This is a genomic window from Salegentibacter maritimus (genome assembly GCF_016236915.1).
Lineage (GTDB): Bacteria > Bacteroidota > Bacteroidia > Flavobacteriales > Flavobacteriaceae > Salegentibacter > Salegentibacter maritimus.
In genome coordinates this window covers 1-115,343 of record NZ_JAEHOK010000002.1, presented here as the reverse complement: position 1 = coordinate 115,343, position 115,343 = coordinate 1, and the positions used below count along the sequence as shown (strand labels likewise).

Sequence of the window (115,343 nt, the reverse complement as noted above, 5' to 3'; positions counted from 1 at the left end):
ATCGTATTTTTTATTTACGTTAATAAAAATACCATTCCATTTTAAGAAAGGGCCAAAACGTCCCACACCTTTCTGCACGGGCATATCTTCGTAATGGTGTATTGGCGCATCTGCTTTTTCTTTCTCTTTTATTAACTCCATTGCACGCTCAAAATCTACGTTTAACGGATCTTCTCCTTTTTCAAGAGAAACATATTTTTTCCCAAATTTCACATAAGGACCAAAGCGACCATTGTTCACTTCTACTTTTTCACCTTTATACTCCCCTAATTCTTTTGGAAGCTGAAAAAGGTCCATCGCTTCTTCATATGTAATTGAATCTAAGGTTTGGTCTGGCCCAAGACTGGCAAATTTTGGTTTTTCATCGTCTTCTACAGAACCAATTTGAACCATGGGTCCAAATTTACCCAATCTAACACTTACAGGTTTGCCGGTTTCAGGATCTTCACCTAAAATTCTTTCACCAACTTCCCTTTCAGCGTTTTTGGCAACATCCAGCACCTGCGGGTGGAATTCTTCATAGAATTCTTTCATCATATGGGTCCACTCTTCATTCCCTTCGGCTATATCATCAAAACTCTGCTCAACTTTGGCGGTAAAATTATAATCAAGAATGTTCGAAAAATGATTTACAAGAAAATCGTTCACCACCATCCCCACAGCAGTTGGCACTAATTTGCCTTTATCACTACCAACGGTTTCAGTTAACTTGTTTTCTTTAATATTTTCACCTTTAAGCACAAATTGCACATACTCGCGCTCTGTACCTTCTACCGATCCTTTTTCAATATAATTTCTATTTTGAATAGTAGAAATTGTTGGAGCATAAGTTGAAGGACGACCAATCCCCAATTCTTCCAGTTTCTTTACCAAAGAAGCCTCGGTATACCTATAAGGCGGCCTGGTGAATCGCTCTGTAGCGGTAATATACTTATTATTAAGTGACTGATTTTCTTTTAAAGCAGGCAGCATTCCATTTTGCTCTTCTGCCTCCTCATCATCGGTACTTTCTAGATAAACCTTTAGAAATCCGTCAAATTTCAACACCTCTCCATTAGCCGTAAAGAGTTTGTCGTGTTTAGAAGCTTCAATTTTAACATTGGTACGTTCTAATTGAGCTTCACTCATTTGTGAAGCAATAGCGCGCTTCCAAATTAACTCATACAAGCGCTGCTCATCCCTATCTGCCCTTACCGAATGATTGGCAAAATTTGTAGGCCTAATCGCTTCGTGAGCCTCCTGTGCGCCTTTAGTTTTTCCTTTAAATTGCCTTGATTTAGCGTATTTATCTCCGTAAGCTTTTAAAATTTCTTCTTTAGCTCCTTTTCTGGCATCTTCTGAAAGGTTTACCGAATCTGTTCTCATATAAGTAATATGACCTGCTTCGTATAAACGCTGTGCCATAGTCATGGTTTTGCTTACCGAGAAATACAACTTCCTTGCAGCTTCCTGTTGTAAAGTGGAAGTGGTAAATGGTGGCGCCGGAGATTTTTTAGCTGGTTTGGTAGTAAGCTCAGCCACCTTAAAATCTGATCCCAGGTTTTCCTGAAGAAATGCTTCTGCTTCTTTACGGGAATCAAAATTCTTTGGAATTTTAGCTTTAAAAGATTTTCCTTGCTCTGTAGCGAATTCAGCATCAATTCTAAAGGAAGCTTCCGCTTTAAAATTTTGAATCTCGCGCTCCCTTTCAACGATAAGTCTCACTGAAACCGACTGTACTCTCCCGGCAGAAAGACCTCCTTTAACCTTTCTCCATAAAACCGGTGAAAGCTCATAGCCCACCAATCTATCTAAAACCCTTCGAGCTTGCTGGGCATTTACCAGGTTATAATTAATCCCTCTTGGGTTATCTATAGCTTTAAGAATAGCCGATTTGGTGATTTCATGAAAAACAATTCTTTTTGTTTTCTCTTTTTTAAGCTTAAGCTCCTCTGCAAGATGCCAGGCAATAGCTTCTCCCTCTCGATCTTCATCACTTGCCAGCCAAACCATTTCAGCATCTTTCGCAAAGCCCTTTAGTTTTCTCACTACATCTTTCTTATCTTTAGAAACGATGTATTTTGCTTTAAAATCGCCCTCGGTATCTACACCTAATTCTTTGGTAGGAAGATCGGCAATATGTCCAAAACTGGATGCCACCTTATAATCTTTTCCCAAAAATTTCTCGATAGTTTTTGCCTTGGCAGGGGACTCTACAATCACTAAATTCTTTGCCATAACTCTCTTTTTTCTAGCTGCAAAAGTATATCAATTTTTTATTAACAACCTAAAGCATTTCACAAAACAACTTCAAATAAGCCGCAAAATAGCCTCATTCAAGACTTCGCACAATAAAAAGTTTTTTCTGAACAACATAAAAAAACCCCACGGATTTGTGGGGTAACCTTAAATAACCAAACAAATAAAATCAATTGAGCCTAAAAGAATTTAGTAAATTGATCTCATTACCTTTATAAGTATATTGGAAGAGTGTATTATCCCCAACCATTAAGAGCACTTCCTCTAAAGGGATGACGTCATAGGTGTTAATGTCTGGAAAGTGATCTATTAACTCCAGGTTGGGGGTATTTTTTGTATCAAAAATTTTTAAGCCTGCATTGCCATCGCAAATAAATAACCAGTCATCTTTTACACCCAATCCATACGGATTTTCCATCGCGTAAGATTGCAGCAATTGCGGGTTGGACTTATCGGCTACATCTATCACATCAAGCTGGCTCCATTGCTGTCCGCACGCATTTCCACCTCGAATGGTTACATAAGCAATATCACCTTTTACCACTACCGGATCACAACCTAGGATATGGCTAAACATAGACCTAAACTGAGGCGCAGCAGGATCTTCTATACTATAGATATACATCCCTCTGGAACTTCCAAGGTACAGATGCTCATCTTTTTGAAAGATAGTTTCAATATCGTCACCTACCCATTCTGTTTTTATCAGTTCAGGATTTTCTAAAGCTGAAATATTAAAAACTGATAATTGATATTGATCTACAGTATATAAATAATCATCGTATATATTAAATCTAGCCAAAGAACCTCCTGTCCCCGAACCTCCAAAAGAATTGGACAACTCAAAAGCATCACCCCTGTCGTTTGCTACCCATCCATTATCATTTGCCATCTCAATTTTCCTGGTTTCCATAAGATATCCCACTATTACCTGGGTTTCAGGATTAAAATTATCGCTATCCATAAAAGCCGCATTGGCCGGTATACGGGTATTATGGTTTGGAAAAACATTTTCTATGCGCTCTCCCTGCTTAATATTGTTCATATCACTGATATCGAAAACCACCATATCCATAGCAGAGTTTGCAAATAGCATATCATCCTTTACCGCGATATCTGTGTTTTGCGGAATCTCAAGAAATTTAATTTTCACAGGATTTCGTGGATCGGTATTATCTATAATATGTACTCCTTTATAATCATCATTTATAAAAACATAATTACCATAAGCATAAATTTTACCCGCCTGGGTAATTGCCCTGGGCTCCGAAATTTCAACCATTGCCCTAAACTCATCTATAGGCTTAACAATAGGGACCGCAACATTATAAAAATCTTCCCCAGCCTCTTCCTTTTCACAAGATGCGAACAAAGCCATTAAAACGAGTAAAGAAAACAGATAAAAGTTGCGTAAATTTCTCATAATAATCAGGTTAGTCCCTATAGAGATAACAAAAACACTAAATGGTTGCGTTAGAAAATTAAAAAAATTGCTGTCACTTTGTCAGAAGTCTGTTTTAGCCTTATCTTTGCCCTTCTTAATCCTGAAAAGGAAACTGTGAATTATGGAGAAGAAAATAGATGAGACAAAGCAGGGAAATGCCCTGGTAATGGAGCCCAGAAAAGAAAATAATCGCAAGCTTTTCATTGAAAGCTATGGCTGTGCAATGAATTTTAGCGATAGTGAAATTGTAGCCTCCATTCTTGCTAAAGAAGGTTTTAACACCACCCAAAAGCTTGAAGAAGCAGATCTTGTTTTAGTAAATACCTGCTCTATTAGAGAGAAAGCCGAACAAACAGTTCGAAAAAGGCTTGAGAAATATAATGCTGTTAAAAAAACAAACCCGGGGATGAAAGTTGGCGTTTTAGGCTGTATGGCCGAACGTCTTAAAGAGAAGTTCCTTGAAGAAGAAAAAATAGTAGACCTTGTAGTTGGCCCAGATGCCTATAAAGACCTACCCAATCTTATAAACGAAGTAGAAGCAGGTCGCGATGCTATTAATGTACTCCTTTCTAAAGAAGAAACTTATGGCGACATTTCGCCTGTTCGTTTACAAAGCAATGGAGTTTCAGCTTTTGTTTCCATAACAAGGGGTTGCGATAATATGTGTACCTTTTGTGTGGTGCCTTTTACCCGTGGAAGGGAACGAAGCCGCGATCCACAGAGTATCATAGAAGAGGTTAACGAACTTTGGGACAAAGGTTTTAAAGAAATTACGCTTTTAGGCCAAAACGTAGATAGTTATCTTTGGTATGGTGGGGGCTTAAAAAAAGATTTTAAAAATGCTTCTGAAATTCAAAAAGCCACAGCCATTAATTTCTCCCAACTTCTAAAATTAGTTGCTGAAGCACAGCCAAAAATGCGAATTAGGTTCTCTACTTCAAACCCACAAGACATGACTTTAGATGTAATTGAAGTAATGGCTGCTTATCCTAATATATGTAAACATATTCACTTACCGGTTCAAAGCGGAAGCAATAGGATGCTTAAAGAAATGAACAGACTTCACACCCGGGAAGAATACTTTAAACTTATAGATTATATTAGAGAACTTATGCCGGAATGTTCCATTTCCCAGGATTTAATAGTTGGTTTTCCAACTGAAACCGAACAAGACCACAAAGACACCCTATCTTTAATGGACTATGTAAAGTACGATTTTGGATATATGTATGCTTATTCTGAACGCCCGGGCACCATGGCTGCGCGTAAACTAAAAGACGATGTTCCTGCAGAAACAAAACAACGCAGACTGGCTGAAATAGTGAAACTACAACGTGAACATAACCACTATAGAACGCAACGCTTCCTTGGCGCTACCGTAGAGGTTTTAATAGAAAGGGAGTCTAAAAAATCCAGTGAACACTGGAGCGGCCGAATAACGCAAAACACGGTAGCCGTTTTTCCAAAAGAGAATTACAAAGTTGGAGAATTTGTAAATGTAAAAATAAACGATTGCACCAGCGCAACGCTTATTGGCGAAGCAGTAGGATATAGTGAAAACAACTAAAATTTAAGCTTATTTCAAATAAGGAGAACATATCCTTATAGGAAAAATAGTATTGTATATGGAATCAATTCAGGCAGTAAAGCAACGCTTTGGGATTATTGGAGACGACCAGCGCCTTAATCGCGCTATAGAAAAAGCAATTCAGGTTGCTCCAACAGATATTTCGGTATTGGTAACCGGAGAAAGTGGGGTTGGTAAAGAAAGTATCCCAAAAATAATCCACTCACTTTCCCACAGAAAACACGGCAAATACATTGCGGTAAACTGTGGCGCAATTCCCGAGGGGACCATAGATTCTGAACTTTTTGGGCACGAAAAAGGCGCATTTACAGGGGCCACTCAAACCCGTAGCGGTTATTTTGAGGTAGCCGATGGTGGTACCATTTTTTTAGACGAAGTTGGGGAATTACCGCTTCCTACCCAGGTTAGGTTACTTCGTGTTCTGGAAAACGGGGAATTTATAAAAGTTGGTTCTTCCAAAGTACAAAAATCTGATGTTCGCATTATCGCAGCCACCAACATTAATATGCAGGAATCTATTAAAAAAGAGCGTTTTAGGGAAGACCTTTATTATAGATTAAGCACGGTAGAAATAAAACTACCTCCTTTACGAGATCGCAAAGACGATATTCATTTACTGTTTAGAAAATTTGCCTCAGACTTCGCCCTAAAATATAAAATGCCTACCATTAAGCTTCAGGACGAGGCAGTTGATTTACTGCAAAAATACCGTTGGGGCGGTAATATTAGGCAACTAAGAAATATTGCCGAGCAAATTTCGGTTTTAGAACAGGATCGTATCATTGGGCCAGAGCGTTTAAAAGAATACCTCCCCAATATTGGCAGCAATTTACCCGCAGTAATTGCCGATAAAAAGAAAGAAAGCGATTTTAGCAACGAACGAGAGATTCTTTATAAGGTACTTTTTGATATGAAAAGCGACCTTACCGACCTCAAGAAGCTCACCTTAAAACTAATGGAGAGTGGAAATACACAAAAGGTGCAGGATGAAAACGAAAGTCTTATCCAAAAAATATATGGCAATAATGAAGAAGGAGAAGATATAGATGCCGAAGAACTGGATGCTTTAAGCAACGAAAACCTGGAAGTATTACAAATTCCGCAAAACAGTCCTAACTCTGAACTCAACAGGGAAAAAGATAAATATTATTTTGCTGAAGAAATTCAGGAAGAGGAAACGCTTTCTTTACAGGATAAAGAACTGGAGCTTATTAAAAAATCGTTGGAAAGACATAACGGAAAACGTAAAGCTGCTGCTGAAGAATTAGGCATTAGCGAACGTACCCTATATAGAAAAATAAAACAATACAACCTGTAATTTAGTCCCCTACTTTATGAAAAAGCTTGCTCTTCTTCTATCTGCCTTATTCATTTTTTCATTTCAATCTTGTGGAATTTATTCCTTTACAGGTGCAGATACCGGTGCCGCAGAATCCTTTCAGGTCAATTTCTTTCAAAACCAGGCAGATTTGGTAGAACCGGGAATAGACAGGACCTTCACCCTGCAATTACAGGATCTTATTCAAAACCAAACCAATTTAAGCCTGGCAAATAGTAATGCCGATCTTATTTTTGAAGGTGAAATAATAGATTTTTACGTAGCACCAATTACTGCAACAGCCGATAATACGGCTGCGCAAAACCGACTAACCATAGCAGTAAATGTTCGTTATTACAACACCCTGGAACCCGAAAAGGATTTTGAAAGAAGATTTTCTTTTTATTACGATTATCCTGCCAATGCTCAACTAGTTGGAGGTACTCTAGAAACTGCGGTAAACGAAATCTATACTCGTTTAACCCAGGATATTTTTAATGCTGCATTAACCGATTGGTAATTATGCAAACAACCGAATTTATACAATTGCTCCAGCAGCCAGCAACAATCACCGCCGATCAAACCACTGCGTTAGAAAACATAATTCAAGAAGCCCCGTATTTTCAGGCAGCCCGTGCCGTTAGGTTAAAAGGTTTAAAAGAACATCAGGAATTTAGTTACAACAGCGCGTTAAAAAAAACGGCTGCTTTTACTACAAACCGCAGTGTGCTCTTTGATTTTATTACTTCCAAAGAATTTAATCAGAATAAAATAGCCAGGCAAATCCAGGATCAGGAAGAACAATTACGAAACATCACGGTTTTTGAACCCGAAGAGGTTTTTGCCAAAAGAAGTATGGCTATAGGTGAAGCTATTAAAATGCAGCAATCGGAATCTGAACAGGTGATGGATCCGGAGCTGTTTTCTGAAAAGCCAAAAAATACTGAAACTTCCCAAAAAACAAATTCAGGGAATAATGAATTGAAATTAGGCAAACCCCTTGAATTTGACGCTTCAGAATCACATTCATTTTCTGAATGGCTTAGGCTTACTTCAGCACAACCCATACAAAGAGAGGAGCAAAAAGAAGAATCACAAAAAAATGAACTTCAGCATAAAAAATTTGAACTTATTGATAGGTTTATTTCCAAAAGCCCTAAAATAAAACCCGGCCAACCTACCAATAAATCAAATCTTGCAGAAACCAATGCCACCCCACCCGAGTCCTTGATGACAGAGACTTTAGCAAGGGTTTATTTAGAACAAAAAAATTATAAAAAAGCCATTCAGGCATATAAAATATTAATTTTGAAAAATCCCGAAAAAAGTGGTTTCTTTGCTGACCAAATTCGAGCGATCGAAAAATTACAAGAAAATAATACAAAGCAAGAATGAGCACATTCACGATTTTTTTAGCATTGATAGTTATTGTAGCCTTTTTACTGGTAGTGGTAATTATGGTACAGAATCCTAAAGGCGGAGGATTATCTTCCTCTTTTGGCGGTAGTGGACAACAAGTAGGTGGCGTTAAGAAGACCGGAGACTTTTTAGACAAAAGTACCTGGACCCTGGCTACCCTTTTATTAGTCCTTATTTTACTTTCTAACGTAACCATTATGGACGATGCCGGTTATGGTGAATCAAAAGTATTTGACGAAGCTTCTATGCCTCAAAACACTACAACTCCACCGGCACAAATGCCAGGACAGTCAACAGAATCTGACAGCGCTCAATAAAGGCTTTATTCTTTATACAATTTACAAATGCCAGCTTATGACAAGCTGGCATTTTTTATTGGTAAATGGCAGTAAAAACGAGGTGGCATAATTTTAGAAATAGGCCTTATCGCTTATTTAAATATTAATTAACCTAAATAAATTTATAAAAAAATGGGACTAAACATTAAACCGCTCTCAGATAGAGTTCTTATTGAGCCCGAGGCAGCCGAAACTAAAACGGCATCTGGAATTTATATTCCCGAAACAGCTAAAGAAAAGCCACAACGTGGTAAAGTAGTAGCAGCAGGCAAGGGTACTAAAGATCATGAAATGACTGTGAAAGTTGGAGATACTGTACTTTATGGAAAGTATTCCGGTACAGAATTAAAACTGGATGGGACAGATTATTTAATGATGAGAGAAGACGATATACTTGCAATAGTGTAAACTTCTTTTCCCCCGCTTAAGGAAAGGTTTAAAATAAATATTAACAATTAGATTTCCGTTTTAACGGAAATAACAAAATATAACTAACAATGGCAAAAGATATAAAATTTGACATTCAAGCTCGCGACGGAATTAAGCGCGGTGTAGATGCATTGGCAAATGCCGTAAAAGTAACTTTAGGTCCAAAAGGACGAAATGTAGTAATAAGCAAATCTTTTGGGGCACCAAACGTAACCAAAGATGGTGTTACAGTAGCAAAAGAAATTGAACTTGAAGACCCATTAGAAAACATGGGGGCTCAAATGGTTAAGGAAGTTGCTTCTAAAACCAATGATCTTGCAGGAGATGGTACTACCACTGCTACTGTGTTGGCACAGGCTATCGTAAAAGAAGGCCTTAAAAACGTTGCTGCCGGTGCAAGCCCAATGGATCTAAAAAGAGGTATAGATAAAGCCGTAGAGGCCATTACCAAAGATTTAGAAAAGCAAACCAAAGAAGTTGGTGATTCTTCAGAAAAAATAAAGCAGGTAGCTTCTATTTCAGCAAATAACGACGAGCATATAGGTGATCTTATCGCCAAGGCTTTTGGCAAAGTTGGAAAAGAAGGTGTAATTACTGTAGAAGAAGCTAAAGGTACCGAAACACACGTAGAAGTGGTGGAAGGTATGCAGTTTGACCGTGGTTATCTTTCTCCTTATTTTGTGACAAATTCAGAGAAAATGACTGCAGATCTTGAAGATCCGTACATTTTATTGTTCGACAAAAAGATCTCTTCCATGAAAGATTTGCTTCCAGTACTTGAGCCGGTAGCACAATCTGGAAAGCCACTTTTAATTATTGCTGAGGATGTTGACGGCGAAGCCCTTGCTACCCTGGTAGTAAACAAACTACGTGGTTCTCTTAAAATTGCTGCCGTTAAAGCTCCAGGATTTGGAGATCGTAGAAAAGCAATGTTAGAAGATATCGCTATTTTAACCGGTGGTACCGTAATTTCTGAAGAAAGAGGATTCTCTTTAGAAAATGCTACCATAGATATGCTGGGTACTGCTGAAAAAGTAGCTATCGATAAAGACAATACTACTATTGTAAACGGTGCTGGTGATAACAAGCAAATTGAAGAACGTGTAAACCAGATCAAAGCTCAGATCGAAACCACTACTTCAGATTATGACAAAGAAAAACTTCAGGAACGTCTAGCTAAATTAGCTGGTGGTGTTGCCGTACTTTATGTTGGTGCAGCTTCAGAAGTTGAGATGAAAGAGAAGAAAGACCGTGTAGATGATGCCCTTCACGCAACCCGTGCGGCTGTAGAAGAAGGAATTGTTGCCGGTGGTGGTGTTGCTTTAGTTAGAGCTCAGGCTGTTCTTGCCAAAGTAAAAGCTGAAAATGATGATGAAGCAACAGGAGTTCAAATAGTGGTTAGAGCTATTGAAGCTCCACTTAGAACCATCGTAGAAAATGCCGGTGGCGAAGCTTCTGTTGTAATCAATAAAGTTCTTGAAGGTAAAAAAGAGTTTGGTTACGATGCAAAAACCGACACTTTTGTAGATATGATGAAAGCCGGAATTATAGATCCTAAGAAAGTAACTAGAGTTGCCCTTCAAAACGCTGCTTCTGTTGCCGGAATGATCTTAACTACCGAATGCGCGCTTATTGATCTTCCAGAAGAAGACAAAGGCGGTGGCGGAATGCCAGGTGGAATGGGCGGAGGTATGCCCGGAATGATGTAATGGCCCAGCCATAACAACCTATTAAAAAACCCGTTTCTTAATTGAAGCGGGTTTTTCTTTTTTTCAGGAACTTAAAAAGTTAGATTATAAATTATTTTTCCAACCCCGGAACAATCCTTTTGCCGTGATAAGCTTTGGCTCCAATTTTTTGGTGTAATTCTTCGATATTTCCATCGGTTATTTTTCCTGCACAAATAACCTGCATATCTCCAGCCTCCAGTAGTATATTCTTGAGTTGAGAAAGCCCCTTTATAGCAGTACTTTCTCCGCCTGAAGTTAGAATACCACTAATTAGTCCGGTTTCTCTTAAACACTTCACCGATTCCAAAATATTGCGGGTTTCATCAATAGCTTTATGAAATATACACTTCATGGGCTTTGCTATTATTGCCAATTTTTCAATGGGTTCAATAGCTACCGTTTTATCATTTGCCAGCATGCCCAGTACTACACCCTCTACCCCAATTTCTTTACAAAAAGCAATGTCACTGGCCATTTGTTCAATTTCAGCACTATTATAATTAAAATCACCTCCACGGGGCCTAATCATCACGTGCACCGGTATTTGTAACTGAGACTTGACTAAACCAATCAATTCTCTTGAAGGTGTTAAGCCATCCAACTCTAAATTGGCACAAAGTTCAATTCTATTGGCGCCATTTTTTTCTGCAATTATGGCCTGCTCCAAAGTCTCTACACAGGTTTCTTTTAAATAAGACATCAATTTATTTTTTTATAAAATCGAAGCTACCTTTTCTTAGATTAATTCCAAATTCCAGGTAAGCTTTTAAACAAGCCAAAAAATTGGCCCAACCCTCGGTATTTCTTCCAAACCATTGAATCCCAAAATCATCGGCTTTTATTGCTCCTTCGGTTATTTTTACCAGCGTATTGGAATTGGAAATCTGCACAAGCCTAATTTCAACCAGAAGGATTTTATCTTTTGCTCCTTCCCATTCAAATGAGATAAACTCATAGGGAACTAATTTTAACACCTTTACCGGCACATATTCATTAAATTCCGGGAATTTCCAGCTAATTGATTTCCCCTCTTCCATCATCCCGGAGCTTTCCTCGATAAAATAATGCTTCATTTTCTCGGGGTCCCTGATTGATTCAAAAACCTCAGCTTTTGGTTTTGCAATTTGCAGAGCGGTTTTAATTTCTAACATTTTCATAAGTTAAAATTTTTTCGATAATGGAGATTTGTCCCGATAGTACCGGAATAAATCTCCATTATCAAGCACTAAAGTTAAAGAATAGGTTTTAATCAAATAAAGTTTCCATTTTATTAAATTTAATATCTTGGCAGCTCCTTGAGAACCTTATCTAATGAATAAATTTTTAAGAGCCCTGATTTTAATAGCAGGGCCATTGTTATTTTTTATACTTCAAATACTGGGTGCTCCAGAATCTATGCCCCCGGCAGCATTTGATATTCTTTGCATCACCATCTGGATGGCATTATGGTGGGTCACCGAGGTTATCCCAATTTCGGTTACCGCTTTGCTGCCCATTGTCATGTTTCCCCTAACCGGAGCTTTAAATATTGAAACCACAACTGCTGCTTTTGGTCATAAATATGTGTTTTTATACCTGGGCGGGTTTATACTTGCTGTAGCTATAGAAAAATGGGATTTACACCGAAGAATTGCTCTGAATATCATTAACCTGATTGGAAGCAAGATAAAATTCATCATTTTAGGCTTTATGATTGCCACTGCATTTCTTTCTATGTGGATATCCAACACCGCAACATCAGTAATGATGCTGCCAATTGGCACCGCAATAATTAGTCAATTAAAAAACAATCCTTTTAGCGAGGAAAATGAACCTATGGTTTTTGGCAAAGCCCTTATGTTGGCTATTGCCTATAGTGCATCAATTGGCGGAATTGGAACACTAATTGGAACACCTCCCAATCTGGTTTTTGCTGGAATAGTTGAAGAACTATATAACATTGAAATCAGTTTTCTAAAATGGGCAATGTTAGGGATTCCTATCTCGGTTTTCTTATTGTTTATCTGTTGGAAATACCTCACCAGTTTTGCATTCAAGTTTGATAAAACTGAATTTCCAGGCGGAAAGGCCGAAATTACCAAACTCCTAAAGTCTTTAGGAAAAATAAGCAAACAGGAAAAAAGAGTACTTATTATTTTTGGTTGTACCGCTTTTCTCTGGATCACAAGATCCTTTTTAATTCAGCCCTTTCTACCTTTCATAGATGATACTATAATAGCTATTATTGCTGCGATAGCACTTTTTATCATTCCGTCAGGAAAAGGAACAAAACCTCTATTAAATTGGGATGAAGCGGTAAGAATTCCATGGGGAATTATTTTACTTTTTGGCGGAGGAATGGCACTGGCAAAAGGTTTTAGTGAATCGGGGCTGGCCACCTGGATAGGCGAACAACTTACCTACCTACAGCATTTACCACTATTTTTGTTGATCTTAATTCTTGTAGCTGCGGTTAATTTTCTTACCGAGGTCACTTCTAACCTTGCTACTACGGCCATGTTACTACCTATTTTAGCGCCTATGGCTTTAGCGATGGGGCTTCATCCTTACTTACTTTTAATAAGTGCCACCCTTGCTGCATCCTGTGCTTTTATGCTTCCTGTTGCTACACCACCAAATGCTGTAGTTTTTGGATCAGGCTATCTAAAAATTCCAGACATGATAAAAACCGGGTTATGGATGAACCTATTTTCTATTTTTCTAATAAGCTTACTCGTGTATTTCTTTTTACCTAGCATTTGGGGATTTAAAATTAATGAGATACCCGAAATTTTTGCATAAAAAAAGAGGGGTGTCTCCCCTCTTTTCTTTAAATAAATTTTTAGGCTAATCTGCCCACCATAATTCAGTTCCCTGTTCGTCTGGTCCCTGTTCCTGTATAGCTGCTTCAACATTAGCTCCATTTGTATTATATTCCTGGTTACCATATCGCATTCGTTGTGGATACTCCCCGTTTAGGGTTCCTGCCGAATAAATATCGTAATCTGAAACACCATTTGCCAATTGGGCAGGGTAACCTGTATCCCTTACAATTGCCCAGGCTTCAAACCCATCGGTATAAGAAACAATCCACCTTTGAATGGCGATTTTTTCTAAGTTCTCTTCATCGGTTCCGTTTAACAGTGCCATTTCTTCATTAGCAATAAAAGCTTCTATCTCGCTTTCATCAACTCTCCAAACCTTCATAGCCTGTCTTATTCCTTCCTGATAAAGAGCTTGGGCATCACCAGTACCAAAACCTTTTATAATAGCCTCTGCCTGTAAAAAGTTACCTTCGGCAGCGGTAAATACAACCTCGGGGAAAATTTCCTGTCCCTGATTTTTCGGGTTAATAATCCAATCTGCCGGCTCAGAAAACAAGTCGTTTTTAACGTGAGGATAGATTTCAGGATTTAACCTGGAAGGCTGCCCCACGTAATAATCTTCATCATCAGCTACCGTAATGGTAAATTCATCTCCCGAACCAGTTTTCGTATAGTCCACTCCTGCGTTATCAAGTTCATCTAAAATAAACTCAACATGTTTATCAAAAAGACTTGCTCCTGCACCTTCGGCCGGTTTTGTAAAAGTAAACTCTCCCCCCTTAATTGGTTTGGCGTAACGAGACAATCTGGGATCGTTGTTATCTCTTAAATAATCAATAAGAGTTTTTCCAACATTCCATTTGGAACCAATTCCTCCGAAATTATGCCAAATATCGCCATATGCTGCATTTCCAAATTGGTCTATCTCGGTATCTTTTTCCATCAACGCATTATCCATTTCGGTTGTTAAAAGCGGCGCCTGTAAAGCTTCTGAAATAGCTGTTTCGGCAAAATCTGCACCCGGCGCCCCCTGTGCCCTTAAAGCCATCCTTAATTTTAAGGTATTTGCCATTTTTTTCCATTGTTGCATATCTCCATTAAAAAACAAATCGTTTTCTGCAAGAAACTCGATACCACTCCCTGTTTCGGTTTGATCTCCAATAATGCTCATTGCCTGATCCAGATCGGCTATTACTCCACGGTAAATTTCCGATTGACTATCTAATTTTGGAGTAATTATATCTGGGTCTAATGCTTCTGAATAGGGCACCATTCCAAAAGTATCGGTATACATTTGGTAATAAAGGCCTTTCATTATAAGACCAAGGGCGTAAAAATTCTGATTTTCCAAATCGCCACCTTCACCTACAAAATTTTGATACACACTTAGGTTACTTACATAACCAGCCATCCAATTATAGGTAGCATCGGTATATCCGGCACTATAGTTATAGCCCAATGAGCCAGACCACCAGCAACCGTTAAAACCAAAAGTGAATTGACCTGCATACCTGTCGGCATGAATTAACTGTGCTCTCCAGTAAGGAAACCGGTTGGGCGCATAAAGTTCAATTTGAATCCCGGTAAGAAAGTATTTGGCACTTACCTCGTCAGATCCAAATGCATCGGGTCTTGTATTGATCTCCTCAAAATCGGAACATCCGGCAAGCAAAAAGACCAACAACAAGCTTGTGCTAATTGTTTTTAATATTCTTTTCATAATTATTTTTATTAAAATTTAATATTAATATTTAAACCAAGACTACGAATAGTTGGTGCGTTGTTAAGGGAAATACCCTGGCCTGATAATCCTGTACCTATAGATGCATCGGGGTCTATATCGTCAGCTTCTTTATAGATAAAAAATAAGTTTCTACCAATTACACCTATAGAAGCAGAAGTTAGGCCTACATTATTGATAGTCTCTCCCGGCAACCTATAAGTTAAAGCAAATTCCCGAAACCTAATATTAGTTTGATCGTAAACATAATTTGAAGTAATCCCTGAATAACTTCCCCAATATTGCTGACCGGTAATTTGAATATCATTTTGCTGGCCTGTAGCCTCATTAATGGCATCTACGGTTATCCCTCCATCTCTGTATTGAAGGCTTCTTTCCGATACCCCGGCACCGTCAAGATAAGATGAGGTGGCTGAATAAATCTCTCCGCCAAATCTACCATCTAATAAAAATCTGAAATTCCAGTTTTTATAGGTAAAGGTATTGGTTAAACCACCAATAAAGTCGGGTTGTGCATTCCCCAGCTTTTCTCTTTCCACCGAAGCTATCGGGAAACCCTCTGCATTCACTAATCTTTCTCCGTTTTCATTGGTCTTCCAGGTGGTACCGTATAAATCACCAATTCCGCCACCAACTTCGGCCCTCACAGAAAGACCTCCTAAACTATTTAATACGGTATAATCTAAACCATCAATTAACTCTACAAGTTTGTTATTATTTCTGGACATATTTACAGAAATATCCCATCTAAAGTTTTCATTTTGCACGGGAATACCTCCAAGCATCAATTCAAACCCGTTATTTTTTACCTCTCCAACATTCTCTTTAAAGAAGCTATATCCAGTTGCGAAAGGAACAGGTACATTAAAAATCATATCATTGGTTACGATCTCATAAATTGAAAAATCCCCGTACAACCTGTTTTTAAACATATTAAATTCAACTCCAAATTCAGTAGATTTAACGCTTTCCGGTTTTAGGTCGGGATTTAATTTTACGCTAGGCCCTTCTAAAACAGTTAAGCCTAAATACCCCTGCTGTGGTACACTAAAAGTTTGGTATAATTGGTATACTCCCGTGTCGTTACCTACTTCTGCCCAACTGGCCCTTAGCTTAAGCATATCCAAAAACTCTCTATCCGGATCTATAAAGCGGTTTACCAATAATGAATAACTTACAGAGGGATAGAAGAACGAGCGGTTATCTTCACGTAAAGTTGAAGACCAATCGTTTCTTGCGGTTAAATCTAAATACATAAAATCATCGTAAGAAAAACTAAAAGAACCGTATAATGAGTTAATCTTTTTAATTCCTAACGGAGTATGTGTACTGGTTTGTACGTTTGTATTATTTAAAAATGCCCTTGAAGGTAACCTAAATTGATTTCCGCTAACGCTCATCCCTTCAAAAGTACGTTTAGATAAACTTCCCCCAATATTGGCAACCAGGTTTAGCTTTTCTGTAAGATCTTTATCTGCCGTAAATAGAAAATCGCTATTTATTTCTACATTTTTACGATTACCAAAATTTAAACGACCATCATAAAAAAAGTGATGCCCATAATCCTGAATAATTTCCGTTCTAACATTGGTTACATCACCACCAATTCTAATAAAAGCAGAGAGCCAATCATTAAACTCATAATTCAATTTTGTAAAACCTAAAAATCTATCTCTACGTTCATCATTCGTATCTTGTTGTAGCATCCAATAAGGATTACCCGTACTCTTATTCTGGCCCGCATAACTTATGGCGGCATATTCATCTGGAAATAGTTCTGGATTAGGCCATAAGGAAGGCTTATACCTTTTAAGATCATCGATAGCTGTATTTCGTGGCATCCTATATACATAAGCCAAAACCCCTTCTGTACCTACATTCACTCTATTCTCAAGTTCCTGAGTAAAATAGGTGGCTTTAGTATCTAAGGTTAACCTATCAGATAGATCTATAAGTCCTCTTAAATTGAAGTTATGGCTTTGAAGTTCAGAATTCGGAATAACCGAGGTTGTTCTATTGTTTGTGTAAGAAAATCTTACACTATGATTTTCTCCCCCCTGATCCATGGAAATAGTGTTTATACTTTTAATCCCATTTTCAAAGAAATCTTCCACGTTATCTGGCTGTGCAGTATAAGCTCTCTGCTCTCCGGTATAGTACAATTGCTGCGAACCATCTAATAATGGCCCCCACGAGCTGGATCCAAAATTATCTAAATCTGAATAAACCGCACCATTGGTCCCCTGTCCATATTCATTTTGCAGATCGGGAAGGAACATAGTTTCTTCAATAGAAATATTAGAATTAATAGATATACCTAAACCAGCACCTCTTGTTCCTTTTTTAGTAGTTATTAATATAACCCCACTGGCGGCCCTGGAACCATAAAGCGCAGCCGCGTTTGGACCTTTAAGTACTGAAATCGATTCTATGTCTGCCGGGTTAATATCTGTAATTCCCCCACCGGTAACCGTGCTATTAAAGATACTTCCTCCAGATTCATTTCCTGAAGCATCAATTGGAATCCCATCTACAACCACCAGCGCCTGGTTATTTCCGGTTAAAGTATTATTACCACGAATAGTAATCCGGGAACCAGAACCTACTCCACTAGCCTGATTAACTACCAAACCGGCTACCTTACCCACTAAGGAGCTGGCAACATTATAGTCTTTTACGGTATTTACTTCTTCCGAATCTAGCTCGGTAACAGCGTAACCCAGAGATTTCTTCTCTCTCGTTAAGCCCAGGGAAGTTACTACCACTTCATCTAAAGCCTCTGTATCCTGAGAAAGCTGTAGATTAATCATAGCCCGCCCATTTACGGAAACCTCCTGTTTAACGTAACCTACCATAGAAAATACTAAGGTAGCATCATCGGTAACCTCCAGGGAATAGTTCCCATCAAAATCTGTAGAGGTTCCGTTATCGGTTCCTTTTTCCAGTACAGTAACTCCCGGTAAAGGCATTCCGTTTTCAGAATCTGTTACTGTTCCTGTTACTGTCTGCTCCTGCGCAATCAAGTTCTGATTAAATGAAAAAAACATTAATCCAAGCAGGAATAATAATTTTTTACCCATGTGTAAAATAGTTTTGGTTAGAATTTCACGTCTTAAAAACGCCTTTCACATATAAATATAACCAAATGTTACAAGAGTGTTAACAATTTTGCTTTTTTTTCGAGAAAAAGCATGTTTAAAACGTTAAAACACTAATTATAACTCAAACTATTTTGAATAAAAAATAAAAAGAATTGTATGTTTTTTAAAATTTTTAATTAATCCTTCGGGCTTATTAAATTAATTTCTTTTGAGTTTAGGAAAGTTTTATGATCTACAAAAAACTCATTCCTTAGAAATTTAGAAGTTTGATTATCTTCTAATGCTTCTTCTGAAGAGTATAGATTAATTATGATTTCTTCATTATCATAATATGTATCGTTAAGATTTATCTTTACCTTTTCGAAAGCCGGCTTGGTAAAAGTATAAGCAGGCTCTGCTGGAGTCACAGGATAAAAGCCCATCATAGAATATACCAGCCAGGCACTCATCGTTCCGGTATCATCATTACCTGGAAGCCCAGCGGGCCTGTTTGTATAGTATTCATTGATAAGTTTAGTAACCCTTGATGAAGTTTTAGCTTCACTGTCCTCAATATAATTATAGAGGTAAGGGTAAAGTATATCGGGCTCATTGGCCATATCGTAATGCCCTCCATCAAAAACTTTATCAAGTTTATCTTCAAAAGCAGTAGCCCCACCCATAAGTTTCATTAACCCCTTAATATCGTGTGGTACCATGAACAAATATTGCCAGGCATTACCTTCTATATAGCCTACATTTTTTTGAAAGTTTGCTCCGGCTAACGGGTCAAAAGGCTCATACCATTTTCCATCACTGTATTTTGGCTGTAAAAAGCCTGTTTTTGGATTGTAAAGCTTTTTGTAGGACAAAGATCTGTCTAAAAATGTTTTGTAGTCTTTTTCTTTCCCCAATCTTTTTGCCAATTGCGCAATAGCATAATCGGCTATGTTATATTCCAGTGTTGTTGAAACCGGTCCCGCAACGCCACCATCAACGCCTAAATAACCAAGATCAATATAAGATTTAAGACCGGGCCTCAAAGGATTATTAACTGTATCAAGTGCACTTTTCAACATAGCCTCATAAGCTTTTTCTACATCAAAGTCTGTTAGACCTCTTACGTATGTATCTGCCAACACTACAGCAGCAGGATCTCCTACCATGGTAAACGTCTCAGTTGAGTTTAGTTCCCATTTCGGCAACCATCCATTCTCATCGTACATCTCAAGCATAGAATTCACCATTTGCAGCTGCTCTTCAGGATATAACAAACTCATTAACTGATGATAATTTCTATAGGTATCCCATAATGAAAAAGTGGTATATCTTGTACCCTTGGTTTTACCAATTTTCCCGGTGGATACCTCAGGGTATTCCCCATTAAAATCATTTAAGATATTAGGGTGAATTTGAGTGTGGTATAAAGCCGTATAAAAGATAGTCTTATCATCCTTGCTTCCTCCTTCAACTTCTACAACCTGAAGCTTTTCATTCCAGGCCTCTTTGGTTTTAGCATATACCTCTTCAAAAGTTGAAGCTCCCACCTCATTTTCCAGGTTCTCCCTGGCATTATCTATACTCACATAAGAAACGCCAATTTTAACTTCTACCTCTTGCGCTTCTTTAAAGTTATAGGTCATATAAGCTCCAATACTATCACCTACTACTTCCCGGGTAAACCCTTTTTTAATTCGGGTTTTACCATTGTAGCCCATCCATTGAGCTTCTTCACCTTCATATTTATAAGGAGTTTTCCAGGCACCAAACTCATCAGCAGCTTTTGAAAATTTAGCCACAAAATAAACCGGATAAGCAGCTTCAGCATTATTATAGCAAAAAGAACCTACTGTGCGCATTCCTTCAATCTCATTAGAGGAAACAACACGAAGCATCCCTCCCTGTTCATTTGTAAGTCCTAAACCTAAATTCAATAAAATATTAGATTTTCCTGCCGGAAATGAATATCGGGAAACACCAACTCTTGTACTCGCCGTGGCTTCTGCTTTTACATTATATTTATCAAGATTGGCCGAATAATACCCAGCCTTTGAAACTTCATTTTTGTATGTACTCCCGTATTGTAAATGATTTGTTTGCAACTGCCCTGTTGTAGGCATAGTAATAATCACACCAAGATCGGGACAACCAACTCCGCTTAAATTAACATGAGAAAAGCCTGTTAAAAACCGGTTTTCATTAACGTAAGGATTAGACAGCCATTGGCTATCTTTCTCCAGTGGATTAAGGTCTATTCTTCCGGCAACATTAAAAGGAGAAACACTGGCCATCCCCCTTGGAGCTATGGCTCCGGGATTGGTTGCTCCATAATTAGAAGTTCCTATAAAAGGATTTACATAATCTACCGGGGCTTCTTGTGCGGTTATAAAACCGGAAACTAAAAAAGCCAGTACTGGAAAAATAATATTTTTCATAAATTGAATTAGTTTTTATCTGAACTCATAGAAAAGGGAAACGCTTCTTTAGTAACAGCCCTCTTAGTATTAGGCGTATTGGATAATTCAAACTGAAGTGTCCCCCCTTGCATTAAATCGTTATAATTTAGATAGTTTTTATTCCATTCCTGTCCATTGAGGGACGCCGATTCTATATAAAACTTTTCTTCGGAATTATGATTAGCTATAATCTCAAACTTCTTACCATTTTCAAGATGTAGGCTCGCTTTATCAAAAAGCGGGCTACCAATTACATATTGATCAGCTCCCGGCGTAACGGGATAGAATCCTAATGAACTAAATACGTACCAGGCCGAAGTTTGTCCGTTATCTTCATCTCCAGGATAACCATCTGGCGTTGGGGCATAGAGTTTAGTTAGTACTTCCCTAATCCTTTGTTGGGTTTTCCAGGGCTGGCCGGCATAGTTATATAGGTAAATCATATGCTGAATAGGTTGATTTCCGTGGGCATAATTCCCCATATTCACTATTTGCATTTCCCTTATTTCGTGAATGGTAAAGCCGTAATAAGAATCGTCGAATTTAGGTGGCATTTCAAACACGGTGTCCAATTTTTGAGTAAATTGCTTCTTCCCACCCATTAGGTCAATAAGCCCTTTAACATCCTGAAACACACTCCAGGTATAATGCAGGCTATTACCTTCTGTAAAAGCATCTCCCCATTTTAAAGGATTAAAAGGCTCCTGAAAAGTTCCATCTTCATTCTTTCCACGCATTAAATTGGTAGAAGGATCAAAAAGTTTTTTATAATTATAAGCTTGCTTATAAAAGCGATCTGCAATCTTTTCTTTGCCCAAATCTTTCGCCATTTCGGCTATTGTCCAATCGGCATAGGCATATTCCAGGGTTCTTGCAGCATTTTCGTGAATATCTACATTGTAGGGCACATAGCCTAATTCATTATAATAATCAACGCCTTCCCTTCCTACAGAAGATACCGGACGCCCCTCCTCGACATTTGCATTTTTAAGTATTGCTTCAAAAAGCACATCAACATCTTCAGGGTAAACATTTCCTTTTAAATAGGCATCTACAATGATGGGGGCCGAATTAGAACCAATCATAACCCCTCTATGTCCCGGGCTGGCCCATTCAGGCAGCCATCCAGATTCTTTATAGGTATTGGCCAAACCGGCCATTATCTTTTTATTCAATTCGGGATACATCATATTAAAAAAAGGAAATACAGCCCTAAAAGTATCCCAGAAGCCATTATCGGTAAACATATAACCCGGTAAAACTTTTCCGTTATACGGGCTATAATGTACACGCTCTCCCTCTTTATTTATTTCATAAAATCTTCTTGGAAATAACAAAACCCTATACAGGCTTGAATAAAAAGTTTCTATATGGTCTGAATTCCCACCTTCTACTTTTATTCTACCAAGTTCCTGGTTCCATATCTTTTTTGCATTGGCCTTTACTTCCTCAAAATCTTTATCTCCAATTTCAGAATCCAAATTTTGTTGTGCCTGCTCAAGACTAATAAACGAAGAAGCAACTTTTACATTAACTTCCTCTCCTTTTTTTGTTTTAAAACCGATAATAGCCCCTACATGGTCGGCTTCTGCATTAGTAGAATTTTCCTGAAGCTCCCAATTGTCTTTCCAGGTATGTTTAATTTCAAAATCCTTATCAAATTGAGCTACAAAGTAATTATGAAAATTATCAGGTACACCCCCGTGATTATTTCTGGCGTATCCAATTATTTTACGCTCTTCAGGGATAATCTTTACCATAGATCCTTTATTAAAGGCATCTAATACAATATAAGAACTATCTGAATCTGGAAAAGTAAACTTAAAGTGAGCCGCTCTTTCAGTTGGTGCTACTTCTGTAGTAACATCATAATCGGCTAAATAAACGCTGTAATAATGCGGTTTTGCGGTTTCAGCTTTATGAGAAAACCAGGAAGCCCGTTCTTCTTCTTCATATTTCAAATCTCCGGTTACTGCCATTAAAGAAAAGGCTGCATAATCGTTTAGCCAGGGGCTGGGCTGATGTGTTTGCTTTATTCCGCGAATTTTATAATCATCATATTTATACGCCCAGCCGTCTCCCATTTCAGCCGTTTGGGGTGTCCAGAAATTCATCCCCCAGGGCAGGGCAATAGCCGGATAGGTATTTCCATTAGACAAATCGAAAGTAGAATCGGTTCCCATTAAAGTATTTACAAAATCTACATAAGAGACTTCTCTTTCTTGCGCAAAGGTACTTGCTGTAAAAACAAGTGTAAAAAGCGTACTGAACAATAAACTTACTTTCATTTTAATATTTTTTGATTTAATGCTAAAACATCTATCCAAACGGAACACCTTTATAAACTTAGGCTTACAGCTATTCTACAATTATTTCATCTAAAAACAACCAGGCTCTACCTTTTCCCGGTAAGCCTTTATAAACATCTACTTTTAACTTCACAAACCTGCCTTCCTGCGGCTCGAAATTGATTTCAAAATCTTTTAAACCAATAGCGCCATTGATTTTAAAATCTCGGGAAACTTCTCCAATCTTTGTGTAGTTTTCTCCATCTTTAGAAGCAAAGGCAGTGACCTTAACCGGAAAATAGATTCCAGAGCCCTGGTTTTCCATAGCACCAACTTTTAGGTTTTCAATTTTAGTAAGCTCACCCAAGTCTACAGTAGTTTCTACATCTTCTCCTAACCAGCCAAGCCACTGACCATCGTGGAAGTTCTTGGTAGCTCTAATCACATTAACCGTAGTATTTTCTCCTACCCCGGTATAACTATCGTGATACATAGGCTTATAGGTAACCTCTTTCCCTACGGCTTTATGAAAATGAAAGTTTTTAACCAGAGTATCACCTTTGGGTTTTCCATTTTCAAAAACAGCGGCTCTTAATAAGCTACTGGTATCTAACTGAATAGGCTCGGTATATACTGCAGAAGAAGCATTTAAATTCTTATCGTTTAATGTATATCTAATTTCAGCATCCGGAAACTCGGTATTTAGAGCTATTTCAATAGCACCTGAGTTCGCATCAACTTCACTCTGGGCGGTTACAGAATAAGCACTGGTAGCATAATTAATACCCATAAGATCGAAACGCTTAAACATTACCTGCATCCTTCTAGAAAAATCTGCCCAATCTTTATCCTCTTCCGGGATCCAAAGTACTTCAGACAATGCTGCCAATCTTGGAAAAAGCATATATTCTGAAAGCTCTGGCGAATCTATGAACTCAGACCATAAGTTTGCCTGGCCACCAAGTACATGTTTTTTCTGGGCCACACTCATGCTATCTACAACCGGATCAAATTCGTAAACCTTGGTTAAGGGGGTAAAACCAGAAAACGCCATAGGTTCTGTATCAAAATCACCCTGATAGAAATTAAAATACACGTGGCTTCCAGGGGTCATAATCACATCATGACCTTGCTCTGAAGCTTCCCAGCCACCTTTAGTACCTCTCCAGCTCATTACAGTAGCACCCGGTGCCAGTCCTCCTTCTAAAATCTCGTCCCAACCAATCAAAATGCGGTCATGAGAGCTAAGGAAATTTTCCATGCGGCGAATAAAATAACTCTGTAACTCCTCTACATCGGCCAATCCTTCTTCTTTAATTCTGCGTTGGCAATCGTCACACTTTTCCCATTCTGTTTTGGTTGCCTCGTCACCTCCCACGTGAATATATTTTGCAGGAAATAACTCCATTACCTCCAACAATACGTTCTCAAGAAATTCAAAGGTCTCGTCTTTACCGGCACAATAGATATCGGTTATAGGCCAAAGTCCACCCGATGGCACAGCAACCGGTTTACCGGTACAGGATAGTTCTGGGTAGGCAGCAATAGCGCTGGTAACATGCGCAGGCATTTCAATTTCAGGAATTACATCTATCCCATGTTTACCGGCATAAGCAACGATTTCTTTAATATCTTCCTGGGTATAAAAACCTCCATAAGTTGCTTCATCTCCAGGCTTGTTCTCACTACGGGCATCCCAGTGTTTATGCTCCTGGTCTACTCTAAAACCACCTACTTCGGTAAGTTTTGGGTATTTCTTAATCTCAATTCTCCACCCCTGGTCGTCTACCAGGTGCAAATGCAGGGTATTCATTTTTAAGAATGCCAGTCTATCTATAGTTTTGAAAATATATTCTTTCTCAAAAAAATGTCTGGAAACATCTAACATTAACCCACGCCATTCAAATCTGGGTTCATCGCTTATTTCGATTTGAGGAATTTGCCAGTTTATATCGCTTATTTTTTCTTCGCTCTCAATTTCAAGCGGTAACAACTGCCTTACAGTTTCAAGTGCATAAACAAAACCCGAATAAGAAGCAGCCTCAATTACTATTCTCTTATCATTTACATTGAGCTTATAAGCTTCATCATTTAACTCTTTATTTTCTTTAAACTGGATAAAATTAGCTTCCGGTTTTTCTTCAAAGATTTTTAATTCCCAGCCTGCAGCAGCCTCAAACTTCGCACTTAATAATTCTGCAATATCACGTTGATTTTCTCCTTCTAAAACAAAGCCGGTTTCCTTTGTAAAATTAAAACTCCCTTCCTTTAATTTTAATTCTGTAGGCTTGGGAATAAGGCTTAATTCCTCTTCTGAAAAAGTCTTTTGATTGTTCCCCGAACAGGCCGACAAAACTAATACTGTTAAACAAAGTAGGTAGGATAAAGATTTCATCATTAGTAAATTTTATTTGGCTTTGGTGTTTTAATTTTTCTGTTTTTAGATTTTTTCTTTTCGGGTTTATCGGTCATTTTAAAGACTAATTCACCACCTGAGACTATTTCTTTATGAGTTATAAATGCACGATCAAGCTTCTTCCCGTTTAGGTGTACGCTCTTCACATACATATTTTCGGGAGCATAATTTTCTGTTTTTATACTAAACATTTTATTTCCGGGTAAATTTATTTCGGCACTTTCAAAAAGAGGGGCGCCAAGAATATAAGTGCCCTGTGCCGGATTTACGGGATAGAACCCAAGGGAACTAAATATATACCAGGAAGACATTTGTCCACAATCTTCATTTCCACAATGTCCCGCCGGTTCATTTTTATACTGGCTTGTAAGTACTTCCCTTACCCGCTTTTGGGTTTCAGAAGGATTGTCTAAATAATTATATAAATAGGCTACGTGATGGCTGGGCTCATTACCGTGAGCATATTGCCCAATCATACCTGTACTGAATATTGAAAGTTTATCTGTAGCAAGCGGATGATAGGTAAACATAGAATCCAGTTTTTGTTCAAAGCGTTGCTCGCCACCTACTTCTTTTATCAATGCCGGAATATCTTGTGGCACAAACCAAAAATATTGCCAGGCATTACTTTCACTAAAGTACTTCGTATATTCCTTTGCCACAAAATCTTCTACAAATTCCCCTTCTTCAGTTTTAGGCCTAAAAAAACTACTTTGTTCATCGTAGATATTCTTCCAGTATTGGGAACGTTTTAAAAAATATTGATAATCTGCAGTTTTGCCTAAATCTTTTGCAAACATAGCTATGCACCAATCGTCGTAAGCATATTCCAGTGTTTTTGAAACACTCCAATCTTCATTATCTTCACCTGCCGGCACATACCCCAATTCCCGGTAAACATCAATTTCCCGGTCATTGGCCATAGCACTTGCCTTACAGGCTTTATAAGCCAATTCGGCATCAAATTCAAAACCTTTAAAATAAGCGTCTACCACCACCGGAACGGCGTGATAACCAAGCATCATGTTGGTCTCATTTCCTTGCATAGACCAAACCGGAAGCAAGCCTGTTTCCTGGTAATGAGCAAGCATCGATTCAATAAAATCGGGCACTTTTTCCTGTTGAATTATTGTATAAAGTGGGTGCGCTGCCCGAAACGTATCCCACAAAGAAAAAGTATCGTAACGCTCAAAACCTTTAGCTGTTTCCACCTCACCATTTGCCCCCTTGTAATTTCCGTTAGGATCACTAAGCAGAGTTGGCGCCAACATAGATTGATACATCATGGTATAAAAAACCGATTTCTGATCTTTATTGGCAGTTGTAATTTTTATTTTTTTCAGCTCACGCTCCCAAATATCATTAGCTTGAGCCCTGTATTTATCAAAACTAAAATGAGGCGCTTCTGTTAGCAGGCTGGCGTATGCCCCTTCAATATTTGCTGAAGAAACACCTGTTTTTAAAACTATTTGTTCTCCTGAAGTAGTTTTATAGTTCAGGATAATCTTGGTATCGGTTCCTGTTATTTGTTCTTGTGAAACCAGGTTGCCATTTTCAAAAAGTTTAAAACTTTTAAATGGTTTAGAGAGCTTCATCACAAAATAAACCCGTTGATCGTTGGCCCATCCGGTAGACTTTCTAAAACCTTCAATAACCGAGTCGTTTACTACTTTAATATGCGTTTCAGTTGGACGGTCCCAATTAAGCGCATAACCCAAATCTACGTGAATTTGGGATAAGGAATCTTTAGGAAAGGTATATCGCTGTATTCCTGTTCGTTTGGTTGCAGTAAGTTCTGCTTTAATGTTGTAATCTAAAAGCTCTACCGAATAATACCCGGGAGAAGCTTCTTCTTTATCATGGCTAAAATGTGAAAAAGGTTTATTATTATTCTCAGGAATTCGTTTAGAAAAACGACTATTGGTGGGCATCACTAAAATATCATAGAGATCGCCTGCACCGGTTCCTGAAAGATGCATATGGGAGAATCCACTAATTATAGAATCCTGATAAAAATAACCAGCAATACGATCCCAGCCTCCAATGCCATTGTCGGGACTTAATTGAACCATCCCGTAAGGAACGGTGGCACCGGGATAGGTATTTCCCGGGCCATCGGTTCCAATAAAAGGGTTTACATATTCTGTTAGCCTATGCTTTTGGGCAATAGCAGAAACAGTAAACAACATTAATAAAAACAAACCTAAATTCTTCATCTACTTACTCGCTTCTTTTATAGCTTTTAATTGCTCTTTGGTAAGTGCATTTCCATCAAAAAACGAAATTCCTTTAGCCCCATTTTCTTTTGCAAGTTTAATGGCTTCAGTAACATCTTCTCCACTCATAGGTGGTAAGTACACTCCTGTGTGCAAGTCGGTATCTTTTCCTTTTAAATCTTCAACCCCTTGTTTTGTGGCATACCCAATCCAGTCTACCTCCTCATTATAGAAGTTATGGTAGATCATTGGTAAAACGGCATCTATTTCCCATTTGTCCCAACGCTGACGAACCATATGATCTGCCATTTCAGGATAAGGAAAAACTGCTGCAGTTAATTGCTTATTATTGTCGTGTACAATTTTATAAGCATCATTAACCACATCTCTAATTTTGTTTAAGCGGAATTGTTTCCACTCCATATCTATGGCAGGATTTTCAAAGTCTCTTGGATTTTTGTGGTGAATTTCTTCAAATTCAGCAACACAAACATCACAATAACAAAAATCAAACTCAGGAAGTTCCTCTTCTTGTTCCAAATCGTATTTAGGCAATAAGCCTATTGGTAAAAAGATATCAGAAAATCTTATATAATCAAGGTGCACACTAGCCACACCTTCTACCTTAGACAAACCTTCTACCAGGCCTAATACATGATTTCTTGATTCTTCACGCGTAGGGCACAACCACTGGTAATAATCTACATAAGGTCTGGTATCGTGGGTAGAATTTCCATCTCTACTTACTGTGTACCACTCTGGATTTTGCAATGCTACACTATCTCCGGGACGGTTCATAGCCATAATCCAGGCGTGTACCTCCAGTCCTTCTTCTTTAGCCAAAGGAGTTAAACGCGAAAGCAGCTCAGGATCGGTATTGGTATTAATAAGTACCGCTTCAATTCCATTTTCGCTATATTTTTTAAATTCCGAAGTATAAGAAGAGTCCGCTCTTTTTGGGTCTGCGGTGGTCCATACCCAGAATTTAAAGTCGTCCTGCTTTTCTACAGAAGCAGTATCATCCTGATCCTTTTTTGAAGCTGCCACATTATCCAGGCAGGAAGTAAACCCAAGGGCTATTAAAGCAATTAATAAAAATTTAGTTTTCATATTATTTAATTTTGGAGGTTAAAATTTTACCATCTTCTCTTATGATATATTGTTTCCCGGTGAAAGGGCTTATTATGGCGATATTCCATCCGGTAAGGTGAGTTTCCAGTTTTGGCTGTAAAGTCTCACCATTTAGCTTAATTGGTTTATTTTCAATTTCACTGATGCTTGAAGCCCATTTTTTATTTTTACTGAAATAGTGTTTATGCTTTCGGTAGAGCTCGTAAAGCTTCCATTTAACCTTTTCGTCTTCAGGTATTTGAAACTCGTCCTGCTCCCCGGCATTTTTTGAAGAAAAGTATACATAGCCCCAATGCTCAGGTTCGTGCATATTGATAACTCCCTGTGGTGACCATACCCAATTATATTCAGGCAAATATTCACCATTTTCATCTTTCTTTCTGGAATATCTACCTTCAGTAAGATCAAAATCCCAATTTACCCGCGAAAAGTTAACCCTCCAGAATTCTTCTTCCGGAATATTATTATGGATATTTGCTTCTTTTAAAACCTCCCAGGGAATGGCAACCTCAACACTCCAATAATCATCTTCGTCTGAGGCATCATTTAAGGTTCCTGAAATATGTACAGCCGATTGCAAGCCCTGAATATCCCAACTATCAACAATGGGTGCCGGTTCGCGATAGGGTTTTACTATAAAAAGATCCCACACGGTATTTAAGGCGTTCATTTCAAACTCCATATAATTATGGGTATCCCCATCTGGATCTATAAAAATCTCAAAATCATTATTATAGAAAATCACCGTATCACGTTGTTTTAGTGTTCCCCAGATGTGAGGCTCTTTCATCTTTGCATAGAAGTAGAGGTTATCTTCATCATACACCATTTTCATATAGGTTTGATATTTTGGCACTTTGTCGCCTTCAATATCAATAAAATCCTTACTTCTGGGTGCTTCTTTCCATGAAGCTTCTTCAGCCCTACCATCTATCTCAATCTCATCGATAGTTTTATAAGCTATATAAGATCTTGGCGGATTTTGGGCATAAGCAGAATTTAGGGCAAACACACCAATAATGAATAAAAGCAATTTATATTTCATAATTAAAGGCTGTTATTTTTCACATAATCAATAATCTCACTAAGGTGGCCAAAAGCAACCGATGTTACCGTATCTGCAGCACCGTAATAAAGCGCCAATTTATCTTCTTCCTCTGAATGTAAAGCCGCGCAAGGGAAAAGTACATTTGGCACATCGCCCGTTGTTTCATATAGCTCTGCCGGTGCCAACAAATAAGGTTGAGAGCGATATTTTACTTTATCCGGTTCGTTTTCATCTAAAATAGCAGCCCCCACCGAATATCTAAATCCGTTACAGGTGTTAATTACCCCGTGATAAAAAAGCAACCAACCTTCTTTAGTTAAAATAGGAACAGGCCCCGCACCAATTTTAGTACACTGCCAGGCACTATCTTCAAAAGGGGATACTTTCATAACGCAGCGATGCTCGCCCCAGTATTTCATATCGGGGCTATAGCTAATATAGATATCACCAAAAGGAGTATGTCCATTATCACTTGGACGACTCAACATAGCATATTTCCCATTTATTTTCTTAGGAAACAAAACGCCATTTCGGTTAAATGGAAGGAATGCATTTTCACATTGATAAAACTTTTTAAAATCGAACGTGTATCCAATTCCTATGGTAGGCCCGTGATATCCATTACACCAGGTAATCCAATACCGATCTTCAATAAAAGTAACTCTGGGGTCGTATTTATAATCTGAATCGATCATTTCAGTATTACCAGGATTAAAATCGATGGGTTCATGTTCTATCTCCCAATCGATCCCATTTTTACTGAATCCGGCAAAGATATTCATCTGCACAGCTTTATTATCACATCTAAACACCCCGGCATAACCATCCTCAAATGGGACTACTGCAGAATTAAAAATACTATTAGAACTAGGAATGGCATAACGATCAATAATAGGGTTCTCGTTATATCTCCACATCACTTCCTTAGAATTGCCCGGCCTATCTTGCCAGGGAATATTATTTTCCATATTAATTTTTATATTTTCTAATTTTATCTAACCATGTAAATTTAAGAATAAGGGAGCTTAAAAGAAAGACTAAAAAGCTTGCTCCCATTTTAGGGTAATCCCTTACCACAAAAAATATTGGCATAAGTATCATCGTAGACTGCCATATTATTCCAACAAGGCAGTTTAACATATCTATCCCAAAATCTTTGTTACCTTTTATTTTTACATTTTCTGCTTGCAATTCTTTTAGCACCGGTTTCCACAGACCCCATGGTCTCACATTTTTATAAAAACTTTTTAGCGTATCCATACTGGTGGGGGCGGTAAAATAAGTACCCAGGAAAGATCCTAATAAAGAGAATAAAAAGATTGCGGGAAAAAGGTATATGGCCGGAACATGAGCAATTTCATATAAAAAGGAATCGGGAACAAAGTTAGCCTTATTTTGATCCATAAAAAATTGAGTAGTGGCGATTAACAAGCCAGAAAGCATTCCCCAAAAGTAACCCCAACCATTAAAACGCCACCAAACCCATTTTAAGAAATTGGCTGCCACATAGCCACCATACAGGGCACTGGTAATCCAGAGAGTGATAGAGTTAATAGAATCGGCAAAAAAGCCCATAATAACCCCCAATAGCACCACTAACATAGATGTAATATGACTGGCTTTAATATAGTGACGATCTGTTGCTTTAGGCTTAAAGTATTTTTTATAAATGTCGTTCACAATATAGGCAGGGCCTGCGTTCACAAAAGCAGAAAAGGTAGACATAAATGCCGCCAACAAACCGGCAAGCAACAAACCTTTAACCCCTACCGGCACATGATTATTAATTACTTTTGGTAAAATAACCTCCAAATCATCTCCTGTTATATTACCTGCAGCCGTCATCTCGGGAGCTACATACACCAGGCCTAAAAGTACTACTGCAGCTATTAAAAGATATCTAGGCACAAATAGAACAAGGTTGGTAAAACCACTCATGTATGCAGCTTCCTTTACTGTTCTGGTAGAAAGTATACGTTGCATATCGTAGCTGGGCGTAGGCCCGGCAATACTTGCAAAAAAGCCTTTAAAAAGTGTCATCCCTATAAAAGCCCCAAACATTTTATAACCCTGAGAATCTATAAGAGCATTAAACGGCTCTTTTTTTCCTTCCCAAAAGCCTTGAAGTTCATTACTAATAGAAACACTTTTCCAGGCTTCAGGTATAAGGCTATTCACCTGGGCATCGGTAAAACTCACAAAAGTATATCCAGCCACCAATACACCTGCCAGCACCATGATACCATATTGTAAAACCTCAGTAGTCACCACAGAAAACATCCCTCCTTTTATCGTATATATGGTGGTAAAGAATATTATAAGCAAAGCATAAGACTGCTCAGAATTCAAGAGGTTAAATTCGCCTATATAGAGCGAAAGGTCCCATGGAAGAATTACCGTCATAAATTTACCTACCCCTTCAAAAAAATAGGCAATAAAACCTATAGAAGCGATTACGGCAAAAATAGCAACAATAAGGTGTGAAGCCCTACCGGCTTTATCATCACCAAACCTGGTAAGAATCCATTCAGAACCCGTCATTACCCCAGACCGCCTAATCCAGACTGCCAGAAACATCATCACAAAAATTTGGTTCCAAATGGGCCACATCCACATAAACATATAGCTCTTAACCCCATAAAGAAAAAGAATGCCCACCATCCAGGCAGTACCTGAAACATCAAACATCCCCGAGCCATTGCTTAGCCCTAAGTAATACCATTTAATACTTTTTCCACCCAAAAAATAAGAATCCAGACCTTTAGAAGCCTTTCTTGAAACCCATATTCCAATAAAAATGGTTAGAAAAAGGTAAAGCGCAATAATTAAAACATCTATTAGTCCCATTCCTTAGTCTTTATGCTTAACACCCCAGTCTTTATTGGGTGTACTGCCCATTTCAAACACCAATTCACCACCCTCTAAAAGAGTTTTATGAGAAATAGAAGTTTGGTTGAAATCTTTTCCGTTTAAAGTAGCAGATTGGATATAGATATTTTCTTCGGAAACCTTATTAGCTATAATTTTAAAACTATTTCCGTTCTTTAGTTTAATAGTTGATTTCTCAAAAATCGGACTCCCAATTTCATATTCGGTTGAAACGGGGTTAAAAGGATATAAACCCATAGAACTAAAAACATACCAGGCAGACATTTGTCCCGCGTCTTCATTTCCGCTTAACCCATCGGGTTGTGTACTATACTGGGTTTTTAATATTTCGCGAACCCAGAATTGTGTTCGCCAGGGTTGTCCTGCTTTATTAAACAAATAAGCAATATGATGACTGGGCTCGTTCCCGTGTGCATATTGCCCTATTAAACCTGAAATATCTGCCGAGGTATTATCTCCGGTAATTTCAGAACTTTCAGTAAATAATTGCTCTAACTTAGCAGTAAAAGGTTTTGGCCCTCCATGAAGCTCTATTAAATCCTGTGGCTCGTGCAATACAAACCAACTGTGTTGCCAGGCATTACCTTCGGTATAATCTGTATCTACCCTATGGTTGGAGTGTTTGGGATCAAAAGGCGTATTCCACTTTCCTTCTGGAGATTTACCACGCATAAACCCAGTTTCAGGATCAAATAATTCTTTATAGGCCTTAGCCCTTTCTGAAAAATATTCATAATCTTCCTGCTTACCCAAAGCTTCTGCCATTTGCGCCACACACCAATCGTTATAAGCATACTCTAAAGTTTTGGTAACCGATTCGTCCCCTAAATTATAAGGTATATAACCATATTCCTTCAACTCCTTTAAGTTTCGGTCATCTTGCATCATTGTAGCTTTTAATGCCTCATAGGCCTTTTCAGCATCAAAACCTTTAATACCTTTAAAGTAAGCTTCAGCAATTACAGGAACCGAATGATAACCGGTCATGGTATTTGTTTCGTTTCCATAAAGTGTCCAAACTGGAAGGCTTCCACTCTCTTCATAGTATACCAACATACTATTTATAATATCACTGGTTATATCGGGATTCGTAATAGTCAACAAAGGGTTTTGCGCTCTAAATGTATCCCAAAGCGATAAAGTGGAATATGCAGTAAAATCTTTTTGAACAATACTATCGTTTTGTAAACGAAATTCCCCGTTTTTATCACTAAAAATAACCGGAGCCAATTTTGTATGGTAAAGTGCCGAATAAAAAATGGTCTTTAAAGAATCTGTAGGAGTTTCTACGGTGATGTCTGAAAGCGCTTTCTCCCAGGTTTGATTCGCCTGTTTTCTGGTATCATTAAAATTGAAATTCGCATCCCCATCCAGATTTTCTTTAGCATTTTCAAGACTTACCGATGAAAGTGCCACTGCAACCTGCAGTTCTTTAGGATCTTTTTCAAAATACAATTGAGCTGAAGTTTTCTTATTGCTCACCTGAGTTCCTGAGGCTGCTTTGCCTCCCGAAAATAATTCAGATTTTATTATTGGAGTCGAAAATTTAGCTACGAAGAATACTTTTTGATTGCTTGCCCAACCAGTACTGTGCCTATAACCACTAATAATATATTCGTCCTCTACTTTAATAGACGTCTCTGTAGGTTCGTCCCAGTTTATTGCAAAACCCAAATCTATTACTACAGATTTTTCTTCACCTTCCCCGAAAGTATATTTATGATAAGCAGTTCTTTGCGATGCACTAAGTTCTACATTAACATCAAAATCTTCAAGGAATAATTGATAATACCCGGGCGTTGCCGTTTCATCTATATGCGAATATTTAGAAAGGTAAGGAATATCTTCCCTTTCTTTTACCTCTTTTGTAAGATCTATTTTTTCGTTTACCGGCATAAACAAAATATCGGCAAGATCACCAATTCCGGTTCCAGAAAGATGCAAATGACTAAAACCTGCAACCAGAGAGTCTGAATAATGATAACCTGAACACCAGTCCCAACCACTAACCCCATTATCGGGACTTACTTGCACCATACCAAAAGGAGTGCTCGCACCGGGATAAGTATGCCCGTGCCCTCCCGTACCAATAAATGGATCTACGTAAGAAGTTAGCTTTTTAGCGGGTTCTTGAAAATCATTAGTTTTACCATTTTGCTGCTTACAGGAAACCAAAATAAAGGGCAAAACAAAAAAGAAAAAAGAAATTTTTTTAAACATTTTTTTATTTAAATTATGCTGCATTAAAAAAAATACAGGTAGATATTTCATAAATATTTATATATTCAGCATCCCAAAAAATAATATTAGACAAACAACATTTAAAAAAAGCCGAATAGCTAAAATCTATCTTTTTCCATTCTATGCCATTACGAAAACGTTTTAAGAAAGAGTTTTTTTTAAATGAAAATTGGGAGTATAAAATCGACCCAATTCATCATATAATATTTTGGCTTGTCTACTTTATATTTAACACTTTAAGATGGGGCAGTTACTATGGCGACTACCTTTATTCCCTTAAAACAAATTCGCTGGGATTCCCTATACATATCATTTTATGTTATTTTACTATTTACCTACTCATCCCTAAATTTATTTATACAAAAAGATTCTTTTGGTTCATTTTTCTTTTATTGAGTTCTATTTTCTTAATGGTATTTTTAAAATTTGAACTCACATATCTCCTTATAAGTAATAATGTGTGGCCAGAAGGCCCCGGAGAAACTTCCAGCTTCAGTTTTAACTATATTATGGTAATGATGCTGGGAGAACTATATGTAATATCTTTTGTTACTGCTATTAAAATCACCATAGATTGGATGAGCGAAAACAAAAGAGCGGCCAAATTAAAAAAAGCACAACTTGAGACCGAATTAAGATTTTTACGCTCGCAAATATCGCCGCATTTCTTCTTTAACACTTTAAACAATATATACTCCCTTAGCCTTAATAAATCGCACAAAACCCCTGAAACTATTTTAAAACTTTCAGAATTAATGCGGTATTTAATTTACGAAACAAAACCCAACCTACAAGCTTTAGATAAAGAGATTAATTGCATACAGAATTATCTGGACCTGGAAAAAATTAGATATGGCGAAAAATTGAGCATAAACTTAAAAATTGAGGGGAATACAGCTAATAAAGAAATTACCCCAATGCTACTTATACCGTTTATTGAAAATGCCTTTAAGCATGGAGCCAATAAAAGCATCAAAAAAGTGTTTATTAAGATAGAACTCATTATTAAAGAGGATATTTTGTACTTTAGAGCCATAAATAGCCTACCTAAACCAGAAGAAATCAAAACATATCCCCAGCAAAGCCAGGAAGCTAAAAAACAAGGAGGGATAGGCATTGCTAACGTTAAAAAACGTCTTAGCCTATGCTACGACAAAAAAGATTATGAGCTAAAAATCGATAAGAGAGAGTGTGAATTTTTAGTAGACTTAAAGTTAAAATTAGAATGAGCCTTAATTGTGTAATTATTGATGACGAGCCTTTAGCGATAGATGTAATTAAGAACTATATCTCTCAAATAAAAGGTTTAGATATAATAGCAAGCTTCAATAGCGCCCTGGACAGCCTTGATTTTATACAGGAAAACAAGGTAGACCTTCTATTCTTAGACATAAACATGCCTATTTTAGACGGTTACAGTTTTTTAAAAAGTTTAAGCGATAAACCCCAGGTTATTATCACTACTGCCCATGAAGAATATGCGGTAAAAGGATATGAACTTGAAATTTTAGATTACCTGGTAAAACCCATTCCATTCCCCAGATTTCTAAAAGCCATAAATAAGGCCAAAAAAATTCACGAAGAAAACAAAGACGATAACGAAAGCTGGAAAAACAAACATCTTTTTCTAAAAATCAACAAGAAGAAGATGAAAAAGGTTTATTTGAATGACATTTTATTAATTGAAAGTTTAAAAGACTACATAAAAGTAATAACCCCCAATAAAAGCTATATAATTCATCAAACCTTAAGTAGCTTTACCGAGAGCTTACCCCCTAACAGGTTTATAAGAATTCACAGGTCCTATACCGTTTCCCTGGACAAAATTGAAGCCATAGAAGGCAACAGCCTGGAGATTAACGGTAAAAGATATGTTATTGGCCGCAGCTATTTATCTCAGGTAAAAGATATTATTCTAGAAGACTAATCATTTAGCATCTTTCTGGTTTTCAAAAAATACTTAGGGTTCACGCCATATTTCTCTTTAAATATCTTAGAAAAGTAACTCCTATTGTTAAGGCCAATGGCAGTCACAATTTCTGAAATATTCTTATCGGTGGTCATAAGCATCTCTTTAGCAGCCTCCAGTTTCTTATGCTGCATATATTTATTCACGGTAAGATCATACACATATTTAAAGCCTTCCTGCAGTTTATTTACATTGGTACCTGCCTCTTTAGCTAGAGATTCTACTGTTAAATTACTCCCAAGATCCCCCTGTATTCGTTTCACCACATAATCTACTTTTTCTATATCAGATTGTCTTAAAATTTGTGGAAGTTTATCACCAGATTCATCATCTTCATATTGCGAAATCTGTATTACCAGCATCTGAAAAGCCTTTGCTTCAAGATATAGAGAACGCAAAAATCCAGAATACTCCCTGGTATTTATCTCGTTCATAATATCAGCAGCTTTAATGCTATAATTCCCCTGATAAAAAAATTGTCTTTCTGCCACCGCGTCTTGAAAAAGCTCCTTTAGAGTAGGATTAAGATTTTCAAAATCGTAATTTCTACGATGAGCAAAAACAGAACGAATTATCTCTAAACTCGACACGTGAGTAGATTCGTTAGCTTTAAAATAAAGCACATGACCATTGTATCCGCTACTGGAAACAATAATATTTTGAAAGGCCTTAATATTGTGAACCTTTTCTGTATCCTGAAAAGAATGACCCGTGTTTCCGGCAGAACAAAATATAAATTTTAGAGGGTGCACCGTATTTAGCGAAAAGTGAATTTCTACATCTTCATAAAACTTACAATTGTAAGTTATAAACCCCATTCCCGAATCAAAACTAATACCCCTAATAAAGCCTTCACCTATATGTTCTGGCAATTCTATAGTATGTTCTCCGCTACCATTCTTAACCGGAACATTAAGGCTTTCAGAAATATCCTCGATAATATCCTCTACTGGTAGGGTTTTTACATTTATTCTCATAAATCTAATTATTGGGTGAGACCCTTTACATCAATTTACAATATCCCAATATTAACATCAGCTCATCAAACAACGCAGCAGGACTAATGCTCAATATTTCATGGTAAAGATAAAGCTCTAAGAAAACATATAGTTAAAAGTCATTAGCATTTTTGTTTTAAGCTAATATTAATGTTAAATACGTTAGTTTGGCTTTAAAATTTTAAGCCCTTAAAATACATAATATAGATTATAAAAACCAACTTTTATTTAAAAACAGCCAGGCAAAGTAAATATTTAAACCCCATATCCAAAAATAAACTACCTCATAACGAGTTTCTAGCGCACAACTATGCTTCAACTCTTCCTCAAAAACTTATACGTCACAAAACTGCCTGGAAAATCCATAAGTATCATTTTTAGAAAAATTGATTGGTTGCGTAAGTATTAATAGATATTTTAGACCAAAATAACTTAAAACCTAATAACTGCTATGGCTAAGACCTATTATAACCCCGATGATTTAAGGAAGTTTGGAAAAATAACTGAATGGAGCGAAGAACTGGGAGCTAAGTTTTTTGATTACTACGAAAAAGTTTTTGAAGAAGGAGCGCTCTCTGCTAGGGAGAAATCACTTATAGCCCTTGCTGTATCCCACGTAGTAAAATGCCCTTATTGTATTGATGCTTACACCAAAGATGGTTTACAAAAGGGGATCACAAAAGAAGAAATGATGGAAGCCGTGCATACCGGAGCTGCTATTGAAAGTGGAGCAACCCTGGTACACGGTGTACAAATGATGAACAAATATGATAAATTAAGCATGTAAACCTTTTTCATTGCTTTAGTTTAAATTATTTATTCCCAATAGCATTAAATTTTCAAAATGGCTCTACTAAAATCTTTATCGGCGAGAAAAGATGACCTTTCTAAACCCGAAAACCAGCTTACATTTTTAAGCAACGGGGTCTTTAAAAAAGGGGAACTTCCTTTGTTTAAAGATAAAATTGCAGAAACCGGAAATGCCCCTTTAAAACCTAAAAAGCTAGAAATACTTCAACTTAATTTAGGTTATATGTGTAATCAGGTTTGCTCGCATTGTCACGTAGACGCAGGTCCAGACCGGAAGGAGATTATGACCAAAGAAACCATGGAGCAATGCCTGGAGGTTATTAAAACAACCAAAGCCCACACCCTGGATCTTACAGGGGGCGCACCAGAAATGAACCCGAATTTTAGATGGTTTGTAGAAGAAGCTTCAAAAGCCGGAATTAAAGATTTTATTGTTCGTTCTAATCTTACAATTATACTGGCAAATAAGAAGTACCATGATTTACCTGAATTCTTTAAAAAATATAAGGTTCACGTAGTTTCTTCCCTTCCTTTTTATAAACGGGAAAAAACCGATAAGCAACGTGGCAATGGGGTATTCGACAAGTCTATTAAAGCCTTGCAAATGCTTAACGCTGCAGGTTATGCACAGCCAGGCACCAACCTAAAATTAGATCTTGTTTATAATCCTGCCGGTGCATTTTTACCTACAAACCAGGAGGCCTTGCAAAAAGATTTTAAAAAAGCGCTAAAAGAAGATTTCAATATAGATTTCGATAATCTTTTTGCCATCACCAATTTACCAATTAGTCGTTTTCTGGAATATTTAATCGCTTCCGAAAATTATGAAGATTATATGTATGCACTGGTAGAAGCCTATAATCCTGCTGCGGTAGAAAGTGTAATGTGCACCAATACCATTTCGGTAAGTTGGGATGGCTGGCTATACGACTGCGACTTTAACCAAATGCTGGCCTTAAAAGTAGATAGTAAAGTGCAGCATATTAGTGAATATAACGAAGACCTGCTTAGTAATCGCGAAATAAGAATTTCACAACATTGTTACGGTTGTACCGCCGGTGCCGGAAGTAGCTGCCAGGGTACCGTAGCCTAACCAACCTCGCTAAACCATTAAATTTTGAGCCTAAAAACCTCCCAGAACTTATTAATTATCTTTACAAGAAATCCGGAACCGGGAAAAGTAAAGACCCGGCTCGCCATGGATATTGGGGACAGGGCTGCATTTGAAGTTTATAAATTTTTACTACAACATACTGTTTCGGTTACTAAAAATCTTCCTGTTAGCAAAAAGGTTTATTATTCTGAAGCTATTGTAGATAAAGACATCTGGAATTTAGAGCTATATTCGAAAAAGCTTCAAGAGGGAAAAGAATTGGGTGAACGTATGAAAAATGCTTTTAAAGAAGGTTTTGAAGAAGGCTATAAACATATTGTTATTATTGGCAGCGATCTTTACGATTTAAAACAGGAAGACCTGGAAAACGCTTTTCACTTACTTCAGGAAAAAGAAGTGGTTCTTGGCCCTGCTACAGATGGCGGTTATTATTTATTGGGTATGAATCAATTGTTTCCGGAAGTTTTTCAGGGAAAAGAATGGGGAACCTCATCGGTTTTCCAGGAGACTGTAAAAGATTTAAAAGGAAAAGATATTGGCTTTCTTGAAGCCAGGAACGATGTAGATTATTATTCAGATATTAAAGATCATAAAGATTTTCAGCAATTTTTCAAAAAGTAAAAAATGATTCAAAAAATAGAGGAAACAACTAAATACCTCAAAGAAAAAGGCTTTATAAATCCGGAGATAGGGATTATACTGGGCACAGGCCTGGGTCAACTCTTAGATGAAATAAAAACAGAGGTAGAGGTTAGCTACAACGAGATACCTCATTTTCCAACCGCTACGGTAGAATTCCATAAAGGAAAATTGATTTTTGGAGAGCTGGAAGGAAAAAAAGTGGTAGTGATGCAGGGGCGTTTTCATATGTACGAAGGCTATACTATGCAAGAGGTAACCTTTCCTGTTCGCATTATGCATCAACTGGGTATTAAAAAGCTCCTGGTTTCAAATGCTTCAGGTTCAATCAATTTGAAATTTAAAAAAGGGGAACTTATGCTTATTGACGATCATATTAATTTGCTGGGAGATTCTCCTCTGGCTTTTAAAGGGGTTTCCCAATTGGGTGAACGTTTTGTAGATATGAGTGCTCCTTATAATGCCGAGATGAACGCCGCCTTTGAAACTATAGCTAAAAAAGAGGGAATAAAACTACATAAAGGGGTTTACGCAGCACTTTTAGGGCCACAATTAGAAACCCGTGCCGAATATAGAATGCTGAAAATTTTGGGCGCAGATGCTGTTGGAATGAGTACTGTGCCAGAAATTATTGTGGCCAATCATTTAAACCTGCCGGTTTCAGCTATTTCTGTAATTACCGATGAAGGTGACCCTGATAACCTAAAACCGGTAAATATCGATGAAATTATTGCTATGGCCGCGAAAGCAGAACCAAATATGATTACGCTATTTAAAGAAGTTGTAAAAGCTGTTTAAGCAGAAAATCACAAATAAAATTCAGCAGGTATAATCAAAATAGAATACTTTAATTTTGAGGAAGGCCTCTAAGTCCCGATAGTGATCGGGATAAATCTCGATTATCTGGCAAATATGGAACACATAGTTATTATAGGAAATGGGATTGCAGGAATTACCTGTGCGCGGCACATTAGGAAAAATTCCGACGCAAAAATTACCGTAATTTCTGCGGAAAGCGATTATTTCTTTTCTCGCACCGCATTGATGTATGTGTATATGGGCCATATGAAATGGAATCACTTAAAACCTTATGAAGATTGGTTTTGGGAGAAAAATAGAATTGATTTAAAAAAAGCCTGGGTTGACACTATAGATTTTGAAGGGAAAACATTGCATTTCTCTTCTGAAGAAACAATGAGTTATGATAAGCTGGTTTTGGCAACAGGCTCGGTTTATAACAAATTTGGTTGGGAAGGTCAGGATTTAGAAGGAGTGCAGGGACTGGTTTCTAAACAAGATTTAGAACTGCTGGAGAAAAACACTCAAACTTGCCAAAAAGCAGTAATTATTGGTGGAGGATTGATTGGTGTGGAACTAGCTGAAATGCTTAACACACGAAATATTGAGGTAACTTTCCTAATCCGGGAAGAAGCCTTTTGGCATAATGTATTGCCAATTCAGGATGCTAAACTAATCTCTAAACACATTAGATCGCACGGGGTAGATCTTAGAGAAGAAACCGAACTGGACAGGATTATTGGCAATCAAGACGGAAAAGTCACTTCTATAATCACAAATTCGGGTGAAGAAATTGAATGCCAGTTGGTAGGACTTTGTACCGGGGTTAGACCTAATATAGATTTTCTTGCAGATTCGGCTTTAGAAACCGATAAGGGAATTCTGGTAGACGAATTTCTACAAACCAACATTAAAGACGTTTTTGCTATTGGCGATTGTGCACAGGTAAAACAACCCCTACCCCATAGAAAACCTATTGAAGCCGTTTGGTATGCAGGCCGTATGATGGGCGAAACCCTGGCACAAACCTTAACAGGCAATACGATGAAATACAAACCCGGGAACTGGTTTAACTCGGCTAAATTCTTTGATATTGAATATCAAACTTACGGCAATGTTTCAGCACAACCGGGCGATAATGAAATGCACTTTCACTGGCAGCATAAAGATAACACCAAAGCCATTACTATTGCTTTTGATGCTAACTCCAATAAATTCCTGGGAATAAACACCTTTGGAATAAGGATGCGCCATGCCATATTTGACCAGTGGTTAAATGAAAATCGCAAGATAGATCACGTCCTGGCCAACTTAAAGCAGGCCAATTTTGATCCTGAGTTTTACACTCAGCACGAAAAAGAAATTTTTAAAAGTTTTAAAGAGAATTTACAGAAAGTATGAGCAAAATAGAACACAATATGTCTCTTACACCAGAGGCAGCGACAAAACTTTCTACCAGGCAAAAACTGGCCAGCGGTATAGGTTTGGTTGGGCTTTTCATTTTAGTACTGGCCATAGCCAATGTAAACTTTCCAAACAAGCCCCTATTTTTAAGTTTGTCTTTAGGGCTTATTGCATTGGGGACCGTAATTTTCGCCAACGATTTATATCTGGGCAAACACGCGGGTATCAAAAACGACGGAGTTTGGTTTAAATCACTTAGTGGCCGTGGTTTTTGGGCCTGGGTCCTGGGCATTGTTCTTACGCTTTTTTATGTGGTTTTATATTGGTTTCCGCAGTATCTAGGACTTAATGCCGATGGGCAAAACACAGGGATCATTTCACTTTTCGACCCATTAAGTAAATTAATTAGCGGAAACCCTGCCAGCCAATGGTTTGTATATGGCACACTGTATACCCTGGCTATTCTGGCTTTTGGATATAAGTTTATTTTAAAATATCGCAATAATCGCTACGAAGTAATTCGCACCTTCTCGGTGATGTTCTTTCAGTTGGGTTTTGCCTTTCTAATTCCCGAAATTTTAATTCGGTTAAACCAACCTTACTATAACCCCGCCAATATTTGGCCGCTTAACTACGATTTGTTTACCGATTATAAGATCAACGAATTCCTTTCAGCAGGCAATGTTGGCGTAATTATGCTAGTTTTTGGATTGATTTCCATATTTGTAATCACGCCTATTTTAACCTATAAATACGGAAAACGCTGGTATTGTAGCTGGGTTTGCGGTTGCGGTGGACTTGCAGAAACCGCCGGCGACCCGTACCGTCAACTTTCTGACAAATCTCAACATGCCTGGAAGATTGAACGCTGGGTAATTCATAGCGTTCTAGTATTTGTTACGGTTATGACCATTGCGGTTTTGTATTCATTTTTAGGCGACAGTGCCAATGATTTCTGGCTTACCAAAGATGCTTTTCTTTGGGGAACTGCCGGTTTTCTTACGTTGCTTTTCGCGGTAATTATGATTTTTAAACGTAAAGAATTAGCCAAGGATGCTAAATATGGTGCTATTGGCTATTTAGTGGTAATCTTATCAATTATCTGTATTAATTATTTCAGCGGAAATGGAAATATCTTTTTCTTCGGGGGCTATCAACTTCGGGAATGGTATGGTTTCTTGATTGGTGCCGCATTTTCGGGGGTTATTGGCGTAGGCTTTTATCCAATTTTTGGAAGCAGGGTTTGGTGCCGTTACGGTTGCCCAATGGCAGCAATTTTAGGAATGCAACAACGCCTTTTTTCAAGATTTAGAATTACTACCAACGGCGGGCAATGTATCTCCTGTGGAAATTGCTCTACCTATTGTGAAATGGGAATTGATGTGCGCGCTTATGCCCAAAAAGGAGAAAATATAGTACGTTCCAGCTGTGTTGGCTGCGGAATCTGCTCGGCAGTTTGCCCAAGAGGCGTGTTAAAACTTGAAAATGACGATATGGAGGGACGCATAAACTCTGAAGAAGTGCTCTTGGGAAATGATGTAAACCTAATGGACCTGGTAAACCAGAAATCGAAGTAAATGCCACAAGAAAATCAAGAATTCCAGGGCAGTCACGAAAAATGTGAGCCTGGCCCAAATTATCCTAAAAACTCTAAGTCTGAAGTAGACTTTTCTTCCAAAAAAATCAAAGTAATTATTCCGGCTTTTAATGAGGAAGAATCTATAGCGAAGGTTATTGCGGAAATCCCGAAGATTGTTCAGGAGGTTATTGTGGTAAGCAATAATTCTACCGATGCTACTGAAGCCAACGCTAAAAATGCAGGTGCCACGGTATTACAGGAAAAAAGAAAAGGCTATGGCTATGCTTGTTTAAAGGGACTGGACTATATTTCCCAACAGCCCCTCGAAAGTCTTAAACCGGATATTATTGTTTTTTTAGACGGAGATTATAGTGATTTCCCTGCCGAATTAACTAAAATAATCGCCCCAATTATTGAAGAAAATAAAGATTTGGTTATTGGCTCCAGGGTTAAAAGATGGAGAGAAAAAGGTTCGATGACCTTTCCGCAGATATTTGGAAACTGGTTGGCAACTTCTCTAATGAAATTATTTTTTAATGCCAGGTTTACAGATTTGGGGCCGTTTAGAGCCATTAAATACCAGAAATTGCTGGAGCTGCAAATGCAGGATAAAACTTATGGCTGGACGGTAGAAATGCAATTGAAAGCCTTAAAAAAGGGGTTTTCTTACACCGAAGTACCTGTACATTATAAAAACAGGATTGGCACCTCTAAAGTTTCCGGCACTGTGAAAGGTGCTATCTTTGCAGGAGTTAAAATATTAGGTTGGATTTTTAAATATAGTTTTAAATAATGGATTTAACCATTATCATCATATACACACTTGCCCTGCTGTTTATTTTCTTTTATAGTATTTCGCAGCTTCAATTATTATTGAATTATCTAAAGGCAAAAAAAAAGGTGGATGCTTCTGAGAAATTCAACCTTAAAAATCCTGTCGAAACACCTTTTATTACCATACAGCTTCCACTATACAACGAGCTATATGTGGTAGAGCGCCTATTAAAAAATATTGCCAGAATTGAATATCCAGTGGAGAAATTAGAAATTCAGGTATTAGATGACTCTACCGATGAATCGGTTCAAAAAATTGAGGCTTTAGTAAAGCAACTCAAAGAAACCGGACTGGATATTCAGCATATCACAAGAAAAGATCGTAGTGGCTTTAAAGCCGGCGCATTAAAAGAGGGTTTAAAGATCGCCAAAGGAGAATTTATCGCCATTTTTGATTCCGATTTCTTACCAAATAAAGATTGGCTGTTACAAACAGTACCTTATTTTAAAAATCCTAAAATTGGTGTGGTACAAACCCGTTGGGGGCATATTAATCGAGACTATTCTTTACTTACAAAAATCCAGGCTTTTGCTTTAGATTTTCATTTTATCCTGGAGCAAACCGGACGTAATTTTGGCAGGCATTTTATCAACTTTAATGGCACCGCCGGAATATGGAGAAAAGAATGTATTTTAGACGCAGGAAACTGGAGTGGAGACACTTTAACCGAAGACCTCGATTTAAGTTACCGGGCACAACTCAAAAACTGGGAATTTAAATACCTGGAAGATGTAGAAACCCCTGCCGAATTGCCGGTAGCAATAAGTGCGGCACGTTCACAACAATTTCGTTGGAACAAAGGTGCCGCCGAAAATTTTAAAAAGAATTTTAAAAAATTACTAAAGGATAAAACTGTTCCTTTTAGCACAAAATTTCATGCGTTTTTCCACTTACTTAACTCCAGTATGTTCCTGGTGATCCTGGTGTTAGCGGTATTGAGCATTCCCATTCTTTTTATTAAAAACAACAATCCCCAGTTTGGCTGGTATTTTAATTTGGCGGCCTTCTTTTTAGTGAGCACGTTAATTTTCTTTTTTTGCTATTATGTCGCGTATTCAAGAATTCACGGAAGGGATTTTAAAAGTTTTTTAAATTTTATAGTCCTGTTTTTTACCTTCTTTTCGGTAGCTATGGGATTTTCGGTTCACAATTCGCTAGCGGTTTTAGAAGGGCATCTCGGAAAAAAATCGGCTTTTATTAGAACCCCAAAATTTAATGTAAGTTCCCTGAACGATTCCTGGAAGAAGAATATTTATATTCAACAAAAGTTTTCATTAAGTATTGCAGTTGAATTCGCTCTATGGTTGTATTTTGGTTTCGGACTCTATAGCGCTTTTATGCTGAACGATTTTAGCCTGGCCATTTTTCACCTGATGCTTTTTATAGGCTTTGGCTTTGTGGTTTTTAGATCGGTGAGGATTTAAAAGGCTAAATAGATTAAATTCAAATTATTGTCATCCTCATTCTGAACTCGTTTTAGGATCTAACTCGAAAAGAATATTAGAAGCTGAAACAAGCTCAGCTTGACGTATTAAGAAAAGTTAAATGACAGATTTCCTTAAACATCATAAATTTTCCATTCTCCTGATTTTAACAGGGGTTGCATTTTATGGGTCTTTCGCTTACGATTTAAACCGACCTGATTTTATAAAATTAGTCGGACTTTATACCGGCTTGTTTTTTATTAGTTTTAAGCTTATTCAATTAGAAAAAACTAATTTTTGGATGTTGGCCGGAGCTGCAATTATATTCCGACTTGTCTTTATTGTGGCCACACCAAACTTATCTCAGGATTTTTATAGGTTTATATGGGATGGCCAGCTAATTCTAGAAGGAAATAACCCTTATTTATCGGTTCCTGATAATTGGAAAGAACCCTTGGCCTCGCTAAACCTAACAAAACAAAAACTAATACAGGGAATGGGTAGCCTAAGTGCCGGAAACTATACCAGCTACCCCCCGATAAATCAATTGCTATTTACAATTTCGACTTTTTTAGGAGGAAAAAGTATTCTGGGATCTGTAATTGCCATGCGGTTTTTTATCATTTTAGCCGATTTGGGTACGCTATATTTAGGCAGGAAATTATTATTGAAATTTAATCTCCCCCCTTACCAGATATTCTGGTTTATCTTAAACCCATTTATCATTATTGAACTCACCGGGAACTTACATTTTGAAGCTGTAATGCTATTCTTTTTCACCTGGGCTATCTATTTATTACATCACAAGAAATGGATTTGGAGTGCAGTATTCCTTGGAATCTCTGTTTCAGTTAAATTGTTGCCATTGTTGTTCCTACCCCTACTATTAAATTATTTTATAAGAAGTAAAAAGATAGAAAATTCAGGTATTCATGCTTTAAATTTCAAAAAACTCCTGGGTTATTATTTTGTAGTTGGACTAACTGTTATATTTAGTTTTCTTCCTTTTATTTCTTCAGAGTTTATCTCAAATTTTTCAGCCAGTATCGCGTTATGGTTTCAGAAATTTGAGTTTAATGCGAGTATTTATTATGTAGTTAGATGGATTGGATTTCAACTAAAAGGCTATAATATTATTGCCACCGCGGGTAAGATATTACCTTTGGTGGTAACACTAATTCTTTTAGGGCTGGCATTTTTCCAAAGAAATAATTCAACTGAAAAATTGCTAAAAACCATGCTGCTGGCAGTTTCAGTCTATTTTTTTCTATCTACTACCGTACATCCCTGGTATATTGCCACCCCTCTTTTACTTTCGGTTTTCACTAGGTATAGATTTGCGTTGATTTGGTCTTTTTTGGTCGTATTAAGCTATTCGGCCTATAATGATGCTGGATTCCGGGAGAATTACTGGTTAATTGGGATAGAATATATTGTAGTAATTGCGGTTTTTATGTTCGAAATTCTTAAACCAAAGCTACTTTCGAGACTTCCTTATTATAAATAAATTTCGAATATATACCAGGCCTCCAAAAAAGTGTGCAGCCAGCAAAACAGGGTCATAGCGTAAAAGACCATAGATAAAAATAAGGCTGGAGCCTACAAGGCTAATCACCCAGAAATTCCAGGGTAAATCTGATTCCTGATTCTTTTCAGCGTGAATCCATTGATAAATAAACCGGGCTGTGTAAATAAGTTGCCCCACTATTCCCAAAATTATAATCCAGGTAGAAATATTATCGCCTTTCACCAAATCGGCCCAATCTAACCGGCCAAGAAAAATAATATACAGTGCAATAAGTACCGGAAGTGCAATCACATACAACTTGAACATAATACCAGACTTTCCCCATTCCCCCTGAAGCTGAAGGTTTCTAAAGTAACCACCATAGACCAGAAACTGTCCCAGCATAATCGCCATATCGTCGCGTAAATAGCCGTAGATAAATAGTAGTACAGCGCCCTGTAAACTCAATTTCCAGAACAAACTGGGTGTTTGAATCTTTTGGGTTTTTTCAGACTTAATCCACTGCATAATTAATCTCGCAGAAAACAGAAGCTGTGCTAAAAATCCAATTGCATAAACAAACCAACTACTAGCCATATAAAATTTAATATAAAAATGAGCATAAAAAAAGCTGTTCAATAATACATTAATTGTATTACCAAACAGCTTCAATTCCTACTAATTATTTGTTAATTACGGATAAGACGTCTATCTATTTAATTTGTTCATTTTTTCCATTGATGAAAAAACGAACCAAAAAAATCCAGGCTTACGAAACTTTATCTAAATTCATCGTTCAATCCCTAAATTTTAGGAACTCGCCTTTAGAACCAGTCCTTTAAAAACTATTCCGGCGGGCTCAAACAGCCTAAAATTTTACGGGAACTTCACTTCAAATTTTACGATAAATTTTCGGTAGGCCAAAAAATCAATATCTATCCAAACAGGCTAAGAAACATAGAAATCTTTACCACTCAATTATAATAAAATTCCGAAGGACATCCCTGAAAACCTTTAAGACGTTAATGGTTACATATCTAACAAATAAGCAAAAATTAAAGGTGCCACAATGGTTGCATCACTTTCTATAATATGTTTTGGAGTATCTATATCTAATTTTCCCCAGGTAATTTTCTCATTAGGCACCGCGCCCGAATAAGAGCCGTAGCTGGTAGTAGAATCTGATATTTGGCAGAAATAGCTCCAAAAAGGTGTATCGGTACGCTCTAAATCCTGATAAAGCATAGGCACTACACAAATAGGGAAATCGCCGGCAATTCCGCCTCCAATTTGAAAAAACCCTATTCCTTCCTTAGAATTATCGGTATACCAGTCGGCAAGGAAAGTCATATATTCAATCCCAGATTTCATGGTACTTGCTTTTAGCTCGCCTTTAAGCACATAGGAAGCAAAAATATTTCCCAGGGTACTATCTTCCCATCCGGGAACTACTATTGGTAAATTCTTTTCGGCGGCGGCATACATCCACGAATCTTTTAAATCTATCTCATAATGCTCTTCCAGAGCTCCCGAAAGCAGTAATTTATATAAAAATTCATGAGGAAAATAGCGTTCTCCTTTAGCCTCTGCATCTTTCCATATCTTTACGATATGATGCTGAATTCTTCTAAAAGCTTCTTCTTCGGGAATACAGGTATCGGTAACCCTATTTAAGCCACTCTCCATCAAGTCCCATTCTTCTTTAGGGGTTAGATCTCTGTAATTTGGCACACGCTTATAGTGCGAATGTGCTACCAGGTTCATCACATCTTCTTCCAGGTTAGCTCCGGTACAGGAAATGATATGTACTTTTTCTTTTCGTATCATTTCTGCAAAGATTTTCCCGAGCTCTGCCGTACTCATAGCCCCAGCAAGGGAAACCAGCATCTTAGAACCGCCTTGAAGTTGTTTTTCATAATCTTTGGCCGCATCCACGAGGGCAGCCGAATTAAAATGCAAAAAATATTTTTCTATAAACTGAGAAATAGCTCCTTTACTCATCTTCGTCTTCTTCGTTATAATTTTGATATTTAAATTTGTAGCTCAGCATTTTGTAATACAACTTAGCCGCCAGGAAATCTGATGATTTTTCGTTTTTATTTGGACAAAGTTCCACAATATCAAAACCTACTACATTTTTCTTTTTGAACATCATCTTTAGAAACTCAAGGGTCTCATACCAGAAAAGCCCTCCGGGTTCCGGAGTACCGGTAGATGGTAAGATAGAAGGATCAAAAGCATCTAAATCTATGGTAATAAACACATTGGGTGACATTTGACCAATAGCATCCTCCTGCCAATCTTCATATAGATCGTGTGCAAAATACACCTGATTTTCGTCCATATGTTCTACTTCAGAAACATCCATAGATCGAATTCCAACCTGAACCAAATTATTCTTCTTACTGGCTTCATGAAGTGCACAGGCATGGTTGCAAGTAGAGCCTTCGTACTCTGGCCTTAAATCGGCATGCGCATCTAATTGTACCACTGTAAGATCTTCAAAACTTTCGTTAAAGGCTCTTATAGAGCCTATAGAAATAGAATGTTCTCCCCCAAAAAGCGTTACAAATTTTTCCTGTTTTATGTAGTTTTTGGTAGTTTTATACACCGCCTCGACCATTTTTTCTGGAGAAGAATTCTCAGTAACCGGTGGCGCGAGATAAATTCCTTTTTTATAAACTTCGCTACGGGTTTCTATATCGTAAAGTTCCATATTTTCTGAAGCCTCCAAAAAAGCTTCAGGCCCTTTATCAGATCCTTTTTGCCAGGTACTGGTACCATCATAAGGCACCGGGATTAATACCACTTTCGCATCATCTATTCGCGAATATTTATCGGGTATTCCGGCGTAATTCTTTTTGTTCATTGTAATTAAGTAATTGGTTGTTGGTTATATAAAGTTACTATTTTTTACTTGATAATAAAGATTGACCCCTACAACTATCGGGACTCAGCTGCTTGCTTCGGGTTAGTTTATTTATGGCCATTATAACCTAATATTTTAAGCATATCATTGGCATCTTGCTGCTCACTAAACACTGTAGTCCCAATATTGCCATCTTCGTCTCTATCTATTAACAGGTGTTTTGGCTGCGGGATTAAACAATGATGCAAACCGCCATGGCCACCAATAGTTTCCTGGTAAGCGCCTGTATTAAAAAAGCCAATATATAAAGGTTTATCTTTCTTAAACTTAGGAAGATAAATAGCATTTACGTTTTGCTCTGAGTTATAATAATCGTCGCTATCGCAGGTTAGTCCTCCCAGTAATACCCGCTCATATTCATCGTTCCAACGGTTTACGGGTAACATCACAAATTTCTTACTTATCGCCCAGGTATCTGGTAAAGTGGTGATAAAAGAAGAGTTGATCATGTTCCATTTCTCGCGGTCGTTTTGCTGCTTTTGGTATAAAATCTCATAAATGGCCCCACCGCTTTCTCCCACAGTAAAACTACCGAATTCGGTAAAAATATTAGGCACCTCAACTTCGGCTTCTTCACAATATAATTTGATTTGATTGATAATCTCATCTACCATATAAGCATAATCGTACTCAAAATGAAGTGAGTTCTTTACCGGAAAGCCACCTCCAATATTTAAACTATCCAGTTCTGGGCACACTTTCTTTAAGTTTACATATACCCGTAAACACTTTTGCAGTTCATTCCAGTAATATGCGGTGTCCCTAATACCGGTATTGATAAAGAAATGCAGCATTTTTAATGCTACCTGTTCATTCTCTTTTATCTTTCTATTGAAAAACGGAACAATATTCTTGTAACCAATTCCCAGCCTTGAGGTATAAAATTCAAATTTTGGCTCTTCTTCTGAAGCGATCCGTATTCCAATAGGAAATTTACCGTCTATTCGTTCAGTGAGCAAATCAATCTCTTCGTAATTATCTATTATAGGAATACAGTTTCTATGGCCATTATTAAGTAAACGGGCAATATTTTCTATGTATTGATCGCGTTTAAAACCATTACAAAGCACATAGGTATCGTTGGTTATTTTCCCTGTAGCTTTTAATTCTTCCACGATATTAATATCGAAAGCTGAAGAGGTTTCTATATGGATATCGTTTTTTAAGGCTTCATTTAAAACATGCTGAAAATGAGAGCTTTTTGTACAATAGCAATAATTATACTTCCCATTATAATCATGTTTTTCCATTGCATCTGCAAACCACTTCTTAGCCCTACGTATATTTTGGGAAATTTTAGGTAAGTAAGTGAATTTTAATGGTGTTCCATAGGTTTTAATGAGTTCCATTAAATCTATGTCGTGAAACTTTAACTCGGTTCCTTCCAGGCTAAATTCTTCCTGCGGAAAATAATAGGTTTGCTCTATTAAATCTCTGTATTTTGTATTCAATTGATAAGTTTATATGTTTTAAAGTTAAAAATTAGGCATTAATTTTTCTCATCAAAAAAAATAGCTGGTAAATTAATGTTAAGAAAAATGATATACGCCTGAATTATAGCGCGAACAAAGAGGCTAAACATAAGATTTTGGACTACCAAAAGCCTCGTTTGATGTTAAGATACTAAATGCCCCATAATTGCAAATATGCATGATAAGTTGTAAGTAAACTACCTCGGGGTATTATACCCTTTGGCGGTGCCAATAAAAAAACCGGAAAAGGAATGTCCTAATCCGGTTCAAAAATATTAAAAAACTTAATACGGAATCACTTTTTTTAATGCATCCCTAAATTTATAACTTCCTGATCTGTAAGCCTTCTAAAGCGTCCTCTTGGTAAATCCTTTTTTGTAAGTCCGCCAAAGACAACCCTATCCAGCTTTTCAACTTCAAAACCCATGCTTTTAAACATACGTTGAATTACGTGGTTTTTAGTGCTTTTGGTTTCAATTCCAATTTCATTCTTCGGCCTGTCGGCAATAAAGCTTATATCCTGTATATTTACTTTCCCATCTTCAAGAAAAATACCCTTTCTAACCTTATCTAAATGCTCGAATGAAAGTGGCTTGGTTAAGCTTACATGGTATATTTGTCTTATTCCGTTTTTGGGTTTTCCCAGTTTTTTAGCCAAAGTACCATCGTTGGTAAATACTAAAAGCCCCATAGCCTGGGTATCTAATTTCCCTATAGGATCCAGTTTTGCCCTAGTAGCTTTTGCCATAATATCCATAACCGTTTTACCGCCTTTTTCGGTACTTCCGGTTACATAGATTCCCTTTGGTTTATTTAAAACAAAATATTCAGCTTTCTCCGGGTTTACGCTTCTTCCGTCAAACTTCACATCATCGGTAGGTGCTACTTTATAGCCCATTTCGGTTACTACCTTTCCATTAACGGTCACATTTCCGGCAGAAATAAAGATATCGGCATCACGGCGAGAGCATATTCCCGCATTCGCTATATATTTATTTAAACGAATCCCATCAGACTTAGAAGCGGGGCTGGGAGCAGATTGGCGCTTTTTTATAGGTGCGTTGCCGCGGGCCATAGACTTTTTGCTCTTGCCACCACCCTGTCTTCCGCTAAACTTTCCGGCTCTAGATTTGTTATCTCTACTCATATCGCTAATTTTTTGCAAAGGTACTCTATTGATATAGAGTGGCATTCTATTTAATTAAAAGTTTTGTAATGATTTAGGCTTAAAAAAAGCCCTAATAATCAATTTTATCGCCTTTTGCTTCCCATTTTTGAAAAACAGGCAGGCCTTCTTCCCGCATCATATTTATAAAAGGAATCTTTCGCTGATCCATTTTAAGTGCAATTTCATCGTATACAAACTGATCGTCAAATCCAATCTTAGCGGCATCTTCGCGGCTTAAGGCATAATAAACTTTATTCGGTCGAGCCCAATAAATAGCACCCAAGCACATGGGACAGGGCTCACAAGAAGTATAAAGTATGCAATCTTCTAATTGAAAATTTTCCAGTTTTTCACAAGCTTGTCTAATGGCAGCCACCTCGGCATGTGCTGTAGGATCGTTGGTAGAGGTTACTCTATTGCTTGATTCGGCAATTATTTCTCCGTTTTTAACGATTACCGCACCAAACGGGCCTCCCGAACCCTTATCCATTCCTTCTTCAGCTAATTGAATAGCTCTTTTTAAAAAATAGCTATGATCTTTTTCCATAAATAATTTCTGAATTTAATTTCTTTTAAAAAACACGGTTAAGCACCTCATCAATATCAATAAGCAAAATACTAAGAACCCCCGCTACAATAATAAATTTTAAAATATTATGAAGTAATAAAAACTGCCATTTCACTTTACTGAAATATAAAAAAAGTACAAAGAAAATCAGTAAAATAAGCGAGATATAAAAGTAATATTCCATATATCCGGTATCAAACCGGGTAATTAAAAGCATTGTAGGAATTACCGCTAAAACACTTAAGATAGTAAGAAAAAATTTACTCAGCTTTTCCCCGTACACTATGGGAATAGTATGATAATTTTGAACCAGGTCTCCCTGCATATTTTCCAAATCTTTCACCAGCTCCCGCATTACAATCATTAAATAAAGAAAGGTTGCATGAATAAAAATTACCGTTTGAAAATTTTTATAGTAAATAAAAATCACAAAAAATGGGGTAATGGTTAAAATTGAAGCTACCAAATTCCCCAAGAATAAAATACGTTTTAAACGATGCGAGTACAGCCAGATAGCGAAAATATAGACCGAAAAGAACACCACCGCCTTAAAGGAAACATAGCTGGCAAAAAAGATTGCCAGTAAATTAAGGATAAAATAAACCGAAAGTTTAGTGCGCTGGCTCACAAACCTATCAAGCATTGTTTTTTTTGGCCTATTGATCAAATCTTTTTCACTATCGTAAAAATTATTGATAATATACCCAGAAGCTATTACGGTAGCAGAAGAAAGAATAAGAAAGAATAAATTATCGTCAAAAAAAACTTCTCTTAAGGCAAGTTCGGGTGCTAAAATAAAAGCCGACGTAAGGTATTGGGCTAAGATAAGTACCAAAATATTATAACCGCGAACCACCGAAAACAAACTAAGCATTTTCAGCAATAAGCGCTTGTTAGAGGTAGACGCCATGAAGGTTTTATTTAGAAGTTGTACACCACTTCTAATTTGTAATCTTTAAGAGATTTCCTGGCCTTTTCAATATCTTCTGTAAAACCTAAAATATAACCACCACCGCCAGAACCGCAGAGTTTAAGATAGTAATCGTTCGTGTCTATACCGTGTTTCCAAAGCTTATGGAATTGAGCCGGAATCATGGGTTTAAAATTATCTAATACCACATGAGAAAGACGCTTTACATTATGGAAAAGCGATTTTACATCGCCTTTTAGGAAATCGTCTACGCAGGCATCTGTATGCTTTACAAATTGTTCTTTAAGCATTTGCCTAAAGCCCTCCTGTTTCATGTTTTCCATAAAGATATTAACCATTGGGCCCGTTTCCCCGGTGCTACCACTATCTAATAAAAATACTGCGCCCAATCCGTTTTCGGTTTGGGAAGGTATACCTGCAGGCTCAATATTATCTTTAGAATTGATTAAAATTGGAATGCTTAAATAACTATTTAAAGGGTCTAAGCCAGAAGACTTTCCGTGAAAGAAAGATTCCATTTCCCCGAAAATCTTTTTGAGTTTTAATAGTTTATCTCGGGTAAGATTTTCTAAAACCGTGATTTTTCCGGTGGCATATTTATCATAAATAGCTGCTACCAGGGCACCACTACTCCCAACTCCATATCCCTGCGGAATGGTAGAATCGAAATACATACCCTTTTCAATATCACTTTTAAGCTTCTCCAAATCAAATTGCACCAATTCAGGATTATTTACCTGAAGTTCTCCTAAGTAATCGGCAAACCGCTTTAAACTTTGGTTGGAGGCTATTGCAGCTTCAGAAGGATCTTCATTTACTTTTAAAGCGCCATTATAAAAATTATAAGGAATGGATAAACCTTTGGAATCTTTAATAATTCCATATTCTCCAAATAGTAAGATTTTTGAATAAAATAGAGGTCCTTTCATAAGCAATAAGATATTCTTTTTTTAGGTCAAAAAAGAGTAAAAACCAGCAATAATCAAACGAGGCATTTGCCTTTTTAATTAAATCTTGGGGTAAATCCCTCAACATTTAAATCACGTTAATCGAGTAAATTTACAACTTTTCTGCTCCCTTTCCAACCTGGTCACAAATATACTGCCCTTTTTCACAATAGACAACAAGCTCATTCTTAATGAATTCTAAAACTTTTTCCTTACTGTTTTCAGGATAAAGTAGATGTACATTGGCACCGGCATCCAGAGTAAAACATACCGGGATTTTAGTAGCTTTCCTAAATTCCCACACCTTATTAATAATCTCCAGAGTGTTGGGTTTCATCAATATAAAGTATGGATGACTACTCATCATCATAGCATGTAATGTGAGGGCTTCGCTTTCTACAATGGCAATAAATTCTTCTAAGTTTCCAGATGCAAAAACGGTTTTTAGCTTATCTAAGTTTTCATGTGCCTGGGCAAAACGGCTGTCGGCAAATGGATGGCCGTGCATTAAATTATGGCCCACACTGCTACTAACCTGTTTCTGGCCTTTATCTACCAATAAAATTGTATCCTGAAAACTTTTAAAAACCTCAGCAATTTCAAATGGGTATTTAACACCGAAGAGGTCACTGCTTGCGGGAATATTCTTATGCTCGCCCCATTCAATTAATTCTCCTTCCAGACTTCGGCAGGCACTTCCCGAACCTAAGCGCGCCAAGAATGAAGCTTTTTTATAGAAAAACGCTTCATTAGTAATCCCGGCCACGGTTGAAATCTCAGGGTTCAATTCTTTTTCCAGGCTCATCACACATAAAGCCAGGGCACTCATTCCGCTTGCCGATGAGGCTATTCCACTGCTGTGCGGAAATGAGTTTTCAGTATAAATAGTAAACCTGTAATCTTTTAAAAACGGTGCATACTGCGCTATACGCTCAAAAAACTGTTGAATTTTGGGTTTAAAATCTTCCTTCTTTTTCCCTTCAAAATAAAGTTCAAAATCAAAAGTTGCAGACGGTGCTGCTTTCTTCTGAAACTTCATTCGGGTAGTGGTTTTACAATTCTGTAAGGTAAAACTCACCGAAGGATTAGCCGGAATCTGGTTCTCCTTTTTCCCCCAATATTTAACCAGGGCAATATTACTGGGAGAACTCCAGGTTACCTCCCCATTTTCCAATGTATTTGAAAATTGCTTTGGAATAAAATCCTGTTCGCGCATAGCAACATTTTAATAAAAATACTTCTTGCCTAAGCTTCAAAGCATCGATTAAAAATTTAAGTCTTCATTAAACCGCAAAGATATGTTTTATGTTTTGGGAAATTTCTTTCCCTGTCCAAATAAATTTTTATTTTAGTAGAGGCGGCACCCGATATTAGATTTTTAAAAATGACCCAAAAACTCTTTTTACGAAGTTCTATGGCTATTGGCATTTGTTTGCTTTTTGGCTTTATGGGAGCAATTGCCACACAAGTGGGTCATGAAATCTGGTATCCAAGTTTAAACAAACCCTGGTTTAAACCTCCAGATGTGTTTTTTGGCGCAATTTGGTTAATTATGTATGTATTAATGGGGATTGCCGCCGGTATTGTATGGAGCAAAGGATTTTATCACAAATGGGTAAAAACCGCTTTATATCATTTTGGGTTTCAATTATTAATAAATGGCTCCTGGTCTCTTCTTTTCTTTGGACTACAAAAACCTTTTTTAGCACTAGTAAGTATTATTTTGCTTTTTATACTTATAATTCTCACTATAAAATGGTTTAAAGTGGTAAGCAACACCGCAGCATATCTAATGATTCCTTATGCCATTTGGGTACTATTTGCCATGGCCTTAAATTTTGAGATTTGGCGACTTAACTAGTCTTTGCTCATTGCTTTTGCCGCAAGAAAACCTCCTGTCCAGGCATTCTGAAAGTTAAAGCCACCGGTTATGGCATCTATGTTTAAAACTTCTCCGGCTAAAAACAGGTTTTTATGAAGTTTACTCTCAAAAGTTTTAAAATCGACTTCTTTTAGATTAACACCGCCGGCAGTAACAAATTCTTCCTTAAAGGTGCTTTTTCCATTTACTTTAAAAACTGCACGGGCAAGCTGATTGCTTAAATTTTGAAGTTGATGTTTATTTAAATCGGCCCAGGTGGTTCCTTCTTCTATTTTAGAAGCTAGTACCAAATTTTTCCAAAGGCGCTTAGGTAAATCGAATTTTGCATTTTTCACCACCTGTTGTTTGGCCAGGCTTGATTTAAAATCTTTTAACGCTGTCAAAACTTCTTCTAAATTGAACCCCGGCAACCAATTTACCAGAATTTCAAATTGATAGTTTAGTTTCTCCAAATCCCTTGCGCCCCAGGCTGAAAGTTTTAAAATACCCGGGCCGCTCATTCCCCAATGAGTAATTAAAAGTGGCCCTTTGCTCTCTAAATTTATTTTTTTAGATTTTATTTTAACCTCCGCTTCAGTTGCTATTCCGGGTAAATCCTTAATGCGTTCATCTTGAATATTAAAAGTAAAAAGAGAAGGAACAGGTTCTATAATTTCATGACCCAGTTTCTTTAAAAGATTCCACATTTTAGGATTACTTCCGGTAGCAAGCATAATTTTTTCTGCCGAAAAATCGCCTTTACTCGTTTTGATATCCCAGAGGCCTTCTTTCTTTTGAAAATTTTGAACCACATGACTTTTAAACACCTGAATTTTCCGGCTTTCGGTTTCCCGTAAAAAACAATTGATAATACTTTGCGAATCGTCTGAAACCGGAAAAATACGACCATCTTCTTCAATCTTTAGTTCAATTCCCCTTTTCTGAAACCACTCCATAGTATCCCCGGTCATAAATCCGTGAAATGGCCCCAATAATTCTTTTTCACCTCGCGGATAGTTAAGGCTAAGTTCTTTAGGAACAAACTCGGCGTGGGTTACATTACACCTGCCCCCTCCCGAAATTTTCAATTTGGTAAGCACTTCTTTACCACGTTCAAGAATGGCAATTTTAAGTCCGGGATTATTTTCGGCTGCGTTTATAGCTGTAAAAAAGCCTGCTGCCCCACCACCTATAATTATAATGTCAAAATGCTGCATTTTTTTTGATTCAAGGCTTCAAATTAAATATTTCACTTGCTTTTTACTCAAAAAGCCTATCGGGAAAGTCAGAAATAATTCCGTCTACGCCAAATTCTCGCATTCGCTGAATATCTTCTGGTTCGTTAACCGTCCATACATTCACACTGAAGCCGGCTTTATGTGAGGCTTTTACATTATCTCTTGTTATAATGCCCAAAGAAGGATGGATTGCAGAAGCATTAAGCTGTTTTCCAAGCTCTATTGCCTCGGTAACACTTGCCTTACTCAAAACTCCCAGTGCAACATTTTCATCTAGTTTTCGCATTTGAAACAATTCGTTTTTCTGAAAACTGGAAACGATAAAATCTTTATAACTCCAATCTCCTGAAGCTATCTTGTTTTTAATGATTTCTGCAGTCGCTGTAGCAGTATTGAGACCTTTTAACTCAATATTTATACTACACTTCCCTTTAATAAAGTCCAGGACTTCGGTGAGCAAGGGTATCTCGAATTGCTCTTCTACCTTTAAAGTTTTGAGTTCGGTTAAAGGCTTTTTAGCGACTTCTCCACTTCCGTTTGTGGTACGATCCAGGGTAAAATCATGAATTACCACCAATTCACCGGTTTTACACCTGTGCACATCTACTTCTATGGCATCAACTCCAAAAGACAATGCTTTTTGTATGCTTGCCAGAGTATTTTCTGCCAAATGCCCCTTGGCACCACGATGACCGATTTTTAATAAATTCATTTTACAAAGGTATTCAATTAAGACCAATGAAAGCTCCTAAATAGTAACTGACCATCTACCGAGGCTTTATAAATTCTTATGAGTTCTTAACATTTTATTTAGCCAGAAGTCCTTTACTTTTAAGATAATCTCCAAAAAAACTGAAACATCTAATTATAGGCCTGTAAAAATACAATTATGGAAAAGTGGTTTGAAGCATCCCGGACATCTTTAATAGCAATTACTCTAACGGCAATAGGTATTTACCTCGCAATTATTTTATTTACAAGAATAGCCGGCAAGCGTAGTTTTTCTAAAATGTCAAGTTTTGATTTTGCAATGACAGTTGCGGTAGGTTCTATTATAGCTTCAACCATTTTATCTAAATCTGTCAGTTTATTGCAAGGTATTATTGGTCTTGCGGCAGTATATATTCTACAAATTTCTGCGGCATTTCTAAGACGTTGGCATTTCGTTCAAAAAATCATAGACAATTCACCCCTATTACTTATGGACAAACAAACTATTTTATATGAGAACCTAAAAAAGGCCAGAGTAACCGAAGGGGATTTACGTTCTAAATTAAGAGAAGCAAATGTTTTAGACCTTTCACAGGTTCGTGCGGTAATTTTTGAGACCACGGGAGATATTTCAGTACTACATACTTCTAAAGAAGACCAGGAATTGGAAGATTGGTTAACAAAAGATGTAAGAAGATAAAGGGTTTTAAAACAGTAAAATACTTCAAAGGAAGCTCACAAGGCATTCGTTGGAAACGACTTTTTAATTTCGAGGCAAGCTTAAGAAGCCAAATAGCTATAGGGTTAAATTTCTATTATCAAGTAAAATCTGCAAAGCCTGTTAATCTTATCAAATATTGAATTAATATATTCTTAAACCTTATGGAGCAACAGCTTAGAGGTGGTAGTTTTATATAAAACCATTCGATATTATGATTTCACCCGGAGTAAAACCTATAGTAAAAAAGTGGAAAGCCACTACCAATGAGGCAGTAGAATTAGCTTTTGAGGATTTTGTAGTAACTAAAGACCATCCCTGCGTGATGGCTCAAAGCGTTGTAAAACAAGAACATTTAGTTCTTCACACCTACGAGGAATTTCCCAGCAGGAAAACCGCAAAAAAAATATACAAAGATTTACAGCAGTATATAGAAAGTTATGATTTTGAATCGAATGAATTCTATACATTTATGGCAGTTTTTAAAGAAAAGGATTCATTATCTGAAACCCAATTTGAAACTGCACTCTGGAAACAACTGGAATTTATACATGAAGTAGACAACCAGGAATGGGATCCCGGGGTAAGCGATAATCCCAAAGACAAAGACTTTAGTTTTAGTATTGCAGGCAAAGCCTTCTATATAGTAGGCATGCATCCTAATAGCAGTCGTAAGGCAAGACAAAGCCCTTTTCCGGCCATAGCTTTTAATCTACACTGGCAATTCGAAAAATTAAGGGAAATGGGGGCATTTAATACTGTTCGTGATAAAATTAGGGAACGAGATTCCGCTCTACAAGGTAATATAAACCCTATGTTGAAGGATTTTGGTGAAAGTAGCGAGGCCAGACAGTATAGCGGTCGTAAAGTTGGAGAAGCATGGAAATGCCCTTTTCATAGTAAAAGATAATTTTATGTATCAGCCAAAAAAATACAAAAAAGACAACCCCGATTTCCTCTTTAAATTTATACAACAGCATCCGTTTGCAACTTTTATTCTTAATGGTGAAAAACTTTTAGCTACCCATATCCCGGTGCTAACAAAAGGAAATGCCACTAACTTTGTACTCTACTCACATATAGCAAAGCATAACGAACAAAGTAAGTATTTAAAAGATGATAAGGAAGCCTTATTAATATTCCAGGGGCCGCACGCTTATGTATCGTCTTCCTGGTATAAAGAAAAAGATATTAGCACCTGGGATTATTCGGCTGTACACGTAAATGTTAAGCTAAAGATTCAATCGCGGGAGGAGCTGGAAGAATCTTTAGAAGCCCTGGTTACAAGGTTTGAAGAGCCACAGGAAAATCCGTTGTATTATCAAGATATTCCAAGAAAAATGATTGATGATCATTTAGGTTTAATTACCGGTTTTTGGTGTGAGGTAAAAGATATAAAGGGAATTGCAAAACTACACCAGGGCTATGATAAAGAAGATATTGATTCGATAACTACACATTTGGAAAAACAATATACTATTTTAAATTCCGCACTAAGCGAAAACATTAAAAAAGAGCATACATGCAAATAATTAAAAAACAATCTGGAGCCGCATTTAAATTAAAAAAAGGACAAAAATTAAAGGTAATAGATGCCCATGGCGAACAGGTTAGCGATATGGTTTTATTTAATGCCAAAGACCAAAGAGAAAAACTATCATCGGGAAAGACACTGGATTTCGAAGAATCTATTTTAATAAGCTCCGGAAACTTTCTTTGGAGCAATCGTAGTAATAAAATGGCAGAAATCCTGGAAGACACCAACGGAAGAAACGATTTTTTACTGGCCCCCTGCAGTCCTGAAACTTTTAAAGTTATGTATAATTATGATGCTTACCATCCAAGCTGTTTTGAAAATCTCTATACCAGCCTGGAAAAATTTGAAATTGAGCCAGATGATATTCCCACAGCCTTTAATATTTTTATGAACGTACAATTTGATAAAAATGGCAAAATTAGCGTTGAACCCCCATTAAGTAAAGCCGGCGACTATGTACTATTTGAAGCTAAAATAGATCTCATTGTAGGCTTAACCGCTTGCTCGGCAGAAGATAGCAATAATGGTAGTTTTAAACCTATTCACTACGAAATTTTAGATTAATTATTTCCCAAAAAAAAGCTGTCTGAAAAAAGAGTTCTTATAATCTTTTTTCAGACAGCTTTTAATCAAGTTACACTTAAAGGTTTTTTATGAAACGGCTTTAAGCTTATTTATAGTAGATTTATTTAATTTTTCTTCAGCATAATCCCGAGACACCTTAAGCTTGCTCTTTCCACTTTCGGGCATTTCAAACATGGCATCGGTAAGAATTGCCTCACACAAAGACCTTAGTCCTCTTGCCCCCAGCTTATATTCAACCGCTTTTTCAACGATATAATCTAAAGCATCGTCAGTTATTTCAAACTCGATATCGTCCATTTCAAACAACTTCTTATACTGCTTGATAATAGCGTTTTTAGGCTCGGTTAAAATAGAACGAAGCGTAGTTTCATCTAACGGGTTCATATAAGTAAGTGCCGGCAACCTTCCAATTATTTCAGGGATAAGTCCGAAATCTTTTAGGTCTTTTGGAATGATATACTTAAGCAGATTGGTTCTTTCTATACTGTCTTCACTTTTTGAAGCACTAAAACCAACCGCCTGCATATTTAAACGCTTACTAATATTACGCTCAATACCATCGAAAGCCCCTCCTGCAATAAACAGGATGTTTTCGGTATTTACCTCAACAAACTTCTGATCTGGGTGCTTACGTCCTCCTTTCGGCGGTACGTTAACAGTGGTTCCTTCCAGTAATTTCAGCAAGGCCTGCTGCACCCCTTCACCCGAGACATCCCTTGTAATAGACGGGTTGTCACTTTTACGCGCAATTTTATCTATTTCATCTATAAAAACGATTCCACGCTGCGCTTTTTCAACATTATAATCGGCTGCCTGAAGCAATCTTGTTAAAATTCCTTCTACATCTTCCCCAACATAACCTGCTTCGGTTAGCACCGTAGCATCTACAATAGCCAGGGGAACATTAAGCATTTTCGCTATGGTTTTAGCAATTAGGGTTTTTCCTGTCCCGGTTTCCCCAACCATTACGATATTGGATTTTTGAATTTCAACATCATCACCTGTGGCGGGTTGCAAAAGCCTTTTGTAATGGTTATAAACCGCTACAGACATTACTTTCTTGGTTGTTTCCTGCCCAATTACGTATTGGTCTAAAAACTCTTTGATCACCTTTGGTTTGCTCAACATTAAATCTGAGGACAACTCTTTGGCCTCCCCTTGCTTGAGTTCTTCCAAAACAATACCATGTGCCTGCTCTATACATTTATCACATATATGGGCATCAAGGCCTGCTATAAGCAAATTGGTTTCAGGTTTTTTTCTACCGCAAAACGAGCATTCTAATTCTTCTTTCGCCATTTCTTCAAATTTCAATTTTCAATCTATAAAATAATTAGATGAAAATTAATTCTTATCCTTCTCTCGTTAAAATTTCATCTATCATACCGTACTCTTTGGCTTTATCGGCCTTCATCCAGTAATCACGATCACTATCTTCCTCTATCTTTTCATAAGTTTGCCCGGAATGTTTAGCAATAATTTCGTACAGTTCTTTTTTAAGTGTTAAGATTTCCCTTGCGGTGATTTCTATATCACTGGCCTGTCCCTGGGCACCACCCAAAGGCTGGTGAATCATTACCCTTGAATGTGGCAAACCACTTCTTTTGCCCTTCTCCCCGGCACAAAGAAGCACTGCACCCATAGAAGCTGCCATTCCTGTACAAATTGTTGCTACATCTGGTTTTATAAACTGCATAGTATCATAAATTCCAAGACCGGCATAAACGCTACCCCCGGGGGAGTTGATGTATATTTGGATATCTTTAGAAGCATCTGTACTTTCCAAAAACAACATTTGCGCCTGAATAATATTCGCAACCTGGTCGTTAATTGCGGTACCCATAAAGATAATCCTATCCATCATTAACCTGGAGAAAACATCCATTGCCACCGCATTCATTTGGCGCTCTTCAATAATATTAGGGGTCATCCCTGTAGGAGTCATACTGCTCACTATTTTTTGGTAATAATTGCTATTTATACCGTGATGTTGAGTGGCGTATTTTTCAAATTCTTTTCCGTAATCCATCAATCTTCTTTTTTAAGCTTTTTTCTTAGCTGTCTTTTAAGTGAAAAGGCGTTAACCCAACTGGTTTAACGCCTTAAATATAAGTATAAATTTATAGAAAAAGCTTACTCGTAAATCTCTTTCACAAATTCATCATAAGTAACTTCTTTTTCCTCAAAAGACATTTTCTCTTTATAAAAATCAAGCAACTTCTCATTCATTAACTGCTCTGACATTCTCTTAACCTCATCCTGGTTAGAAAGAATTCTTGCTGCAATATCGTCAAGTTCTTTATCTTCAGGATTCATTTGGCCAAATTGCGCCATTTGTTCTTTAATCTTTTCTTTTGCAAAAGTTTTAAGATCTTCAAACTCTACTGTAAGCTTGTTTTCGTTTACAATTTTACCTTCAATTAATTGGTAGCGTAAACCTTCTTCGCTCTTTTCGTATTCTTCTTTGGCCTCCTCTTCTGTCATTGGTTTTTCACCAACTGTTTGAATCCACTTTTGAAGAAACTCTTTAGGAAGTTCAAATTTAGTTTGCTCAATAAGCTGCTTGGTCACATCGTTCATTAACTGTTGGTCACTTTGCTGCTTAAATTGCTTTGCTGCATCTTCCTTTATCTTTTCTTTAAGCTCGTCTTCGCTGGTAACCTTACCTTCTCCAAAAAGTTTATCGAATAACTCCTGGTTAAGTTCAGCCAATTCCCTATGATTGATTTCACTTACCGTAAATTCTACTTCTATATCCAGCTCCTGGGCTTTATCGTGATCAACTCCTAAATGCTGAATTAACTCGTGATCGTCTTCAAAAAGGTTTTTGGTTTTTACACTAAAGGTATCGCCAACTTTAGCACCAACAAACTTATTAAGGTTTCTTTTTCCTTTAAGTTTCTCTAACTCTACTGAAGTTTCCTTCTCTATTCCTTCTTCCTCATTTTTAAAAGTACCGGCAACAATATCACCTTCTTCAGCTTCGTCTTTAGAAATCAGTTTCCCATATTGTTTTCTAATAGACTCGATTTGGTTATTCACCATTTTCTCATCTGCCACAATATTATAATGGGTTACCGGCTTTTCAAGTTCAAGGTTTACGTCAAATTCTGGAGCTAAACCAAGTTCGAACTCAAAAGTATATGCATCTTCATTCCAATCGAAGTTTTCCTGTTCTTTAGGAAGTGGATTTCCAAGAACATCCAGTTTTTCTTCGGTAAGATATTTATTTAGTGAATCTTGTAAAAGTTTATTTACCTCATCTACCAAAACAGCCTGACCGTATTGTTTCTTTACCATTCCCATAGGCACGTGCCCTTTTCTAAAGCCGGGAATATTGGCATTTTTACGGTAATCTTTTAAGATTTTTTCAACTTTACCGGCATAGTCTTCTTTGGCGATATCTACTTTTACCACCGCATTCAATTCATCAATATTCTCTCTGGTAATATTCATCTTGACTTTTTATAAAAATTGGAGTGCAAAATTACACTTTTTTCCTAAGCCAACAAAGTTTCAAATTATTGAATTCCAGTATAGTTCCTAATCTTTTCCCAATATCGAAAATAAAAGAGATTGAAACAGGGATAAAAGCAAACTAAAAATGAGCGCCATAAAAAAACCACTCACTCCAAAACCTGTCACAAAAGCATCGGCCAGCAGTATAATTACAGCATTAATAACCAGCAAGAACAAGCCCAATGTTAAAATAGTTACCGGTAAGGTAAAAATCACCAAAATAGGCTTCACCAAAAGGTTTAGTATAGCAAGAACAAATGCTACAATAACAGCCGTTAAATAATCTTCTACAACAACACCCGGCAGAAGTTTAGCCAGGATCACTACTGCTAATGCAGTAAGTAAAATTCGTAATATAAAATTCATACTATTATAATTAGATAGTTTCTGAAAAATACAAAAACGCCGGGAAATTTCCGGCGTTTTTATTTTTTGTATTTGCAAAAAGCTAATTTTATTGCACTTCGTTACTTGCTGTAACGGTAGCATAAGAACCTGGATTTACTTTAGGTATATCTGCATTATAAGTTTCATTGATCGTGCTTATAATCTCATTAGCGATTACTGCATTCCCACGAGGGGTTAAATGAATGCCATCAAGAGAAAAAGCACCTCCTGTAGCGAAAGTGGAAGTAATAGTACCACCATCATAAGGAATTCCGCCATTGGCTAATTGATTTAACATAGCGTTGGCATCTATAAAGGCCAAACCATTTGCCTGAGCCAAACCAGCAATAATCTGGTTGTATTTTTGGGTTGCGTTTCTAATTAGACTTTGCTCAGCATTAGTCAGCACATGCTGATCTCCTAATGGAACAGAAACTCCATTCACCATATTAGGATTATCCCCAACAATAGTACCTAAAAACCCTGCACTGGTTAAAGGAATAAGATCTGTTGGTGTAGCCTGTCTTAACTGACTTAACAAAGCAGCAGTTTGCGGATCAAGATTAAACGGCTGGCCCTGAACAACCTGACTAATATCGGTAAGCGATTCATCTTGTAGTGTTACATAGTTTTGACCTTCAGCAAAATTGATTTGTCTTGCCTGGGCTTCTTCTGCAGTAATAAAACCGGCTTGAACCAAACCAGGAAGAACCTGTGTATTATAGGCCGAAAACTGCTGATTAAGTGCTCCCGCTGTTGCTGCGTCTAAAGGAATAGCATTAATAGGAACAGTAGTAAAAAACGGAACAGATGCTACATCAGGAATGTTTATTAAAACACCACCGCTGGCATTAGTAGCCAGGCTTTGCACCATTTGACTATACAAACTACCAAATACATTAGGATCGGTAATATCATTTTCACCATAAGTAGTGGGATCTGTATTATTGGTTTGATCCACACCGGTTCCTCCAGAAGTAGCGTATCCTAAAACATCATTGTTCCCTATCCATAAAGAGAAAAAAGTTGGGTTTTGAGCAAGTGCATCTTCTAACACTGTAGCTTCGGGAGAAGAAGCAAAACGCACAAAATATGGGTTAGCAGATTGTGTGGCCAGGTTTTGCACATTACCATAACCAGAAAATCCAAGGTGATAAGATTTAGCTCCCGGCACACCTAAATTACTAAATGGCCCCTGTAATACATTTCCAACTTCGGTAGTTGGTTGCATTCCGGTATAAACCCTCGGAGAAGGGTCACCATTTGCATCTACAGCTAAAACCAATCGGTTTTGGGTAATTTGGTTTCCAGCCAACAACAAGCCACCGGCATTATCACTCATAAAAGGAATTGTAAACTCCTCAATATCCTGAGTTTTTTCAAACTGCTGCGCAAGGATATTAGGGTAAGCATTTTCCTGCCCTGTAATATATAAGGCATTGTCTGCGTAACCGGCCGTAAGTGAATTCCCTAATGCTACATATCTTGAAAAATCGGCTTCTCCATTAGTATACGCATCTTTTTCATCTACCGGATTGTCAAATTCTGGCTCACAGGAAACAATTCCCAGCGCCATTATTGCTATATATTTAAAATAATTTTTCATCTTCTAGTTTTATAATTTGTAGGTTACACCAAGCCCTGGAATAAAGGCAGAAGTTTTATACGTTCCTTTAAAAGGAGCCCCTTCGTAATTTGGAAAATCACCAGGGTTGGGAGCATAAGATTCGTCTACTTCTTCATATCTATTATAAAGGAAAGCAGCATCAATAGAGAACCTATCGTTAATATTTACTGAAAGACCACCGGTAAATCCATGAGCATCATTTCTTGGCGTTTCTGGAGCAAAATATCCAGACTGTACCGGAGACTCATCAAAGTAGTAACCCACTCTTAAAGTAATAGTTTCATTTGCCAAATATTGCATACCAAATCTATAGGTAGATGAGTTTTTGTAATTACGTGGGTTTTTAGAATCAGGAATTTGTGGATTTGCAAAATCAAGATCTAATGATTTATAGGCGTCCCAGTAAGTCATATTATAGTCGAAAGCAAGGAGCCATTTATCTAAAAGCTTATATGAAACCCCTACAGACAGCTCAGCCGGCATTGGCAGGGAGGCATCAAAATTAGTATCCTGAAACGGTGTTAATGGTGAATTTGGGATATTTTCAAAAGTAGCATCTCCATCTTCGGCTTCAACAATAATTTCACTTCGGTAATTAACACCAAAACGCAAATCTTCAGTCGCATTATACATAGCACTAGCAGACCATCCAAAAGCACTTACACCACTGGCGTCTACAGTTACATTAGATCGATTTCCATCAATATCGGTTAAAGTTCGGTTTAGGTTTCGATTAAAGTTTACAGATCCGTTTACATAAATTGGTCCACCCCCCACACTTATTTTATCTGAAATTTTCACCGAAGCTAAAGCCTGTATATATATAGCCTGAAGATCTATATTATTAACCAAGTGGGATCCTGCCCAATCTGTTGGCCATTCTACACTACTTCCGTAAGGAGTATAAGCCGCCAAACCTAAGCTTAGCCAATCGTTTACTCGATAAGAACCATATACATAAAAAGGGGTACCCACAGGGCTATCGGTTTCAGAACTGAGCCCAAATTCTGAGTTTTGGTATTTTACATTAGAAAATACCGCACTGGCACCTGCAGCTACATTTATCTTATTTTCAAGATACACAAGCCCTGCAGGGTTAAAAAAAGCAAGTTCAGCGTTGTTAACCACTGCAACTCCTGTGTGCCCCATAGCAAGCGATCTTTGCCCCTGAAGGCTTACCCTATACCCACCGGCATAAGTTACCGCCGCCATTAGGCCAAAAAGACCCAGGAAAAGTAATTTTTTCATAATTGATTTGGATTTTATAAAATTCTAATAATTTCTAGCCTCAAATTTAGCATAAATTACATATTACTAAAGAAAATTGCGATATTTATTATGCACACATAATAAATTTAGAAAGATTTTAAAGAAAGTCAACCAAAACCTTATAGAAGTCGTTTATTTTCTCAGCGTGAACCCAATGACCTGCACCTTTAATCTCTTTAATTTCTGCTGCCGGAAATTGACTCTTTATTTTTTCTTCGTCTTCTTCTTTAATATAATTTGATTCCCCACCTTTTATAAAAAGGCTGGGATTCTTAAAAGCTTTATCCTGCGGAAACGCCCTGCCAATCTCTTCAATATTGTTTTTTAGGGTCTCTAAATTAACTTTAAGGCAATAGGAACCCTCAGATTTACGCTTTAAATTTTTTAGCAGGAAAAGTCGTACCGGTTTTTCTGAAATATATTCTGAAAGTTTTTTATCGGCTTCCTGCCTGGATTGCAAATTAGCCTCTTCCAAAGCTGTTAAACCAGCCAATATTTGCTGATGATGCGGCTCGTAGTATTTTGGGGCAATATCTACCACTACGAGCTTTTTCACTAGCTCAGGATAATTTGCTGCAGCAAGCATTGCTGTTTTACCTCCCATAGAATGTCCTAAAAGCATAACATTAGACAGGGCATGTTGTTCGCAATACATCGATACATCTTCGGCCATCAACTCATAACTATGAGCATCTGTATGCGGGCTTTTACCATGGTTACGTTGATCTATAAGATGAACCTGGATTTTCTTTTCCTCAGCAAGTTTATTGCCAATGGTTTTCCAGTTATCACTCATGCCCAAGAATCCGTGAAGAATTAAGAGCGGTTGCCCCTCTCCTATTATTATAGAGTTTAATTTCATGTTTATGTCTATTTCTAAAACAAATTATTTAAGCAGCTCCAGATACTTCTTCACTGTAGTTTCAAGCCCCATATAAAGTGCTTCAGCAATTAATGCGTGCCCAATTGAAACTTCATCCAGGTGCGGCACATTATCATTAAAGAATTTTATATTTTCTAAAGACAGGTCGTGGCCAGCGTTTATTCCCAAACCTAATTTATGCGCTAATTCAGCACAGTTTTTATAAGGTGCTACGGCAGTTTTATCCCCTTTCGCAAATTTAACCGCAAAATCTTCGGTATACAATTCAATGCGGTCTGTACCTGTTTCCACAGCTCCTTCAATCATTTTCTCGTCGGGATCTACAAAAATGGAAGTTCTAATCCCATTATTCTTGAATTCCTGAATCACTTCCTGAAGAAACCCTTTGTTTTTTAGGGTATCCCAACCCGCATTTGAAGTAATTGCATCTTCAGCATCTGGAACTAAAGTTACCTGCGCCGGTTTTGCCTGCATTACCAGGTTAATAAATTTAGCCACCGGGTTTCCTTCAATATTAAATTCAGTTTTTACAAGCGGCGAAAGATCTCTAACGTCTTTATAAGTAATATGCCTTTCATCTGGCCTTGGATGCACCGTAATACCTTGTGCTCCATAAGATTCTATATTTTTAGCAGCTTCAACCACATTGGGAATATTTCCACCACGGGCATTCCTTAAAGTCGCTATTTTGTTGATGTTTACACTTAATTTCGTCATTTTATAAGCTTTTGTTTAACAAAAATACAAACTTGGGAATGCTCTAATGAATTTTATTTTAATTAATTTGCATCATAAAGGAAACGACATCATGAAGATGGATAATTTTATAATAAACGATGTCTCCATAAGGCATTTTTCTGATAAGATTGGGGAAGTTCAAGACTTGTTCAACCAGCTAACCTATTCGCATTTGCCGGTAGAAAACCACGGTATTTATATGGGTTGTATCTCAGAAAATGATATTCGCTGTTTTGAAGCAGAAAAATCTTTAGAAGATTACCAGTATGCCTTAGAAGGCTTTTTTGTTAGAAACACCGATTTTTGGTTGGATATTTTAGAACGTTTTGCGCAAAATAACACGAATATTTTACCCGTTTTGGACGAAGAAAATCACTATTTAGGTTATGTAGAGCTTAACGAGATTATCGCATTATTTAACGAAACACCATTTTTAAGCGAAGCCGGAAATATTATTGTAATTCAAAAAGGGAGCAAGGATTATTCTTTTAGTGAAATTGCTCAAATTATAGAATCGAACAGCGCCAATATTTTGGGGTCTTTTATTTCAAAAATTGAAAATGATGTGGTTCAAATCACCATCAAATTAAGTCCGTCGGGAATAAATGAGATCATCCAGTCTTTCCGTAGGTATGGTTATAAAATAATTTCAGAGCACAGGGAAGATAATTTCAACAAAAATCTTAGAGACCGCTCTAAATATCTGGATAAATACCTGAATATATGAAAGTAGGTATCTACGGTCAGTTTTACCATACTAATGCCGGAACTTATATTGGAGAGCTTCTGGAATTACTAAAGCGCAAAAACATCAATGTAATTATTGAAAAGAATTTCCTGGAACTTATTCATTTAAACAAAACAATTACTGAAGACTATTCGCATTTTAGTACATTCGAAGAACTAAATAACAGCTTCGACCTATTCTTTTGCATTGGTGGAGACGGCACTATTTTAAAATCTATCAACTACATTAGAAACTTAGATATTCCTATTGTAGGCATCAATACGGGAAGGTTAGGCTTTTTGGCTACCATGCAAAAAGAGGAAATTAAAAGTAGCTTAGAGACCATACTGCAAAAGAATTTTAGTATTTCCTCACGTACGGTATTAAATATAAGCACAAATCCTCCCAACAATGATCCTGTTTTTAAGAATATCTCTTTAAATGAAATAGCCGTAAGCCGAAAGAACACCACATCTATGATTACAGTAGATACCTGGTTAAACGACCAGTATTTAAACTCTTACTGGGCAGATGGGTTAATTGTATCTACCCCAACTGGCTCTACTGGCTACTCACTTAGTTGTGGAGGGCCTGTAATTACGCCAGATGCAGGTTCTATAATTATCACCCCAATTGCACCACACAATTTAAATGCGCGACCCCTAGTTGTAAAAGACGATACCAAAATAACCCTTAGGGTAACTGGCCGCGAAGAATCTCATTTAGTCTCTATGGATTCCAGAATTGCCACTCTGGAAAATGATACCGAAATTATTATAGAAAAAGCACCCTACACCATAAACCTTGTTGAACTTAAAGGCGATAGTTTTCTCCAAACCCTGCGAAAAAAGCTTATGTGGGGAGAAGATAAGCGTAATTAAGCAATAAATGATTTTAAAAACTGTTTAAGAACATATACAAATTTGCTCAAATTATTGTAGAGCAAACATTATTGTTATATTTGCAAACTTTTGAAAACCTATGAGGTACCTATTAGTTGTAGTAATCTTGCTTATTTTTACTCCAAAAACGCAATCGCAAACATTTGAAGCGGGACCATATATTGGTGGCGCTAATTATATTGGCGATGTAGGCCGAACCAATTTTGTACTTCCCAACAATCTGGTTGGCGGTGCACTTATTAAATGGAATCGTAGCGCACGCCATGCGTTTAGATTTTCCCTTCTATATGCTGAAATAAGTGCCGATGATGCTAATTCTAATGACCCCAGAAGAGCAAAAAGAGGATATTCCTTTACCAATACAATCGCTGAAGCCTCTCTAGGCTTAGAATATAATTTCTGGAGTTTCGACCTTCACGAAGGCCACCCACAAAGCTCGCCTTATCTTTATACCGGTATCACTTATTTTAGAGCCGACCATTTATTATTAAATGCGAATTTCCCTAATGGCGAACTCGAAAATCAAGGTGCCAACTGGGATTTCTCAATTCCTGTAATTTTTGGTTACAAAGAAAGTATTACACAAGGCATAGTAGGCGCTTTGGAAATAGGAGTGCGTTACACCTTTACCGACAACCTGGACGGAAGCTGGCCCGAAGAAATTTTTGGAAACAGAATGCCTGAAAAAGAATTTGGAAATAGAAACACCAACGACTGGTATGTATTTACCGGTGTAAACTTCACCTTTTCGTGGGGAAGGAAACCTTGCTATAGCCGATTTTAATATGAATTACAAAGAGAATATAGACCTTAAAAAATTACCGAAACACATTGCCATTATTATGGATGGCAATGGTAGGTGGGCAAGGCAAAAAGGCTTTCTAAGAGCAGCAGGGCACGAAGAAGGCACCACAGCTGTACGTGACGTGGTAGAAGCTTCTGCCGAAATTGGGATTGAGTATTTAAGTCTGTATGCTTTTTCAACAGAAAACTGGAATCGGCCAAAATTAGAAGTAGATACCCTAATGCGCCTTTTGGTTTCCTCATTAAAAAAGGAAATTAAAACACTTCAAAAGAATAATATCAGGTTAAATGCCATAGGTAACTTAAAAACATTGCCTAAAAAGGTATACAAAGAACTTCATGAGGTGATAGAGAAAACCAAAGCCAATAATCGCATGGTCCTTAACCTTGCGCTTAGTTATGGTTCTCGTGAAGAATTAAGCTCTGCTATAAGAGAAATTAGCCTGAAAGTTAAAAATAATGAAATAACTGCCGATGCTATTGATGAATCGGTTATAAATCAGCATCTTTACACCCGAAATTTTCCAGAGGTAGATTTATTGATCAGAACCAGCGGAGAACAACGTATAAGCAATTTCCTTTTATGGCAAATTGCTTATGCCGAATTATATTTTACAAAAATATTATGGCCAGATTTTAGGAAAGAAAATCTTTTTGAGGCCATTTACAATTATCAAAATAGAGAACGACGATTTGGAAAAACCAGTGAGCAACTTAGTTAGCGCATCCATGACGAAAAAAATAGTAAGCCTTCTGGCCGTAGCCTTTAGTTTAATTTTTAGTATTTCTTCCCAAGCCCAAGGCTTACCACTAGAAGATGGAAAGAAGTATGTAATTGGAGATATAAAAGTTACCGGTACCGTTAGTTTTAACGAGCAAACTGTAATTGCTTATACCGGCTTAAAAAAAGGTGAAGAAATCTATATTCCCGGTGATAAAATAAGTAGCGTTATCAATAAATTATGGGATATTGATCAATTTAGCGATATCAATTTCTATATCACCAACGTAAGCGATGGCAATGTAGCCGATTTGGAAATTGAAATCCAGGAAGTTCCTAAGCTTAATAAAGTAAAGGTTACCGGACTTAAGAAAAGGGAACAGGAAGAAATAATTAAGGAGAATAAGCTAAGAGCGGGCACTAAAGTTTCAGAAAACCTTATTACTACCACTAAAAACTATATTGAAAGCAAGTATCGAAAAGAAGGATATTTTAACGCTAAAGCCAAAATTAGCACTAGTGAGGTAAACGATACTACGGCCAACGTGAACCTGGTTAATATGCTAATAGATATAGACCAGGGAGATCGTATAAAGATTTCTGAAATTAGCTTTAGCGGAAATGAAAAGTTTTCTGACGCAAAGCTTAGAAGGTCTATGAAAAACACAAAACAGAAGAATATTATTCGCTTCTGGAAAAGATCTAAATTTGTAAGGGCAGACTATCAGGAAGATAAAGAAAGCCTTATAGATAAATACAAAGAAAGTGGTTACCGTGATGCGCGAATTGTAAAAGACTCTTTGGTTGAAATAGATGACGAAACCATTGCTTTAAATCTTAAAATTGAAGAGGGGGATCAATATTATATTGGAAACATCGATTTTCTAGGAAATTCGGTTTATTCAGATATCCAATTAGCTAGTGTTTTGGGTATAAAAAAAGGAGATGTTTACAACGGGGTACTTCTAGACAAAAGAATTGCCGATGAAACCAAACCAGATGGAGAAGATCTTTCTAACCTATATAAAAATAATGGTTATTTATTCTCTAATATAAACCTTGTTGAAACCAATGTTTATAACGACACCATAGACTTTGAAATTAGAATTGTTGAAGGAAAAGAGGCTTATTTCAACAATATTAAAGTAACTGGTAACGACAAAACCAAAGATCACGTAATTTACCGTGAATTAAGAACCAAGCCCGGGCAAAAATATAGTCAAGAAGATGTAGTAAATACTGTAAGGGAACTTGGGCAACTAGGTTTCTTTGACGCAGAACAATTAGAACCAAAATTTGTAGACCCCGATCCACAATCTGGTACTTTAGATCTTGAATATTCTGTAGTAGAAGCCGGTGCCAGCCAAATAGAACTACAAGGTGGTTATGGTGGCGGTGGCTTTATTGGTACTTTAGGGCTTTCTTTCAACAACTTCTCTTTATCTGGAATTTTTGATAAAGAAGCCTATAAACCTGTACCTATGGGAGATGGGCAAACACTTTCACTTAGGGCACAGGCAAGTACTTTTTATCAAACCTACAGCTTATCCTTTATGGAGCCGTGGCTTGGCGGTAAAAAACCGGTAAGCCTTCAAACGTCTTTCTCTTATACAAGACAGTTCTTATTTGATTATATAAACAGAGAGGCAGACAGGAGTAGAAGTTTTGATATACTTGGTGTAAATATTGGCCTTGCGAAACGTTTAACAGTGCCAGATCCTTATATTACTGTATCACACTCACTAGGTTTTCAGCGTTATAATTTAAACAATTATAACACCGGCCTATTTACATTTGGTGACGGGCACTCTAATAACTTCACCTACACATTTGGCCTAACTAGAGATAATACTTATGTAAACCCAATTTTCCCAATGGGAGGTTCTAAATTTAAGCTTACAGCTAAATTCACTCCTCCATACTCGCTTTGGAATGGTGTAGACTATGCCAATTTAGCCGAAAAAAGGGAATACCAATTAGAAGATGAAAACGGAAATCTAATAAACCAACAAGGTGACAGGGTTACTCCTGAAAACGCAGTTGGTGACCAACGAAAAATAGATCAGAAGAAATTTAACTGGTTGGAATTTTACAAGGTTAAGTTTAGTGGAGAGTGGTATACTCAAATCTACGACAAACTTGTATTAAGAACCAACGCTGAATACGGTTTCCTTGGAGCATATAACAACGAACGTGGTGTACCTCCTTTCGAGAGATTCTTTCTTGGGGGTGATGGCCTTGGCGCTTTTAGTTTAGATGGTAGAGAAACCATTCAATTAAGAGGTTACCCTAATCAATCTGTAGTACCTTTAGACCGCCCGGCTGGGGTTAACGACGATGGTGCCACTATCTATAACAAATACTCTTTAGAATTAAGATACCCCATCACCCTAAAACCTTCGGCATCTATTTACGCCCTTACATTCTTGGAAGCAGGTGCTTCCTACGATAATTTTAGGGACTTTAATCCTTTTCAATTAAATAGATCTGCCGGCGCAGGGTTGAGAATCTTTATGCCTGCCTTTGGTTTACTAGGTATAGATTTTGGATATGGTTTTGATTCTATTGGGGGACAACCCGGAGCTAATGGATGGGAAACACATTTCATAATTGGACAGCAATTTTAATTTGGCACGATATTTTCTATATTCGTTTTAAGTATGCTTAGAAGAACATTTTTATTGATAGTTTTTATTTCACTTGGGTTTGGGGCTAATGCCCAAAAACCAATGAATATAGGCTATGTAGATATGGAGTATATCCTTGAAAATGTTCCCGAATATCAGCAAGCTTCAACTCAACTAGATCAAAGAGTTGAAGAATGGCAAATTGAAATTGAGCAAAAACGCAACGAAATTGCCGAAATGAAAAGTAGTCTTGAAAACGAAAGAGCGCTACTCACTCCCGAATTAATTGAAGAGCGGGAAGAAGAAATCGCTTATCAGCAAGAACAAGCTACAGAATATGAACAAAAACGTTTTGGCCCAAAAGGTGATTATATGATCCAAAAAAGGCAATTGATAAAGCCTATTCAAGATCAGGTTTTCGCTGCAGTTCAGGAAATAGCCGAGACCAGGAATTTTGACTTTATATTTGACAGAAATGCTGAATCGGGTATGCTTTTTGCAAAAAACCGTTTTGATTTAAGTGACCAGGTGCTAAGGAGCATAAATAGAGCTGCTAACAGAAGGCAAATTGAAACAAAACAAGAAGAACTGGAACTAGAAAGAGCTGAAGCTCGCACAGCAGAAGAAGATGAAGAATTAAGTGCACGAGAACAAGCTATTCAAGACAGAAAGAACGAACGCGAAGCTTTAATAGAAGAAAGAAGAAGAAAACAGGACTCTATTAAAGAAGCTAGACAGAAAAAATTTGAGGAACGCAGAGAAAGAATTTTAAGAGAAAGACAAGAAAAAAGAGATTCAATTCAAGCGGCACGGACCAAAAAAGATACAATAAACTAAATAATTTTTAACCTTAATACTTAAACAATTAATAGCAATTAAAATGAAACAATTCAAAACACTTTTTATAGCCCTTGCATTAACCATAGGAGCTACTGCATTTACAAGTGCACAAACCAAAGTTGCCCATATCGCAACCCAGGAGTTAGTAGAAACTATGCCTGCTTATAAAGATGCAATGTCACAGCTTCAAAAGTTAGAGAAAACTTATGATGCAGAGATTAAAGATATGCTTACCGAAGCACAAAATACTATGCAGCGTTACCAATCTGAAGCCGAAACAGTAACAGAAGAAGAAAACGCTAAGAGAGCCAGTGAATTACAGGCTACCGAAAGAAGAATACAGGAACATAGCCAAAGAGCCAGACAGGAACTTCAAAAGAAAGAAAACGATCTAATTAGACCGGTAATTGAAAAAGCTCGTGAAGCTATCCAAAAAGTAGCCAGAGAACAAGGTTTTGATTATGTATTGGATTCTACCACAGGAACCGGAGTAATCCTTGCTGATGGTAAAGACCTTATGGCCGATGTAAAAGCTGAATTGGGAATGTAATTTTCATTCAACATATAAATAAAGATTAAAAACTGCGCCCCTTTTAGGCGCAGTTTTTATTTTTGTAGTAATGAGTAATACACAACCTATAGGAATATTTGATTCAGGCGTTGGAGGAACTTCCATTTGGCGGGAAGTTCACGAATTACTCCCTTTTGAAAAAACCATCTACCTGGCTGATAGTAAAAACGCACCCTACGGAGAAAAACCTATTGAAGAAATTAAAAATCTTAGCCGGAAAAACACGGAGAAATTACTGGACATGGGCGCCAAGATTATTATTGTTGCCTGTAATACTGCCACTACAAACGCCATAAAGGAATTAAGAAATGAGTACTCCATTCCCTTTATTGGTATTGAACCGGCAATTAAGCCGGCGGCATTAAAATCAAAATCAAAAACCATAGGCATACTAGCCACCAGGGGGACTTTAACAAGTACGCTATTCTCACAGACTTCAGATTTTTACGCAAAGAGTATTAACATAGTAGAAGTAGAAGGTCGCGGCCTTGTAGAACTCATTGAAGCAGGGGAACTAGAGTCTCCCCAAATGAGGAGCCTTTTACTTAAACTACTGGAACCTTTTTTTGTAAATAAAATAGATTACCTGGTATTGGGCTGCAGCCATTACCCCTACCTTATCCCCTTACTAAAGGAATTACTCCCAGAAGATGTAATTGTTATAGATTCTGGCGAGGCCGTTGCAAGACAAACCAAATCTATTCTAAGTTCAAATAATTTATTAGCGAATGAGCAAACAGTAGAAAAGCCAGTTCCGGAGTTTTTTAGCAACACCAATCCCAAAGTATTGGAACAATTAACTGAGGCCTTAAAATATGCTTATAAAGTTTCCTATCTGGATTTTTAATTAACCGCCGGGCATTTACAATTCCAGCGCCCCCTACTCTTCCCAAAATCATATCCAATGCTAATTTGATGAAAGCCGTTATTGCTTAAAACCACAGAGTTAAATTGGTATGTAAAAGTATAACCAAACATAAAATTCTTATAATCCAAACCTACAAAAGGAGTAATATACCGCAACTGCTGATTTTTCATTTTATTACCCGTAGCCGTATATTCTGCACCTTCAAAACTATTTCTATAAGAAAGACCGCCCCAAACCTGCCCAATATTTACATTGCGATAAACTTTCATATTTAAATCAATATTCATTTCATTAGTTGCTTCGCGCAATTGGTATAAAATAGAGGGTTCGTAGCTCCAATCGGTAGTGTTTTCAAATACATAACCTGTAGAAAATAGATATTTTCGCTGATTGCTGGGTACTGCATCAGAATAAAAAAGCTCCCTTCTAACTGAAATCATATTCTTAGCGGCCACATGAGCATAGAAATTTCTGTAATAATAAGACATTCCAAGATCCATATTCCCAAAAACATCAGAAAGCTTATTACTGCTTACAATAGGGTCGAATATATTAAAACTACTTTGATCTAACCTATGCTGAATAATCCCAGCACTTAAGCCAAAAGACAACTGGTTTAGATCTAATTCACTTCTGGAGAAAAGTAAATGATAAGCTACTGCGGCATAAGCTCCAATTTTAGAAAAATTTCCATTTTTATCATTAAACACAATCCCCCCAACTCCCAGTTTGTCCCCAACCCGCCCATTTATAGCTAGTGTTTGTAAGCTGGGGGCATTAGCTACGTCAAACCATTGCTGCCTGGCAGTAAGCCTTATTTGATTTCTATTGGCAGCACCCGCCATAGATGGATGAATAAGAAAAAGATTGTCGGTTAAGTAATCTGAATAAACAGGAATCACTTCCTGGGCTTTGGCCGAGAAACACAGGAAATAGCAAAATAGGATGAAAAAACTTTTTTGGGAAACTATTGTAAGTTGATTAGCTTTAAAACACCTGATAAATAAATATTTAATCTCCATAAGAAAGGTAAAGATATAGATTAACTAAGTTTTCTTTAGTACTTTCGCAAAAAATTTGATATGAGCAATTTTACCGTAAATATACAAGGCACCAACAAACCCGGAATTATAAAATTTGAAACCAATAAGTTTTTAACACGCCACGAAAATTATGAATTTCATAATATAGATGAAGCCGCAATATCCCCATTAGCACAACAATTATTTTATCTACCGTTTGTAAAGACCGTTTACATTGCGCAAAATTTTATTGCGATAGAAAAATATGACATTGTAGAATGGCAGGATGTTCAGGAGGAAGTTGCCGTACAAATAGAAGATTTTCTAAACAAGGACGGTGTAGTAATTAAAAAAGAAACCGACCAAACCAAAAATGTTCCGGTTACTGTATATGCAGAAAGCACTCCAAACCCAGGAGTAATGAAGTTTGTTGCGAATAAAAAATTGGTTTTAAAAACCGTAGAATTTAAGAATATTGATGAAGCTAAAGATGCTCCACTCGCACAACAACTTTTTCATTTTCCTTTTGTAAAAGCGGTTTTTATAGATTCTAATTACGTTTCTATACACAAATATGATGTAGCCGAATGGGAAGAAATAACCCTTGAACTGCGCGAATTCATCACCAATTATCTGCAGGATGGAAAAGAGGTTTTAAAGGCCGAAGCTTCGGCTCCGCAACAAACTGAAGCATCTACCCACCCGGCCAATCCGGAGGTTAGCCAGGAAATCAAGGATCTTGATGATACTTCAAAGCAAGTGATCGCCATTTTAGATGAATACATTAAACCTGCTGTAGCAAGTGATGGCGGAAATATTCTTTTTGACTCCTACAACCCCGATAACAAAACTGTAAAAGTTATACTGCAGGGAGCTTGTAGCGGTTGCCCTTCTTCCACAATGACTCTTAAAAGCGGTATTGAAACCATGCTAAGAGATATGCTTCGCGGAAAAGTAGATTATGTTGAAGCGGTAAACGGGTAACTGCTAAAGCGTAGATTTTGCTTCAACATAAAATTCACGAAACAGTTGAATTAAATTAAGCGTAGATGAAATAAGGTCTTTAGATTCCAGCAAAAGCCCAAAATACAGTTTGGTATTTTTAGGGCTGCTTTCTGAAGTCCTTATTCGTTTAATTTGTTTCTCTATCAATTCAGAAATCGTATCGAGCAATGCTTGCTTTTCAGCAAGGATAGAGTCTAAACGCTCAAAATCGTGTTCATTAAACGTATATTTTATTTCTGAAAATAACTGTTCCAGCTTCTTATCTATCTTTTTTAAATCCCGAATCTGATTAAACTTGAGGTTTTTATGATTGTTATTTACATGCTCAAAAGAATTCCGGGTAATATAACGGGTAGAGTTAACCATTTCCTGTAAATAATTCAATAGATGAATATAAAAACGGCTGGCTTCTACCGAGTCTTCATCTAATGATTTAATAAAATAATAAACATTCCCTTTAAGCTCGTCTACCTCCCGCTCTAATTCACTTACTTTTTTATTATTTTTCTTAAGCTTGCCCAGATCGTGATACCCCAGGTTATCTACAGTTTTGGTATATCTTTTTTGAATCCCGGAAATCACTTGAGAAATATTTACCGAGCTTTCAGAGGTAATTTCATTAATGGTAATAATATCTGTACGTTTATACTTTTTTTGCTGCTTCTTGGCCTTTGTTTTCCTGGCATGTGCAAGGGTATTTTTGATAACAAAAAAAGCAGTTATGCACATCAAGATAGTAATAGCTACAAGCCCACCAAAATAGATAAGCAAAGCAAATAGCGCGGCACCCAGAAAAGCCACCAGGGCAGTTACAAACCAACCACCAATAACGTTAAGAACACCTGCAACCCTGTAGACAGCACTCTCCTGATTCCAGGCCCTATCTGCCAACGAAGTACCCATAGCAACCATAAAAGTTACATAAGTTGTAGAGAGCGGAAGCTGTAAGTTGGTTCCCATAGAAATTAAGACACTAGCTACCACTAAATTTACAGAAGCCCTAACCAAATCGAATGCGGGTGGGGCAATCTCCTTTCCTGGGGTTTTCGTTTTAGGGGTTTCAAACTGTACATCTATTTTTTTTCTAATTTTATCAGGAATTACGTCTGATACCGCACTTCCAAACATCATGGAGTACCTTACTATAGTTCGAGATAAATAATTGGCTCCAAAACGTTCTGAACCCTCATTTTGCCTGGATAATTTTACACCGGTATCTACCACTGCTTTAGCTTTTCCGGAGAACCAAATGGTAAGTACCATAACGCCTCCTGCAAAAATCAAAATAATTTCAGGAGTGGGAACACTCCCAGCCAGGTCGCTCATTAATAATTCGGAAGCCGCTACACCAGAAGCACTCCATATTTCATAAGACTGCCAGGCGGCAATGGGCACACCTATAAAATTAACAAGATCGTTTCCTGCAAAGGCAAGAGCCAGGGCAAAAGTTCCAACAACCACAATAACTTTAAGAATATTAACCTTAAAAAAACTGATTAAGACTTTTGAAAGGATTGTAAAACCTATTAAACTAAAAATGATAATCTCTATACGGTTATTATGAACATCCTCTACAAAATGATCAGACACAAAAGCCAAACTATTTAGGCCTTTAATTAGGATAAAATAGAAAATGGCGGCCAGGGAAACTCCACCAAAAATAGCTCCGGTATATTTCAGTCTCTTTTCATATTTAAAAGAAAGTACCAGGCGTGAAAAATATTGCACCAATGCACCGGTTACAAAGGCTATAATAATGGCCAGCAAAATCCCAACAATAACTTCAGAGGCCTTTTCTACATTTATAAAATCTACTAAACTGGAGAGGTCTTTATTGGTAGTAAAGATTTTTAGAAGAGCAATACTAACAGCCGCTCCCAGTAATTCAAACATAATTGAGACCGTAGTAGATGTTGGCAAGCCAAGGGAGTTAAAGAAATCCAGCAGCAAGACATCGGTAAGCATTACAGCCATAAAAATGATCATGATTTCCTCAAAAAAGAATTCCTGCGGAAGAAAAATTCCCTTTCTGGCTACTTCCATCAATCCGCTAGAAAATATCGCACCTACCGCTACACCAAGACTTGCAATAATTAAAATAGAGCGAAGGGAAACCGCTTTGGAACCCACAGCAGAATTCAGGAAATTAATAGCATCGTTACTCACCCCAACCACTAAATCTGTAATAGCTAGAATAAATAAGAGTCCAAGAATTATTAAGTAAACATCCTGCATGTGAACAAAAATCATTTCAACTTGCAAAATTCAGCGATTTTTTCATATTATCAGCCTTTTGAAGGTTATTAAAACTTTAATTAAATCGTAGATGAATAATCCAGCTTTTGTGATCCTAAAAATTCAACCTAAAAGCTAGTATGGTTTAACAAGTTTCATTTTTAATTGCTTTCAAAGTTTTAAAACTTCTAAAGAGTTTCCAGGCTTAAATTTCAGCAACTGATATTAGCACAGACAACTAGTAAAATCCCCCGCTTTTTAAAAAATCAGCATCTCATACAAAAATCTATTTATTTTTAATAGTAAACTGATTTATAACTCTCTAAAACTAAAAGTCATGTCTATTATAAAAGTAATTGAGATCCTGGCCAATTCAACCGAAAGTTGGGAAGACGCTACCAAGAAAGCTGTAAAACACGCATCTAAGACAGTTAAAAATATAAAATCTGTTTATGTTAAAGAGCAAAGTGCACTTGTAAATGGAGAAAACATTACCGAATTTCGGGTTAATGTGAAAATCTCTTTTGTAGTCAATTAATTTTTACTCAAAAATATTATAGACGCTCCCTGGGATTCCGGGGAGCGTTTTTAATTTTAAAAATAGTATATGGCCAAACCTAAATTTACCAATAAACTAATTAACGAAACAAGTCCTTACCTACTACAACACGCCCACAATCCAGTAAACTGGGAAGGCTGGAATACACAAAGCCTGGAAAAAGCGCGCAGGGAATATAAGCTCCTACTCATAAGCGTGGGCTATTCTGCCTGTCACTGGTGCCACGTAATGGAACACGAAAGCTTTGAAGATGAATCTGTTGCCGAAATTATGAATCGGCATTTTGTAAATATAAAAGTTGATAGAGAAGAACGCCCCGATATAGACCAGGTTTATATGAATGCTATTCAAATAATGACAGGCACAGGCGGTTGGCCAATGAATATTGTAGCATTACCAGACGGCAGACCTGTTTGGGGTGGCACCTATTTTAGAAAAGACCAATGGAAAGATGCTTTAAAACAACTCTCTACACTTTACCATACTAAACCCAACGAAATGAAAGACTATGCCGCTAAACTGGAAGCAGGTTTAAAACGGCTACAACTCATTGAAACTCCCAAAGAAGAAACCCCCTTTGCTCCTCAATTTTTGGAAAATATGCTGCAAAAATGGAGAAAAACATTTGACCTTAAAAATGGCGGTTCGCAGAGCGCCCCTAAGTTTATGCTTCCGGTAAGCTTGTCTTTTCTATTCAGATATGCCGTACAACACGATAGCAAGGATGTCCTTGAACATTGTATACATAGCTTAAACAAGATTTCATATGGCGGGATCTTTGACCATATTGGCGGTGGTTTCTCAAGATACTCGGTAGATGAGCGCTGGCATGTACCCCATTTTGAAAAAATGCTTTACGACAATGCTCAACTGGTAAGTCTCTACAGCAAAGCTTTTGCTTTCAAGAAAAACCAATGGTACAAAGAAGTGGTTTACAAAACCCTTAATTTTATAAAAGAGGAATTAACAGCTAATAACGGAGCCTTTTATTCTGCTTTAGATGCAGATAGCAAAGATAAAAGCGACAACAAAAAAGAAGGTGCCTATTATGTTTGGGAGAAAGATGATTTACAAAAGTTACTTCAAGAAGACTTCTACATATTTGAAGCCTACTATAATATAAATTCGTTCGGGAAATGGGAAGAGAACAATTATGTGCTTATTCGATCTGAAAGCGATAAAGAGATTGCCGAGACATTTAAACTCAAACCATCAAAACTAGAAGAAAAGAAAAAACACTGGACTAAAATTTTAAAAAAAGAACGTGACAAAAGACCAAAACCCGAACTGGACGATAAAAGCTTAACTTCATGGAACGCCCTTATGCTAAACGGATATGTAGATGCCTATAAAGCTTTTGAGGAACCAAAATTCCTTGAAAATGCATTAAAAAACGCAGCATTTCTTCAAGAACACCAGTTAACAACAGATTATAGGCTTTGGCATAGTTTTAAAAATGGTAAAAGCTCTATAAATGCTTACCTGGAAGACTATGCCCTTTGTACCGAAGCCTTTCTTAATTTATATGAAGCCACTTTCGAAGAAAAATGGCTTGAAATAGCAAAACAATTAATCCTGGTTTGCCTTGAAGACTTTCAGGATAAAAAATCGGGAATGTTCTATTTCACCTCTTGTAGAGATGAAGCTTTAATTACCAGAAACTATGAATTGAATGATAATGTGATACCCGCTTCAAATTCAGTCATGGCCAAAAATCTATTTAAACTTTCCTGTATAACAGGAAATAGGGAGTATTACGATTTATCGGAGAAAATGCTGAGAATAGTTCAACCTCAAATAGAAACCCATCCGCAGTCTTATGCAAACTGGCTGGATTTGATGCTAAATTTTACCGAGTCTTTTAATGAAATAGCGATTATGGGCAAAAATGCACTTTCTATAAAAAAGCAACTCCAACAAGAGTTCCTTCCAAACTGTGTTTTTGCAGGTTCCACAAGGCCATCAGAAATTTCGATTCTAAAAAACCGATTTAGAGATAATAAAGACTTAATTTATATCTGTAGCGGCGGAAAGTGCGATCTTCCTTTAAACTCTGTTGAAAAAGTCATTGAAAAACTAAAATGATTTTAACAAAAATTAAACAAGAAAAGTTCTTTTAAATGAAAAAATATTGGTCAATTTGCCTTAAAAATATTTTACCTTATGGAACAACTTGACGATTGGGGCGATATCGCAAAAGAATACGCAGACAAATTTATTGACTATCTACCTACTTTAATAGGCGCTTTAGCGCTCCTAATAATTGGCCTTTGGGTAATAGGTTTAATTGTAAAGTATGTAGAAAAGTTATTCAAAAAGAAAGATTACGACGAAACTTTAGAAATTTTCACTTTAAATGCGCTAAGGTGGGGACTTAGAATATTATTATTTGTTCTCTTTATCACACAGCTTGGTGTACAAAGTGCCTCGTTGGTGGCCGCACTTGGTGCTGCTGGTTTAGCCATTGGTTTAGCTATGCAGGGATCACTCTCTAATTTGGCCGGCGGTGTTATCTTAATAGTTTTAAAACCTTTTAAAGTTGGAGATTGGATAGAAGTACAGGGAGTTTCTGGAACCGTAGTTGAGATATCGTTGTTTTACACCAAACTAGATACTTTCGGAAATCAGCGGGCGGTAATTCCAAATGGTGAATTAAGTAATGATAATATTATTAATTACAGCTATAATGGTACAAGAAAAGAAAATCTAAGTTTTGGAATTTCTTATGATGATGATTTAAAGAAAGCCAAGGAAGTTTTAAGAAACCTTGTAGAGGAGCAGGAAGATGTACTTAAAGATCCGGCACCGCAAGTTATTGTTTCTGAACTGGGCGCCGATTCAGTTAATTTTTCAGTAAGGTATTTTGCTGAAAACAGTAAATTCTGGGATCTACACTGGTATATGATTGAAGAAGGAAAAATAAGACTGGAAGAAGCCGGTATGACAATTCCTTATCCCCAAAGAGATGTTTATCTTTACGATCAAACTAAAATGAACGGTACGGTAGAAAAGAGGTCCAAAAACAAGGCCGATTAACCGGCAATAAAATCTTTTAAATAATAAGGTTCAAAATAAGCGACATCTTCGGTGTCGCTTATTTTGTATTTAGCTTCTGCTAATGAACACATTTCTTTTGCCGATGGTAATTTATCTAAAATAAACCTGGCATTTGAATGGGTACAAATTGCTTTAAATTTCTCTACCCCATTTCCTACAAATATCGTTGTATTCTTTTCAAGAAAATGACTAAAAGAATTTTCATCCAGGACTTCAGCTTTAGTTTCTCTTAGTTCATCCAGATTTTCATCAAAAACACTGGCATAAACTTCCATTCGGCGTGCATCTAACATGGGAACAACAAAGCCCTTTTTAAGTTCAACTTGTGCAGCAAGCGAATTTAAAGTTGGGATGGCAATTAAAGGAATATTCAAGGAAAAGCATAGTCCTTTGGCTGCAGAAACCCCTATTCTTAAGCCTGTATAAGAACCGGGACCTTTACTAACGGCCACTGCATCCAGATTCTGAACACCTAAATTGTTTTCATTTAAAATTTCATCTATAAAAACGTGCAACTTCTCGGCGTGCGAATAATTATTGCTTTTATCTTCTTTTAAAGCTAATAACTGCCCATCCTTTGAAAGTGCAACAGAGCAATTGGTGGTAGCGGTTTCCAGGCAAAGTATTAAAGCCATGTTTTATGTTTTCTTATTTCTTAATTACCTCAACATCATCGCCTTCTTTAAGGCTTTTGGTTACGGTATTATAGGGCCCTGTAATTACGGTTTCTCCTTCGGTTAAACCTTCGGTAATTTCAATATTACTATCATCCTGAATTCCGGTAGAAACCTTTCTTATTTGAGCTTTTTCTCCATCCTTTAGAAAAACGGCCTCGTATTTTTGTTCTTCGCTTTTGGTCTTTGTAGTATCACTTTTTATTACAATTGCACTAATAGGAACCCCTATAATAGCATCTTTTCTATTGGTAATAATATCTACTGTAGCGGTCATACCGGGTCTAAAAGGAGAATAATTATCAGGTTTTTCTTTTAAAAGCTCTTTATAAGATTCCTCTAAAATACGAACTTTCACTTTAAAATTAGTCACCTGGTCGGTGGTAAGTGCAGCATCGGCCGAATTTGAAATTTCGGTAACAATCCCTTTAAACTCTTCTCCTAAATAAGCATCTACCTCTACAATAGTAGAATCGCCTACCTCAACCTTTACAATATCATTTTCATTTACGTCTACTTCTACCTCCATGTTGGTAAGGTTGGCAACCCTAAGAATTTCGGTACCCGCCATTTGTTGGGTCCCAACAACCCTTTCACCCAATTCTGCATCTAATTTTGAAATGGTACCGCTCATAGGTGCGTAAATATTTGTACGCCCCAGGTTATCCTGCGCTTCCTTTACAGTAGCCGATGTACTTTGCATATTGTAATAGGCCGATTCTTTATTGGCTTTCGCTACTTCATATTCTGAAACAACCCTATCCCACTCGGCTTTCGAAATCACTCCCTTTTCAAAAAGACTTTTGTTCCGGTTATAATTTGCTTCCGCTTGTTTTAAACTTGCCTGAGCCTGGGCATAATTTGCACGAGAAGTTTCAAGGCCTGCCTGTGCCCTATTCACGTTAGATTGATAAATGTCTGGGTTTACCCTAACCAATAAATCCCCTTTTTCTACAGCCTGACCTTCTACCACAGGAAGTTCTATTATTTCACCCGAAACTTCCGAAGATAATTTAACTTCAATCTCAGGTTGAATTTTTCCCGTAGCCGATACAGTTTCTACAATATCTATAGGCTCTATTTTGGTGATCTCTACTTCTTTAAAATTACCGGTTTTTCCAAACCAGCCTGCTTTTTTTCCCACTATTAGCAATAGAATAAGTGCTACAGCAATTCCAATAATTATAAAAAGCGTCTTTTTTTTCATGATTTAAAATTTAAGATCGGTCACCGGTACTCCAAAATATAGTTCAAGTACTTTTAGTTTAAAAATATAATCGTATTTGGTTCTAAGCACTTCACTTTGTGCATTTTCATACCTTAATTTTGCCTGGCTAAACTCAAAAGCATTAGAAATCCCTACATCAAATCGCTGTGTAGAGTATTCAAAAGCCTGTTCTTGTGCATTTGCTGCAACCAAAGAAGCTTCATAAGCCTCAAAAGCTCCTTCGGCATCTACATACGCCTGATACACATTCGCTTCAAGATCTAATTCGGCCTGCTCTAATTGATACTCGGCCCGCTTTGCATTTACCTGGCTTCTTCTAACCTGGTTTCTTGTAGCTAAGCCATTAAAAATTGGCACACTAACCTGAACACCATAACTTATACCATCGTTGCGCTGTAATTGCTCAAAAAACGGCAAAGGACTTCCAATAGTAGTTAAAACATTGGGAGCAACTACAATATCCCCGGTGCTTTCAACTACCCCTATTTCACGAGTAGGATCGTTGGGATCTACTTCTGCCCCTACAACTCTTCCCTGACCAGATTCACGGGTATTATAATTAAAGAAGGCACCCACGCTTGGGTAGTAAGCTCCTTTAGCAATTTCTACATCTTTTTGGGCTATTTCCTTATTAGCTTCTGCAATCTTAATTTCAGATCTTTCTTCTTTGGCCCGCTCTACTATATCTTCTACCGGATTGTCTAAAATTTCGGTTCCAAAAATATCGTAACCCGATTCTACGATATCAAAATTCTCGTAATCTTTTATTAGCAGCGTTTGTGCTAAATTAATAAGTGAAATTCTAATATTGTTTTGAGCCACAATTATACGCTGTTTCTCATCGGCAAAAGTAGCTTCAATTTCAAGAAGATCGCCTTTAGGCAAAGAACCGGCTTCTACCAGTTCTTCTGTGCGCTGCATTTGCTCACGGGTAACCTCGTTTTGCATTTTAAGAATCTCCAGGTTCTGTTTATTAAAAAGCACTTGCAAATAGGCATCTGCAACAAAAAGGGTAATATCGTCCTTCATTTTATCAAGCGCATACTGGCTGGCCAGTTTAGAAATTTTTGCCCGTTGTAATTGCTTGAAGTTTCTTAGCCCGTCAAAAAGGTTTAGACTGGCGGTAATCCCCGCAGAAAAGTTTCGGGTAGTCTGGGTTTGTAACACCCCGGTGGTTACATTTTGTGTAAGCCCTGTATTCCAGGAATTGGTAGCCGAAGCATTTACATTGGGCAGGAAGTTACCAAACGCATCTTTTTTTCCTAATTCGGCAAGTTCTACATCCAGCTCGCTTTGTTTTACTGAAATATTATTCTCTAATGCGTAGTTTACGCATTCCTGAAGTGTCCATTTGTTATTTTCCTGAGCTTTTACAAATAAACCAGAGAATAACAGTATGACTAATAAGTTATATTTTTTCATAATCGGGATTGTGGTTGATGAGTCTGCGAAATTCTTAACTTGTTACATTTTGAAGTAAAAATCTATTTTCCGGCGAATTCAGGTCCGGGTTGCACCTTGTTCCAAACCTTAATCTTATCGTCTTCAGAAATTCCTTCTTTCACCTCTACCTGAATCCCATCACTAATTCCCAACGTCAAATCCCTTCTTTCAAATTGCTGATCTCCGGTCTCTACTTCCACGAAAGGATCCTGAGTTTTAGAATCGAATTGAACAAGTGCTTCTTTAATGGCCAAAACCTCATCTGCCCTATCTAAAATAATGGAAGCATTGGCGCTTAAACCGGCTCTAATAAAAGTCGTATCGGCTTTATTTAGGGTTCCTTTTATCTCAAACTGAATGGCTCCATTTTCATCTACACCTTTTGGGGCTATATAATCCAAAACAGCATTAAAAGTTTTATTCTCTATAGCACCTACTGTTACTTCTAAAGGTAAACCTTCTTTAATTTTACCTACTTCGCTTTCATCAACTTTCCCCTCAAAAATCATTTCGTTCACATCGGCCAGGGTAGCCAGGGTAGTACCGTCATTAAAATTATTACTTTCAATTACCTGGTTCCCTACTTTTACAGGAACGTCAAGTACCATTCCGTCTACCGTGGAGCGTATAAGTGTATTAGCCGCACTCCCTATACCACTGGTAGTTCCTGTTTGTACAATTTCAAAGTTTTGTTGAGCAGAACGGTAATTTTGCTGCATTCTTTTATAGTTGGCTTCGGCATTATCGAAATCGTTTTGAGAAATCACACCTTTTTCAAATAAGGATTTCTGCCTCTCAAAAGACTTTTTCTCATTATCTAAATTGATTTTAGCTGTAGCTACCGCATCTTTTGCACTTTGCAATGAATTTACATTTGGAATAACCCTTATTTTTGCGATAAGGTCTCCAGCTTTCACCTTTTCTCCGGCCTCAATGTATATTTCATCTATAATCCCGGAAATATTAGGTTTTATAAGCACTTCTTCCTTGGGTACGATATTACCGGTAGCTACGGTTTTTTTAACAATGGTCTCTACATAAGCCTGTTCGGTTTCATAAACCCTGGGATCTTCCTGGTTTTTCTGAAACAAATAGTATAATGCCCCGACAAAGACCACGGCGATCAATACTAAAATTGAAATGGTAACTGTTTTTTTCATTTTTTGATTGTATTTATCTTCTTTTCTTTACTCAGTTCTTAACGCATCTACAGGCTTTATTTTAATTGCATTTTGAGCCGGAATAAGCCCTGCTAACAAACCTGAACATACCAAAATAGCAAGGGCAGTAAGTACAACTCCTAAATCCACACTTGGGTTTGCAAACATCATTTCGGAAGTATCCATTCCACTTAAAGCATAATTTACTCCCGCAATTATTCCGGTAGCGAAAATAATACCGGCCATTCCCGAAATAATAGTCAGAAAAATAGACTCCATTAAGATTTGCCCCCTTATTGACCATGGAGTGGCACCAAGAGCACGTCTCACTCCAATTTCATTCGTTCTCTCTTTCACTACAATTAGCATAATATTGCTAATTCCTATTATACCGGAGAGCAACACCAAAATACCTACAAAGTAGGCCACTGCCTTAAGTGCTAAAAACAAACCGTTTACCCTATTAAACTCTTCATATAGATCGAAGTTCCCTACCGCCCTGTCATCTTCAGGGTGAATTGAATGCCTGGTTTTTATAAGATCTAAAATGCTGGATTTTAAACTGGTAATAGAGTTTTCATCATTTGCGGTAATCGCCATCCAGCCTACGGTATCTCCCATATTAAAAGCCTGGGAAAAGGCTGTAAATGGAACATAGATCTGTTTTTGAGCTTCTTCTACGTTTCCGCCTCCACCACCTTTTTTCTTGTAGGTTCCAATTACCATAAAATTTACTCCATTAATTTTAAGATAAGTCCCTAAAACTTCTTCATCTTTCTCATAAAGTTCCCGTTTTACGCCTTCTCCAATAATGGCTACTTTACGCTTCTCCTGAATATCTAAATAGTTTATAAACCTTCCGGAAGTAATATCCATGGGCTCCTGTTGAATAATCTCAGGATAATCGCCATAGACATTAAAAGCACCGGTTTGAAGACCTCTAACCACATTGTTATTTCCCCCAAAACCACCTAATTGATTTCTTGGAGAAATAAATCTAAGACCGGGAACATTCTCTCTAAGCGCTTCTACATCTGCTGTTTTAAAATTGTACCTTCTTCCTTTAGGCAAACCTTTATAAGGCTTAGAGGCTGTTTGCGTCCACATAAACATGGTATTTGTAGCTATGCCCCCAAAACCTTTTTTTACACCATTTTCAAGTCCCTTTCCTGCCGCCAATAAAATAACAAGAATAAAGATACCCCACATTACGCCAAACGCAGTAAGGATAGTCCTAAACCAGTTAGAGCTTAATGCTTCAATTATTTCACTCCATTTATCCCTGCTAAACATACTATTCGTCTCTTAGTGCTACAATGGGTTTAATTCTCGCAGCCCTCCAGGCAGGAAAAAACCCTGCTATGGCACCGGCAAGTATCAAGATAAAAACGGTGGTAAGTGCTACATTAAAATTAACGGCAGGATTAGCAATGTAGGGAGTTTCTATAAGCGGGCCAACAAACTCCAGCAATAGCAAACTGGCTATCAAACCCACAAAACCGGCTATTGCAGTTACAAAAATAGACTCGTGCAAAACCATTCCCACAATAGAGAGCGGCTCTGCCCCCAGGGCTTTTCTGATCCCTATTTCCCGGGTTCTTTCTTTTACTATAATTAGCATAATGTTACTTACGCCCACCACCCCGGCAATTATGGTACAGATCCCCACCCCCCAAAAGAAAAATTTGATCATATCCATCAAATCGTAAAAACGCTTGGCATTTTCCAGGGAGTTATTAATACTAACAGCACTTTCGTCATCTGGGGCTATGGTATGAGTTTCTTTTAATTGATTTTCTATATCTGCCGAAAAACTACTGGAAGCAGCAAGTGCTTTTTCAAAACTCTCTTCCGGCTCTAAAGTAAAAGCCATATTGGCGATATTATTCGCACCTCCAAAAACACGTTGTGCGGTAGAAAGTGGCATAAACACGCGACTCTCTTCCCTTTCTCCACCAGGATCGGTATACACTCCAATAACCTTAAAATTTACACCTGAAATCTGAATATACTCCCCTATTGGTTGCTTATTGTCTTTAAAAAGATCGTTCCTAACCTTATTGCCTACCACTAAAACTTTCTCATAATTATGATAATCTTTATAATTGAGAAAACGGCCTTCTACCATCCCACTATTTTCAAGAAATTGATAATCTGGATAAACCCCTTCTACCCGATAAGAGCCCGACTCCTTCCTGTAGTTAACTATACCGTTCCAAATTCTAAAAATAGAAGATTTATACTCTAAATCATCCTGATGTTTCAATGAGGCATAGTTGAAGTCTTCATTCTTCATTTGAATTCTCCTACCGGGATTTAGCCCCTTGTATTCTTTCGAGGTAACACCTGTGTAGACATAAATAATGTTAGCAGCATCTCTTTTGAATTCCTGGGAAATACCGTTTCGCATCCCCTCCCCGATTCCCAAAAGAATTACTAGAATAAAAATCCCTGAAGCTACCGAAAGGCCAGTTAAAAAGGTTCGTAATTTATTTTTACGAATAGTATCAAAAATCTCTTCCCAACGTTCTAAATCAAACATTTTCCAGTGCTCTTATTTGTTTAACCCTGGTGTCCTGGATTATCTTACCATCTTTTAAATTAACGATCCTCTTGGTCATGGCAGCAATATCGGGCTCGTGGGTAACCACAAGTATGGTTCGACCCTCATCGTTAATTTCCTGGATTAGGTTCATTACTTCATAAGATGTTTTTGAATCTAATGCCCCGGTAGGTTCATCGGCTAAAAGCACCTTTGGATCGCTGGCCAGCGCCCTTGCAATAGCAACCCGCTGTTTTTGACCTCCAGACAATTCATTCGGTAAATGACCACTCCAATCAGCAAGACCCACCTTTTCCAAATAAGCCATCGCCTTTTCCATGCGCTCGCCCCGATTAATCCCCTGATAATACAAGGGCAGAGCCACATTATCTAAAGCACTTTTATAAGAAATAAGATTAAATGACTGGAAAATAAAACCCAGAAATTTATTACGGTAACGAGCAGCTATCTTTTCATTAAGATTTTTAATAGGTACGCCATCCAGGGTATAAGAGCCTTCATCTAATTCATCTAACATCCCTAAAATATTTAGAAAAGTAGATTTGCCAGACCCAGACGACCCCATAATAGAAACGAGTTCTCCTTCGGCAACGCTAAAATTAATCCCTTTTAAAACGTGTAGCGAACTGCTACCCATCTTATAAGACTTATGAAGATCTCTAATCTCTATCATTGAAATAAAATTACAGGTTACTAACTTTTAGAAAAAGCGTTACCAATAAGACTCTATCACAATGAAAAAGTTACAATATTTTTAAGAAAAAAAATTAGGCTTTCTTAAACTTTCTGAATTTTCTTAGCCTTTTTTCTAGATCGGTAGATAAAGAAACCTAAAGCACCAACCAATAAATATGGAAATGCCATGAGGTAAAGGATACCATTATTAATACCTTTAGCTGCGCTTTGGTCGGTATCACTTTCAAGAACCGCACGACACATAGAACATTGTGCATTGGCCAGCTCGGGCACTAGAATTAGCAGGAAGATAAAAATTAAAAACTTAAGTTTCATAATGGTAATTTCAGACTACAAATTTAAGAATTTTCCCAAACAACTGTTTAGTATAGCTGTTAAGTCTTAATTTCTTCAAGAAGAAGATAGACTACTAATAATAGGGAAACATAAAAATATATACCAACACCCCTGTAATTGCTACATACAGCCATATAGGGAAGGTCCATCGGGCAATTTTTGCGTGCTTTTCATATTCTCCCGTTAAACCTCTGTACATTGTAAAAAGTACTAATGGTACAATAATAGCCGAAAGTACAATATGCGTAATAAGAATAAAGAAATAGACAGGTCGCAAAATACCCTCGCCGCCATACGGGACAGGATCATTACTTATTTTTGAGATTACATAGCTCACCAAAAATATAGCTGAAAGCACAAAAGCAGTAATCATAACATTACGATGTAGCTTATATTCTTTAATATTCATAAAGAAATACCCCAGCATTAACAGAATGGCGGTAGACCCATTTAATACCGCATGGAAAAATGGGAAAGTGCCTGCCTGGGTGCCAAATATATTATAGCGTTCAGGTAAATACATTAAAACAAGTACCAGGGCTGGGACCAATATAGATAAACCAATTATTACCGGTACTGCGATTTTATCTACTTTTGTTAGTGTTCTTTTCACAATAGCTTTTTAATATCTTCGATTAAAATATCAATTTGAGGCTCTTCCTCACCCTCTACTACAGATTTCTTTCTTTCTACAGATCCACGATAATAAATTATAGGATTTCCAAACCTATCCAGGCGCGATCTAATGTAACCCTCCTTATCTACCAAGGCAAACAAGCCCTGATGCGCAAAACCACCGGGAACTTCACTATTTTCTCCTGCATAAATATTAAAACCACCATTGGCAAGCCCATAAATAGCTTCTCTTTCGCCGGTCAATAAATTCCAATTAGGATGATTTATCCCATAGTTTTCTGCATAAGATTTTAAAACCTCAGGGGTATCATGTTTTGGATCTATAGAAAAGGAAGCAATTCCGAAATCATTTTTATTTTTAAATTCTTCCTGAATTTCAACCAAATTTTGGTTCATTATTGGGCAAATTGTAGGGCAGGTAGTAAAAAAGAACTCCGCCACATATACCTTCCCCAAGTAATCTATATTGGTTATGGTATCTCCATCCTGATTTATCAATTGAAAATCTGGTGCTTTTTTCTTTTTACCGTTAACCTCTATATAAGTTAAGGGTTTACTGTTATTAGATGTCTTGTCTGCGCCCTTAACATTTAACCTATCGGCCTTCACCACTTCATCCCCGGCAATGGTACTTACAATTTTAGGAATAAAAATAATCCCAAAGATCAAAATAGTTAGGGAAAGGCCTATGTAAGAATATTTTCTCTTCATTTTTAATTATTTTCTCTATCGGCGTTATTCTTTTTTAAAGCTAACCTATATTCAGCAAGAATCACTTTAACATCATCATTCATTTTATCGCTTAACTCTGCAACAGACCTTGAATCGTATCCATAAACTTTTCCAAAATCTTCATCGTCATCCCTGCCTCTTAAATTAAATTCTTTATCCACAATAAAAACATAGGGAGTATAAGTGCCTTGCAGGGTGTGCGGAGTCTTAAAGCTATTAAAGGTTTCTTTTATAGCCTTAGGTGTACCAAAAACAAACCTCCATTTTTGAGTTTCTGAAATACCGCTGAATTCTTCTTTAAATTTCCTGGCCTCTTCACGCGCTACCTCGGGAAGCACTACAATAAATTGAAAATCGTCGAATTCGTAGTATTTCTCGAGTATTTTTTGATCAAGATTAAAGGTATTCCCTTTTAAGTCATCGAGCTTTTCACCAAAAAAAGCAACGATACTAATTTTATCTTTGAAAGTAACTGTGTTTCCTTCCAGGTCTTGAAATTCAGAAACGTCATTAACCTCTTCGGTTAAAACAGGCAATTTCGCAAAGTTATTTTGCCCTGAAGCAAAAAACATATAAGCAATAATAGGTAATGCAAAGAGTACCAAAAGCACAAAAAACTTTTTCATATCCTATATTTAAAAGTGGCACAAAAATAAAAAGACGGTTTAACAAAACCGCCTTTCTGTACTTTTTTAACTTTTAAGTTCTTTGTCCTAGAAATCCCAGGATACATAACCATTATTAAAGACCTCATAAATATAATCCCCTTCAGTTAAAAGGATAAATATAAGGTAGCTAATAAGAAAAACTGCCGTCCATACTATAGCTCTTCGCAAACCTTTAGTTTCTCCTTCTAAATGCATAAAAGACCAGGCAATATAATAGGCTTTATATATAGTTAGGATAATAAAAATCCAGTTTAGGAGCGACATGCTCAAAAAAGAAGTATCTGTTAGAAATTCGGGTTTAAAAATCCCCAGAACAACTTCAACAATTGTAACTATGGAAAGTATTACAAATACCGTCCAAATCCTTTTTGTATTAGATTCGTGTTGATGTGCTGTATCGTGTGCCATTTTTATTTATTTCTAAAATTAAACCAGGTAAAAGAATGTAAAAACAAATACCCAAACTAAATCCACAAAGTGCCAGTAAAGACCAACCTTTTCTACCATCTCGTAATTCTTTCTACGCTCGTAAGTACCCAAAATAACATTAAAGAAAATTATAATGTTAATAAGCACTCCTGTAAATACGTGAAAACCATGGAAACCGGTAATAAAGAAAAAGAAGTCTGCAAACAACGGCGGGCCATATTCATTACGGGTAAGGTTAGCTCCCTCTATTACACCTACAGCTTCACTGTTTAACTTAGTAATAGATTCTTCACGAGAGAGAATGGTTTTCTCCCCCTCTTCGTTCATTATTTGTGTTCTTATAAGAAGATCTGAATTTTCTCCAAAGCCTGCTTTCACTTCTTCTATAGAGTAAGAAGGCAAAGATTTTTCGCTCTCAAACCAAACCCCGTTTCTCGCCTCATGCTCTACTCTGGGTGAAGCCTGAGAAGCAGCTACATCAGAAAGTGCTACACGATGGCCCTCACTATCTACAAACTGCAGTATATTACCACCTTCTGTATAAACAGCACCATAAGTACCATTGATAAAGTTTTTCCATTCCCAGGCTTGAGAACCAAGGAAAATAACACCACCAATAATAGTAAGAAACATATAAAATGTAACTTTTCCTTTCTTGAGTTGATGACCAGCATCTACTGCCAAAACCATAGTTACTGACGAGAAGATAAGAATAAAGGTCATTAACGCCACATAGTACATTGGAGCGTCTACACCATGTAAAAAAGGAAAGTGATTAAAAACTTCATCGGCAATTGGCCAAGAGTCCATAAATTTAAATCGGGAAAATCCATAAGCTGCAAGAAAACCAGAGAAGGTAAGTGCATCAGAAACGATGAAAAACCACATCATCATTTTGCCATAGCTAGCTTTTAAAGGCTCATTTCCACCACCCCAGGTTTTACCTTCGGTGCCTGTTCTAACAACAGTAGCTTCCATAGAAGAGTTTTTAATTTTTAAGTATTGCGCAAAAATACGCAATTTTATTATTTAAAGAAATATAAAAATACAAACAGGTATATCCACATAAGATCAAGAAAATGCCAAAAAGTGCCACCTAGCTCAATACCAAGCATTTGACCTTTTTTATATCTTTGTTTAAAATGGTTATAAATTACCACTAAAAGCGTGATCACACCTACAGCCAAATGCACTAAATGCACTAAAACAAGCACATAAATAAAGGAAGTGGTAATACTACTTTCGCTTCCGGTAAAGTAATAGCCTTTAGCTATAATCTCAGAAAACCCATTAAATTGCAGCACCATAAACAGCACAGCCAGGACCAGGGTGCCAATCAACATCGCCGAGGCATTTCTTCGGTTTCCAGACAAAATGCTTTGTTTTGCCAGAATAAAAGTAATACTACTCAAAACTATTACAAGGGTACTCCAAAAAAAAGCAGATGGCAATTCGAATTCTGTTAGCCAATCTGGCCTTGTTTTACTCACAACATAAGCACTTGTTAATCCACCAAAGGTCATGATCATGCTTATTATCCCAAACCAGAGCATCATTTTCTTAGCCCTGTCATATTTATGCTTTTCTTCACCTTGAGTTAAATCCATTGTCTTATAAATTTATCTAAAACATATACAATTTGTAGCAGCGTAATATAAGATACACTCGCAAACATTAATTTTTTTGCGGCCTGGGCAGTTTTTTCTTTATACAACCTTATCGCATAATACAGCATTCCCAAACCAAGTAAAAGAATAACGACACCTGCGACGGGAGTTAGAAAAAGTTTATCTGTAACCCCAAATACCGGAACTAATGACACTAAAACAGTCCATACTGAATAAAGAATAATCTGTATAGCCGTTCCCTTATCCCGTTTTCCGGTAGGCAACATAAAAAAGCCACCTTTTTTATAGTCGTCGTACAACCACCAACCAATTGCCCAAAAATGCGGAAACTGCCAAAAAAATTGAATCATAAACAAAGTACCCGGCTCTATACTAAAATCTCCGGTAGCAGCAACCCAACCCAACATAAAAGGAATTGCCCCGGGAATAGCTCCTACAAATACAGATAATGGGGTTTTAGTCTTAAGAGGCGTATAAACACTTACATATATAAAAATACTTATTGCCCCAAACATCGCAGTCTTTGGGTTAATAATATATAAGACTACAAGTCCGCAAATAGTAAAAACACTGGCAATTAAAAAAGCAGTACTTACCGACATTCTTCCACCCGGAATAGGACGATTTTTAGTACGATCCATAAGGGCGTCTAAATTACGCTCTATAATCTGGTTATAGGCATTTGACGCTCCAACCATAAAGTAACCACCAACAGCCAAAAGGAAAACGGTCACAAAATCTATATTATCGGCTCCTAAAAAATATCCTGCTACCGATGAAAAAACAACGCTTACAGCAAGCCTTACTTTGGTAATCTCTTTAAAGTCTGTTACGATAGAAGCCGAGGAAGTATGTACGCCGGTGCTGCTCAAAAATAGTTTTTTAAATTGGCGCAAAGATACTCCTTAATTAGGTTTTGGCAAGGGGGCAAAAATGTTAATTTTAAGCACTTAAGGATTTGCTGAAATATTGAAAGATAATTACCACTCACGACTTCCGGTAGTGGGTATAGATTTACCAGAGAAATCAGATTTTAATAATCGTAGTACCAGTTAAAAATATCGGTTCTTATACCAAAGTTTAACCAACTTGTGGTATTATCAAAATAAGAAGCTGTATCTAAACGAGGATTAAAAGAACGATATATAAAGCTCCCGTATAATTTTAAATTCGTTGCCGGGTTTACAATATAACCGGCTTCAATACTACCAAACAAAGATTTAGTGGTATTTCCCTGGCCAACTTTCACTCCAGCATCAAACGGACGTTGCCGTTCACTACTATAAATATCACCACCATAAGCCTGCGCATCGGTATAGTCGAAACCGCGTTTACCATAAATCACTTTAGCATTTCCATACCACCTGTTTTTCTTATAACGAGCAATAGCAAGTATTTCCCTAAAATTAGCACCCCATAAATGAGCCATAGATTGGTTATTATGGCCGTAATTTAAAACTCCGGTATTATGCGAATATGTATAAGGACGCACCTGGTTATATTCAAGCTGAAGATAAAGCCCCGGCACCTTAAACGCATCAAAATATTTGACCCCCAGTTGGTAACCAAGTTTATTCTTCCAGCTTTGCTGCCCTCCGAATACATCGGAAGTAGAAAATTCGTCTATTACAAATTGGCCATACGCGTTTATAGTGTTTGAAAACTTATATTTTGAAGAAAGCCCAATAATAGCATTTCCACCCCTGGCGCCGGTAGAAAACTCAATAGCCCTATAAAAAATTACCGGGTTCAAATAATTTAAATCGAAGCCCCGGTTGTTATCATTTTCCCAAACCACAGATTCAAACAAACCAATATTAAGCCTTTTGGTAACATTATAGCTTAAATAATGACTTGCCATATATTTTGTCCTAAAAGAACCACTGGCCGTAACTTCTGGCCGCACATCTCGCAAAGACATCCAGGTATTGGTATATTTCAGCTTCCAAAATGTAGTATTCAGTTTAAAATATGGATAAGGCGAAGCATTATCGCTCATTAAAAGCGACCTATAGCCATCCCCTATAAAATTCTTGCCGTGTCCAAACTGCAAATTAAAAAATTTATTGGGCGTGTAAGACAAGTATCCTTCGGCTACAGGATAATCATAACCTTCATCCATAAAAGGTTTAGCAATACCTCTACCGGGAATTATAGCAGGATCTCCCCCATCTGGCCTTAAAGATTCTGCAAAACGATTATAATAGTCGGCAAACCTACCTTGATTCTCGTAAGCAACGGTATAAAAATTAAGCTTCTTACCTAACCCACCCTGAAAAACTAGCGCCCGGGTATTATTATAGGTAAAATCGAAGTCTTTTTGCTGAAAATCTTTACCTAACTGAAGATCTAAAGCAAAATCTAAAGTAAACCAATAATCTTCGGTTTGAAATTGCGCCAGATGCTCATTAAGCAATTTGCGACCTAACCATGAATTTACCTTCTTAAGCTGAGTATCTTCTTCCTTTTTGAAATTATAATACTTAGAAACCTCAGAAAAAAGTAACGGTTTTGAAGCAGCATGTATATTGACGCCAATCCTATTAAATTCAGCATCAAACCGACTATAATATTCATGAGAAAGCGGGATATTTATCTGGCTCTCATACCTAGGCCGTGTAAATTTGCCGGGTTGAATTTCATCATATTCATTATCAATGTCATTATCAGTCTGAAATAATACCGATTCGCTTTTATGATTCCCTTTATAAGCCTGTTGAAATTGTTCCAGGTTTAAAGATAGTGGAATTTTAACCGGCATTCTAAACTGAGCAAAAACGGGCCTGGCATTGTAAGTAGCCGGCTGTATTATAGGAAGCATATTAAAAACACGCTGCATCTCTTCTTTCAACTCAACGTAGGCTGCATCTAAATAAAGTACCTGAAAATCACCAAATTTATCAACTTCAAAAACCACCTTCACCTCTCCCCTATAATCCTCATCAATCACTTTAGAAGGAACGGTATAATTAGCAAGGATAAACTCGCGTAAAGTATTCTTAAAGCAAGCTTCTTTATTTTCAAAATCTACGGTGGAGCATTGCGGAAATTCAGGAAAGCGCTGAACATTGCTTTGAGCCTGGAATTTAAAATTATTTATAATTAATAAAACCAGAAGAAACAAATAGCTCTTCATACTCAAATTGAAGAAAGGTTGGTTACACTCTGGAAATATACATTTTTTTGAATAGAGTAAACCGGTATAAACAAAAAAATCCCGGGAACAAGCCCGGGATTCAATATCAAAAAAAACTTTATTTAGTCCTGTACCTGGAATACAATAGGTAGCGAGTACATAACTCCAACCGCTTTTCCTCTTTGTTTCCCTGGTTGCATTTTCGGCAATTTATTAATTACTCTTGCAGCCTCACGTTCTAATCTTGGGTGCGGTGCACGAGACATTACGTTAGTAATATTTCCCTTTTCATCAATTTTAAACTGAACAATCACTCTATTTACACCCGAAAGACCTAGCTCTGCACCAAGATCTGTATCAAAGTTACGGTTTACAAACTGACTGATTTTTTTACTCATACATTGCTTGCGCTCTTCATTATTTTTCAGGTTTTCACAACCTGGGAAAATTGGCACATCTTCAATAACAGCAAAAGGCACATCTGCCACTTCTTCTTCTACAGGAGCCTCAACAACTTCCTCTACTTCAACAATCTCTTCAAGATTTGTTTCTGTAGATTCAATCTCATCTTCCTCAACCTCTTCTTCATCCTCTACAACCTCAATAATCTCTGGCGCTGGAGGCGGCGGAGGTGGTGGCGGAGGTGTATTCTGCATCTCGGTAATTGGGATTTCTTCATCGTCTAAATCGTCCATACTTAACTGGCCGGTATCAATGGCTTCCTTGTCATAAGTCTTCCATTCAATAGCACGCCAGGTAATTAATAGGACCAGGACAAGCCCCAATTGGAGAAACAGCACGCTCTTTCTCTTTAAATCGGCTTTTGGATTTTTCTTTGGTTCCATAATTGGTTATTGATTAATAAGGATTGCTAAAATAAATATTTTTTCTAAAAAACTAAATTAATCTTGCTATTTAACCTTTTTAGACTTCTTTCAAAGAAAAGAAAGATAATAACAGCAAGCAAAACACCAGTGGTATTAGCCAAAATATCAAACCAATCTGGTTGACGATAACTGGTGAGCACTCCTTGTAAAAGCTCAATTAACATACCAAACAGCACTGCAAGGCCTGCAATTTTAAAAAGGTTACTCTTATAAGTATTTTTAGGTTTATTTTTCAACATAAAATATACCTTCCACAATACCAATAACCCAAAATAAGCTACAAGGTGTAAAAGTTTATCTGTAGGATTAAAACTTCCAACACTAATTTTACCAAGTTTCACCAAAGACGAAACCGTTAGTAAAACTGTGTAGGAACAAGCTACAAATAAAGCAATTCTAGTTACCAAGAATTTCTTTATAAGCATCTGCGCTTAAAAGTTCTTCCAACTGAGATTCATCAGAAAATTTCACTTTAATCATCCAACCTTCTCCGTAAGGGTCTGAATTCACTTTTTCAGGCTCGTCTTCAAGACTTTCATTAAATTCAATAATCTCTCCAGAAATTGGCAAATACAGGTCTGAAACGGTCTTTACCGCTTCTACAGTACCAAACACCTCTTCTTTATCAAGGGTCTCATCCAGGGTTTCTACTTCTACATAAACGATGTCTCCCAATTCGCTTTGAGCGAAATCTGTAATACCTATTGTAACAGTATCACCTTCTACCCTGATCCATTCGTGATCTTTGGTATACTTTAAATCTTGTGGAATATTCATTGGTTCTATTTTATATTGGAGCAAAGTTAATTTTTTAAAGCAATACTTCAAACAAGGCTCAATTAATTTCCAAAATTATATCTAAGTGTAATTCCCGATCTTATAGTTGTTTGCGGGAAAGCGGTAGAAACAGCATATTCAGAGAAATTATGCTCATAATAAAATATAGCTGTTAAGTTGCTGGAAATGGCATAATCTGTAGTAAAATTAAGGCGCCAAATATCCTGCCCGGCAATCACCTGGCTGGTTTCCAAATCAAGGTACCTAATAATACTTTTATTCCTTCTAAAAGAAACATCAGCTTTAAAGTTAAGGTCGCTGCTTAAAATTCTATTTCGCCCACCAAGACCAGTTGCGATTTTTAGATCCTTTATTCTGTAGCCTGCGCCAAAAATATATTCATTTCCGGTAGTTTCAGTAAGCAGGTTATTATCAAAGCTTAAAGAAAGCATTCGGTCTTTCCTAACTTCGGCCAACAATTGAATGGCATTTTTAGTTTCCAGGTCTAACCGAAATAATGGTGTAAACAATTCAGTTAAAACAATATTTGAATACAACATAGGGCTTTTAAAATCCCCTGCCTGGTTAGTATCAAATTCGTTATCCGGGTCATAATCTAAATTGGTTTGAAACTGGTTAATAGTATGATTGGATTGGTAACCGTGATTTATTGAAAACCTTCTAAATTTATCCCTAAACCAACCAATACGCATTAACCCGGTATACTTTAGATTCCAATTTGGCAAAGGCATATCCCTAAATGCACCTAATTTAACATCTTCAGGATCTTTACCCGCGTAAGCTGAAACAAAAGCAGGAAGCAAAACAGCCTGGCTTGTTTTTCCTATTCCCTTTGGAAAACCATCTTCATCTACATCGTTAGGATCTAAACCACGTTCCCTGGCTATTCTTCTTGCAATGGTCAAACGATTTTCCCTAAAGTTTTCAAATGTTGCTGAAGATTGCTCGTTAGATTGATTGAATGCAGTTTTTATAAGAATTGTAGAAATATTAAAGTTCCCATAATTATATGGTGTTAAGGGAATATATTCAAGCGTAGTTGGATTTACCCTATAATTTTCTGAATAATTTTCTGAATAATTCCTACTCGCACTAACATCTACAGTAAGGTCTGGGATAATATCAAGGGAAGCCTGCACATCTAATTGCTCGTTCTTTAAAGTAGAATACTGCTGATTAAAATTTTGGAATAAGGTTAACCAACCTCTTCTAGCAGCATTGTACCTAATTTCGTCCTGCCAACCAAAAGCAAAACCGGCACTGGGTCGTAAAGTTCCCATAAAGCCAACACTAGGGGTATAGCCGGGAAGAAAAGTACCTTCATTTTGCCTATAGTTTATTTGCAACCTACTTAACACCGTTACAAAATCTACAAAAGTATTAAAGCCTTTACTTGTTTTTTTAACCACCTCAGCATTCTGCCCGGCCTGTCTATCTTGAGGCGCCCCATCTAAAGTAGGCACACCTGCACTACGCTGCTTTATGGTCTTGTTACCCCTGCCTTCTTTCTTTTCAAGCCCTAAATAAGAATACAAAGACTCCATATCAAGATTGGCATTTATTTGATGGGAACTCGAGTTTTGCACGCTATTCCCTATATCAGGAATATTTTCCAGGTTTTCGTAAATACGGGAGCCACGTTGCCATTGAAAATCACCCGTATAGGAGTATGTTGCATTTATAAAATCCAGTACCGGAATTTTATCAAAAGGAAGGTCATAATTTACCTGTAAATTTTGGTAATGTAAATCTGGAGTACCTATGCTGAAAAAATCATCCCAAACCCCAATAGTGTTATCGGCAAAACCTTCTTCATCTATATAGTTTCTAACAATTCTATTATTTGAGGCATTAAAAGCAAAATTTAATGAATTTGTAAGGTTGTAGTTTATACCATACTCCCAGTTAAACAAATAATTTCGCTGGTAAAGGGTAGGAATTCCTAAATCTTCATCTGAAAGCTCCAGCGATCTAAATTTCTGCTCGTTGTACTGTCTTAAAATGGTAGAACTTGCATTTATGTTAGACGGCAATAAATTCACATTAAAATCTCTTACCAAAGAATAATAATCGCTACTATCTAATGCCGAAATATTTTTAAAAGGCTCTACTTGTTTAGGCTCGAAGTTAAACTCGTAAGTAGCCCCTGCACGCACATTCTGACTTAAAGATTCTTCTATTTCAAAATCCCTGTGATCTACCTGATTGTAAGAAGTTGTAAAAGCAAAGTTTTCAATATCATAGGGCATAGGCTTTGCTTCACCTGTACGTTCTTTTCGCAAGCCAATAACATTTATGCTTTGGCGTTTTGTATAGGTTTGAGATTGTTTTTTTACGCGCTCTCTTTCTGCTGGATCTACAATATCGGCCAGGCGGGTTTCCAATTCTAAATCCAGAAATTCCTGGTCAAATTTTGGTGTAACCAGCTCCTCTCCCCTACTGTAATTAAAAGGAATTTTAACTCCCCATTTTTCCGGAAGCAATTGGCCAACATTAATATTGGTAACAACATCGTACTGCTGCGAATTTTCCCTGCTTCGCTGGTTTGGCCCCTGCTCTATGGTTCCAAAGCCTACAGTGCTTTTTCTACCCGTAGCGGCCAGCGTTGCAAAATCGGCCAGGTTTGTATCCATATTAATTATGGTTGCCCAGCCTCCTTCATTATCAAGATCTGAAAGCCTTAACTCATTAAACCAAACTTCTCCACACAAATCCTGCACCCCGCTGGTTGGCGTTCCATTTTTTAGCCCTAACATTAGCACCCTAACATTTCCAAAGCTGGGATTCCCTTTTATCCCAAGACGAAGCTTATCCATTTCATACGGATCTTCTTCATCTACCAGCTCCAGGCTTTCTGAAAAGAAGTTTAATTTACCGGCATTTAAAGCAGGGTCGCCAAGCACACTGGTTTTTACACGTTGCAATAAATCTAAAGGCAATTCCATTCTATTACCTTCAGGCCAAATTTCTTCGGCTGTCGTGGCTCCAAAAACAGTGGGGCTTAAAGGCACTTCAATCTGATAGTAATTATCGGTAAAATCGGTTCCCATTCTAATAAAAGCAACCAATTGGCCGTCCTTTAAAGGCGTCTTGTTCGGTAAAGATTCGGCGTGCAAAAACATTTCCAGTTTTTTATATTGCCGCATATCCAGCTGAAAGTTCTTATAGACCGCCCTGGAATCTTGTGGCTCTAGATCACAAACCCTAAGAGAAAGAGATTGTTCATTTTGCCTAATATTAGTATTATTCTCAAAAAGTTCTTCTCTAATCACCCCCGGAGGCAACACATAAGGTATGGGTTCCCGGTTTTCATTTTCTTCAATATTTACCGCTGAAACTTCAAAAAGAGTATTCTGATTTTCAGGAAGTACACTTCTATCCCTCAAACCACGATTATACCGTCTATAGTCTCCACGCACCAGCTCCATAGTTCCAAAACGCAATAAGGTCTTCTCTTCAAACCCACTAAGGAACATTCTCATAAACCGTATAGACCTATAATCTGCAATTCCCCCTTTAGCATCTGTTGGCTCGTATATTGGTATTTTAAACTGAAGCCAGCGCACGGGTAGTTCGTTTCCATTTCTAAGGGTAGTAGTAAGCTCTTTTTCGTCGGTTATATATTGATTATTTTCAATACCCATACCCGGAAAAAATGGTATTTCATACTCAAAATAACTATCTATGGTATTCATCGTGTTATCACGATTTACATCTTCTGTAGTAGGCAAAGTGGTGTTTCCCCTATTGGTATTCCCAACTTCCGGTGGTGAATTTCCATCGGGACCATTATACCTCTTATAACGGCTAACAATATCTCCAGTGGTATTTAAAAAATACTCGTAGTTATCGGCTGCAGGATCAGGAAAATTACTAAACTCGGGAAATTTCGCGGCTTCCTGTTCATCTGAAAGCCCATCGTAACCCACATCCTGATTTCGACGCTCTTCGCCTTCAGTATTAAACGCATAGATTAAAGATTGGTCTGCAGGAACTTTGGCCACCTGTGTTTCTATGGTATTCTCTGATCCACCACTGGCCGGCAAGCCATTTTCAAATTGCTTTCTACCATCTTTTAAAACATCTTCAGAAATATTCCCTAAATTAAAATTGATAGTTCCGCCAGAATTGCCATTATTTTCAGCATAAATATAAGGGTCCATCACCCAAAACTCTATAAACTCAACATTGCTCTGCTCAAAATTCGTGGTGTTTATTCCACGCATTATTCCTCCAAAATTTTGAGAAGGATTTGGCAAGTCTCCCTGTGTTGCCAGGGGATTAAAATTGTAAGGACCACGCTCGGTTGGGAAATAAGCCAGGTCCATAGTATATACCACCTGAGGTTGCCCCTGCACTACATCGGTATTTGGGAATATCTCACTGAGTGCTACCCTTCTTGTGGCGTAATTTGAAATATCGTTATCTGTAATTCCGTCTGGCCGTCTACTGCTATAAAATATAGGATCTATGGTATACCAGGCCAAACTTGCACGTCTATAGCCTACCTTAGCATCGCCATTAGCTAGTTCGCCACCAAAACCAAGGGGCACACTACTTAACTCCCAGCTAAGGGGAGAGCTAATATCTATGGTAGTTTGTGAAGCTTCAAAATCGTCTATATAAGTTGTCGCCTCTCCCTGAAAGTCGTTAACTGCGGGTGCTCCTGGTTGCAGGTATGCAAACTCCCCGGTAACAGAAAAATTAGAGGGGACATCGGTATCTACATTTGGTAATTTATTCACCAGCCTGGTAAACAAAGGAACTTCAGTAGAATAATTTATATTGAAACCAAAAATAGAATTGTTTATAGGCTCATAACTATAATTCGCTTTTTGAGTAAGTGGCCGTTCTTTTAGGTTTAAAAACGTTGCTCCCACCAAAAAATTTTCATTAAACTGATGTTCTACATTTATACCGGTAAAACGTTTGGTTTGTTGCCCAAACAAAGCATTATTTTCGGTATTTACCTGAATAGGAATATCTGAAGCCAATAGAGCTTCATCCAGAATTTGCACTCTTCCCAACTCGTAATTCACCACATAATCTACCCCTTCCTGCAAGACCCTTCCTCCTGCAGTTACGGTAACCGATCCGGGCGGGAGATTAAAACCAATTGGTATTCCTTCAACTTCCCCCGATTTATACCTTCCTTTTAACTGAAATTTATTTTTATCGGCATCTTCCTGCTCAGCCTGAGTCTTTGTGGTTCGGTATAAAGACCTAAAAACATATTTTTGCTGGTTAGCATTCCAGGTTTCGAGAATATTATAATCTTCGGTTCCGGAGTTTGGCGAATTATCTAATTTATCAAACAGATGTTTCCCAAAAGGTTCTACCGTAGTAAAAATAATATTCCCACTTTGTGGATCTATTGTTAAACCGGGCACATAATCAAAGAAACCATCGCCACCGTTTATGGGGTCGTTGTTATTATTAAGTTTATCTAAATTAAACACACGAAGCAAAGGCGTTTCGTTGACATCTTCCGGGAGGGCCACCGCTCCATCTCCTGCAGGCTTTATATAATTTAAAGGCTGCGGATCTGTATACAGAATATTCAACCTAAAATCGTCCCGCTCTAACTGATACGCACCAAGACTATAAATATTCTTCATCATTAAATCCCAAACAGGCTCATCTACATTGGTAATGGTGCTTTTAAGCATTTTTACCACTAGGTTTTGGTTTACCCGCTGGTTTGCACCGGGCTCGCCACCCGGGTTTTGTGCAGGATTATTATCTCCCGTGGCATTTACCCCGTCGTTAGCAAACTCCCCTACCTGATAAACTTCACCATTTACAGTATATTGGAATGCAACCGCTAGAATTTCGTCGTTGCTTAATCTCTGATTTAAAGATATGTATCCTAATTGAGTATTTAAGTTATATTCATTAGGTTGTAATTGCCGTGCATTCTCCAGTTTTACGTAATCCAAACCTTCTGAAACCTGTACTCCTCCAAAGCCATTATCTACCGTAGCCACATCGCGAATAGCCGGAGTTAAAACCGATTGGGCCGAACCATCTATCCCAAAAGGATTAAAATCGTTATTGGCATTATCTGGAAAGCTACCAGCCGGTTGGTTAAAAAATCCGGCAGGCACATTGTCAAGTCCGATGTTTCCGGGGATATTGGTTTCTCCAAGATCTTGAATCCCTACAATATTTCGGGTATCGGTAAGGTTTTGAACATTATTGGTTCGATTAGTTACCCAAACCTGAACTCTTTTAATTTGAATATTTGCATTGATAAACGGATAATCTTTGAGGGCTTCATCATAATGATCCCTAAAATAATGAGCGAGGAAGAAGTGCCTATCCTGATCGTAATCCAGGGCAAATTTTTCAAATTCTTCAACGGCAGCACCCCCTTCAACATTTACAGTACGACGCTCTGATTTTTGTTCAGAAAACACCCCCGTAATCCTGGTTTTCCCAAACTGCAATTCGGTTTTAAACCCAAATAAACTTTGTGCACCCTGCATTAAAGCATTGTTGAGCGGCATATTCACATTACCTACTTCTATCTTTCGCACTATATCATCTTCAGTAGGAGTATATTCAAGTTTTAATTGATTTTGAAAATCGAAGGTAGACTGAGTATCATAATTAGCAGTAATTTGCAAACGCTCCCCAACCTGCCCTAAAAGACTAAGGCTTATTCTCTGATCAAAATCAAAAGTGAGATTACTTCTATTTCTTGGGGAAAAAGCCGGGTTATCCTGTTTGGTATAAAGCAACCCGAGATCCATTTCTACGGTTCCCTGCGGAACAATATTAATTTCTGAACCCCCAAAAATACTTTCAAAGAAGTTATTGTTAACATAAAAATCGGGCAATAAATCTCGTTGTATTTCTTCGGAACCTTCTTTTCGACCTGCTTGCGCATCTATCTTCTGCTTAAAATAATTGCGCATTTCTTCATCCAGCACAAGATTTTCATACTCCTGAGGAGTTAAAATAAGCGGAATTGAAAGATCTATATCCCCTAATTTTTCCCGGTAAATATAACGGTCCAGAATAGGATCGTATTCATAAAAAGATGAAATAAGCTGTGAATCTGGCAGGGAAATTTCACTAAGAGTGTACCCCGTGTCAGTTGTATCCTGAGGGGTTTCCTGTGCATTGGAACTCAATGAAATTATCAATGACAACAACAAGCTGAGTCTAACCGAAGTTGACAATTTCAAGTAATTGTACCTCAATTCTTTACAGATTTTTTAAAGCCATTTTTATAATAGATTCTACGGTAGGGGCTTGAGAATCTTTCATGATTTTATCTACTACCCTGGTAGCCTGCTTTCTCGCAAAGCCCAGAGTCTCTAATGCAGATAACGCTTCTTCTTTTATTGTATTGTCCTGAGGAACAAAAACTTCGTCTTCCCCATAGACTTTTAATATTTTGTCTTTTAAATCTAAAATCACCCTTTGGGCAGTTTTAGCACCAATCCCCTTAACACTTTGTATAGTAGGCACATTGGCGTTAGCAATCGCTTCTTTTACCTGATTAGGCTCTAAAGAAGACAACATTGTTCTTGCTGTACTGGTACCTACTCCCGAAACCGATATTAATAACCTAAAAATATCCCGCTCTGATTTTTGATAAAAACCATATAACGTGTGGGAATCTTCCTTTACATGCAAATGGGTATAAATACTTATATTTTCGGAATCTGGAATTAGCGAAAAGGTATGTAAGGATATATGCACCATATACCCAACACCATTGCATTCAATAACTAAGTAGGTAGGATTCTTCTCTATTAATTGCCCCTTAAGATGATGAATCATATAATTTTAACTTAAGGATTCAAATGTAGTAAATAAAAGTTAAGCCCGAAACCTTTGTCCCGGGCTTAAATGCTATATTTCCACCTTATTTTACTCGATAATCGAGATTTATCCCTATAATTAAATTATCGGGACTCCGTGACTTGTCACGAAACACATAAATTCTTCCTATTTATTGCTTCGTTGACTGCCCACGAGGTTATTTACTTTTTTTGTTTCTTTTCCTTTTCCTGAGCATCTACAACCGTAATGGCCGTCATATTTACAATCTCTTCTACACTCGCCCCAAGTTGAAGAATATGTACCGGCCTGCGCATTCCCATCATAATTGGGCCAATAGAATCTACGTTATTCAACTCTTTTATAAGCTTGTAAGTACTATTGGCAGAATCCAGGTTTGGATATATTAAAGTGTTTACCTTTTTTCCGGCCAATTTTGAAAATGGAAATTTATTCTGAAGCATTTCACGATTAAGTGCAAAATCTGCCTGTAATTCTCCATCTACATTTAAGTCTGGTTGGTAACGATGTAGGTAAGCAACAGCATCTTTTACTTTAACAGCATGAGGATCTTTGGATGAACCAAAGTTTGCATAAGACATCATGGCTACCACCGGCTCTATCCCAAACAATTTTACTGTTCTGGCCGTCATTTGTGCAATTTTAGCAAGGTCTTTTGCAGGAGGATCTATGTTAATAGAAGTATCACTAATAAAAAGTGGACCTCGAGAGGTGTTCATAATATTGGTAGCCGCCACTCGAGTTACACCTGGAGCCATTCCAATAAGTTCAAGCATAGGTTTTACAACTGTTGGGTAGGCTCTTGAATAACCAGAAAGCAAGCCATCGGCATCTCCTTCGTTAACCATCATGGCTGCAAAGTAGTTGCGCTCACGCATTAATTTTTCAGCATCATACAAGGTAACCCCACTTCTACTCCTTGATTTCCAATATACCTTTGCGTATGCTTTTCGCTGATTTTCCTGATCATCAGCCTTAGGATCTATAATAAGAACATCTTCATTGAAGTCTATTTCTTGCATCAATTCTTTAATCACCTCACGTCGGCCCAGTAAAATAGGAATAGCGATTCCTTCATCCTGAACTATTTGCGCTGCCTTTAGTACATCTAAATGATCGGCTTCCGCAAAAACAATTCGTTTAGGGTTCATTTTAGCCCGGTTAAGCAATAACCTGGTAATTTTATTATCACTGCCCATTCTTTCAAGTAGCTCTTCTTCATAGCGCTCCCAGTCCTGAATGGGTTCTTTTGCCACCCCACTTTCCATTGCTGCTTTCGCAACGGCCGGCGGTACTTTAGCAATTAATCTTGGATCAAAAGGTTTGGGAATAATATAATCTGAACCAAAATTAAGTCTGGTTTCACCATAAGCAATATTTACCTGTTCCGGCACAGCTTCTTTGGCCAGCTCGGCCAGAGCTTTTACCGCAGCCATCTTCATCTCCTCATTTATTTTAGTAGCCCTAACATCTAAAGCTCCACGGAATATAAAAGGAAAGCCAAGTACGTTGTTCACCTGGTTTGGATGGTCACTTCTTCCCGTGGCCATAATAATGTCCTTACGCGTATCCATAGCCAATTGATAATCTATCTCCGGGTTCGGATTTGCCATGGCAAAAACAATAGGACGTTTTGCCATGCTTTTTAGCATTTCGGGAGAAACAATATTGGCAATAGAAAGGCCTACAAAAACATCGGCACCCTTCATGGCCTCTTCGAGTGTATCTATTTTTCTGGAAGTTGCAAATTCCATTTTTTCTTCAGAAAGTCCCGGACGGTCTTTTCTAATTACGCCTTTGCTGTCTGTCATTACAATATTCTCTGCTTTCGCTCCAAAGGCTTTATAGAGTTTTGTACAGGAAACCGCTGCTGCACCGGCACCACTTATCACGATTTTTGCTTTTTCTATCTTTTTCTTAGACAGCTCTAGTGCATTAAGCAAGGCTGCAGCCGAAATAATGGCTGTTCCATGCTGATCGTCGTGCATTACGGGAATATCAAGTTCTGCCTTTAATCTTTGTTCAATTTCAAAAGCTTCAGGAGCTTTGATATCTTCAAGGTTAATACCACCAAATGTAGGTGCAATGTTTTTTACGGTTTCTATAAACTTATCTACATCTTTGGTATCTACTTCAATATCAAAAACATCTATATCTGCAAAGATTTTAAAGAGCAAACCTTTTCCTTCCATAACCGGCTTAGATGCCTCAGGGCCAATATCACCAAGACCTAAAACCGCAGTCCCGTTAGAAATTACTGCAACAAGGTTGCCTTTTGTGGTATATTTATAAGCATTTTCTTTATCCTTTTCTATCTCGAGACAGGGCTCTGCAACTCCGGGTGAATAAGCCAGGGACAAATCTCTTTGGGTGGCGTACTTCTTGGTTGGTTTAACTTCTATTTTTCCTGGTTTTGGCTTTGCGTGATATACCAAAGCCTCTCTTCTTTTTCTAGGATTATTACTCATAATTTATTTTTTCTGCTAATTACAAAGGTAGTAAGCTTAGCTTCAATATTGTGTTTCTTAAGACAAAAGAAAAATAAATTTAGAAGAAAAGCCCCCAACTTAATTTTTTATGAAAAATCAATAATTGAAAACTGGTTTCTGTAAAATTATATGCGAAAAATAAAAGTTTAGAGGTCAGTATTTAAATACATATCTTTATTACCAGTAAATATATAAAAATATGGATATTTTTAAGGGTCAAAACCTTCTGGAGTTCTCTGATCGGTTCAAAACCGATGAGGATTGCAAGAAATACCTTGCTTCAATCAAGTCCAAAACCGGCTTTAAATGTACAAGATGTAATCACACTGCTTGCCAAGTACGGAAGGATTTTGCCAGGCAGTGCAATATTTGCCACCATATTGAATCCGCTACCGCAAACACCCTTTTTCACAAGGTTAAATTTGGTGTTCGCAAAGCATTTTTTATTTGTTTTGAGATGGCCACGACAACCAAAAGTTTATCAGCAAGTTATATGGCCGTGCGCTATGGGGTTACTGAAAAAACGGCGAGATTATTTATGTTGAAAGTTAGAGAAGCTATGGCTTCGAGTGGGAATGACCCTATGGATGGCGATGTTCACGTGGATGAATTTGTTATGGGCGGCAGGGACGAGGGGAAAATAGGAAGAAGTTATGATGGTAAGAAAAAGAAAGCAATCACGGCAGTGCAGTTGACCGAAGATGGAAAGGTAAAGCGGATGTATACCATGAAAATTGAAGATTTTTCAGCCCAGTCCCTTCAGTACATCTTTATCAACCATATAAGCCGCAAAGCTAAGGTAACCACTGATAAATGGCGTGGTTATAGGCCAATTTCCAAAGCATATGACATTACACAAATAGAAAGCAATAAGGGATTGAACTTTAAGGCAATTCACACCATGATACACCAAGTGAAATCTTGGATTAGAACCACTTATTCCTGGGTAAGCGATAAAAACCTGAACAGGTATTTTAACGAATTCTGTTTCAGGATCAACCGATCTCAGAGCAAAGCTACTATATTCAATAAGCTGATTACAAAAATGGTTCAGGGCAATGTCATATATCAATCCCAAATTATAAGTAACTAACTACTGACCTCTGTA

Annotated in this window: 96 protein-coding genes (1 of these 96 running past the window's edge); 37 read left to right on the top strand and 59 right to left on the bottom strand. The window is 37.3% G+C overall.

Annotation, left to right across the window (positions count from 1 at the left end; genetic code table 11):
* Together topA and I6U49_RS02090 are read right to left on the bottom strand one after the other, a co-directional pair.
* Positions 1–2,217 carry the 5' portion of a type I DNA topoisomerase gene (topA, locus tag I6U49_RS02095; protein ID WP_198627400.1) on the bottom strand. It extends 324 nt beyond the left edge of the window, so only the first 2,217 of its 2,541 coding nucleotides appear in the window; its start codon is at positions 2,215–2,217; its stop codon lies off the left edge, out of view.
* Positions 2,218–2,407: 190 nt separating this feature from the next.
* On the bottom strand, positions 2,408–3,661 hold the full coding sequence (locus I6U49_RS02090; RefSeq protein ID WP_198627399.1) for an LVIVD repeat-containing protein: 1,254 nt from the start codon (positions 3,659–3,661) through the stop codon (positions 2,408–2,410).
* 142 nt (positions 3,662–3,803) lie between these two features.
* Between I6U49_RS02090 and miaB the strand changes: the two genes are divergently transcribed.
* From miaB to groL, 7 genes are all read left to right on the top strand, one after another.
* Complete coding sequence (miaB, locus tag I6U49_RS02085) at positions 3,804–5,249, top strand: tRNA (N6-isopentenyl adenosine(37)-C2)-methylthiotransferase MiaB (RefSeq protein WP_198627398.1); 1,446 nt, start codon at positions 3,804–3,806, stop codon at positions 5,247–5,249.
* Between the two features lie 58 nt (positions 5,250–5,307).
* Positions 5,308–6,588: a sigma-54 interaction domain-containing protein gene (locus I6U49_RS02080; RefSeq protein WP_193710243.1), complete on the top strand. Its 1,281-nt coding sequence runs from the start codon at positions 5,308–5,310 to the stop codon at positions 6,586–6,588.
* 16 nt (positions 6,589–6,604) lie between these two features.
* On the top strand, positions 6,605–7,108 hold the full coding sequence (locus tag I6U49_RS02075; RefSeq protein ID WP_193710242.1) for an LptE family protein: 504 nt from the start codon (positions 6,605–6,607) through the stop codon (positions 7,106–7,108).
* 2 nt (positions 7,109–7,110) lie between these two features.
* Positions 7,111–7,983 (top strand): hypothetical protein, encoded by an 873-nt coding sequence (locus I6U49_RS02070; protein WP_198627397.1) that lies wholly within the window; start codon positions 7,111–7,113, stop codon positions 7,981–7,983.
* Positions 7,980–8,324: a preprotein translocase subunit SecG gene (secG, locus tag I6U49_RS02065; RefSeq protein ID WP_193710240.1), complete on the top strand. Its 345-nt coding sequence runs from the start codon at positions 7,980–7,982 to the stop codon at positions 8,322–8,324. The genes I6U49_RS02070 and secG overlap by 4 nt, the downstream gene beginning before the upstream one ends.
* A 153-nt stretch (positions 8,325–8,477) precedes the next feature.
* Positions 8,478–8,753, top strand: coding sequence for a co-chaperone GroES (locus tag I6U49_RS02060; RefSeq protein WP_193710239.1), 276 nt, complete (start codon positions 8,478–8,480; stop codon positions 8,751–8,753).
* Positions 8,754–8,842: 89 nt separating this feature from the next.
* Positions 8,843–10,483 (top strand): chaperonin GroEL, encoded by a 1,641-nt coding sequence (groL, locus tag I6U49_RS02055; RefSeq protein WP_193710238.1) that lies wholly within the window; start codon positions 8,843–8,845, stop codon positions 10,481–10,483.
* 91 nt (positions 10,484–10,574) lie between these two features.
* On the opposite strand, the gene I6U49_RS02050 is transcribed toward groL, so the two are convergent.
* Positions 10,575–11,204 (bottom strand): copper homeostasis protein CutC, encoded by a 630-nt coding sequence (locus I6U49_RS02050; protein WP_198627396.1) that lies wholly within the window; start codon positions 11,202–11,204, stop codon positions 10,575–10,577.
* Between the two features lie 4 nt (positions 11,205–11,208).
* Positions 11,209–11,661: an SRPBCC domain-containing protein gene (locus I6U49_RS02045; RefSeq protein ID WP_198627395.1), complete on the bottom strand. Its 453-nt coding sequence runs from the start codon at positions 11,659–11,661 to the stop codon at positions 11,209–11,211.
* Between the two features lie 154 nt (positions 11,662–11,815).
* On the opposite strand from I6U49_RS02045, the gene I6U49_RS02040 reads away from it, so the two are divergent.
* Positions 11,816–13,285, top strand: a complete 1,470-nt coding sequence (locus tag I6U49_RS02040) for an SLC13 family permease (RefSeq protein ID WP_198627394.1) — start codon at positions 11,816–11,818, stop codon at positions 13,283–13,285.
* Between the two features lie 45 nt (positions 13,286–13,330).
* Here the strand turns inward: I6U49_RS02040 and I6U49_RS02035 are convergent, their stop codons facing one another.
* From I6U49_RS02035 to I6U49_RS01985, 11 genes are all read right to left on the bottom strand, one after another.
* The gene (locus I6U49_RS02035; RefSeq protein ID WP_198627393.1) at positions 13,331–15,028 is read right to left on the bottom strand and encodes a SusD/RagB family nutrient-binding outer membrane lipoprotein; all 1,698 of its coding nucleotides are present in this window, start codon (positions 15,026–15,028) and stop codon (positions 13,331–13,333) included.
* Between the two features lie 11 nt (positions 15,029–15,039).
* Positions 15,040–18,129, bottom strand: a complete 3,090-nt coding sequence (locus tag I6U49_RS02030; RefSeq protein WP_198627392.1) for a SusC/RagA family TonB-linked outer membrane protein — start codon at positions 18,127–18,129, stop codon at positions 15,040–15,042.
* Between the two features lie 197 nt (positions 18,130–18,326).
* Positions 18,327–20,564 carry a GH92 family glycosyl hydrolase gene (locus I6U49_RS02025; RefSeq protein WP_198627391.1) on the bottom strand — a complete coding sequence of 746 codons (2,238 nt, stop codon included), beginning with the start codon at positions 20,562–20,564 and terminating at the stop codon, positions 18,327–18,329.
* Between the two features lie 8 nt (positions 20,565–20,572).
* Positions 20,573–22,873, bottom strand: coding sequence for a GH92 family glycosyl hydrolase (locus I6U49_RS02020; protein WP_198627390.1), 2,301 nt, complete (start codon positions 22,871–22,873; stop codon positions 20,573–20,575).
* Between the two features lie 70 nt (positions 22,874–22,943).
* A complete protein-coding gene (locus tag I6U49_RS02015) occupies positions 22,944–25,271 on the bottom strand; it encodes a glycoside hydrolase family 20 protein (protein ID WP_232804611.1) in 2,328 nt (775 codons plus the stop codon).
* The gene (locus tag I6U49_RS02010) at positions 25,271–27,505 is read right to left on the bottom strand and encodes a GH92 family glycosyl hydrolase (protein ID WP_198627389.1); all 2,235 of its coding nucleotides are present in this window, start codon (positions 27,503–27,505) and stop codon (positions 25,271–25,273) included. Before I6U49_RS02010 ends, I6U49_RS02015 begins: the two co-directional genes overlap by 1 nt.
* Positions 27,506–28,615 carry a putative glycoside hydrolase gene (locus I6U49_RS02005; RefSeq protein WP_198627388.1) on the bottom strand — a complete coding sequence of 370 codons (1,110 nt, stop codon included), beginning with the start codon at positions 28,613–28,615 and terminating at the stop codon, positions 27,506–27,508.
* Position 28,616: 1 nt separating this feature from the next.
* Positions 28,617–29,681, bottom strand: coding sequence for a carbohydrate-binding family 9-like protein (locus I6U49_RS02000; protein WP_198627387.1), 1,065 nt, complete (start codon positions 29,679–29,681; stop codon positions 28,617–28,619).
* Positions 29,682–29,683: 2 nt separating this feature from the next.
* Positions 29,684–30,652: a glycoside hydrolase family 130 protein gene (locus I6U49_RS01995; RefSeq protein WP_193711312.1), complete on the bottom strand. Its 969-nt coding sequence runs from the start codon at positions 30,650–30,652 to the stop codon at positions 29,684–29,686.
* Position 30,653: 1 nt separating this feature from the next.
* A complete protein-coding gene (locus I6U49_RS01990; protein ID WP_198627386.1) occupies positions 30,654–32,531 on the bottom strand; it encodes a sodium:solute symporter family protein in 1,878 nt (625 codons plus the stop codon).
* A gap of 3 nt (positions 32,532–32,534) precedes the next feature.
* Positions 32,535–34,793: a GH92 family glycosyl hydrolase gene (locus tag I6U49_RS01985; RefSeq protein WP_198627385.1), complete on the bottom strand. Its 2,259-nt coding sequence runs from the start codon at positions 34,791–34,793 to the stop codon at positions 32,535–32,537.
* Between the two features lie 431 nt (positions 34,794–35,224).
* Here I6U49_RS01985 and I6U49_RS01980 point away from each other — a divergent pair, with 431 nt between their 5' ends.
* Complete coding sequence (locus tag I6U49_RS01980) at positions 35,225–36,043, top strand: sensor histidine kinase (RefSeq protein ID WP_317191836.1); 819 nt, start codon at positions 35,225–35,227, stop codon at positions 36,041–36,043.
* On the top strand, positions 36,040–36,741 hold the full coding sequence (locus I6U49_RS01975; RefSeq protein ID WP_193711316.1) for a LytR/AlgR family response regulator transcription factor: 702 nt from the start codon (positions 36,040–36,042) through the stop codon (positions 36,739–36,741). Before I6U49_RS01980 ends, I6U49_RS01975 begins: the two co-directional genes overlap by 4 nt.
* On the opposite strand, the gene I6U49_RS01970 is transcribed toward I6U49_RS01975, so the two are convergent.
* The gene (locus tag I6U49_RS01970) at positions 36,738–37,760 is read right to left on the bottom strand and encodes a helix-turn-helix domain-containing protein (protein WP_193711317.1); all 1,023 of its coding nucleotides are present in this window, start codon (positions 37,758–37,760) and stop codon (positions 36,738–36,740) included. The two genes, I6U49_RS01975 and I6U49_RS01970, sit on opposite strands and share 4 nt — an antisense overlap.
* A 472-nt stretch (positions 37,761–38,232) precedes the next feature.
* Here I6U49_RS01970 and I6U49_RS01965 point away from each other — a divergent pair, with 472 nt between their 5' ends.
* From I6U49_RS01965 to I6U49_RS01925, 9 genes are all read left to right on the top strand, one after another.
* Complete coding sequence (locus tag I6U49_RS01965) at positions 38,233–38,568, top strand: arsenosugar biosynthesis-associated peroxidase-like protein (protein ID WP_193711318.1); 336 nt, start codon at positions 38,233–38,235, stop codon at positions 38,566–38,568.
* A 57-nt stretch (positions 38,569–38,625) separates the two neighbouring features.
* Positions 38,626–39,684 (top strand): arsenosugar biosynthesis radical SAM (seleno)protein ArsS, encoded by a 1,059-nt coding sequence (gene arsS, locus I6U49_RS01960; protein ID WP_198627383.1) that lies wholly within the window; start codon positions 38,626–38,628, stop codon positions 39,682–39,684.
* Between the two features lie 24 nt (positions 39,685–39,708).
* The gene (locus tag I6U49_RS01955; protein WP_198627382.1) at positions 39,709–40,326 is read left to right on the top strand and encodes a TIGR04282 family arsenosugar biosynthesis glycosyltransferase; all 618 of its coding nucleotides are present in this window, start codon (positions 39,709–39,711) and stop codon (positions 40,324–40,326) included.
* Positions 40,327–40,329: 3 nt separating this feature from the next.
* The gene (locus I6U49_RS01950; RefSeq protein WP_198627381.1) at positions 40,330–41,142 is read left to right on the top strand and encodes a purine-nucleoside phosphorylase; all 813 of its coding nucleotides are present in this window, start codon (positions 40,330–40,332) and stop codon (positions 41,140–41,142) included.
* Between the two features lie 114 nt (positions 41,143–41,256).
* Positions 41,257–42,543, top strand: a complete 1,287-nt coding sequence (locus I6U49_RS01945; RefSeq protein WP_198627380.1) for an NAD(P)/FAD-dependent oxidoreductase — start codon at positions 41,257–41,259, stop codon at positions 42,541–42,543.
* Positions 42,540–44,123, top strand: coding sequence for a 4Fe-4S binding protein (locus tag I6U49_RS01940; protein WP_193711323.1), 1,584 nt, complete (start codon positions 42,540–42,542; stop codon positions 44,121–44,123). The genes I6U49_RS01945 and I6U49_RS01940 overlap by 4 nt, the downstream gene beginning before the upstream one ends.
* Positions 44,124–44,918 carry a glycosyltransferase family 2 protein gene (locus tag I6U49_RS01935; protein WP_198627379.1) on the top strand — a complete coding sequence of 265 codons (795 nt, stop codon included), beginning with the start codon at positions 44,124–44,126 and terminating at the stop codon, positions 44,916–44,918.
* Positions 44,918–46,384, top strand: coding sequence for a cellulose synthase family protein (locus I6U49_RS01930; protein WP_198627378.1), 1,467 nt, complete (start codon positions 44,918–44,920; stop codon positions 46,382–46,384). Before I6U49_RS01935 ends, I6U49_RS01930 begins: the two co-directional genes overlap by 1 nt.
* A gap of 121 nt (positions 46,385–46,505) precedes the next feature.
* The gene (locus tag I6U49_RS01925; protein ID WP_198627377.1) at positions 46,506–47,891 is read left to right on the top strand and encodes a glycosyltransferase 87 family protein; all 1,386 of its coding nucleotides are present in this window, start codon (positions 46,506–46,508) and stop codon (positions 47,889–47,891) included.
* Here I6U49_RS01925 and I6U49_RS01920 read toward each other — a convergent pair.
* From I6U49_RS01920 to I6U49_RS01880, 9 genes are all read right to left on the bottom strand, one after another.
* Positions 47,862–48,488: a lipid-A-disaccharide synthase N-terminal domain-containing protein gene (locus tag I6U49_RS01920; protein ID WP_193711327.1), complete on the bottom strand. Its 627-nt coding sequence runs from the start codon at positions 48,486–48,488 to the stop codon at positions 47,862–47,864. The two genes, I6U49_RS01925 and I6U49_RS01920, sit on opposite strands and share 30 nt — an antisense overlap.
* 432 nt (positions 48,489–48,920) lie before the next feature.
* On the bottom strand, positions 48,921–49,892 hold the full coding sequence (locus I6U49_RS01915; protein WP_198627376.1) for a deoxyhypusine synthase family protein: 972 nt from the start codon (positions 49,890–49,892) through the stop codon (positions 48,921–48,923).
* The gene (gene speB / locus I6U49_RS01910; protein WP_198627375.1) at positions 49,885–50,760 is read right to left on the bottom strand and encodes an agmatinase; all 876 of its coding nucleotides are present in this window, start codon (positions 50,758–50,760) and stop codon (positions 49,885–49,887) included. The genes I6U49_RS01915 and speB overlap by 8 nt, the downstream gene beginning before the upstream one ends.
* Positions 50,761–50,867: 107 nt before the next feature.
* Positions 50,868–52,271, bottom strand: coding sequence for an arginine decarboxylase (locus I6U49_RS01905; protein ID WP_198627374.1), 1,404 nt, complete (start codon positions 52,269–52,271; stop codon positions 50,868–50,870).
* A 325-nt stretch (positions 52,272–52,596) separates the two neighbouring features.
* Positions 52,597–53,439, bottom strand: a complete 843-nt coding sequence (locus tag I6U49_RS01900; RefSeq protein WP_198627373.1) for a pseudouridine synthase — start codon at positions 53,437–53,439, stop codon at positions 52,597–52,599.
* 91 nt (positions 53,440–53,530) lie between these two features.
* Positions 53,531–54,007 carry a nucleoside deaminase gene (locus I6U49_RS01895; protein WP_193711332.1) on the bottom strand — a complete coding sequence of 159 codons (477 nt, stop codon included), beginning with the start codon at positions 54,005–54,007 and terminating at the stop codon, positions 53,531–53,533.
* 25 nt (positions 54,008–54,032) lie between these two features.
* A complete protein-coding gene (locus tag I6U49_RS01890; RefSeq protein WP_198627372.1) occupies positions 54,033–54,938 on the bottom strand; it encodes a geranylgeranylglycerol-phosphate geranylgeranyltransferase in 906 nt (301 codons plus the stop codon).
* A gap of 11 nt (positions 54,939–54,949) precedes the next feature.
* On the bottom strand, positions 54,950–55,888 hold the full coding sequence (locus tag I6U49_RS01885) for a mevalonate kinase family protein (RefSeq protein ID WP_198627371.1): 939 nt from the start codon (positions 55,886–55,888) through the stop codon (positions 54,950–54,952).
* Positions 55,889–56,018: 130 nt separating this feature from the next.
* A complete protein-coding gene (locus I6U49_RS01880) occupies positions 56,019–57,122 on the bottom strand; it encodes a diphosphomevalonate/mevalonate 3,5-bisphosphate decarboxylase family protein (protein WP_198627370.1) in 1,104 nt (367 codons plus the stop codon).
* A gap of 168 nt (positions 57,123–57,290) precedes the next feature.
* Here I6U49_RS01880 and I6U49_RS01875 point away from each other — a divergent pair, with 168 nt between their 5' ends.
* Positions 57,291–57,767 carry a TspO/MBR family protein gene (locus tag I6U49_RS01875; RefSeq protein WP_193711336.1) on the top strand — a complete coding sequence of 159 codons (477 nt, stop codon included), beginning with the start codon at positions 57,291–57,293 and terminating at the stop codon, positions 57,765–57,767.
* Here the strand turns inward: I6U49_RS01875 and I6U49_RS01870 are convergent.
* Complete coding sequence (locus tag I6U49_RS01870) at positions 57,764–58,984, bottom strand: BaiN/RdsA family NAD(P)/FAD-dependent oxidoreductase (protein ID WP_198627369.1); 1,221 nt, start codon at positions 58,982–58,984, stop codon at positions 57,764–57,766. The two genes, I6U49_RS01875 and I6U49_RS01870, sit on opposite strands and share 4 nt — an antisense overlap.
* A 43-nt stretch (positions 58,985–59,027) precedes the next feature.
* Positions 59,028–59,717 (bottom strand): glycerophosphodiester phosphodiesterase, encoded by a 690-nt coding sequence (locus I6U49_RS01865; protein ID WP_198627368.1) that lies wholly within the window; start codon positions 59,715–59,717, stop codon positions 59,028–59,030.
* A gap of 177 nt (positions 59,718–59,894) precedes the next feature.
* Between I6U49_RS01865 and I6U49_RS01860 the strand changes: the two genes are divergently transcribed.
* The 4 genes from I6U49_RS01860 (at position 59,895) to I6U49_RS01845 (ending at position 62,535) form a co-directional block, all read left to right on the top strand.
* Positions 59,895–60,416, top strand: a complete 522-nt coding sequence (locus I6U49_RS01860; RefSeq protein WP_198627367.1) for a DUF421 domain-containing protein — start codon at positions 59,895–59,897, stop codon at positions 60,414–60,416.
* Between the two features lie 232 nt (positions 60,417–60,648).
* Complete coding sequence (gene gntA / locus I6U49_RS01855) at positions 60,649–61,344, top strand: guanitoxin biosynthesis heme-dependent pre-guanitoxin N-hydroxylase GntA (protein ID WP_193711340.1); 696 nt, start codon at positions 60,649–60,651, stop codon at positions 61,342–61,344.
* A gap of 4 nt (positions 61,345–61,348) precedes the next feature.
* On the top strand, positions 61,349–61,966 hold the full coding sequence (locus tag I6U49_RS01850; protein ID WP_198627366.1) for an FMN-binding negative transcriptional regulator: 618 nt from the start codon (positions 61,349–61,351) through the stop codon (positions 61,964–61,966).
* Positions 61,957–62,535 (top strand): DUF1989 domain-containing protein, encoded by a 579-nt coding sequence (locus tag I6U49_RS01845; RefSeq protein WP_198627365.1) that lies wholly within the window; start codon positions 61,957–61,959, stop codon positions 62,533–62,535. The genes I6U49_RS01850 and I6U49_RS01845 overlap by 10 nt, the downstream gene beginning before the upstream one ends.
* Positions 62,536–62,622: 87 nt before the next feature.
* Here I6U49_RS01845 and clpX read toward each other — a convergent pair whose 3' ends face one another.
* From clpX to I6U49_RS01805, 8 genes are all read right to left on the bottom strand, one after another.
* Positions 62,623–63,855 (bottom strand): ATP-dependent Clp protease ATP-binding subunit ClpX, encoded by a 1,233-nt coding sequence (gene clpX, locus I6U49_RS01840; protein WP_198627364.1) that lies wholly within the window; start codon positions 63,853–63,855, stop codon positions 62,623–62,625.
* Between the two features lie 52 nt (positions 63,856–63,907).
* A complete protein-coding gene (clpP, locus tag I6U49_RS01835) occupies positions 63,908–64,585 on the bottom strand; it encodes an ATP-dependent Clp endopeptidase proteolytic subunit ClpP (RefSeq protein WP_193711344.1) in 678 nt (225 codons plus the stop codon).
* A 104-nt stretch (positions 64,586–64,689) separates the two neighbouring features.
* The gene (tig, locus tag I6U49_RS01830; protein WP_198627363.1) at positions 64,690–66,012 is read right to left on the bottom strand and encodes a trigger factor; all 1,323 of its coding nucleotides are present in this window, start codon (positions 66,010–66,012) and stop codon (positions 64,690–64,692) included.
* Positions 66,013–66,099: 87 nt separating this feature from the next.
* Positions 66,100–66,441, bottom strand: a complete 342-nt coding sequence (locus I6U49_RS01825; RefSeq protein WP_198627362.1) for a phage holin family protein — start codon at positions 66,439–66,441, stop codon at positions 66,100–66,102.
* Between the two features lie 88 nt (positions 66,442–66,529).
* Positions 66,530–68,068 carry an SGNH/GDSL hydrolase family protein gene (locus tag I6U49_RS01820; protein ID WP_198627361.1) on the bottom strand — a complete coding sequence of 513 codons (1,539 nt, stop codon included), beginning with the start codon at positions 68,066–68,068 and terminating at the stop codon, positions 66,530–66,532.
* 9 nt (positions 68,069–68,077) lie between these two features.
* Positions 68,078–69,337, bottom strand: a complete 1,260-nt coding sequence (locus I6U49_RS01815; RefSeq protein ID WP_198627360.1) for an OmpP1/FadL family transporter — start codon at positions 69,335–69,337, stop codon at positions 68,078–68,080.
* Positions 69,338–69,455: 118 nt separating this feature from the next.
* The gene (locus I6U49_RS01810) at positions 69,456–70,220 is read right to left on the bottom strand and encodes an alpha/beta fold hydrolase (protein ID WP_198627359.1); all 765 of its coding nucleotides are present in this window, start codon (positions 70,218–70,220) and stop codon (positions 69,456–69,458) included.
* Positions 70,221–70,244: 24 nt separating this feature from the next.
* Positions 70,245–70,958 carry a pyridoxine 5'-phosphate synthase gene (locus tag I6U49_RS01805; RefSeq protein ID WP_193711350.1) on the bottom strand — a complete coding sequence of 238 codons (714 nt, stop codon included), beginning with the start codon at positions 70,956–70,958 and terminating at the stop codon, positions 70,245–70,247.
* Between the two features lie 91 nt (positions 70,959–71,049).
* Between I6U49_RS01805 and I6U49_RS01800 the strand changes: the two genes are divergently transcribed.
* The 8 genes from I6U49_RS01800 (at position 71,050) to murI (ending at position 79,018) form a co-directional block, all read left to right on the top strand.
* A complete protein-coding gene (locus I6U49_RS01800; RefSeq protein ID WP_193711506.1) occupies positions 71,050–71,706 on the top strand; it encodes a CBS domain-containing protein in 657 nt (218 codons plus the stop codon).
* Complete coding sequence (locus I6U49_RS01795) at positions 71,703–72,587, top strand: NAD kinase (protein WP_193711351.1); 885 nt, start codon at positions 71,703–71,705, stop codon at positions 72,585–72,587. Before I6U49_RS01800 ends, I6U49_RS01795 begins: the two co-directional genes overlap by 4 nt.
* 100 nt (positions 72,588–72,687) lie before the next feature.
* Positions 72,688–73,392 (top strand): type IX secretion system protein PorG, encoded by a 705-nt coding sequence (porG, locus tag I6U49_RS01790; protein WP_193711352.1) that lies wholly within the window; start codon positions 72,688–72,690, stop codon positions 73,390–73,392.
* A 1-nt stretch (position 73,393) separates the two neighbouring features.
* Positions 73,394–74,134 carry an isoprenyl transferase gene (locus I6U49_RS01785; protein ID WP_193711353.1) on the top strand — a complete coding sequence of 247 codons (741 nt, stop codon included), beginning with the start codon at positions 73,394–73,396 and terminating at the stop codon, positions 74,132–74,134.
* A gap of 7 nt (positions 74,135–74,141) precedes the next feature.
* Positions 74,142–76,760 (top strand): outer membrane protein assembly factor BamA, encoded by a 2,619-nt coding sequence (gene bamA, locus I6U49_RS01780; protein WP_198627358.1) that lies wholly within the window; start codon positions 74,142–74,144, stop codon positions 76,758–76,760.
* Between the two features lie 33 nt (positions 76,761–76,793).
* Positions 76,794–77,597 (top strand): OmpH family outer membrane protein, encoded by an 804-nt coding sequence (locus I6U49_RS01775; protein ID WP_198627357.1) that lies wholly within the window; start codon positions 76,794–76,796, stop codon positions 77,595–77,597.
* Positions 77,598–77,640: 43 nt separating this feature from the next.
* Entirely contained in the window at positions 77,641–78,150 is a 510-nt protein-coding gene (locus I6U49_RS01770) for an OmpH family outer membrane protein (protein ID WP_193711356.1), read from the top strand.
* 70 nt (positions 78,151–78,220) lie between these two features.
* Positions 78,221–79,018 (top strand): glutamate racemase, encoded by a 798-nt coding sequence (gene murI, locus I6U49_RS01765; protein WP_198627356.1) that lies wholly within the window; start codon positions 78,221–78,223, stop codon positions 79,016–79,018.
* Here murI and I6U49_RS01760 read toward each other — a convergent pair.
* Positions 79,015–80,061, bottom strand: a complete 1,047-nt coding sequence (locus I6U49_RS01760) for a PorP/SprF family type IX secretion system membrane protein (RefSeq protein WP_198627355.1) — start codon at positions 80,059–80,061, stop codon at positions 79,015–79,017. The genes murI and I6U49_RS01760 overlap by 4 nt on opposite strands.
* A 60-nt stretch (positions 80,062–80,121) precedes the next feature.
* Between I6U49_RS01760 and I6U49_RS01755 the strand changes: the two genes are divergently transcribed.
* The gene (locus I6U49_RS01755) at positions 80,122–81,045 is read left to right on the top strand and encodes a NifU family protein (RefSeq protein ID WP_198627354.1); all 924 of its coding nucleotides are present in this window, start codon (positions 80,122–80,124) and stop codon (positions 81,043–81,045) included.
* A 3-nt stretch (positions 81,046–81,048) separates the two neighbouring features.
* On the opposite strand, the gene I6U49_RS01750 is transcribed toward I6U49_RS01755, so the two are convergent.
* Entirely contained in the window at positions 81,049–83,301 is a 2,253-nt protein-coding gene (locus tag I6U49_RS01750; protein ID WP_198627541.1) for an inorganic phosphate transporter, read from the bottom strand.
* Positions 83,302–83,638: 337 nt separating this feature from the next.
* Here I6U49_RS01750 and I6U49_RS01745 point away from each other — a divergent pair, with 337 nt between their 5' ends.
* The 3 genes from I6U49_RS01745 (at position 83,639) to I6U49_RS01735 (ending at position 86,896) form a co-directional block, all read left to right on the top strand.
* Entirely contained in the window at positions 83,639–83,839 is a 201-nt protein-coding gene (locus I6U49_RS01745; RefSeq protein WP_193711360.1) for a dodecin family protein, read from the top strand.
* A 69-nt stretch (positions 83,840–83,908) separates the two neighbouring features.
* Positions 83,909–85,945, top strand: a complete 2,037-nt coding sequence (locus I6U49_RS01740) for a thioredoxin domain-containing protein (RefSeq protein WP_198627353.1) — start codon at positions 83,909–83,911, stop codon at positions 85,943–85,945.
* A 78-nt stretch (positions 85,946–86,023) separates the two neighbouring features.
* Positions 86,024–86,896, top strand: coding sequence for a mechanosensitive ion channel family protein (locus I6U49_RS01735; RefSeq protein WP_198627352.1), 873 nt, complete (start codon positions 86,024–86,026; stop codon positions 86,894–86,896).
* Here the strand turns inward: I6U49_RS01735 and tsaB are convergent.
* The 22 genes from tsaB to I6U49_RS01625 all read right to left on the bottom strand — a co-directional run bounded on the left by tsaB (position 86,893) and on the right by I6U49_RS01625 (position 114,214).
* The gene (gene tsaB / locus I6U49_RS01730; RefSeq protein ID WP_198627351.1) at positions 86,893–87,552 is read right to left on the bottom strand and encodes a tRNA (adenosine(37)-N6)-threonylcarbamoyltransferase complex dimerization subunit type 1 TsaB; all 660 of its coding nucleotides are present in this window, start codon (positions 87,550–87,552) and stop codon (positions 86,893–86,895) included. The genes I6U49_RS01735 and tsaB overlap by 4 nt on opposite strands.
* 13 nt (positions 87,553–87,565) lie before the next feature.
* A complete protein-coding gene (locus I6U49_RS01725; RefSeq protein WP_198627350.1) occupies positions 87,566–88,798 on the bottom strand; it encodes an efflux RND transporter periplasmic adaptor subunit in 1,233 nt (410 codons plus the stop codon).
* 3 nt (positions 88,799–88,801) lie between these two features.
* A complete protein-coding gene (locus tag I6U49_RS01720) occupies positions 88,802–90,241 on the bottom strand; it encodes a TolC family protein (protein WP_198627349.1) in 1,440 nt (479 codons plus the stop codon).
* A 62-nt stretch (positions 90,242–90,303) separates the two neighbouring features.
* Positions 90,304–91,422 carry an efflux RND transporter periplasmic adaptor subunit gene (locus I6U49_RS01715; protein WP_198627348.1) on the bottom strand — a complete coding sequence of 373 codons (1,119 nt, stop codon included), beginning with the start codon at positions 91,420–91,422 and terminating at the stop codon, positions 90,304–90,306.
* 27 nt (positions 91,423–91,449) lie between these two features.
* The gene (locus I6U49_RS01710; protein WP_198627347.1) at positions 91,450–92,715 is read right to left on the bottom strand and encodes an ABC transporter permease; all 1,266 of its coding nucleotides are present in this window, start codon (positions 92,713–92,715) and stop codon (positions 91,450–91,452) included.
* 1 nt (position 92,716) lies between these two features.
* The gene (locus I6U49_RS01705; protein WP_198627346.1) at positions 92,717–93,964 is read right to left on the bottom strand and encodes an ABC transporter permease; all 1,248 of its coding nucleotides are present in this window, start codon (positions 93,962–93,964) and stop codon (positions 92,717–92,719) included.
* A complete protein-coding gene (locus I6U49_RS01700) occupies positions 93,957–94,658 on the bottom strand; it encodes an ABC transporter ATP-binding protein (protein ID WP_193711369.1) in 702 nt (233 codons plus the stop codon). The genes I6U49_RS01705 and I6U49_RS01700 overlap by 8 nt, the downstream gene beginning before the upstream one ends.
* A 104-nt stretch (positions 94,659–94,762) precedes the next feature.
* A complete protein-coding gene (locus tag I6U49_RS01695) occupies positions 94,763–94,996 on the bottom strand; it encodes a hypothetical protein (protein ID WP_193711370.1) in 234 nt (77 codons plus the stop codon).
* Positions 94,997–95,090: 94 nt separating this feature from the next.
* On the bottom strand, positions 95,091–95,630 hold the full coding sequence (locus tag I6U49_RS01690) for a DUF420 domain-containing protein (protein WP_198627345.1): 540 nt from the start codon (positions 95,628–95,630) through the stop codon (positions 95,091–95,093).
* Positions 95,627–96,364: an SCO family protein gene (locus tag I6U49_RS01685; RefSeq protein WP_198627344.1), complete on the bottom strand. Its 738-nt coding sequence runs from the start codon at positions 96,362–96,364 to the stop codon at positions 95,627–95,629. The genes I6U49_RS01690 and I6U49_RS01685 overlap by 4 nt, the downstream gene beginning before the upstream one ends.
* 2 nt (positions 96,365–96,366) lie before the next feature.
* The gene (locus tag I6U49_RS01680; protein ID WP_193711373.1) at positions 96,367–97,011 is read right to left on the bottom strand and encodes a hypothetical protein; all 645 of its coding nucleotides are present in this window, start codon (positions 97,009–97,011) and stop codon (positions 96,367–96,369) included.
* A gap of 87 nt (positions 97,012–97,098) precedes the next feature.
* Entirely contained in the window at positions 97,099–97,461 is a 363-nt protein-coding gene (locus I6U49_RS01675) for a cytochrome C oxidase subunit IV family protein (protein ID WP_193711374.1), read from the bottom strand.
* An 18-nt stretch (positions 97,462–97,479) separates the two neighbouring features.
* The gene (locus I6U49_RS01670) at positions 97,480–98,460 is read right to left on the bottom strand and encodes a cytochrome c oxidase subunit 3 (protein WP_198627343.1); all 981 of its coding nucleotides are present in this window, start codon (positions 98,458–98,460) and stop codon (positions 97,480–97,482) included.
* 47 nt (positions 98,461–98,507) lie between these two features.
* Complete coding sequence (locus I6U49_RS01665) at positions 98,508–99,089, bottom strand: cytochrome c oxidase subunit 3 (RefSeq protein ID WP_193711376.1); 582 nt, start codon at positions 99,087–99,089, stop codon at positions 98,508–98,510.
* A complete protein-coding gene (gene cyoE, locus I6U49_RS01660) occupies positions 99,080–99,982 on the bottom strand; it encodes a heme o synthase (RefSeq protein WP_198627342.1) in 903 nt (300 codons plus the stop codon). The genes I6U49_RS01665 and cyoE overlap by 10 nt, the downstream gene beginning before the upstream one ends.
* Before the next feature lie 161 nt (positions 99,983–100,143).
* Positions 100,144–102,246: a gliding motility protein RemB gene (locus I6U49_RS01655; RefSeq protein ID WP_198627341.1), complete on the bottom strand. Its 2,103-nt coding sequence runs from the start codon at positions 102,244–102,246 to the stop codon at positions 100,144–100,146.
* 122 nt (positions 102,247–102,368) lie between these two features.
* Complete coding sequence (locus tag I6U49_RS01650) at positions 102,369–103,091, bottom strand: energy transducer TonB (protein ID WP_193711379.1); 723 nt, start codon at positions 103,089–103,091, stop codon at positions 102,369–102,371.
* A 44-nt stretch (positions 103,092–103,135) separates the two neighbouring features.
* Positions 103,136–103,558, bottom strand: a complete 423-nt coding sequence (locus I6U49_RS01645; RefSeq protein WP_193711380.1) for a VanZ family protein — start codon at positions 103,556–103,558, stop codon at positions 103,136–103,138.
* On the bottom strand, positions 103,530–103,910 hold the full coding sequence (gene gcvH, locus I6U49_RS01640) for a glycine cleavage system protein GcvH (protein WP_193711381.1): 381 nt from the start codon (positions 103,908–103,910) through the stop codon (positions 103,530–103,532). The genes I6U49_RS01645 and gcvH overlap by 29 nt, the downstream gene beginning before the upstream one ends.
* A gap of 62 nt (positions 103,911–103,972) precedes the next feature.
* Positions 103,973–111,118: a T9SS outer membrane translocon Sov/SprA gene (sov, locus tag I6U49_RS01635; RefSeq protein WP_455431169.1), complete on the bottom strand. Its 7,146-nt coding sequence runs from the start codon at positions 111,116–111,118 to the stop codon at positions 103,973–103,975.
* Positions 111,119–111,143: 25 nt separating this feature from the next.
* Positions 111,144–111,725 (bottom strand): Holliday junction branch migration protein RuvA, encoded by a 582-nt coding sequence (gene ruvA, locus I6U49_RS01630; protein ID WP_193711383.1) that lies wholly within the window; start codon positions 111,723–111,725, stop codon positions 111,144–111,146.
* Positions 111,726–111,928: 203 nt separating this feature from the next.
* Entirely contained in the window at positions 111,929–114,214 is a 2,286-nt protein-coding gene (locus tag I6U49_RS01625) for an NADP-dependent malic enzyme (protein ID WP_198627339.1), read from the bottom strand.
* Between the two features lie 220 nt (positions 114,215–114,434).
* On the opposite strand from I6U49_RS01625, the gene I6U49_RS01620 reads away from it, so the two are divergent.
* Positions 114,435–115,328 (top strand): IS1595 family transposase, encoded by an 894-nt coding sequence (locus tag I6U49_RS01620; protein WP_198627338.1) that lies wholly within the window; start codon positions 114,435–114,437, stop codon positions 115,326–115,328.
* Positions 115,329–115,343 lie beyond the last annotated feature (15 nt).

Bases quoted from the DNA above. Each gene is read 5' to 3' on its own strand.
- I6U49_RS02090 (WP_198627399.1), bottom strand. From the start codon at position 3,661: ATGAGAAATTTACGCAACTTTTATCTGTTTTCTTTACTCGTTTTAATG.
- miaB (WP_198627398.1), top strand. From the start codon at position 3,804: ATGGAGAAGAAAATAGATGAGACAAAGCAGGGAAATGCCCTGGTAATG.
- I6U49_RS02080 (WP_193710243.1), top strand. From the start codon at position 5,308: ATGGAATCAATTCAGGCAGTAAAGCAACGCTTTGGGATTATTGGAGAC.
- I6U49_RS02075 (WP_193710242.1), top strand. From the start codon at position 6,605: ATGAAAAAGCTTGCTCTTCTTCTATCTGCCTTATTCATTTTTTCATTT.
- I6U49_RS02070 (WP_198627397.1), top strand. From the start codon at position 7,111: ATGCAAACAACCGAATTTATACAATTGCTCCAGCAGCCAGCAACAATC.
- secG (WP_193710240.1), top strand. From the start codon at position 7,980: ATGAGCACATTCACGATTTTTTTAGCATTGATAGTTATTGTAGCCTTT.
- I6U49_RS02060 (WP_193710239.1), top strand. From the start codon at position 8,478: ATGGGACTAAACATTAAACCGCTCTCAGATAGAGTTCTTATTGAGCCC.
- groL (WP_193710238.1), top strand. From the start codon at position 8,843: ATGGCAAAAGATATAAAATTTGACATTCAAGCTCGCGACGGAATTAAG.
- I6U49_RS02050 (WP_198627396.1), bottom strand. From the start codon at position 11,204: ATGTCTTATTTAAAAGAAACCTGTGTAGAGACTTTGGAGCAGGCCATA.
- I6U49_RS02045 (WP_198627395.1), bottom strand. From the start codon at position 11,661: ATGAAAATGTTAGAAATTAAAACCGCTCTGCAAATTGCAAAACCAAAA.
- I6U49_RS02040 (WP_198627394.1), top strand. From the start codon at position 11,816: ATGAATAAATTTTTAAGAGCCCTGATTTTAATAGCAGGGCCATTGTTA.
- I6U49_RS02035 (WP_198627393.1), bottom strand. From the start codon at position 15,028: ATGAAAAGAATATTAAAAACAATTAGCACAAGCTTGTTGTTGGTCTTT.
- I6U49_RS02030 (WP_198627392.1), bottom strand. From the start codon at position 18,129: ATGGGTAAAAAATTATTATTCCTGCTTGGATTAATGTTTTTTTCATTT.
- I6U49_RS02025 (WP_198627391.1), bottom strand. From the start codon at position 20,564: ATGAAAAATATTATTTTTCCAGTACTGGCTTTTTTAGTTTCCGGTTTT.
- I6U49_RS02020 (WP_198627390.1), bottom strand. From the start codon at position 22,873: ATGAAAGTAAGTTTATTGTTCAGTACGCTTTTTACACTTGTTTTTACA.
- I6U49_RS02015 (WP_232804611.1), bottom strand. From the start codon at position 25,271: ATGATGAAATCTTTATCCTACCTACTTTGTTTAACAGTATTAGTTTTG.
- I6U49_RS02010 (WP_198627389.1), bottom strand. From the start codon at position 27,505: ATGAAGAATTTAGGTTTGTTTTTATTAATGTTGTTTACTGTTTCTGCT.
- I6U49_RS02005 (WP_198627388.1), bottom strand. From the start codon at position 28,615: ATGAAAACTAAATTTTTATTAATTGCTTTAATAGCCCTTGGGTTTACT.
- I6U49_RS02000 (WP_198627387.1), bottom strand. From the start codon at position 29,681: ATGAAATATAAATTGCTTTTATTCATTATTGGTGTGTTTGCCCTAAAT.
- I6U49_RS01995 (WP_193711312.1), bottom strand. From the start codon at position 30,652: ATGGAAAATAATATTCCCTGGCAAGATAGGCCGGGCAATTCTAAGGAA.
- I6U49_RS01990 (WP_198627386.1), bottom strand. From the start codon at position 32,531: ATGGGACTAATAGATGTTTTAATTATTGCGCTTTACCTTTTTCTAACC.
- I6U49_RS01985 (WP_198627385.1), bottom strand. From the start codon at position 34,793: ATGTTTAAAAAAATTTCTTTTTTCTTTTTTGTTTTGCCCTTTATTTTG.
- I6U49_RS01980 (WP_317191836.1), top strand. From the start codon at position 35,225: ATGGTATTTTTAAAATTTGAACTCACATATCTCCTTATAAGTAATAAT.
- I6U49_RS01975 (WP_193711316.1), top strand. From the start codon at position 36,040: ATGAGCCTTAATTGTGTAATTATTGATGACGAGCCTTTAGCGATAGAT.
- I6U49_RS01970 (WP_193711317.1), bottom strand. From the start codon at position 37,760: ATGAGAATAAATGTAAAAACCCTACCAGTAGAGGATATTATCGAGGAT.
- I6U49_RS01965 (WP_193711318.1), top strand. From the start codon at position 38,233: ATGGCTAAGACCTATTATAACCCCGATGATTTAAGGAAGTTTGGAAAA.
- arsS (WP_198627383.1), top strand. From the start codon at position 38,626: ATGGCTCTACTAAAATCTTTATCGGCGAGAAAAGATGACCTTTCTAAA.
- I6U49_RS01950 (WP_198627381.1), top strand. From the start codon at position 40,330: ATGATTCAAAAAATAGAGGAAACAACTAAATACCTCAAAGAAAAAGGC.
- I6U49_RS01945 (WP_198627380.1), top strand. From the start codon at position 41,257: ATGGAACACATAGTTATTATAGGAAATGGGATTGCAGGAATTACCTGT.
- I6U49_RS01940 (WP_193711323.1), top strand. From the start codon at position 42,540: ATGAGCAAAATAGAACACAATATGTCTCTTACACCAGAGGCAGCGACA.
- I6U49_RS01935 (WP_198627379.1), top strand. From the start codon at position 44,124: ATGCCACAAGAAAATCAAGAATTCCAGGGCAGTCACGAAAAATGTGAG.
- I6U49_RS01930 (WP_198627378.1), top strand. From the start codon at position 44,918: ATGGATTTAACCATTATCATCATATACACACTTGCCCTGCTGTTTATT.
- I6U49_RS01925 (WP_198627377.1), top strand. From the start codon at position 46,506: ATGACAGATTTCCTTAAACATCATAAATTTTCCATTCTCCTGATTTTA.
- I6U49_RS01920 (WP_193711327.1), bottom strand. From the start codon at position 48,488: ATGGCTAGTAGTTGGTTTGTTTATGCAATTGGATTTTTAGCACAGCTT.
- I6U49_RS01915 (WP_198627376.1), bottom strand. From the start codon at position 49,892: ATGAGTAAAGGAGCTATTTCTCAGTTTATAGAAAAATATTTTTTGCAT.
- speB (WP_198627375.1), bottom strand. From the start codon at position 50,760: ATGAACAAAAAGAATTACGCCGGAATACCCGATAAATATTCGCGAATA.
- I6U49_RS01900 (WP_198627373.1), bottom strand. From the start codon at position 53,439: ATGAGTAGAGATAACAAATCTAGAGCCGGAAAGTTTAGCGGAAGACAG.
- I6U49_RS01895 (WP_193711332.1), bottom strand. From the start codon at position 54,007: ATGGAAAAAGATCATAGCTATTTTTTAAAAAGAGCTATTCAATTAGCT.
- I6U49_RS01890 (WP_198627372.1), bottom strand. From the start codon at position 54,938: ATGGCGTCTACCTCTAACAAGCGCTTATTGCTGAAAATGCTTAGTTTG.
- I6U49_RS01885 (WP_198627371.1), bottom strand. From the start codon at position 55,888: ATGAAAGGACCTCTATTTTATTCAAAAATCTTACTATTTGGAGAATAT.
- I6U49_RS01880 (WP_198627370.1), bottom strand. From the start codon at position 57,122: ATGCGCGAACAGGATTTTATTCCAAAGCAATTTTCAAATACATTGGAA.
- I6U49_RS01875 (WP_193711336.1), top strand. From the start codon at position 57,291: ATGACCCAAAAACTCTTTTTACGAAGTTCTATGGCTATTGGCATTTGT.
- I6U49_RS01870 (WP_198627369.1), bottom strand. From the start codon at position 58,984: ATGCAGCATTTTGACATTATAATTATAGGTGGTGGGGCAGCAGGCTTT.
- I6U49_RS01865 (WP_198627368.1), bottom strand. From the start codon at position 59,717: ATGAATTTATTAAAAATCGGTCATCGTGGTGCCAAGGGGCATTTGGCA.
- I6U49_RS01860 (WP_198627367.1), top strand. From the start codon at position 59,895: ATGGAAAAGTGGTTTGAAGCATCCCGGACATCTTTAATAGCAATTACT.
- gntA (WP_193711340.1), top strand. From the start codon at position 60,649: ATGATTTCACCCGGAGTAAAACCTATAGTAAAAAAGTGGAAAGCCACT.
- I6U49_RS01850 (WP_198627366.1), top strand. From the start codon at position 61,349: ATGTATCAGCCAAAAAAATACAAAAAAGACAACCCCGATTTCCTCTTT.
- I6U49_RS01845 (WP_198627365.1), top strand. From the start codon at position 61,957: ATGCAAATAATTAAAAAACAATCTGGAGCCGCATTTAAATTAAAAAAA.
- clpX (WP_198627364.1), bottom strand. From the start codon at position 63,855: ATGGCGAAAGAAGAATTAGAATGCTCGTTTTGCGGTAGAAAAAAACCT.
- clpP (WP_193711344.1), bottom strand. From the start codon at position 64,585: ATGGATTACGGAAAAGAATTTGAAAAATACGCCACTCAACATCACGGT.
- tig (WP_198627363.1), bottom strand. From the start codon at position 66,012: ATGAATATTACCAGAGAGAATATTGATGAATTGAATGCGGTGGTAAAA.
- I6U49_RS01825 (WP_198627362.1), bottom strand. From the start codon at position 66,441: ATGAATTTTATATTACGAATTTTACTTACTGCATTAGCAGTAGTGATC.
- I6U49_RS01820 (WP_198627361.1), bottom strand. From the start codon at position 68,068: ATGAAAAATTATTTTAAATATATAGCAATAATGGCGCTGGGAATTGTT.
- I6U49_RS01815 (WP_198627360.1), bottom strand. From the start codon at position 69,337: ATGAAAAAATTACTTTTCCTGGGTCTTTTTGGCCTAATGGCGGCGGTA.
- I6U49_RS01810 (WP_198627359.1), bottom strand. From the start codon at position 70,220: ATGAAATTAAACTCTATAATAATAGGAGAGGGGCAACCGCTCTTAATT.
- I6U49_RS01805 (WP_193711350.1), bottom strand. From the start codon at position 70,958: ATGACGAAATTAAGTGTAAACATCAACAAAATAGCGACTTTAAGGAAT.
- I6U49_RS01800 (WP_193711506.1), top strand. From the start codon at position 71,050: ATGAAGATGGATAATTTTATAATAAACGATGTCTCCATAAGGCATTTT.
- I6U49_RS01795 (WP_193711351.1), top strand. From the start codon at position 71,703: ATGAAAGTAGGTATCTACGGTCAGTTTTACCATACTAATGCCGGAACT.
- porG (WP_193711352.1), top strand. From the start codon at position 72,688: ATGAGGTACCTATTAGTTGTAGTAATCTTGCTTATTTTTACTCCAAAA.
- I6U49_RS01785 (WP_193711353.1), top strand. From the start codon at position 73,394: ATGAATTACAAAGAGAATATAGACCTTAAAAAATTACCGAAACACATT.
- bamA (WP_198627358.1), top strand. From the start codon at position 74,142: ATGACGAAAAAAATAGTAAGCCTTCTGGCCGTAGCCTTTAGTTTAATT.
- I6U49_RS01775 (WP_198627357.1), top strand. From the start codon at position 76,794: ATGCTTAGAAGAACATTTTTATTGATAGTTTTTATTTCACTTGGGTTT.
- I6U49_RS01770 (WP_193711356.1), top strand. From the start codon at position 77,641: ATGAAACAATTCAAAACACTTTTTATAGCCCTTGCATTAACCATAGGA.
- murI (WP_198627356.1), top strand. From the start codon at position 78,221: ATGAGTAATACACAACCTATAGGAATATTTGATTCAGGCGTTGGAGGA.
- I6U49_RS01760 (WP_198627355.1), bottom strand. From the start codon at position 80,061: ATGGAGATTAAATATTTATTTATCAGGTGTTTTAAAGCTAATCAACTT.
- I6U49_RS01755 (WP_198627354.1), top strand. From the start codon at position 80,122: ATGAGCAATTTTACCGTAAATATACAAGGCACCAACAAACCCGGAATT.
- I6U49_RS01750 (WP_198627541.1), bottom strand. From the start codon at position 83,301: ATGCAGGATGTTTACTTAATAATTCTTGGACTCTTATTTATTCTAGCT.
- I6U49_RS01745 (WP_193711360.1), top strand. From the start codon at position 83,639: ATGTCTATTATAAAAGTAATTGAGATCCTGGCCAATTCAACCGAAAGT.
- I6U49_RS01740 (WP_198627353.1), top strand. From the start codon at position 83,909: ATGGCCAAACCTAAATTTACCAATAAACTAATTAACGAAACAAGTCCT.
- I6U49_RS01735 (WP_198627352.1), top strand. From the start codon at position 86,024: ATGGAACAACTTGACGATTGGGGCGATATCGCAAAAGAATACGCAGAC.
- tsaB (WP_198627351.1), bottom strand. From the start codon at position 87,552: ATGGCTTTAATACTTTGCCTGGAAACCGCTACCACCAATTGCTCTGTT.
- I6U49_RS01725 (WP_198627350.1), bottom strand. From the start codon at position 88,798: ATGAAAAAAAAGACGCTTTTTATAATTATTGGAATTGCTGTAGCACTT.
- I6U49_RS01720 (WP_198627349.1), bottom strand. From the start codon at position 90,241: ATGAAAAAATATAACTTATTAGTCATACTGTTATTCTCTGGTTTATTT.
- I6U49_RS01715 (WP_198627348.1), bottom strand. From the start codon at position 91,422: ATGAAAAAAACAGTTACCATTTCAATTTTAGTATTGATCGCCGTGGTC.
- I6U49_RS01710 (WP_198627347.1), bottom strand. From the start codon at position 92,715: ATGTTTAGCAGGGATAAATGGAGTGAAATAATTGAAGCATTAAGCTCT.
- I6U49_RS01705 (WP_198627346.1), bottom strand. From the start codon at position 93,964: ATGTTTGATTTAGAACGTTGGGAAGAGATTTTTGATACTATTCGTAAA.
- I6U49_RS01700 (WP_193711369.1), bottom strand. From the start codon at position 94,658: ATGATAGAGATTAGAGATCTTCATAAGTCTTATAAGATGGGTAGCAGT.
- I6U49_RS01695 (WP_193711370.1), bottom strand. From the start codon at position 94,996: ATGAAACTTAAGTTTTTAATTTTTATCTTCCTGCTAATTCTAGTGCCC.
- I6U49_RS01685 (WP_198627344.1), bottom strand. From the start codon at position 96,364: ATGAAGAGAAAATATTCTTACATAGGCCTTTCCCTAACTATTTTGATC.
- I6U49_RS01680 (WP_193711373.1), bottom strand. From the start codon at position 97,011: ATGAAAAAGTTTTTTGTGCTTTTGGTACTCTTTGCATTACCTATTATT.
- I6U49_RS01675 (WP_193711374.1), bottom strand. From the start codon at position 97,461: ATGGCACACGATACAGCACATCAACACGAATCTAATACAAAAAGGATT.
- I6U49_RS01670 (WP_198627343.1), bottom strand. From the start codon at position 98,460: ATGGAAGCTACTGTTGTTAGAACAGGCACCGAAGGTAAAACCTGGGGT.
- I6U49_RS01665 (WP_193711376.1), bottom strand. From the start codon at position 99,089: ATGGATTTAACTCAAGGTGAAGAAAAGCATAAATATGACAGGGCTAAG.
- I6U49_RS01655 (WP_198627341.1), bottom strand. From the start codon at position 102,246: ATGAAGAGCTATTTGTTTCTTCTGGTTTTATTAATTATAAATAATTTT.
- I6U49_RS01650 (WP_193711379.1), bottom strand. From the start codon at position 103,091: ATGGAACCAAAGAAAAATCCAAAAGCCGATTTAAAGAGAAAGAGCGTG.
- I6U49_RS01645 (WP_193711380.1), bottom strand. From the start codon at position 103,558: ATGCTTATAAAGAAATTCTTGGTAACTAGAATTGCTTTATTTGTAGCT.
- gcvH (WP_193711381.1), bottom strand. From the start codon at position 103,910: ATGAATATTCCACAAGATTTAAAGTATACCAAAGATCACGAATGGATC.
- ruvA (WP_193711383.1), bottom strand. From the start codon at position 111,725: ATGATTCATCATCTTAAGGGGCAATTAATAGAGAAGAATCCTACCTAC.
- I6U49_RS01625 (WP_198627339.1), bottom strand. From the start codon at position 114,214: ATGAGTAATAATCCTAGAAAAAGAAGAGAGGCTTTGGTATATCACGCA.
- I6U49_RS01620 (WP_198627338.1), top strand. From the start codon at position 114,435: ATGGATATTTTTAAGGGTCAAAACCTTCTGGAGTTCTCTGATCGGTTC.